The organism is Gemmatimonadota bacterium, assembly GCA_016719105.1.
Lineage (GTDB): Bacteria > Gemmatimonadota > Gemmatimonadetes > Gemmatimonadales > Gemmatimonadaceae > SCN-70-22.
On record JADKAQ010000002.1, the window covers coordinates 288,358 to 403,700 of the forward strand.

98 protein-coding genes, 1 tRNA gene, 2 rRNA genes and 1 pseudogene (2 of these 102 only partly in view) are annotated in these 115,343 nt (G+C 69.2%); 34 read left to right on the forward strand and 68 right to left on the reverse strand.

All coding sequences use genetic code 11. The features are described 5' to 3' along the window. Both IPN47_04855 and ruvB read right to left on the reverse strand, forming a co-directional pair. A protein-coding gene (locus IPN47_04855; GenBank protein ID MBK9407377.1) for a Re/Si-specific NAD(P)(+) transhydrogenase subunit alpha crosses the window boundary here: on the reverse strand, positions 1-374 show its beginning. Its footprint begins 1,171 nt before the window's first position; 374 of the gene's 1,545 nt are visible here — the first part of the coding sequence; it begins with the start codon at positions 372-374; the stop codon falls past the left edge of the window. A 315-nt stretch (positions 375-689) separates the two neighbouring features. After that, positions 690-1,715 carry a Holliday junction branch migration DNA helicase RuvB gene (gene ruvB, locus IPN47_04860; GenBank protein ID MBK9407378.1) on the reverse strand — a complete coding sequence of 342 codons (1,026 nt, stop codon included), beginning with the start codon at positions 1,713-1,715 and terminating at the stop codon, positions 690-692. Between the two features lie 229 nt (positions 1,716-1,944). Between ruvB and IPN47_04865 the strand changes: the two genes are divergently transcribed. Both IPN47_04865 and IPN47_04870 read left to right on the forward strand, forming a co-directional pair. Beyond that, the gene (locus IPN47_04865) at positions 1,945-3,801 is read left to right on the forward strand and encodes an EAL domain-containing protein (GenBank protein ID MBK9407379.1); all 1,857 of its coding nucleotides are present in this window, start codon (positions 1,945-1,947) and stop codon (positions 3,799-3,801) included. A 90-nt stretch (positions 3,802-3,891) separates the two neighbouring features. Next, positions 3,892-6,672 (forward strand): EAL domain-containing protein, encoded by a 2,781-nt coding sequence (locus tag IPN47_04870; GenBank protein ID MBK9407380.1) that lies wholly within the window; start codon positions 3,892-3,894, stop codon positions 6,670-6,672. A gap of 100 nt (positions 6,673-6,772) precedes the next feature. Here IPN47_04870 and IPN47_04875 read toward each other — a convergent pair whose 3' ends face one another. From IPN47_04875 to IPN47_04890, 4 genes are all read right to left on the reverse strand, one after another. Further along, entirely contained in the window at positions 6,773-7,927 is a 1,155-nt protein-coding gene (locus tag IPN47_04875) for an aminotransferase class I/II-fold pyridoxal phosphate-dependent enzyme (GenBank protein ID MBK9407381.1), read from the reverse strand. Positions 7,928-7,983: 56 nt separating this feature from the next. Then, on the reverse strand, positions 7,984-8,592 hold the full coding sequence (gene ruvA / locus IPN47_04880; GenBank protein ID MBK9407382.1) for a Holliday junction branch migration protein RuvA: 609 nt from the start codon (positions 8,590-8,592) through the stop codon (positions 7,984-7,986). A 257-nt stretch (positions 8,593-8,849) separates the two neighbouring features. Further along, positions 8,850-9,347 (reverse strand): crossover junction endodeoxyribonuclease RuvC, encoded by a 498-nt coding sequence (gene ruvC, locus IPN47_04885; protein MBK9407383.1) that lies wholly within the window; start codon positions 9,345-9,347, stop codon positions 8,850-8,852. Positions 9,348-9,380: 33 nt separating this feature from the next. Then, the gene (locus IPN47_04890; GenBank protein MBK9407384.1) at positions 9,381-10,124 is read right to left on the reverse strand and encodes a YebC/PmpR family DNA-binding transcriptional regulator; all 744 of its coding nucleotides are present in this window, start codon (positions 10,122-10,124) and stop codon (positions 9,381-9,383) included. A gap of 182 nt (positions 10,125-10,306) precedes the next feature. Between IPN47_04890 and IPN47_04895 the strand changes: the two genes are divergently transcribed. Together IPN47_04895 and IPN47_04900 are read left to right on the forward strand one after the other, a co-directional pair. Beyond that, entirely contained in the window at positions 10,307-11,542 is a 1,236-nt protein-coding gene (locus IPN47_04895) for an FIST C-terminal domain-containing protein (protein MBK9407385.1), read from the forward strand. 12 nt (positions 11,543-11,554) lie between these two features. Beyond that, positions 11,555-13,762 carry a PAS domain-containing protein gene (locus tag IPN47_04900; protein ID MBK9407386.1) on the forward strand — a complete coding sequence of 736 codons (2,208 nt, stop codon included), beginning with the start codon at positions 11,555-11,557 and terminating at the stop codon, positions 13,760-13,762. Between the two features lie 29 nt (positions 13,763-13,791). Here IPN47_04900 and IPN47_04905 read toward each other — a convergent pair whose 3' ends face one another. Both IPN47_04905 and IPN47_04910 read right to left on the reverse strand, forming a co-directional pair. Then, complete coding sequence (locus tag IPN47_04905; protein ID MBK9407387.1) at positions 13,792-14,730, reverse strand: AAA family ATPase; 939 nt, start codon at positions 14,728-14,730, stop codon at positions 13,792-13,794. Between the two features lie 162 nt (positions 14,731-14,892). Continuing rightward, the gene (locus IPN47_04910; GenBank protein MBK9407388.1) at positions 14,893-15,288 is read right to left on the reverse strand and encodes a hypothetical protein; all 396 of its coding nucleotides are present in this window, start codon (positions 15,286-15,288) and stop codon (positions 14,893-14,895) included. 64 nt (positions 15,289-15,352) lie between these two features. On the opposite strand from IPN47_04910, the gene IPN47_04915 reads away from it, so the two are divergent. The 7 genes from IPN47_04915 (at position 15,353) to IPN47_04945 (ending at position 24,230) form a co-directional block, all read left to right on the forward strand. Continuing rightward, positions 15,353-16,933 (forward strand): response regulator, encoded by a 1,581-nt coding sequence (locus IPN47_04915; GenBank protein MBK9407389.1) that lies wholly within the window; start codon positions 15,353-15,355, stop codon positions 16,931-16,933. A 40-nt stretch (positions 16,934-16,973) separates the two neighbouring features. Further along, on the forward strand, positions 16,974-18,776 hold the full coding sequence (locus tag IPN47_04920) for an ATP-binding cassette domain-containing protein (GenBank protein ID MBK9407390.1): 1,803 nt from the start codon (positions 16,974-16,976) through the stop codon (positions 18,774-18,776). A gap of 1 nt (position 18,777) precedes the next feature. Continuing rightward, a complete protein-coding gene (locus IPN47_04925; protein MBK9407391.1) occupies positions 18,778-19,893 on the forward strand; it encodes a glycosyltransferase in 1,116 nt (371 codons plus the stop codon). Positions 19,894-19,903: 10 nt separating this feature from the next. After that, positions 19,904-20,764 carry a glycosyltransferase family 2 protein gene (locus tag IPN47_04930; GenBank protein ID MBK9407392.1) on the forward strand — a complete coding sequence of 287 codons (861 nt, stop codon included), beginning with the start codon at positions 19,904-19,906 and terminating at the stop codon, positions 20,762-20,764. A gap of 5 nt (positions 20,765-20,769) precedes the next feature. Beyond that, the gene (locus tag IPN47_04935) at positions 20,770-21,951 is read left to right on the forward strand and encodes a glycosyltransferase family 4 protein (protein MBK9407393.1); all 1,182 of its coding nucleotides are present in this window, start codon (positions 20,770-20,772) and stop codon (positions 21,949-21,951) included. After that, complete coding sequence (locus IPN47_04940) at positions 21,948-22,931, forward strand: lysophospholipid acyltransferase family protein (GenBank protein ID MBK9407394.1); 984 nt, start codon at positions 21,948-21,950, stop codon at positions 22,929-22,931. The genes IPN47_04935 and IPN47_04940 overlap by 4 nt, the downstream gene beginning before the upstream one ends. A 90-nt stretch (positions 22,932-23,021) precedes the next feature. Then, the gene (locus IPN47_04945) at positions 23,022-24,230 is read left to right on the forward strand and encodes an aminotransferase class V-fold PLP-dependent enzyme (protein MBK9407395.1); all 1,209 of its coding nucleotides are present in this window, start codon (positions 23,022-23,024) and stop codon (positions 24,228-24,230) included. 83 nt (positions 24,231-24,313) lie between these two features. On the opposite strand, the gene IPN47_04950 is transcribed toward IPN47_04945, so the two are convergent. Continuing rightward, entirely contained in the window at positions 24,314-25,591 is a 1,278-nt protein-coding gene (locus IPN47_04950) for a tyrosine--tRNA ligase (GenBank protein MBK9407396.1), read from the reverse strand. A gap of 259 nt (positions 25,592-25,850) precedes the next feature. Between IPN47_04950 and IPN47_04955 the strand changes: the two genes are divergently transcribed. The 5 genes from IPN47_04955 (at position 25,851) to IPN47_04975 (ending at position 32,034) form a co-directional block, all read left to right on the forward strand. Further along, positions 25,851-27,995 carry a PBP1A family penicillin-binding protein gene (locus tag IPN47_04955; GenBank protein ID MBK9407397.1) on the forward strand — a complete coding sequence of 715 codons (2,145 nt, stop codon included), beginning with the start codon at positions 25,851-25,853 and terminating at the stop codon, positions 27,993-27,995. Then, positions 27,992-28,741: a hypothetical protein gene (locus IPN47_04960; GenBank protein MBK9407398.1), complete on the forward strand. Its 750-nt coding sequence runs from the start codon at positions 27,992-27,994 to the stop codon at positions 28,739-28,741. The genes IPN47_04955 and IPN47_04960 overlap by 4 nt, the downstream gene beginning before the upstream one ends. A gap of 33 nt (positions 28,742-28,774) precedes the next feature. Then, positions 28,775-30,118 (forward strand): amidohydrolase family protein, encoded by a 1,344-nt coding sequence (locus IPN47_04965; GenBank protein ID MBK9407399.1) that lies wholly within the window; start codon positions 28,775-28,777, stop codon positions 30,116-30,118. Between the two features lie 77 nt (positions 30,119-30,195). Then, positions 30,196-31,146 (forward strand): branched-chain amino acid transaminase, encoded by a 951-nt coding sequence (locus IPN47_04970; protein ID MBK9407400.1) that lies wholly within the window; start codon positions 30,196-30,198, stop codon positions 31,144-31,146. 246 nt (positions 31,147-31,392) lie between these two features. After that, the gene (locus IPN47_04975; GenBank protein ID MBK9407401.1) at positions 31,393-32,034 is read left to right on the forward strand and encodes an HNH endonuclease; all 642 of its coding nucleotides are present in this window, start codon (positions 31,393-31,395) and stop codon (positions 32,032-32,034) included. A gap of 98 nt (positions 32,035-32,132) precedes the next feature. On the opposite strand, the gene IPN47_04980 is transcribed toward IPN47_04975, so the two are convergent. The 7 genes from IPN47_04980 to IPN47_05010 all read right to left on the reverse strand — a co-directional run bounded on the left by IPN47_04980 (position 32,133) and on the right by IPN47_05010 (position 38,759). After that, on the reverse strand, positions 32,133-32,777 hold the full coding sequence (locus IPN47_04980) for a hypothetical protein (protein ID MBK9407402.1): 645 nt from the start codon (positions 32,775-32,777) through the stop codon (positions 32,133-32,135). A 14-nt stretch (positions 32,778-32,791) separates the two neighbouring features. After that, the gene (locus IPN47_04985; GenBank protein ID MBK9407403.1) at positions 32,792-34,534 is read right to left on the reverse strand and encodes a BamA/TamA family outer membrane protein; all 1,743 of its coding nucleotides are present in this window, start codon (positions 34,532-34,534) and stop codon (positions 32,792-32,794) included. A 151-nt stretch (positions 34,535-34,685) separates the two neighbouring features. Continuing rightward, the gene (locus IPN47_04990; GenBank protein MBK9407404.1) at positions 34,686-36,086 is read right to left on the reverse strand and encodes a sigma-54-dependent Fis family transcriptional regulator; all 1,401 of its coding nucleotides are present in this window, start codon (positions 36,084-36,086) and stop codon (positions 34,686-34,688) included. Between the two features lie 82 nt (positions 36,087-36,168). After that, positions 36,169-36,897, reverse strand: coding sequence for a hypothetical protein (locus tag IPN47_04995; protein ID MBK9407405.1), 729 nt, complete (start codon positions 36,895-36,897; stop codon positions 36,169-36,171). Between the two features lie 39 nt (positions 36,898-36,936). After that, entirely contained in the window at positions 36,937-37,230 is a 294-nt protein-coding gene (locus tag IPN47_05000) for a hypothetical protein (GenBank protein MBK9407406.1), read from the reverse strand. 15 nt (positions 37,231-37,245) lie between these two features. Continuing rightward, positions 37,246-37,533, reverse strand: coding sequence for a hypothetical protein (locus tag IPN47_05005; protein ID MBK9407407.1), 288 nt, complete (start codon positions 37,531-37,533; stop codon positions 37,246-37,248). Then, on the reverse strand, positions 37,533-38,759 hold the full coding sequence (locus IPN47_05010) for a hypothetical protein (GenBank protein ID MBK9407408.1): 1,227 nt from the start codon (positions 38,757-38,759) through the stop codon (positions 37,533-37,535). Before IPN47_05010 ends, IPN47_05005 begins: the two co-directional genes overlap by 1 nt. A gap of 226 nt (positions 38,760-38,985) precedes the next feature. Between IPN47_05010 and IPN47_05015 the strand changes: the two genes are divergently transcribed. From IPN47_05015 to IPN47_05025, 3 genes are all read left to right on the forward strand, one after another. Then, positions 38,986-39,408, forward strand: a complete 423-nt coding sequence (locus IPN47_05015; GenBank protein MBK9407409.1) for a YjbQ family protein — start codon at positions 38,986-38,988, stop codon at positions 39,406-39,408. Positions 39,409-39,757: 349 nt separating this feature from the next. Further along, a complete protein-coding gene (locus IPN47_05020; protein ID MBK9407410.1) occupies positions 39,758-41,707 on the forward strand; it encodes an NYN domain-containing protein in 1,950 nt (649 codons plus the stop codon). Beyond that, positions 41,707-42,396 (forward strand): DNA-3-methyladenine glycosylase, encoded by a 690-nt coding sequence (locus IPN47_05025; protein MBK9407411.1) that lies wholly within the window; start codon positions 41,707-41,709, stop codon positions 42,394-42,396. Before IPN47_05020 ends, IPN47_05025 begins: the two co-directional genes overlap by 1 nt. On the opposite strand, the gene IPN47_05030 is transcribed toward IPN47_05025, so the two are convergent. The 8 genes from IPN47_05030 to fdhF all read right to left on the reverse strand — a co-directional run bounded on the left by IPN47_05030 (position 42,393) and on the right by fdhF (position 56,391). After that, positions 42,393-45,185 carry a PAS domain S-box protein gene (locus IPN47_05030; protein MBK9407412.1) on the reverse strand — a complete coding sequence of 931 codons (2,793 nt, stop codon included), beginning with the start codon at positions 45,183-45,185 and terminating at the stop codon, positions 42,393-42,395. The genes IPN47_05025 and IPN47_05030 overlap by 4 nt on opposite strands. Positions 45,186-45,340: 155 nt before the next feature. Further along, positions 45,341-46,015: a hypothetical protein gene (locus tag IPN47_05035; GenBank protein ID MBK9407413.1), complete on the reverse strand. Its 675-nt coding sequence runs from the start codon at positions 46,013-46,015 to the stop codon at positions 45,341-45,343. 33 nt (positions 46,016-46,048) lie between these two features. Then, positions 46,049-48,784: a hypothetical protein gene (locus IPN47_05040; protein MBK9407414.1), complete on the reverse strand. Its 2,736-nt coding sequence runs from the start codon at positions 48,782-48,784 to the stop codon at positions 46,049-46,051. A 453-nt stretch (positions 48,785-49,237) separates the two neighbouring features. Next, positions 49,238-50,440, reverse strand: a complete 1,203-nt coding sequence (locus tag IPN47_05045; protein MBK9407415.1) for a glycine C-acetyltransferase — start codon at positions 50,438-50,440, stop codon at positions 49,238-49,240. A 161-nt stretch (positions 50,441-50,601) separates the two neighbouring features. Next, the gene (gene tdh, locus IPN47_05050; protein ID MBK9407416.1) at positions 50,602-51,630 is read right to left on the reverse strand and encodes an L-threonine 3-dehydrogenase; all 1,029 of its coding nucleotides are present in this window, start codon (positions 51,628-51,630) and stop codon (positions 50,602-50,604) included. 184 nt (positions 51,631-51,814) lie between these two features. Continuing rightward, on the reverse strand, positions 51,815-52,606 hold the full coding sequence (locus IPN47_05055) for an SDR family oxidoreductase (protein MBK9407417.1): 792 nt from the start codon (positions 52,604-52,606) through the stop codon (positions 51,815-51,817). 125 nt (positions 52,607-52,731) lie between these two features. Further along, entirely contained in the window at positions 52,732-53,235 is a 504-nt protein-coding gene (locus tag IPN47_05060; protein ID MBK9407418.1) for a hypothetical protein, read from the reverse strand. Positions 53,236-53,379: 144 nt separating this feature from the next. After that, positions 53,380-56,391 (reverse strand): formate dehydrogenase subunit alpha, encoded by a 3,012-nt coding sequence (gene fdhF / locus IPN47_05065; GenBank protein ID MBK9407419.1) that lies wholly within the window; start codon positions 56,389-56,391, stop codon positions 53,380-53,382. An 893-nt stretch (positions 56,392-57,284) separates the two neighbouring features. On the opposite strand from fdhF, the pseudogene IPN47_05070 reads away from it, so the two are divergent. Then, positions 57,285-57,353: pseudogene (locus IPN47_05070) on the forward strand (histone). Between the two features lie 88 nt (positions 57,354-57,441). On the opposite strand, the gene IPN47_05075 reads toward IPN47_05070, so the two are convergent. Both IPN47_05075 and IPN47_05080 read right to left on the reverse strand, forming a co-directional pair. After that, complete coding sequence (locus IPN47_05075) at positions 57,442-57,597, reverse strand: hypothetical protein (GenBank protein MBK9407420.1); 156 nt, start codon at positions 57,595-57,597, stop codon at positions 57,442-57,444. A gap of 336 nt (positions 57,598-57,933) precedes the next feature. After that, positions 57,934-58,710, reverse strand: coding sequence for a hypothetical protein (locus tag IPN47_05080; GenBank protein MBK9407421.1), 777 nt, complete (start codon positions 58,708-58,710; stop codon positions 57,934-57,936). Positions 58,711-58,961: 251 nt separating this feature from the next. Between IPN47_05080 and IPN47_05085 the strand changes: the two genes are divergently transcribed. Together IPN47_05085 and mutM are read left to right on the forward strand one after the other, a co-directional pair. Beyond that, positions 58,962-59,891 carry an MBL fold metallo-hydrolase gene (locus tag IPN47_05085; protein ID MBK9407422.1) on the forward strand — a complete coding sequence of 310 codons (930 nt, stop codon included), beginning with the start codon at positions 58,962-58,964 and terminating at the stop codon, positions 59,889-59,891. A 9-nt stretch (positions 59,892-59,900) separates the two neighbouring features. Beyond that, positions 59,901-60,692, forward strand: a complete 792-nt coding sequence (gene mutM, locus IPN47_05090; protein MBK9407423.1) for a bifunctional DNA-formamidopyrimidine glycosylase/DNA-(apurinic or apyrimidinic site) lyase — start codon at positions 59,901-59,903, stop codon at positions 60,690-60,692. Between the two features lie 85 nt (positions 60,693-60,777). On the opposite strand, the gene IPN47_05095 is transcribed toward mutM, so the two are convergent. Then, positions 60,778-61,950, reverse strand: a complete 1,173-nt coding sequence (locus IPN47_05095) for a class I SAM-dependent rRNA methyltransferase (protein MBK9407424.1) — start codon at positions 61,948-61,950, stop codon at positions 60,778-60,780. Between the two features lie 455 nt (positions 61,951-62,405). Here IPN47_05095 and IPN47_05100 point away from each other — a divergent pair. Both IPN47_05100 and rrf read left to right on the forward strand, forming a co-directional pair. Further along, a 23S ribosomal RNA gene (locus IPN47_05100) occupies positions 62,406-65,351 on the forward strand. A 175-nt stretch (positions 65,352-65,526) separates the two neighbouring features. Next, positions 65,527-65,643 (forward strand): 5S ribosomal RNA (rrf, locus tag IPN47_05105). Positions 65,644-65,838: 195 nt separating this feature from the next. Here the strand turns inward: rrf and mltG are convergent. The 4 genes from mltG to IPN47_05125 all read right to left on the reverse strand — a co-directional run bounded on the left by mltG (position 65,839) and on the right by IPN47_05125 (position 69,338). Beyond that, positions 65,839-66,759 (reverse strand): endolytic transglycosylase MltG, encoded by a 921-nt coding sequence (mltG, locus tag IPN47_05110; GenBank protein ID MBK9407425.1) that lies wholly within the window; start codon positions 66,757-66,759, stop codon positions 65,839-65,841. Positions 66,760-67,223: 464 nt separating this feature from the next. Continuing rightward, entirely contained in the window at positions 67,224-67,697 is a 474-nt protein-coding gene (gene ruvX, locus IPN47_05115) for a Holliday junction resolvase RuvX (protein ID MBK9407426.1), read from the reverse strand. Between the two features lie 30 nt (positions 67,698-67,727). Next, positions 67,728-68,975: a transcription termination factor Rho gene (gene rho / locus IPN47_05120; GenBank protein MBK9407427.1), complete on the reverse strand. Its 1,248-nt coding sequence runs from the start codon at positions 68,973-68,975 to the stop codon at positions 67,728-67,730. A gap of 289 nt (positions 68,976-69,264) precedes the next feature. After that, positions 69,265-69,338: transfer RNA gene (locus IPN47_05125), tRNA-Arg, on the reverse strand. 168 nt (positions 69,339-69,506) lie between these two features. Between IPN47_05125 and IPN47_05130 the strand changes: the two genes are divergently transcribed. Next, the gene (locus IPN47_05130; GenBank protein MBK9407428.1) at positions 69,507-70,775 is read left to right on the forward strand and encodes an HDOD domain-containing protein; all 1,269 of its coding nucleotides are present in this window, start codon (positions 69,507-69,509) and stop codon (positions 70,773-70,775) included. A 96-nt stretch (positions 70,776-70,871) separates the two neighbouring features. On the opposite strand, the gene IPN47_05135 is transcribed toward IPN47_05130, so the two are convergent. The 37 genes from IPN47_05135 to IPN47_05315 form a co-directional block, all read right to left on the reverse strand. Next, positions 70,872-71,708 carry an OmpA family protein gene (locus IPN47_05135; GenBank protein MBK9407429.1) on the reverse strand — a complete coding sequence of 279 codons (837 nt, stop codon included), beginning with the start codon at positions 71,706-71,708 and terminating at the stop codon, positions 70,872-70,874. Between the two features lies 1 nt (position 71,709). Further along, complete coding sequence (motA, locus tag IPN47_05140) at positions 71,710-72,567, reverse strand: flagellar motor stator protein MotA (protein MBK9407430.1); 858 nt, start codon at positions 72,565-72,567, stop codon at positions 71,710-71,712. A gap of 19 nt (positions 72,568-72,586) precedes the next feature. After that, positions 72,587-72,886 carry a carbon storage regulator gene (locus tag IPN47_05145; GenBank protein ID MBK9407431.1) on the reverse strand — a complete coding sequence of 100 codons (300 nt, stop codon included), beginning with the start codon at positions 72,884-72,886 and terminating at the stop codon, positions 72,587-72,589. A gap of 4 nt (positions 72,887-72,890) precedes the next feature. After that, complete coding sequence (gene flgK, locus IPN47_05150) at positions 72,891-74,354, reverse strand: flagellar hook-associated protein FlgK (protein ID MBK9407432.1); 1,464 nt, start codon at positions 74,352-74,354, stop codon at positions 72,891-72,893. 2 nt (positions 74,355-74,356) lie between these two features. Then, a complete protein-coding gene (gene flgN / locus IPN47_05155) occupies positions 74,357-74,869 on the reverse strand; it encodes a flagellar export chaperone FlgN (protein ID MBK9407433.1) in 513 nt (170 codons plus the stop codon). A 29-nt stretch (positions 74,870-74,898) separates the two neighbouring features. Then, complete coding sequence (locus IPN47_05160) at positions 74,899-75,204, reverse strand: rod-binding protein (protein MBK9407434.1); 306 nt, start codon at positions 75,202-75,204, stop codon at positions 74,899-74,901. A 71-nt stretch (positions 75,205-75,275) separates the two neighbouring features. Beyond that, entirely contained in the window at positions 75,276-76,325 is a 1,050-nt protein-coding gene (locus tag IPN47_05165) for a flagellar basal body P-ring protein FlgI (GenBank protein ID MBK9407435.1), read from the reverse strand. 5 nt (positions 76,326-76,330) lie between these two features. After that, positions 76,331-77,062, reverse strand: coding sequence for a flagellar basal body L-ring protein FlgH (locus tag IPN47_05170; protein ID MBK9407436.1), 732 nt, complete (start codon positions 77,060-77,062; stop codon positions 76,331-76,333). Beyond that, positions 77,059-77,667, reverse strand: coding sequence for a flagellar basal body P-ring formation protein FlgA (gene flgA / locus IPN47_05175; protein MBK9407437.1), 609 nt, complete (start codon positions 77,665-77,667; stop codon positions 77,059-77,061). The genes IPN47_05170 and flgA overlap by 4 nt, the downstream gene beginning before the upstream one ends. Further along, positions 77,667-78,458: a flagellar basal-body rod protein FlgG gene (flgG, locus tag IPN47_05180; protein MBK9407438.1), complete on the reverse strand. Its 792-nt coding sequence runs from the start codon at positions 78,456-78,458 to the stop codon at positions 77,667-77,669. The genes flgA and flgG overlap by 1 nt, the downstream gene beginning before the upstream one ends. Positions 78,459-78,493: 35 nt before the next feature. Then, positions 78,494-79,189 carry a flagellar hook basal-body protein gene (locus tag IPN47_05185; protein MBK9407439.1) on the reverse strand — a complete coding sequence of 232 codons (696 nt, stop codon included), beginning with the start codon at positions 79,187-79,189 and terminating at the stop codon, positions 78,494-78,496. An 86-nt stretch (positions 79,190-79,275) separates the two neighbouring features. Beyond that, entirely contained in the window at positions 79,276-79,647 is a 372-nt protein-coding gene (locus IPN47_05190) for a hypothetical protein (GenBank protein MBK9407440.1), read from the reverse strand. A 2-nt stretch (positions 79,648-79,649) separates the two neighbouring features. Then, a complete protein-coding gene (locus IPN47_05195) occupies positions 79,650-80,405 on the reverse strand; it encodes a FliA/WhiG family RNA polymerase sigma factor (GenBank protein MBK9407441.1) in 756 nt (251 codons plus the stop codon). Between the two features lie 4 nt (positions 80,406-80,409). Then, positions 80,410-81,240 (reverse strand): P-loop NTPase, encoded by an 831-nt coding sequence (locus IPN47_05200; GenBank protein ID MBK9407442.1) that lies wholly within the window; start codon positions 81,238-81,240, stop codon positions 80,410-80,412. Further along, positions 81,237-82,073, reverse strand: coding sequence for a hypothetical protein (locus tag IPN47_05205; GenBank protein ID MBK9407443.1), 837 nt, complete (start codon positions 82,071-82,073; stop codon positions 81,237-81,239). Before IPN47_05205 ends, IPN47_05200 begins: the two co-directional genes overlap by 4 nt. Further along, entirely contained in the window at positions 82,063-84,135 is a 2,073-nt protein-coding gene (flhA, locus tag IPN47_05210; GenBank protein ID MBK9407444.1) for a flagellar biosynthesis protein FlhA, read from the reverse strand. Before flhA ends, IPN47_05205 begins: the two co-directional genes overlap by 11 nt. Before the next feature lie 17 nt (positions 84,136-84,152). Then, a complete protein-coding gene (flhB, locus tag IPN47_05215) occupies positions 84,153-85,241 on the reverse strand; it encodes a flagellar biosynthesis protein FlhB (protein ID MBK9407445.1) in 1,089 nt (362 codons plus the stop codon). Between the two features lies 1 nt (position 85,242). After that, complete coding sequence (locus IPN47_05220; protein MBK9407446.1) at positions 85,243-86,037, reverse strand: flagellar biosynthetic protein FliR; 795 nt, start codon at positions 86,035-86,037, stop codon at positions 85,243-85,245. A gap of 14 nt (positions 86,038-86,051) precedes the next feature. Further along, positions 86,052-86,324: a flagellar biosynthesis protein FliQ gene (gene fliQ, locus IPN47_05225; protein MBK9407447.1), complete on the reverse strand. Its 273-nt coding sequence runs from the start codon at positions 86,322-86,324 to the stop codon at positions 86,052-86,054. 61 nt (positions 86,325-86,385) lie between these two features. Then, complete coding sequence (fliP, locus tag IPN47_05230; protein ID MBK9407448.1) at positions 86,386-87,708, reverse strand: flagellar type III secretion system pore protein FliP; 1,323 nt, start codon at positions 87,706-87,708, stop codon at positions 86,386-86,388. Next, positions 87,705-88,046 (reverse strand): flagellar motor switch protein FliN, encoded by a 342-nt coding sequence (gene fliN / locus IPN47_05235; GenBank protein ID MBK9407449.1) that lies wholly within the window; start codon positions 88,044-88,046, stop codon positions 87,705-87,707. The genes fliP and fliN overlap by 4 nt, the downstream gene beginning before the upstream one ends. Further along, positions 88,043-89,071 (reverse strand): FliM/FliN family flagellar motor switch protein, encoded by a 1,029-nt coding sequence (locus tag IPN47_05240; protein MBK9407450.1) that lies wholly within the window; start codon positions 89,069-89,071, stop codon positions 88,043-88,045. Before IPN47_05240 ends, fliN begins: the two co-directional genes overlap by 4 nt. 3 nt (positions 89,072-89,074) lie before the next feature. Then, positions 89,075-89,662, reverse strand: a complete 588-nt coding sequence (locus tag IPN47_05245) for a flagellar basal body-associated FliL family protein (GenBank protein ID MBK9407451.1) — start codon at positions 89,660-89,662, stop codon at positions 89,075-89,077. Between the two features lie 573 nt (positions 89,663-90,235). Continuing rightward, positions 90,236-91,531 (reverse strand): flagellar hook protein FlgE, encoded by a 1,296-nt coding sequence (locus IPN47_05250; protein ID MBK9407452.1) that lies wholly within the window; start codon positions 91,529-91,531, stop codon positions 90,236-90,238. 31 nt (positions 91,532-91,562) lie between these two features. Continuing rightward, entirely contained in the window at positions 91,563-92,282 is a 720-nt protein-coding gene (locus IPN47_05255) for a hypothetical protein (GenBank protein MBK9407453.1), read from the reverse strand. Further along, complete coding sequence (locus tag IPN47_05260) at positions 92,279-94,720, reverse strand: flagellar hook-length control protein FliK (protein MBK9407454.1); 2,442 nt, start codon at positions 94,718-94,720, stop codon at positions 92,279-92,281. The genes IPN47_05255 and IPN47_05260 overlap by 4 nt, the downstream gene beginning before the upstream one ends. Then, on the reverse strand, positions 94,717-95,385 hold the full coding sequence (locus IPN47_05265) for a hypothetical protein (GenBank protein ID MBK9407455.1): 669 nt from the start codon (positions 95,383-95,385) through the stop codon (positions 94,717-94,719). Before IPN47_05265 ends, IPN47_05260 begins: the two co-directional genes overlap by 4 nt. A gap of 2 nt (positions 95,386-95,387) precedes the next feature. After that, on the reverse strand, positions 95,388-95,855 hold the full coding sequence (gene fliJ / locus IPN47_05270; GenBank protein MBK9407456.1) for a flagellar export protein FliJ: 468 nt from the start codon (positions 95,853-95,855) through the stop codon (positions 95,388-95,390). Beyond that, on the reverse strand, positions 95,852-97,183 hold the full coding sequence (locus tag IPN47_05275; protein ID MBK9407457.1) for a FliI/YscN family ATPase: 1,332 nt from the start codon (positions 97,181-97,183) through the stop codon (positions 95,852-95,854). The genes fliJ and IPN47_05275 overlap by 4 nt, the downstream gene beginning before the upstream one ends. Then, on the reverse strand, positions 97,176-97,868 hold the full coding sequence (locus tag IPN47_05280) for a hypothetical protein (protein ID MBK9407458.1): 693 nt from the start codon (positions 97,866-97,868) through the stop codon (positions 97,176-97,178). The genes IPN47_05275 and IPN47_05280 overlap by 8 nt, the downstream gene beginning before the upstream one ends. After that, on the reverse strand, positions 97,852-98,904 hold the full coding sequence (gene fliG, locus IPN47_05285) for a flagellar motor switch protein FliG (protein MBK9407459.1): 1,053 nt from the start codon (positions 98,902-98,904) through the stop codon (positions 97,852-97,854). Before fliG ends, IPN47_05280 begins: the two co-directional genes overlap by 17 nt. Positions 98,905-98,907: 3 nt before the next feature. Beyond that, positions 98,908-100,458 carry a flagellar M-ring protein FliF gene (fliF, locus tag IPN47_05290; GenBank protein MBK9407460.1) on the reverse strand — a complete coding sequence of 517 codons (1,551 nt, stop codon included), beginning with the start codon at positions 100,456-100,458 and terminating at the stop codon, positions 98,908-98,910. 15 nt (positions 100,459-100,473) lie between these two features. Beyond that, positions 100,474-100,836 (reverse strand): flagellar hook-basal body complex protein FliE, encoded by a 363-nt coding sequence (fliE, locus tag IPN47_05295; GenBank protein ID MBK9407461.1) that lies wholly within the window; start codon positions 100,834-100,836, stop codon positions 100,474-100,476. Between the two features lie 2 nt (positions 100,837-100,838). Continuing rightward, positions 100,839-101,198 carry a hypothetical protein gene (locus IPN47_05300; protein ID MBK9407462.1) on the reverse strand — a complete coding sequence of 120 codons (360 nt, stop codon included), beginning with the start codon at positions 101,196-101,198 and terminating at the stop codon, positions 100,839-100,841. 49 nt (positions 101,199-101,247) lie between these two features. Further along, positions 101,248-101,733: a flagellar basal body rod protein FlgC gene (flgC, locus tag IPN47_05305; GenBank protein MBK9407463.1), complete on the reverse strand. Its 486-nt coding sequence runs from the start codon at positions 101,731-101,733 to the stop codon at positions 101,248-101,250. A 53-nt stretch (positions 101,734-101,786) separates the two neighbouring features. Further along, positions 101,787-102,026 carry a hypothetical protein gene (locus IPN47_05310; GenBank protein MBK9407464.1) on the reverse strand — a complete coding sequence of 80 codons (240 nt, stop codon included), beginning with the start codon at positions 102,024-102,026 and terminating at the stop codon, positions 101,787-101,789. 326 nt (positions 102,027-102,352) lie between these two features. After that, on the reverse strand, positions 102,353-103,786 hold the full coding sequence (locus IPN47_05315) for a sigma-54-dependent Fis family transcriptional regulator (protein ID MBK9407465.1): 1,434 nt from the start codon (positions 103,784-103,786) through the stop codon (positions 102,353-102,355). A gap of 146 nt (positions 103,787-103,932) precedes the next feature. On the opposite strand from IPN47_05315, the gene flgL reads away from it, so the two are divergent. The 9 genes from flgL to IPN47_05360 all read left to right on the forward strand — a co-directional run. Then, positions 103,933-104,814, forward strand: a complete 882-nt coding sequence (gene flgL, locus IPN47_05320) for a flagellar hook-associated protein FlgL (GenBank protein MBK9407466.1) — start codon at positions 103,933-103,935, stop codon at positions 104,812-104,814. After that, on the forward strand, positions 104,811-105,308 hold the full coding sequence (gene fliW / locus IPN47_05325) for a flagellar assembly protein FliW (protein ID MBK9407467.1): 498 nt from the start codon (positions 104,811-104,813) through the stop codon (positions 105,306-105,308). Before flgL ends, fliW begins: the two co-directional genes overlap by 4 nt. A gap of 203 nt (positions 105,309-105,511) precedes the next feature. Further along, the gene (locus IPN47_05330; GenBank protein MBK9407468.1) at positions 105,512-109,354 is read left to right on the forward strand and encodes a tetratricopeptide repeat protein; all 3,843 of its coding nucleotides are present in this window, start codon (positions 105,512-105,514) and stop codon (positions 109,352-109,354) included. Between the two features lie 55 nt (positions 109,355-109,409). Then, a complete protein-coding gene (locus IPN47_05335; GenBank protein ID MBK9407469.1) occupies positions 109,410-110,237 on the forward strand; it encodes an FkbM family methyltransferase in 828 nt (275 codons plus the stop codon). 151 nt (positions 110,238-110,388) lie between these two features. Then, on the forward strand, positions 110,389-111,483 hold the full coding sequence (locus tag IPN47_05340) for a flagellin (protein ID MBK9407470.1): 1,095 nt from the start codon (positions 110,389-110,391) through the stop codon (positions 111,481-111,483). 81 nt (positions 111,484-111,564) lie between these two features. Further along, entirely contained in the window at positions 111,565-114,237 is a 2,673-nt protein-coding gene (fliD, locus tag IPN47_05345; protein MBK9407471.1) for a flagellar filament capping protein FliD, read from the forward strand. A gap of 36 nt (positions 114,238-114,273) precedes the next feature. After that, complete coding sequence (gene fliS, locus IPN47_05350) at positions 114,274-114,687, forward strand: flagellar export chaperone FliS (GenBank protein MBK9407472.1); 414 nt, start codon at positions 114,274-114,276, stop codon at positions 114,685-114,687. Positions 114,688-114,695: 8 nt separating this feature from the next. After that, complete coding sequence (locus IPN47_05355; protein ID MBK9407473.1) at positions 114,696-115,106, forward strand: hypothetical protein; 411 nt, start codon at positions 114,696-114,698, stop codon at positions 115,104-115,106. 17 nt (positions 115,107-115,123) lie between these two features. Further along, positions 115,124-115,343, forward strand: partial view of a hypothetical protein gene (locus tag IPN47_05360; protein ID MBK9407474.1) — the 5' portion only. The gene runs 161 nt beyond the window's last position; only the first 220 of its 381 coding nucleotides appear in the window; its start codon is at positions 115,124-115,126; its stop codon lies beyond the right edge, outside the window.

Here is a 115,343-nt window from a genome sequence, read left to right on the forward strand (position 1 = left end):
TGCGCGCGCGTCGTACGCGGGACCTGATCCATCGCGATGGCATTCACGCCACGCGCCGCCAGCTTCTGCACGGTCTCGCCGTTGAAGGCGGGGTACAGGTAGCTGATGATGGTCTGGGAGCCGTTGAGCCGCCCGACTTCGTCGTCAGCGGGGGGGCGGATCTTGGCGATGACGTCGCTCGCCCAGACGCTCTCGGAGGGGGTGATCGTGGCGCCGGCCGCGACGTAGGACTCATCGTCGAAGCCTGCGGCGAGTCCGGCGTCGTGCTCGACTTCGACCGCGAAGCCGAGCTTGGCCAGCTTCTTCACCGAATCGGGAGTAGCGGCGACCCGGCGCTCGCCGGGGAATCGCTCCCGTGGGATGCCAACTTTCATGAAGGAGTTATCGCGCAAGGTGGGGCAATGCCCATGCGAGGGTGAGCGCACCGATCGGTGGGCGCACGCGATTCGCTGGGCGAGGGCGTAGAACGAGACCGCCTGCTCCGCACCGTCGCTGGGAAACTGGTATCCCGGTTCCAGCGAGCGGCGCAGAAAGCTCGCCTGACGGTCCCACACTCGACAAGAGAGGGGACGAATTGGCGCTCGATTTCCAGTCTCGGCCGCGCGTCGCGGGCGCAATATCGCGTCGATGTGTGAACAGGTCGGATCAGTGCCGCGCGTGCAACGCCGACCCGAGCTGGCACGGCGACGCTAGAACAGCTCCGACTGCGCTTCGGACGACGTCGGCGGGGAGAAGCCGAAGTGTCGATAGGCGAGCGCGGTGGCCACGCGTCCGCGGGGCGTACGCTGCAGAAAGCCGTTCTGCACGAGGAAGGGCTCGTACACTTCCTCGATGGTCCCGGTGTCCTCGGCGACGGCGGCTGCGATCGAGCCCACGCCGACCGGCCCCCCTTCGAACTTCTCGATGATCGCGCGCAAGATGCGCGCATCCATGTCGTCGAGGCCGAACTGGTCGACGTCGAGCAGCTGCAACGCCGCGTCGGCGACCGCGCAGGAGATGACCCCGTCGGCGCGCACCTGCGCGTAGTCGCGCACGCGACGCAGCAGGCGGTTGGCGATGCGCGGCGTCCCGCGGGCGCGGCGGGCGATCTCGTGTGCTCCCTCGGCGTCGATCTCGACCTGCAGGACCTCGGCGGTGCGTCGCACGATGTGCTCGAGGTCCTCCGCCGGGTAGTAGTTGAGGCGCTGCACGATGCCGAAGCGGGCGCGCATGGGCGGCGTGAGCATCCCCTGGCGCGTGGTGGCGCCGATGAGGGTGAAGCGCTCGATCGGCATGGTGATCGTCTGCGCCTTGGGGCCCTCGGAGAGCCGGATGTCGATGCGGTAGTCCTCCATCGCGGGATAGAGGAATTCCTCGATGACCGGCTTGAGGCGATGGATCTCGTCGATGAAGAGGATGTCCCCTTCGCGCAGGTTGGTGAGCGTGCCGACGAGGTCACCTGGCTTCTCGAGCGCCGGGCCGGACGTCGTGCGGATGTTGACGCCCAGTTCGCGCGCGATGAGTTCGGCCAGGGTGGTCTTGCCGAGTCCCGGCGGACCGAAGAAGAGGGTGTGGTCGAGCGGCTCCCGGCGATTCAGGGCGGCATCGATGTAGATGCGGAGGCTCTCCTTCACCTTCGTCTGCCCGATGAACTCCCCGAGTCGCTGCGGCCGGAGCGATAGCTCGACCGGCCCTTCCTCGGGGAGTTCGTCGGGCGTGGTGATTTCTCGAGACACGGAATCGGACGGGGGACGGGGGGACGAAGGACAGGCGACGGGACGCCAGGCGGGGTCGCGGCGCGTCCTGCTGCGACTCCCGTCCAAGAGCTCACAAACACGTGCACTTCACCAGTGGTGCTACGCGAATCGCGGCGGGCGCAGCGCCCGCAGGAATATAGCCCGAAAATACGCCGAATTCGAAGATTGGAGTTCTGTGACCTCGCCATGCGGCGGGCGTCGTTCTTCTGTGAATTTCGTCCCGGTCCTGGCGATTGCGTTGGTGCTCGCGTTGGCGTCCGTGGCCGTCCTCGTGGTGCGCGCACAGCAGTCTCGCGACGAGGCGGCGTCGACGCGAGCGAGCGAGGCGCGATTTCGCTCCTTGGTGCAGCTCTCCTCCGATGTCACCCTCATCGTCGATGCCGGCGGGGTGATTCGATTTGCGTCGCCGGCGGCCGCCCATACGTTCGGGCGTCCGGCGACGTCGCTGGAGGGGGTCGCCCTGCCGGCGCTGGTACATCCGGACGACTTGCCGCAGGCCACGCGGTTCCTCGCCTCGCTGGGGACGTCGCGCGGGCGGAGTGCGGCGGAGTGGCGCATCCGGGGATCGTCGGGGATGTGGCAGTGGACGGAGAACATCGCCACCGACCTGCACCACGAGCCGTCGGTGAACGGGGTGGTGGTCAATGTGCGCGACATCTCGGAGCGGCGGTCGCTCGAGTCGCGGCTGACGCACCAGGCGTTTCACGACGCGCTGACCCGGCTCGCCAACCGCTCGCTCTTCCTGAACCGGGTGGGGCACGCCGTGGCGCGTGCGCCGCGGCACCATCGACCGTCGGCGGTGCTCTTCCTCGACCTCGACGACTTCAAGAAGGTCAACGACTCGTTAGGGCACGGCGTGGGCGACGAACTCCTGATTGCGGGGGCGGCGCGCCTGTCCACGTGCGTGCGCCCGGGGGACACCATCGCGCGACTGGGCGGTGACGAGTTCGCCGTGCTTCTCGAGGACCTGGACGACATGGCGCACGCGGAGGCTATCGCGGAGCGCATCTCGACGGCGCTGCGGACGCCGTTCCGGATGCAGGGGCGCGACGTCTTCATCGGGGTGAGCATCGGGATTGCGGCGGTCGAGGCCAGCCACACCGCGGAGGAGGTACTGCGCAACGCCGATCTCGCGATGTACTTCGCGAAGGGACGAGACAAGGGGCGGTGGGCGATCTACGCCCCGGCGATGCACGAACAGGTGCTCGACCGGCTGGAGCTCGAGGCCGACCTGCGCGCGGCGGTCGCGTCGGGGGACATCCGGGTGGAGTACCAGCCGATCGTCCATCTGGCGACGGGGGCGATGTTCGGGGCCGAGGCGCTGGTCCGCTGGCGCCACCCGTCGCGAGGGCACGTGAGCCCGTCGCGGTTCGTGGCGATCGCCGAGGAGACCGGGCTGATCGTCCCGATCGGGCGCGGGGTGTTGCAGGAGGCGTGTCATCGTGCGCGGGAGTGGGGGGAGCGCCGGCGCGGCGCGCGCGCGCTGCGGATGTCGGTCAACCTCTCGGGGCGACACTTCCAGGAGCAGTCGCTGGTGGGTGACGTGGAGGAGGCGCTGCGCGACTCGGGGCTCGACCCGGCGGCGTTGACGCTGGAGATCACCGAGTCGGTGCTGATGCAGCGCTCGGAGGCGACGCTCGAGACGCTGCGCCAGCTCAAGACGCTCGGATTGCAGCTGGCGATTGACGACTTCGGCACCGGCTATTCGTCGCTGGGGTACCTGCAGCAGTTCCCGATCGACATGCTGAAGATCGACCGCACCTTCGTCGATGCCGTCGGGACGAGCGGGGGCGACCCGGTGCTGGCGCGGGCGATCATCGCGCTTGGCCAGGCGTTGCAGCTGGATGCGGTGGCCGAGGGGATCGAGCGCGCCGAGCAGCGGGACGGACTGCGCGCGATGGGATGCACGCTCGGGCAGGGGTACCTCTTCGCCCGCCCCATGGCGGCGGACGATCTCGCCGCCTTCGTCCGCGAACCGGTGCGCGGGCCGTCGGTCGTGGAGATGTATGCGCCCGATCGGGGGCGTCGGCGTCACGCGTCGGGGGTGCCGGACGAGCGGTCGTAGGGCGCGCTCGCCCGCGCGCTCGGCGTGCCGGGGGAGCGGAGGGGAACACTCCAGTTCGCGGTTCGCGCGGTCGAGAATCACAGGTGCGTCATGCCTGATTCTCCCTACTCTCCGCGCCCCCCGCGACTTCGGCGTCTCTTCGCCTCGTCCACCATGGACAGTGCGGTGGGGAGCGCCGGCATTGCCATGCACGTGCTGGTCGTGCTGGCGCTGCAGCTCACGCCCGGGGTGACGTGGCAGGGGCGTCACACGGTGCAGGTGGTAGCCGAGATCGCCTCGTTCGGACTCCTGTCGTTCGTGGCGTGGCGCGCCGCGACTGACGCGCGCGTCGACGCAGGAGGGCGCCTCGCCTGGCGATCACTGGCCATCGCGGTGTCGGCGCAGTGGGCGGCGTACGCCGCGTACGGCGTGGCGGAGGTTCGGGGCGACGCCCCGTTGATGCGTGCGGTGTCGGACGCCGTGTACCTGCTCTCCTATCCGTTCCTGCTGGTGGGGTTGTTGCGCTTCCCGCGCCCGGTACCGGAGCGTCCGCGGCGTGCGATACACTCGCTCGATGCCGCGATAGTCGTGGTGGCCGGGGGGGTGGTCCTCCTGCACCTCGCGTTGCTTCCCGGGGCAGTCGAGTCGGCCGCGACGTCCCGGGAGGTCCTGGCCTACGCTGCCGTGTACCCGTTAGGCGACGCGATCATGCTGGTGGGGGCGACGGTGCTGTGGCTGCGCGAACCCTCCGATGCGCGGCGGGGCGTGGTGACGCTGCTGGGGATTTCGCTCCTCGTGCTGCTGGTGGCTGATGGCGTGTACGCGTACCGCATCGGATACCGGACGTACCAGACCGGGAGCTTCCTCGACGTGCTGTGGGCCACCTCGGCACTGCTGATGGCGGTGGCGGCGCATTGGCAGCGGGTCTCGGCACGGTCGCCGGCGGGGCACGAGGTGTCGGCCCCGCCGGGGCTGCACCAGCCCGCGCTTCCCTACCTTGCGAGCGCCATCGTCTTCGCGCTCCTGCTCATGGTGGCGACGCGGGACTCGGGGACGGCCACGCGCGTGCTGGCGGGGGGGGCGACGCTCGTGACCGCGCTCGTCCTCGCGCGGCAGTGGGTGGCGGTGCGCGAGAACGTGCGGCTGGCGGGTGACGCCCTCGCGCGCGAGGGGGAGGCACGCTTTCGCGCGTTGGTGCAGCACGCGTCGGACATGCTGCTGATCATCGACGGGGACTTCGCGGTACGGTACGCGAGTCCGGCGGCCCTGGACGCGCTGGGGACGCCGGCCGGGGCGCTCGTTGGCTCCCGCCTGCTCGAGTTGGTGCACCCCGCGGACGTCGGGGACGCCTTGCGGCTGCTGGGGCGCGCGGTGGCCAGCGGGCGGGAGTCGGTGCGCGGCGAGTGGCGCTTCCGGGCGACCGACGGGCGCACGATCCACGCGGAACACGTGGCGACCAGCCTGTTGGACGAGCCGACGGTGCGGGGGATCGTCCTCAATTCGCGCGATGTCTCGGAGCGGGCGGAGTTGGAGCGGCAGCTGACCCACCAGGCCTTCCACGACCCGCTCACCCGCCTGGCCAATCGCACGCTGTTCCTCGACCGGCTCGAGCACGCCTTCCGGCGCGGGGCGCGCGCGCCGGGGACGGTGTCGCTCCTCTTCCTCGACCTCGACGACTTCAAGCGCGTCAACGACTCGTTAGGGCACGCGGCCGGCGACGTGCTGCTGGTGGAAACGAGTGCACGCATCGCCGCCGAACTGCGGGAGGGGGACACGCTCGCGCGGCTCGGGGGCGACGAGTTTGCGATCCTGCTCGAGAACGTCGACGACGCGGGGATGTCGGAGGCGGTGGCGGCGCGCGTGCTCGAGGCGCTGCGCGCGCCGGTCACGGTGGAGGGCAAGGCGATCCACGTGGGGGTCAGCATCGGCATCGCCAACTCCCGCGATGCGGCGAACCCGTCGGAGCTGATGCGCAACGCGGACCTGGCGATGTACATCGCCAAGACGCGCGGGAAAGGGGCGTGTGCCGTGTTCGAGCCGCACATGCACTCGGACGTGGCGACGCGCCTGGACATCGAGGCCGACCTGCGCAAGGCGATCGAGGCGGACGAGCTGCGCCTCGTCTTCCAGCCGGTGGTCGGGCTACACCATCGCCAGCTGCTCGGGGTGGAAGCGCTGGTGCGATGGACGCATCCGACGCGAGGCGAGATTCCTCCCGCCACCTTCATCCCGATCGCCGAGGAGGCGGGGCTGGTCGTGGCGCTGGGGCGCTGGGTGCTGTGCGAGGCGTGCCGCCAGGCACGACGGTGGCGCGATGAGACGGGGGAGCAGCTGCACGTCGGAGTGAACATCTCGGCGCGGCAGATCCACGATGCGAGCCTGATCGCCGATGTCCGGATGGCGCTCGAGGAGTCCGACATCCCGCCGGAGCAGCTCCTCCTGGAGATCACCGAGAGCGTGTTGATGCGCGACTCGGACGATGCGGCTGGCGTGCTGCAGGCGCTCAAGACGCTGGGCGTGTCGCTGGCGCTGGACGATTTCGGGACGGGATACTCGTCGTTGAGCTACCTGCAGCGGTTTCCCATCGACCTGCTCAAGATCGACCGGTCATTCGTGGCGCCGATGGCGGCGCGGAGCTTCGACCCGCGCCTCGTGCGGGCGATCCTGGCGCTCGGCGAGAGCCTGGGGATGCGGATCGTGGCCGAAGGGATCGAGACGGAGGGGCAGTTGCAGGCGCTGCGCGAGCTTGGGTGCGAGATGGGGCAGGGCTACCTGTTTGCGCGGCCGTTGACCTCCGACCAGCTCCTGGCGCGCATTCGCGAGGAGCTGGCGATGCGCCCGACGGCGTCGGGCGGAGGGCGCCTGGTGCCGGCGTTCGCCGCGGCGCGTTAGGCGCGCTGCGGTGGCGCGCTGCGGTGGCGCGTAGGCACCCTGCGCCCGACGCGCCGGCTGTGTCGTGCTGCGCGCCGCGTGGCGTGCCGCGCGTCCGTCGTTAGGCCCGGGCCGGAATAGCGGCCAGGCGCTCGGCGGCCGCTCGCAGCGTCTCGGCGCGCTTGCAGAAGGCGAATCGCACGTAGTTGCGTGGGGCGCCTCCCGCGACGTGGAAGGACGAGCCCGGGACGGTGGCGACTCCCACTTCGCGGGCGAGCCAGCGGGCGAAGTCCACGTCGCCCATGTCGCTGATCCCCTGGTAGCCGGCCAGGATGTAGTAGGCGCCCTCTGGGGGGGTGAAGGTGAAGCCGGCGGAGCGGAGTGCGTCGCACAGGATCTCGCGGCGGGCGCGATAGTCGAGGGCGAGGTGGTTGTAGTAATCGGCGTCGAACGCCATCCCGACGGCGGCCGCCTGCTGCAACGGCGCGGGCGCGCCGACGGTGAGGAAGTCGTGCACCTTGCGGATGGCGACCGCCTCGCGCGCGGGGGCGATGGCGTAGCCCAGGCGCCATCCGGTGCAACTGAACGTCTTGGAGAGTCCGGAGATCGTGATCGTGCGCTCGGCCATGCCCGGCCAGGTGGCGAGCACATGGTGCGAGCCCGCATAGCGGATGTGCTCGTAGATCTCGTCGGTGATGGCCCAGACGTCGTTCCCGATGCAGAGCTCGGCGATGAGGTCGAGTTCCTCGCGGGTGAAGACGCGCCCGGTCGGGTTGTGCGGGGTGTTGACGATGATGGCCTTGGTGCGCTCGGTGAAGGCGTCGCGCAGGCGCTGCGGGTCGAAGTTCCAGCCCGGGGGTTCGAGCGGGACGAAGACCGGCTTGGCACCGGCGAGGATCGCGTCGGGGCCGTAGTTCTCGTAGAACGGGTCGAAGACGATCACTTCATCGCCGGGGTCGATCATGGCGAGAAAGACGGCGGCCATGGCCTCCGTGGCGCCGCACGTCACAGTGACCTGCTGATCGGGGTCGACGGTGTAGTCGTACATGCGGTGGTACTTTTCGGCGATCGCCAGCCGCAACGCCGGCGCCCCCCACGTGATTGCGTACTGGTTCACGTCGCCGTGGATGGCGGCGCACGCGGCGTCCTTCATCACCTCGGGCATGGGGAAGTCGGGGAAGCCCTGCGCGAGGTTGATCGCGCCGTACTGCTGGGCGACGCGTGTCATTTCGCGGATGACCGACTCGGTGAAGCTCGCGGTGCGTGCTGCCGGCATATGGAGGGAGACTTGGGGCGGGAGACGAAATGCGGAGGGTGCCTAACGGTTGCGGCTCAGCGCTTCCCGACCAACGGGAGGGCCGCCCGCACAAGTTCTGCCGTGGACGACGTTGCGCCAGAGGGGCCCATCGACTCTCGCGCACCGCGCACCGCCTTCTCGGCGTCGGGGGCGGCGTAGCCGAGGGAGACGAGGGCGCGCACGGCGTCGGCGTCGGAGGCTCCAACTGGGCGGGTGCCGTCGGCGGGGGCCGACGCGACCTCGTCGAGCTTGTCGGCGAGGTCGAGGATGAGCTGTTCGGCCTTCTTGCGTCCGACGCGCGGGACCTGCTGGAGGGTGACGAGGTCCTTCTCGCGGATGGCGCGCACGAGCCGCTCGGGCGAGAGCGTGGAGAGCATCCCCAGAGCGAGCGCCGGGCCGACCCCTTTGGCGAGGAGGAGCTTCCGAAAGACGGCGCGTTCGAACGGGGTGGCGAAGCCGTAGAGGAGCCACTCGTCCTCGCGCACCACGAGCGAGGTATGGAGGCGCACCTGTTCCCCTGCCCTGGGGAGCGCTTCATAGGTGCCGAGCGGGATGAAGAGCTCGTAGCCCACGCCACCCGGAGTCAGCACCTCGGCACGATCCAGGTCCTTCGAGAGGAGGGTGCCGGTGAGGAGTGAGAGCATGCGAGGGGGGTGGTGGATGCAGAACGGGTGGAGCGAGCGCTATCTGCGAGGAAATGCGCCAAGGGGCAAGGGAATGATGATGCGGGGCGGGGGCGGCGAGGAGAAGTTGTTGATGGGGGGCCCCCCGCGCCGGTCATGGCGTCAGCGATCAATCCCTTCGAACGCCCTCGCGCCGGCTCTCGGCGCCGGCTCTCGCCCCTGTAGTCGCCGAGTTGCGCACCCAATCGCTCGCCCCATCTCGACGCGTGGCCACGCGCTCACCGGCGTCCGGCGAGCGCGTCGATGCGCGCCGTCATCAGGCAGGTGAGGGCCGCCGCCACCCCGTCGGCGGCATCGGAGGGCGCCGGGGGAGACTTGAGCCGGAGGAGGCGCGCGACCATGTATTGCACCTGCTCCTTGGTCGCCGCGCCGGTCCCGCAGACGGCCTTCTTGATCTCCGCCGGTGGGTACTCGTGGACGGCGAGGTGTGACTGCTCGCCGGCGAGCAGAATCACGCCGCGCGCATGGCCGAGTGTGACGGTGGTACGCACGTTGCGCGCGTAGAAGATGCTCTCGACCGCCATCGCCTGCGGGCGGTGGCGGTCGATGATCTCGCGCAGGCCGTCGTAGATCTCCACGAGGCGCGCCGCGAGCGGGTCGCGCGCCTTCGTGCGTATGACGCCGCACTCCACGAGTGCGAACGCCCCTCGATCGCCGGGGCGCACCACGCCGTATCCGGTGACGGCGGTTCCCGGGTCGACGCCGAGGACGATCAAGTCACGCGAGACCGTTCGGTCGGCGAGACGCGGTCAGGCGCGCTCCAGCTCCGCATCGTCCATCTCGAAGTTCGCGTCCACCTTCTGCACGTCGTCCAGGTCCTCGAGCGTCTCGATGAGCTTGAGGAGCGACTGCGCATGCTCTCCCTCCACCCGCACCGAGTTCTTCGGGATCCACGAGAGCTCGGCCTCGGTCGTCGCGAGACCCGCCGACTCGAGCGCCTGACGGACGGCGTGCAGGTCGGCGGGGGCGGTCGACACGACGTAGGTCTCGTCTTCGCGCGCGAAGTCCTCCGCACCTGCCTCGAGCGCCTTTTCCATCGCCGCGTCCTCCTCCATCGCGGAGGCGGCGACGTAGAGCTGTCCCTTGCGGTCGAACATGAAGGCGACCGAGTTGGTGGCGCCGAGGTTGCCGCCGCCGCGGGAGAGCTTGGCGCGCACTTCGGCGACGGTGCGGGTCGGGTTATCGGTGAGCGCCTGGATCATCAGGGCCACGCCGCCGGGGCCGTACGCTTCGTACAGCACCTCGACGTAGTCGACGCCCTCCAGCTCGCCCGTCCCCTTCTTGATGGCGCGCTCGATGTTCTCCTTGGGCATCGAGGCCGCCTTGGCGGTATCGATGGCGGTACGCAGGCGCGGATTTCCCCCAGGGTCACCACCGCCGAACTTGGCCGCGACGGTGATTTCACGAATCAGCTTCGTGAACTTGGCGCCGCGCTTGGCGTCGGTCGCGGCCTTGTAGTGCTTGATCTGCTTCCACTTACTGTGACCAGCCATCTCTCGCGTCCCGTCGGGTCCGAAGGTTGGGGGCGGAAATATACGGCGGCGGAGGGCGATCCGAGATGGGGCACCGCCGCGGACTGGTCGACGCCCCCGCCGCGAGCGGCGATCGGCGCTCGACAAGCGGAGAACACCGACCTATCGATGCGGGGAATCCGGCGTGACGCATGCCGCGTCGCGTGACAATGTTGACGCGGTACGTGCGCACGCGCAGTGGATTCCTGCGCCTGTCGCTTCCGAGCGCCTTCTGGTGCCATGCCCCGACGCCTGTGGCGATGATCACCCAACAGCAAGTCTGGACCTCGCGAGATGGATGGACGGTCGTTCACGGTGACCGTGGACCGATCGAGGCGCAACTCGTCCTGGTCTTCGGGGGCGGGGAGACGCTGGAGGATCCCGGACTGTTGGCCCACCTCGCGGCCGAGTATCCGCGGGCGGAGATCGTCGGATGCAGCACCGCGGGCGAGATCGGCGGTGACGAGGTGCGCGACGACTCGCTCGTGGCGACCGCGATCCAGTTCGACCGTACCGGCGTTCGCGTGGTGGCCGAGTCCCTTCCCGATGCGAGCGAGAGCGAGGCGGTCGGTCAAGCGATCGCCGCGTCGTTGCAGTCGCCGACGCTCGGGCATGTCCTGCTGTTCAGTGAGGGGATCCACGTCGACCACATGGCGCTCCTGCAAGGAATGGCCGGGGTGCTGGGCGATGCGGTTGGGATCACGGGTGGTCTGGCGGGGGACAGCGTGCACTTCCGTCGGACCCTCGTCCTCGCTGGAGGGACGGCGGAGACGCGACGGGTCGCCGCCGTCGGCTTGTACGGCGCGTCGCTCACGGTCGGCTACGGGACGCTGGGCGGGTGGGATCCCTATGGGCCGGCGCGTCTGGTCACGTCGTCGAGCGGATGCGTGGTGCACACCATGGACGGAGAGCCAGCGCTCGACCTGTTCAGCCGGTACATCGGCGAGCATGCCAGCGCGCTGCCGGGGAGCGCGGTTCGTTTCCCGTTCGCCATGCGGGCCCCGGGGTCGGTGGGGGAGGTCGTGCGCACCGTCTGCGCGGTCGATCGGGAGGCGCGCTCGCTGACCTTCGCCGGCGGCGTCCCGGCAGGTGCAACGTTGCGGCTGATGCGGGCCAATGTCGAACGCCTGATCGACGCCGCGACGGCGGCGGCCACCGCCAGCACGGCCCGCATGGGGGGCGGAGGGACGGCACTCGCCCTCCTGGTGAGTTGCGTCGGGCGCAAGCTCCTCATGGGCGCGCACGTGGACGAGGAGGTGGCGTGCGTGCGCGACATCATCGGGCGCGACGGGGCGTGCACCGGCTTCTACTCCTACGGCGAGGTGGCGCCGCTTCGTCCGCAGACGCGGTCCGAGCTGCACAACCAGACGATGACGATCACGACCTTCGCCGAACGGTAGAGGCCCGCCGCCATGCATCCTCTCCTCTCCCGCCAGCTGCGCCGGCACGTGCCGTTGGGGAGCGCCATCCCGGCGGGGTACGAGGCGCTGCTCGAGGCGGTGAGCGCCGCGTACACGCAGGCCGATGCCGACATGGCCATGGTGGAGCAGTCGCTCGACGCCGTCTCGCAGGAGATGCTCGAGCGCTACGTGCGGCTCGAGGCGCAGAAGGTGCACCAGGCGACGCTGGAAGCGGAGAAGGCGCGGGCCGAGGAGGTGGCCCTGCTCGCCAGTGTGCAGCTGGCGGCGATGCGCGCCTCGACCCCGGAGCGGCTCCTCCCCGAGGTGCTCGGGGTGGTGGCGGCCGGGGTGGGGGCGCGGGCGGCGGTCGCCTGGGTGCGGGGTCCCGACGGGTGGGCACTGGCGCACCGGTGGATCGGGGGAGATGCCCCGGAGCTGGCGCAGCACTGGAACGGGGTCGTCCCCGGTCCTGTCCATCCGGGCGTCTCGTACGAGGCCACGGCGCCCACGCCACCCGACGGGCTGCAGTGCCGCACGCTGTCGGTGGTTGACGCCCCGGGGGACGAGGCGCGCCTCGACTTCCTGGTGACCGAGGCGGGGGCCGAGCGGCTGCGCGACGCGTTCGCGGTGGTGCTGTCGCGTCAGCTGTCGGCGGCCATGCGTGAGCAGCGCGCCGAGCAGGCCATGCACGCGCAGGCCGAGTTGTTGCGGGCGATTGGGGAGGGGACGCCCGACGGCCTCACGGCGAAAGATGCGAGCGGTCGCTACCTGCTGTGCAACGCGGCGGGGGCGCACCTGTTCGCTCGCCACCCGGACGAGGTCGTGGGGCGCACGGACGATGAGCTCTGCGATGCCGAGACGGCGGCGTGCGTGGCGGCGGAAGATCGTGAGGTGATGAGTACGGGGGTGCCGGCCGTCATCGAGCGGAAGTGGCGGCTGGGGGAGGCGCTCCGTCACCTGCTCGTGCGCAAGGCCCCGCTGCGCGGCCGCTCGGGGGAGATCGTCGGGGTCATGTCGGTGGCCAGCGACGTGACCGAACGCGTGCTCATGGAGCAGCGGCTGCACGGCGCGCAGAAGATGGAGGCGCTGGGGCTGATGGCGGGGGGCGTGGCGCACGACTTCAACAACCTGCTCACCGTCATCTCCGGGAACAGCGCGTTGCTCCTGACGGCGTCGTTCACGGAGGACGAGCGACGCCAGGCGGCACGCGAGATCGGTGCGGCCGCCGATCGGGCGGCGGCGGTGGTGCGACAGCTGCTCACCTTCGCTCGGCGGCGCGTGGTGCGCCCGATGGTGCTCGACCTGCACGCCTTCCTGCGCGAGCGCGAACCGATGCTGCAGCGCCTGCTGGGCGAACGCGTGGAACTCGTGGTGCGCCTGCACCCGCTCGCGTTGCATGCGCGGTTCGACCCGTCGCAGTTCGACCAGGTGCTCCTCAACCTGATGCTCAATGCGCGAGGGGCACTCCCCGATGGCGGCATCGTCCGCCTGGAGACGGATCGCGTGTCGCTCGACGACGCGCAGGGGGCGGCGGTGGGGACCGCGCCCGGGACGTACGTCGCATTGCACGTGACGGACAACGGCGTGGGGATGGACGAGGCGACGCGGGGGCGCGTCTTCGAGCCGTTCTTCACCACCCGGCCGGTGGGGGAAGGGAGCGGACTGGGGCTCTCGTTCGTCTATGGCGCGGTGGCTCAGGTGGGCGGGGCCACCTGCGTGGAAAGTGCCCCGGGTCGGGGGAGCACCTTCACCGTGTTACTCCCCCAACTCGACGCAGCGCCCGCGGCGCCGTCGGAGCCGGGGCGAGGTGCCGCCGAGACGTCGCGCGTGGGGACGCGCACGATCCTGCTGGTAGAGGACGATGGCGCCGTGCGGGCCTTCGCGCGCCATGTCCTCAGGCTGGAGGGGTACCTCGTTTTGGAGGCGCGGAACGGCGAGGAGGCGCTGCGCCGCGCCGCGGAGGTGAGCGGGACGCCGATCGCCCTCCTGTTGTCCGACGTGATGATGCCGGTGATGGGCGGGGGGGCGCTCGCTGCCGCCATGCGCGCGCACGATCCTGACCTCCCCGTCCTCCTGATGTCGGGGTACTCCGACGACGACGTGGCGCGCGGGGACCTCGAGCGGCTCGGGTACGTCTTCCTCGCCAAGCCGTTCTCGCCGCAGGCGCTGGTTCATGCGGTGCGAGAGGCGATGGCGAGTCGGGTGCGGCGCGTCACGTGAACCGTGGGGCGCTGCGGGCGTCCGTACCGCTAGCGATTGGGCTCGACCATGTCCTCGAAGCGCAACCACTGCTTGTAGAAGTACAGGTCGGCGTAGCCCGTGCCGCCCCCGCGGTGCTTGAGGACGTGCAGCTCGGTCGCACCATCGAGGTCGCGCGACGACTCGTACAGTTCCTGCCGGTAGATGGCGAGGACGACGTCGGCGAGCTGCGGGAGCGCGCCTAACGCGCCGAAGTCCGCGAGGCGCGGGCGCGGGTCGCTGCGCTCGCGCACCGAGCCTTCGAGATGTGACACCAGCAGCACGGCGCAGTCACGGCGCACCGCCAGCCCCTTGAGGTCGCGCACGGCCTGCGCCAGCTCTTCCTCCATGCCGTGCGTCCCGCGCGCGAGCGATTGCACCGGGTCGATGACGAGGAGGTCGAGCCCGAGATGCTCGATGAGGAGGTCCGAGAGTCCCGGGAGCCCGTTGGGGGGGAGGTGCGCGAGGAGCGGCGCGTTGGGTCGCATGGCGAGTGCGGCGGCTGCAACTGCGGCGTAGGCCTCCTCGTCCAGTCGTCCATGGCGGAGGTCATCGATGCGCGCGCGCCCTTGCACGGCCAGGGCGCGCTCGAGCAGGCGCTCGCCGCCCAGTTCACCCGAGAAGAAGGCGACGCTGCGTCCATCCTCGGCGGCGCGCAACGCCATGGCGAGGGCGAGCGCGGACTTGCCGCTCGCCACGTCCCCGCCGAGGACCACGAGGTCGCCGCGGCGCACGCCGCCGCCTAACAAGGCATCGACCGACGGGAAGCCGCATGACAGCGTGTCGCCGGCGCCGCCGGCGGCCAGCATCCCTTCCAGGTACCCGGCGGCGTCGAGGACGCGGGGCGCCGATGCGTCGCGCGCCGGCGCGGCGGTCGCCCGGAACGGCGCGTCGTCAGGCGCGCCACCCAGCGCGTCGTCAGGCGCGCCACCAGTCGTCGCGCACGCCACCAGGTGCTTCGCCGGTCGGCGGCTCGTTGGGATCGCGCACGGGGGCGTTCACCGGGTCGTACAGCGGGTCGAACTGGGAATCCGGGTCGAGGCTCATCGGAATCGATCGGGGCGCGACGAAGGGTCGACGATCCGCGTTGGCGTGCGGCCGCGGCCGCACGGTCAGGCGGCGCGGAGCAGGGCGAGCAGCTGCTTCAACTCCGCACGCGACGGGGCGTCGAGGACTTGGGCGGCGAGGGTCACCAGGCGATCGAGCGCGGTCGCCACCCCCTCCCTCGACTCTCCACCGCTGGCATCGGCAACCAGTTGTGCGGCGGTACGGGCGGTCGTGGGGAGGGTCAGCGTCCCCAGCCAGTGCCGAGCCCCCTGCCCGCGCACCTTGCGCAGCTCGGGGGAGAGCGACTCGCGCGTCGTGCAGCCGTCGGCCAGTCGCGCGCCCATCAGGACGGCCATCGCCAACTCGCGCTCGCCGCCGAGCGGCAGACGTCCGGCCAGCGTCGTGAGGGCGCGGAACCGGAACACGACCGGCGTGAGGGCGTATGGGGGATTCGAGAGCACGCGGGGAATCTACGAGCGCCGCGTCCCTCGGCAAACGCCGCGTGTATCCCCTACATTCCCCTCCATGCCGCCGCTCCCGAAGATCGGCCAGCCCCCCAAGCAGGTGCTGTGGGTCGATGACGAGGCAGAACTCCTCGAGCCACACCGCCTCTTTCTTGCCGACAAGGGGTACGACGTCACCGTCGCCACCAACGCCGACGACGCCGTCGAACTCCTGCGGCGCCGCCCCTTCGACGTCGTGCTCCTGGACGAGCAGATGCCCGGGAAGCGGGGGCTGGAGGCGTACCGCGAGTTTCGCGAGGTGTCGCCGACGCTGCCGGTGGTCATGGTCACCAAGAGCGAGGAGGATGCCACGCTGCGCGAGGCGTTAGGCGCCAACGTGCGCGACTACCTCGTCAAGCCGGTCTCGCCGCGACAGGTGCTGGCGGCGGTCACCAAGATCCTCGAAGGGTCCAAGATCCGGAAGCAGGCGGTGGCACGCGCCTTCGTCGACCGCTTTCGGGCCATCGAGCACGAGCGGCATGGCTCCCTCGACTGGCGCGGGTGGATCGAACGCTTCGACGAACTGATGCGCTGGGACGTCGACCTGGCCGAGGCGGGGGAGACGGGACTGTACGAGTCGCTGCGCGGGCTCTATCCCGACCTGCAGCGCGAGTTTGCCGGCTTCATGCAGCGGGCCTATCCGCGGTGGCTGCGCGAACTGGAGGGGGACCGTCCACCGCTGTCGATCGACATCGTCCCCGAGTTCGTCCTGCCGGTGTTGCAGCGCGAACGGCGCGTGATCCTCGTCGTCGTCGACTGCATGCGCGTGGACCAGTGGCGCATCGTCGAGCCGACGCTGGCCTCGCTCTTCGATGTGGAGACGACGCACTACTTCGCCGTGCTGCCCACGGCGACGCCGTACTCGCGCAACGCGCTGTTCAGCGGGCTCTTTCCCGGGGAGATCGCGGCGCGCTTCCCCGACTGGTGGGGTGAGCGCGACGACGAGACGCTCAACGCCCACGAGCGCGACCTGCTCGAGGCGCAGATGCGCGAGCTCAAGATTTCGGTCCCCGTCCGGTATCACAAGATCTCGACGCCGTACGACTCGGACGAGCTCGAGCGCCACATGTCGACGGCGATCAACCCGGAAGGGATCAGCGCCTTCGTCTTCAACTTCGTCGACCTGCTCACGCACGGGCGTTCGGAGTCGGCGATCCTCTTCGAGGTGGCGAAGGACGAGATCGCGCTGCGCCAGCTCACGCTGCAGTGGTTCCAGCGCTCGGCGCTGCTGTCGCTCCTGAAGGAAGCGGCGCGCAAGAAGATCACGGTGGTGCTCACCAGCGATCACGGGTCGATTCACTGCACCACGCCGGCCACGGTCTTCGCCAAGCGCGACGCGACGCAGAACCTGCGCTACAAGTTCGGCGAGGACCTGCGCGCCGAGCGTCCGGAGCAGGCGCTGCTCTTCCCCAACGAGGACGCGTTGCGGCTGCCGAGGCGCGGGCTGGGAGCCAACACGCTGATGGCGGTGGGCAACACCTTCTTCGTGTATCCCACCAAGCTGCGCGAGTACCAGAGCCGGTATCGCGGGTCGTTCCTGCATGGCGGGGTGACGCCGGAGGAAGTGATCGTGCCGCTGGCGCTGCTGACCCCCAAGGCGTGACGAACACACCGCACGGAGAACGGGCGACGGGAGCCGGGAGATGTATCGGCGACTCCTAGTCTTCCTCCGCCCGCACACCTGGCGGATGTCGGCGACGATCGCCTGCAACATCGGCGCGGCGCTGCTCGACGTCTTCTCCTTCACCCTCCTGATCCCGTTCCTCGACGCGCTGTTCGGGACGCAGACGATCGGGCGGGTGACGAAGATCCAGGAGCAGATCGTGGGAGCCTTCCTGCGGTCGGGCGACGCGATGGGTTCGCTGCGCAACATCATCGTCGTCATCCTGGTCGCGGTCACGCTCAAGAACTTCCTGGTCTGGCTCAGCGGGCAGTTTGGCGCGGCGCTGCAGGAGTACGTCACGCGCGACCTGCGCAACACGCTCTACGCGCACCTGCAGCGCCTCCCGCTCGCCTACTTCACGCGCACCAAGGCCGGGCAGATCCTCGCCCGCGTCCTGCAGGACACGCAGCAGACCAAGCAGGTGATCACCGAGGCGGTCACGCGCTCGATCCAGAGCGCGGCCATGGTGATCACCTCGATCATCGCGATGTTCGTGATGTCGTGGCGCCTTTCGCTCCTGGCGCTGGTCGTCGCCCCGCTCCTGATCGGGCTCCTGCAGCCGATCCTCCGCAAGCTGCGCAAGGGCCACAAGCGACTCGGCAACCAGTACGGCGAGATGACGAGCGTGGTGCAGGAGGCGATCAACGGGATGCGCCTCGTGAAGTCGTATCGCGGCGAGGGATACGAGGAAGGACGGTTCCGCGAGGCCAGCGATCGCTACTCACGCGGGATGGTGAAGGTCAATCGCCTCGCCTTCCTCGCCCAGCCGATCACCGAGACGGTGGCGACCGGGATCGCCATGCTGATCCTCCTCATTGGCGCCCGTCAGGTGCAGGTCGACCAGACGCTCACCGGGTCGGAGCTGATCGCCTTCCTCGCGATCGTGATGCGCATGTTGCAGCCGCTCAAGCAGCTGTCGCAGGTGCCGACGGTGGCGCAGCAGTCGCTGGCGGCCGCCGAGCGACTGTTCGAGGTGCTCGACCAGCCGACCGAGGTCGCCCGCGACCGCGGCACGCGCGAGGTGGGCGCCGGTGCGGGGACGGTGACCTTCGACCGCGTCGGCTTTGCCTACGACGACGAGCCGGTCCTGCGCGACATCTCGTTCACGGCGCGACGCGGCGAGGTGATCGCCCTCGTGGGGCCGAGTGGGGCGGGGAAGAGCACGCTCGTCGACCTCATCCCGCGCTTCTACGAACCCACGGCGGGGCGGATCCTCCTCGACGGCGTCGACACGCAGGAGATCAGGCTCGCCTCGCTGCGGGCGCTCACGGGGATCGTGTCGCAGGACACCGTGCTCTTCAACGACACGGTGCGCGCCAACATCGCCTATGGCGCGCCGGGGCGCTTCACCGAGGCGCAGGTCGAGGCCGCGGCGCGCGCGGCCAACGCGCACGAGTTCATCCAGGCGCTCCCGGAAGGCTACGAGACCGTGCTCGGCGAGCGCGGGACGCGCCTCTCCGGCGGACAACGCCAACGCCTGGCCATTGCCCGCGCCCTGCTGGCCGACCCGCCGATCCTCATCCTCGATGAAGCCACCTCGGCGCTCGACACCGAGTCGGAGCGGCTGGTGCAGGAGGCGATCGATCGCCTGCTCTCGGGGCGCACCGTCTTCGTGATCGCCCATCGCCTGTCGACGATCCAGCACGCGTCGCAGATCCTCGTCCTCGAGCGTGGGCGCGTGGTGGAGCAGGGGACGCACGACGCGCTGTTGGCGTTAGGCGGCATGTACCGCCGGCTGCACGCCCTGCAGTTTGCCGAGCGAGCTGCCGTGGCCTCGGCCTGAGATGCGGGCACTCTTCCTGAGCGGCGCAACGGCGTGGGAGGGCGGGGCGCGCGTCTTTGCCACCGTGGCGCGGGCCCTGGCCGAACGCGGGCACGACACCTGGTTCGCCGCACCGGCGGGGTGCGAAGCGGCCGCGCAGGCGGCCGCGCGCGGGACGCAGGTCGTCGCGCTTCCGGCCCGGCGCAGCGCCCGCGGCGATGCCAAGCGACTGCGCGAGCAGCTGCCGCGCGACTTCGTCGACGTCGTGTTCGTCCACGACGATCGCGAGCAGCTGGCGGCGACCTTCGCGGTGCGTGGCGCCAAGCGCGGCGGCGTGGTGCGGCGCGTGCCCGCCGGGGCCAAGCTCGAGCTGACGTGGCGTGGGCGACGCGCCGAACGCCTGCTCCCCGCGCGCCACCTGTACACGAGCGAGACGCCGCCGACGGGACACGCCGCCCCCAGCGGGACGCTCGCGCCGATGCGCGCGGAACTCGGCGTCGACGCCGAACCATCGTCGCTGGAGGCCGGCAGCCGCAACGGCGCGGCGGGGGGCGGTGGCGCCGACGCCCCCATCGTGCTCGCGTGCCTCGCGACGCGCGGATCGCTCCGGCGGGCCACCAACGTGGTGCGCGCCGTGGCCCTGCTGGCGCAGCGCCATGCGACGTTGCGGTTGCGGGTCATCGGGTCGGTCGCCGCCGACGAGGAACTCAAGCTCCTCGCCGCTGCCCTCGGCATCGCCCGGCGTGTGGAGTGGCTCGGGCATCCGCCCGACATGACGGCGGCGTTGCGCGACGTGGCGGCCGGCTGGGTCGTGGCCGACGGCGACGACGCCGCGTTAGGTGCGCTCGACCTCATGGCGCGCGGCGTGGCGGTGCTCGCCGAGCGGACGTCGGTGGCGGCGCGCTACGTGAACCACGGGATCCAGGGGACGCTCATGGCGACGCTCGATCCGCCGCTGATGGCCGCGGAGACCGCTGTCCTGCTGTCGGATCGCGCTCGCCGAGCGGCGATGGGGGCGGCGGGACGTGCGCGAGCGGAGCGCGAGTTCCCCTTCCGCGACATGCTGGCCGCCTTCGAGCAGGCGGCGCGCTCCACGCGCGAGCGCGTGACGTCACGCAGCGCGCCGGGCGCGCCGTGAGCGTCGTCCGGTGAGCGCGCGACCGTTGCAGGGCACCGTCGCCGGGCGCGACGGGACGACGCTCCCCGTCGGCTCTGTCCCGGTGACCGTCATCATCGCGGCGCGGAACGAAGCGGGGGACATTGGCGACTGCGTGCGCAGCGTGTCATGGGCGCGCGAGGTGCTGGTGGTGGAGAACGACTCGACCGACGACACGATCGACGAGGCGCGCGCGGCGGGCGCGACGGTCTTCCGGCACCCGTTCACGACGATCGGGGCGCAGCGGAATGCCGCGATCGAGCGCGCGACGCAGCCATGGATCCTCGTGGTCGATGCCGACGAGCGCGGCACGCCGGCCCTCGGCGCCGAGGTCGCGCGCCTGGTGACGTCTCCGCCAGCTGCATCCAGCGGGGCGCCCCGTGCCTACCGCGCGCCCCGGCGCAACTTCTTCTTCGGGCGCGAGATAAGGCACGGCGGGTGGGAGCGTGACCGACCCGTGCGGCTCTTCGAGGCGGCGCTGCGTTACGACGAACGTCCGGTGCACGAGCACGTCATCGTCGAGGGGACACCGGCCACGTTAGGCGAGCCGCTGCTGCACACGCCGTACGCCACGCTCGACGAGTACTTCGAGAAGCTGGGGCGCTACTCGCGGTCGTGGGCGGAGCAGCACTTCGCGCGCGGTCGGCGTGCCGGCCTGGCCGACCTGCTGGTGCGCCCGGTCGGGCGCGTGGTGAGCATGCTCCTGCTGCGTGGCGGGTGGCGCGACGGGATGCACGGCGTGGTCCTCGCGGCGCTGGCGGGGATGAGCGTGGCGGCCAAGTACGCGCAGCTGTGGGCATTGGCGCGGCGCGGTGCCGATCGCGTGGGGGGCCCCCCCCAAAAGACACGTTAGCCCCCGTGCGTCACCTCTTCGTCACGCAGGACTACGCCCCGGACCTCGGTGGCATGGCGCGCCGCCACGTCGAACTGTGCCGCCGCTTCGCCCCCGAGTCGGTCATCGTCTCCACCGTGGCCTCGGCCGGCGCGCCTCCCTTCGATCGAGGGGAACCCTACCGCATCGTCCGCGAGCCGTTTGCCTTCGCCGCCGCCAAGCGCTTCTCCTCGCAACTCACCTGGTCGGGACACCTCGCCCGGCTCTGTCGCGATGGGGTCGACGTCGTCCACCTCGGCAACATCCGTCCCTGTGGATACGCCGTCGAGATCGCCATGCGCCGCGTTCCCACCCCCTACCTCGTCTATGTCAACGGCGGTGACCTGCTGCGCGAGCGACAGAAGACGGCCGAGAGCGTGGCCAAGCGCTGGTCGGCGCGCGACATCTTCGGGCGCGCGGCCGGGATCGTCGCCAACTCGGCCTGGACGGCGGCGCTCGCACGCGAGGTGATGACGGCCGTCGGCGTGGCGACCGCGCCACCCGTGGCGGCGATCGACCTGGGGACCGATCCGGCGCAGTTCGCACCGGCGCGCGACAGCGGTGCCCTGCGGCGGCGCCTGGGCATCGGGGGCGCGCGCCTCGTGCTGACGGTGGCGCGCCTGGTGCCGCACAAGGGGCAGGACGTCGCCATGCGCGCCATCGCGGCGTTGGGGGCGTCGGCTGGCGACACGCACTATGTGATCGTGGGCGAGGGCGACGATGCTCCGCGGCTGCGTGCCCTGTCCGAATCGCTCGGCCTCGGGGCCCGTGTGCACCTGACGGGAGCGCTCTCCGACGCCGACATCGCCGAGGCGTACGCCACGGCGGACGTCTACATCGGGCTGTCGCGCGTCGACAGCGCGATCAACGCCGAGGGGTTCGGCATTTCCTTCGTCGAGGCGTCGGCCAGCGGGACGCCGTGCATCGCCGGCGACTCCGGCGGCGTGCGGTCGGCGGTACGCGACGGGGAGACGGGATTCGTCGTCTCGCCAACCGATGAGGCGGCGGTCGCGGCCGCCCTCCGGCGGCTGCTCGGCGACGACGCCCTTCGCGCGTCGATGGGTGATGCGGGGCGCCGGGCGGTGGAATCGCATTACAATTGGGATCGGGTCGCGCGCCAGACGCTCGACTTCACCCGCGCCTGCCTGTCGTCCTCTCGCCGCGAATGACCGTTCCCGCCGCTCCTCCTGCCCGCGCCTCGGCGCCGGCCAAGCTCCCGCCGAGCCAGCGTCCCCCGACGCTGGGGCATCGGGTGCAGTTCGCGCTGATCAAGGGGCTGTTCGCCTGGCTCGGGACCATGCCGCTGGAGTCGGCGCGCCGGATGGGCGAGCGCATCGGGCGGCTGGGGTACTTCCCGTTAGGCATCCGGAAGAAGGTGGTCGTGCGGCAGATCGCGGCCGCCTTTCCCGGGCTTGGCGACGCGCAGGTGCGCGAGATCGCCAAGCGGGCGTATGCGCACATCGGGCGCGTCTCGGTCGAGATGTCGCTGGTGGCGCGCATGGGGCCCCAGGGGGTCTTCGCGCTGTTCGAGGAGGAGAGCGACATCGACCTCGTGCAGCGCCACCTGGCCGAGGGGCGTGGGGTCATCGCCTTCGCCGGGCACGTAGGGAGCTGGGAGCTGGTCGGGGCGTATCTTGCAGCTCGCGGCGTCCCCACCGACGCCGTCGCCCGCCGGATGAACAACCGCCTGTTCGACGCCTTCGTCAACAAGACGCGCACCGACACCGGGATCACGGTCGTGTACGACGACGAGGCGGTACGGCGCATCCCGCGGTCGATGAAGGAGGGACGGCTGGTCGGGCTCATCGCCGACCAGGGGGTCATGGGGCTCGCGTCGACGTTCGTGACGTTCTTCGGGCGACCGGCCAAGACGCCCAAGGGCCCCGCCGTCTTCGCCCTGCGCTACAAGGTCCCGATCATCTTCGTCTCGGCGCTGTTGCAGCCGAGCGGGAAGTATCGCTTCTGCGCCCAGGAGATCGAGCCGGTGGACACCGGTGACCGCGACGCCGACGTCGACGCCACCGTGGCCCGCTTCACCCAGGCGCTGGAGCGCGTGGTGCGCCGCTATCCCGAGCAGTACTTCTGGCACCACCGTCGGTGGAAGCGGCAGCCCCCCGGAACGCCGCCGGAACTGCGAGAGCCGGTCTAGCGCATCCGTCGCACGCACTCGTGCTCTCCGTCGCACGCACTCGTGCTCCTCGTCGCACGCACTCGTGCGCCTCACTTCCGCGTTCCTCACATGACCGATGTCGCCGCTCGCGCTGGACACCCCGCCCCGGACGCCGCCGCAATCGCCCGCCTCGAGGCGGTCGCCGCGCGCGAGTTTCCGCGGGTGCTGCGTCCCGGCGTCACGTTCCTGAACAACGCCTCCACCGGCCCGCTCCCCGAGTCGGCGCTTCGCGCGCTCGCCGACTTCAACGCGATGCGTGCCGAGCCCTGGACGATTTCGCAGGACTTCCAGTTCGGCACCGTGGCGCGCTCGCGCGAGCTGCTCGCCCGCCTCGTGGGGGCTTGGGCGGGGGAGATCGCGCTGATGACCAACACCAGCTACGGGCTCAACCTCGCCGCGCGCGCGCTGCCGTTGCGCCCCGGCGATGTCGTGCTGTCGAGCGACCGCGAGTTTCCGTCGAACATCTATCCGTGGATGGCGCTCGAGCGATCGCGCGGCGTGCGCTTCGAGCGCATCCCGTGTGTAGGGCGACTGGCCGACGAAGCCGCGATCCTCGCCGCCCTCGATCGCCCCGGCGTCCGCGTCCTCGTCCTCTCGTGGGTGTCGTTCGAGACCGGCTACGCGATCGACATCGCGCGCGTCGGCCGCGCGTGCGCCGAGCGCGGGATCTTCTTCGTCGTCGATGCCATCCAGGGGCTGGGCGCGCTCACGCTCGACCTGTCGCAGCTGCCGGTCGACATCCTCGCCTGCGGCTGCCAGAAGTGGCTGCTGTCGCCGTGGGGGACGGGGTTCGTCTACGTGCGGCGCGCCCTCATCGAGGCGCTGGAACCGAGCGATGTGGGGTGGATGTCGGTGCGCGACTCCGATGACTTCACGCGCATGCTGGAGTACGACTTCACCTACCGCGACGATGCACGCCGCTTCGAGGTGGTCACGCTCCCCTTCCAGGACTTCGCGGGGATGAACGCCTCGCTCGATCTCTTCTTCGAGGTGGGGCCGGCGGTGGCGGCCGCGCGCATCGCCGAGCACGTGGCGCACATCTTCGACTGGGCGCAACACCACCCCGAGATGCGGATCGTCTCGTCGGCCGAGCCGGCACGCCGATCGGGGATCGTCGCCGTGGTCCCTCCCGAGCCGGCGCGCGCCTCGCAGGCGCTGTGGGCAGCTGGCGTCGCACACTCGTTGCGCGAGGGGGCGATTCGCCTCTCGCCGCACTGGTACACGCCGGCCTCGCACGTGGCGCGCGCGCTGGCGTTGCTGGAACAGGCCGAACGTTAGGCACGACGAAGGGGCGCGACGTCCCCGCGTCGCGCCCCTTCGGATCCTCGCGGCGGGTTACCGCGAACGGCGGCCGGCGCGCGCTACGCCGGGCCGAGCCGCGCCAGCGCCACGTCGCGTCCCCCCTTCCGCACCAGGAAGTAGCCGCCCTCCAGCGCGTCGCTCTGCGCGACGGTGGCCTCGTCGGCCGAGAGCTTGTTGCCGTTCACCGCGACCGCCCCTTGCTGCAGCTGACGGCGAGCGTCGCCCTTGCTCTTCACCAGCCCGCTCTCCACGAGCACGTCGACGACCGAGATCGCGGCGCCGTCGCTCCCTTGGACGACGACGTGCGGGAGTTCGTCCCACAACATCTCCAGCACGGGGCGCCGCAGCGACCGCGGGTCCAGCTTGCGGTCGAAGATCACGCGCGAGGCCTCGCGCGCCGCCTCGGTGGCCGCCGCGCCATGCACGCGTGTCGTCACGTCGGCGGCCAGCGCCGACTGCGCCTCGCGCTTCTCGGGGGCGCTCAGCACCAGCGCATCCAGCGCCTCCACGTGCTCGCGCTCGAGCAGGGTGAACATGCGCAGGTACCGCCCCACGTCCCGGTCGTCGCAGTTGATCCAGTACTGGTAGAACTTGTACGGCGAGGTGCGCGCCGGATCGAGCCACACGCTCGTCCCCGCCGCCGTCTTCCCGAACTTGCTCCCGTCGGCGTTGGTCACCAGCGGGAGCGTGACGCCGTGCGCCTCGCCGCTGCCCGCCTTGCGGATCAGCTCCGTGCCGGCGGTGATGTTCCCCCACTGGTCGCTCCCCCCCAGCTGCAACGTGACGCCGGCGCGCCGGTTCAGCTCGAGGAAGTCGTACGCCTGCAGCAGCATGTAGCTGAACTCGGTGTACGAGATCCCCGTCTCCAGGCGCGACTTGACCGAGTCCTTGGCCATCATCGCGTTGATGCCGAAGTGCTTGCCCGTGTCGCGAAGGAAGTCGACCAGCTTGAGCTCCATGAGCCAGTCGGCGTTGTTGACCAACCGGGCGGCGAATGCCCCGTCGAAGTCGAGGAAACGCTCGAGCTGCTGCCGGATCGACGCCGCGTTCTCGGCCACCTGGTCGAGCGTGAGCAGGTTCCGCTCGGCGCTCTTGCCGCTCGGATCGCCGATCATCCCGGTCCCGCCGCCCACCAGCGCCACGGGGAAGTGCCCGGTGCGCTGCAGGTGGACCAACCCCATCACGGGGACGAGGTTGCCGATGTGGAGGCTCGACCCGGTGGGGTCGAAGCCGCAGTAGCCCACGATGCCGGTGCCGGCGAGCGCCCGCTGGGCGCCCTCGGTGCTCTGGAAGAGGAGCCCGCGCCAGGCAAGCTCGTCGAGGAATGTGCGCGTCATGGGGGAGAAGATAATCCGGCGTCCTAACGACGCGTCGGGCCATCCCGGTTCGGCCGGGAGCACTCGCCGAGCGCCCGGCCGCTGAATTGCTCACCCCCCCGATGCGGGGTTAGCTTGCCGTGCCCACGCCGCCGGCCGATGCGAGCGCCCGGGTGTATCAGGGCTGGTGGAAGCCGCCCCGTCCCCCCGAACCTCCCGCATGGCGAAGTCGTCGTCTCGCCCTTCCCGCACGTCGTGGTTCTCCCGGTACCCCCGGGTCGTGCGCGTCCTCGCGCTCGGGACCACGTTCGGCCTGGCCGCCGGCCTCGGCGGCGCGTACGGGATGTGGTCGCTGATCTGCCGTGGGAACCGCTGTCCGTCCATCGCGGTCCTCGAGAGCTACCAGCCCAAGCAGACCTCCAAGCTCTACGCCATCGACGGACGCTTCGTCGCCGAGTTGGGGCTGGAACGCCGGACCCTGGTGCGGATCACCGAGATCCCCAAGGTGGTCCGCGATGCCTTCATCATCACCGAGGACAAGCGCTTCTACTCGCACTCCGGGATCGATTGGCTCCGCATTCCTGGGTCGGTGCTGAGCAACGTGCGCGCCGGCTACTTCAAGGAAGGCTTCTCCACGATCACGATGCAGCTCGCGCGGAACATCTTCCCCGAGCACCTGTCGCGCGAGAAGTCGGTCATCCGCAAGATCAAGGAAGCCCGCGTCGCCCGTGACATCGAGCGAGCATACTCGAAGGACAAGATCCTCGAGCTGTACCTGAACCAGATCAACCTGGGGAGCGGCGCGTACGGCGTGGAGACCGCGTCGCAGCGCTACTTCGGCAAGCGGGTCAAGGACCTCAACCTCGCCGAGGCGGCGACGCTGGCGGCGATGCCCAAGGCTCCGGGCCGCTACAACCCGCGCCGCTTTCCCGAGCGCGCCGTGCAGCGCCGCAACACGATCATCGAGCTGATGCGGCGCAGCGACGCGGTGAGCGACGGCGACGCCTCGCTCGCCAAGGCCTATCCGTTGCAGCTGGCGCGACGCGTGGAGTCGGGCGACGTCGCCCCGTACTTCGTGGAGTGGGTGCGCCAGCAGCTGGAGAAGAAGTTCGGCGCCCGCCTGTACGACGAGGGGCTCAAGGTCTACACCTCGCTCGACCTCGACATCCAGACGGCCGCCGATCGCGCCCTCGAGAACCAGCTGCGCGCCATCGAGAGCGGGAAGTACGGCAAGTGGACGCACCAGACGTACGAGCAGTACCAGGCCAAGGGCGGCACCAGCGGCGAGGGCGCCAGCGGCGAGTCGCCCTACATACAGGGTGCAGCGCTCGTCATCGACCCGCGCACCGGGTCGGTTCGCGCCATGACCGGGGGGCGCGATTTCGACGACTCCAAGTTCAACCGCATCACGCAGGCGCTGCGCCAGCCCGGCTCCACCTTCAAGCCGATCGTGTATGCCGCGGCGGTGCAGTCGGGGCGCACGCCGGCCACGCGCGTCGAGGACGTGCCGATCTCCGTGCCGCAGGTCGACGGGTCGTTGTGGACCCCGCAGAACTACGACATGAAGTTCGAGGGGTCGATGTCGATGCGCCGCGGGCTCGCCCAGTCGCGCAACCTCGTCGCCATCCGTGTGGGCATGGAGATCGGCGAGCAGACGGTGATCAACGAAGCCAAGCGCTTCGGGATCAGCACCCCGATCCCGCCGTATCCGTCGATCTTCATCGGGTCGGCCGACGTGTACCCGCTCGAGCTCATCGCCAGCTACGGGACCTTCGCCAACCTCGGCGCGCGCACCGCACCTAACGCGATCCTGCGCGTGGAGAACCAGCAGGGCGACGTCATCTGGCAGCCGAAGCCCGCCCGGACGCAGGTACTCTCGCCGGGCGAGGCGTGGTTGATGGTGAGCATGATGAAGGACGTGGTGCTCCGCGGGACTGCTGCCGGGAGTGTGTGGGGCGCGGGATTCCGCGTCCCGTCGGCCGGCAAGACGGGGACGACCAACGACGGCGCCGACGTCTGGTACGTGGGCTACACCGCCGACCTGGTGGCCGGCGTCTGGATGGGCTTCGATACGCCGAAGAAGATCATGGCCAATGCGCAGGGCGGGCGCCTGGCGGCCCCCGCCTACACGCAGCTCATGATGGAGGTCTATCGCCGCAAGCCTGCCCCCCCTGACTGGCCGCGACCGGAGTCGGTGGTCACGAAGGACGCGTGCGGACCCAACGGCAGCTACACCGAGTTCTTCCTGGCGGGGACCGAGGGCGACGACGGCTGCGGCGGGATCGAGGCCGACCCCTTCCAGATTCCCGGCGACACCGCAGGACGCCAGGCCAACCCCGCCAAGAAGGTCACCCCGGGGGCCGCCCCCATCACCAAGGCCAAGGCGGACACGGCGAATCCGTTCAAGATTCCCGACGCACCATGACTTGGGCACCGCTCGACTGCCACGCCCACACGACGTGGTCGGACGGGCAGCTGGACCTCGACACGATGCTGGACGCCGTGCGCGCGCGCGGCGTGCGACCGTCGGTCGCCGACCATGTCTCGCGCGACGTGGTCGGCGCGATCGACTCGCCGGAACGGCTCGAGGCGTATCTCGATGCGCTCGAGACGCGCGAGACGGGGCGGGCCGCGGAGTACTGCTGGCACGATGGGCTCTGGCGCGAGGTTCCGCCGGCACTCGACGATCGCTTCACGCACACGATCGGATCGCTGCACGCCGTCTGGCTCCCCAACGGTTCGTTGCAGCGGGTCTTCACTCGGCAATGGCCCGAGGGGCTCACCGCGCACGACTACGTCGAGGCGCTGGTCGACAACCTCGAACGCCTCGCCCGCGAGATGCCGGTCGACCTCGTGGCCCATCCGACGCTCCTCCCCATCCCGCTGCGCGCCCTCCCGGCGGAAGAGGTCTGGCGCGAACAGGATGAGGAGCGCATGGTGCGGGCCTTCGCCGGTTCGGGGCTCGCCTTCGAGGTGTCGTCGCGTTACCGCCCGCACGAGCGCCTGGTGCGACGCGCCGTCGATGCCGGCGTGCGCCTGTCGTTAGGCTCGGACGGCCATCACGCCGAGCAGGTGGGTGAGATCGCCTTCTCCCTCGCCATGACCCGTGCGCTCGGTGTCCCCGACACGTCGCTGTACGACCCGGCGGTGCACGGCCGCCGGGCGCGCTGACCGCGGCGTCACCGCCACGACCTCGACCCGCTCATGCGCACCTACCTCGCGCGCTGGATCGTCCCGATCGCGGCCCCACCCATCGCCAACGGCGCGGTGACGGTCCACGAGGGACGCATACTCTACGTCGGCGCACGCGACGGTGCCCCGGCCGCTGACGTCGTCGATGTGGGTGATGCCGTCCTGATCCCGGGACTGGTGAACGTGCACACGCACCTCGAACTCACCGCGATGCGCGGCTTCCTCGAGGAGCTTCCCTTTCGCCGCTGGGTCCTGCGCCTGACCAAGGCGCGCGCAGCCGTCCTCTCGCCCGAGCTCCTGCTCGCGTCGGCCAAGGCGGGGATTGCCGAAGGGTTGATGGCCGGGGTCACCACCTTCGCCGACACCTGCGAGTCGGGGGTCGTCCTGCAGGCGCTGGTCGAGATGGGGGTGCGCGGGATCATGTACCAGGAGGTCTTCGGTCCCGATCCCGCCCAGTGCGACGGCGCGATGGCCGGGCTGCGCGAGAAGCTGGCACGCCTGCGTGAGCAGGCGACGCAGCGCGTGCGCCTGGGAATCTCGCCGCATGCGCCATACTCGGTCAGCGACGCGCTCTTCTCCGCCTGCGCCCGGTTGGCGGGCGACGAGGGATGGCCGGTCGCCGTGCACCTGGCGGAGAGCGAGGCCGAGTCGCGCCTCGTGCGCGACGGCAGCGGAATGTTCGGTGACGCGCTGCGCGCGCGCGGGATCGCCGTCGCGCCGCGCGCCGACTCGCCGGTCTTCCTCCTCGATCGACTTGGCCTCCTGGCCCAGCGCCCGCTCCTGATCCATTGCGTGCGCGCCAGCACCCCCGACATCTCGCGCCTGGCGCGCCACGACTGCGCCGTGGCCCACTGCCCGGCCTCCAACGCCAAGCTCGGACACGGCATCGCCCCGTTGCTCGAACTGCGTGCAGCCGGTGTGCGCACCGGGCTCGGGACCGACTCGGTGGCCGCGAACAACCGCCTCGACCTGCTCGACGAGGCGCGCACGGCAATCCTCATGCAGCGCGCCGCGGCGCAGCGATTCGATGCGCTCACCGCCGCCGAGGTCCTGGCGATGGCGACGATCGAGGGGGCGCGTGCGTTGGGGATCGACGCCGAAGTGGGGACGCTGGAGGTGGGGAAGCGCGCCGACCTCGCCGCCTTCTCGTTAGGATCGCCGCGCGCCACGCCGGCCTATTCGCCCGAGGATGCCCTCGTCTGGGCGGTCGCAGGGCGCGAAGCGTCGTTGGTGGTCGTCGACGGTGAGGAGCGCGTGCGCGACGGGCGACTGGTCGCGCCCCCGACGGCGGCGCTCGACGCGCTGCATCAGGCGGGGGAGGCTCTCGCCCGGTGGCAGGGGACGCAAGCCGAGTAGCCGGCCCCGGGGGGGCGACACTCCCCCCACCTCCCCCCGCCGGTTATTGTTTGTCAGACCCCTCGGAGGAGATCGGCATGGCGGACGCCTCGACTGGGCGCACCGACAAGATCTGGCGCGACGGCGAACTCGTGAAGTGGGAAGACGCCACGCTTCACGTCATGTCGCACGTCGTGCACTACGGATCGTCGGTCTTCGAGGGGATCCGCTGCTACGACACGCCGAACGGTGGCGCCGTCTTCCGCCTGCGGGAGCACATTCGCCGCCTCCTCGATTCGGCGCGCATCTACCGCATGCCGCTCCGCTACACGCTCGACGAACTCGTGCAGGCCACGCTCGACACGGTGGCGGCCAACGACTTGCGAGAGTGCTACCTGCGCCCGCTCGTCCTGCGCACGGGGCAGCAGATGGGGTTCTATCCCGTGGGCGTCCCGGTCGAGTGTTTCATCATCGCCTACAAGTGGCCGACCTACCTCGGCGCAGAGGCGCTGGAGAAGGGGGTCGACGTCTGCGTGTCGTCGTGGCGGCGCGCCGCTCCCGACACCTTCCCGACGATGGCCAAGGCCGGCGGGAACTACCTCAATTCGCAACTCTCCAAGCTCGAAGCCAAGCAGAACCACTACGCCGAAGGGATCATGCTCGACTCCTTCGGTTTCGTCGCCGAAGGGAGCGGGGAGAACCTCTTCCTGGTGCGCGACGGCGTCTTCTACACCGCGGGCATCAGCAGCGGGATCCTGAACGGAATCACCCGCGACACGGTCATGACGATCGCCCGCGACCTCGGCTACGAGGTACGCGAGCAGCAGATCCCGCGCGAGATGCTCTACATCGCGGACGAACTGTTCTTCACCGGCACCGCCGCCGAGCTGACCCCCATCCGGTCGGTCGACCAGGTGGAAATCGGTAGCGGCAAGCCGGGCGAGATCACCCGGAAGATCCAGTCCGAGTTCCTCGGCATCGCCAAGGGGCGCCTCGCCGATCGCTTCGACTGGCTGACGCCCGTCCCGTCCGCGGCGTTGAGTCGGTAACGATGTCGTCACCAGCGCGTTCGATGCTTTGTTCCGAACTGTTAGGTTTTCCGAGTAGCAGCAGGCCCTGTCGTGTCGCGCGGCAGGAGCTGCGGCGGGTCGTCCCGCACGTCGTCGTCATGTAGTGTCTTCGCGACTCCCGCCCCGGCTTTGGGCGGGAGTTTGTACTTCCAACGGTCCATGGCACCGCGCGCCGCCCGCGACGACGGCGCGCGAGGCGGGGACCGCCACCGTGAGGAGGGCCGCGTGATTGTCGGTTGTCTCGCACTCAACGCCTCGTTCGAGCCGCTCACCATGGTACCGCTGAAGCGAGCGCTCCGTCTCGTGATCGACGGCAAGGCCGAGATCGTGGAGGCAGACGACGGGCGGCTCGTGCGGTCCGAGCGGCTGTCGGTCCCGCGTCCGGCGGTCATCCGCCTGACGAAGTTCATCCACGTCCCGCGCAAGTTCCGCCGGCAGGTGACCAACACCTTCCTGTTCGCCCGCGACCAGTACAAGTGCCAGTACTGCGGGCGCACCGGCGCGGACCTCAAGCCGCGCGAGGCGCTCACGCGCGACCACCTGATCCCGCTGTCGCGCGGGGGGTCCAACGAGTGGACGAACGTCGTGACGGCGTGCTCGTCGTGCAACACGCGCAAGTCCAACCGCCTTCCCAGCGAGATCGGGATGTATCCGCTGCATGCCCCGGTGGAGCCGCACTTCGTCCACCTCAGCTGGGCCGTGCGTCGCCTCACGCCCATCCAGGCGCGCTATATCCGCTTCTTCTACGGTGAGGCCACGCTGCACCAACTCGAGGAGTTGGAGGCGCGCACGGCGCACAGGGCGCACGCGGCGGGGCATCAGCCGGCACACGGGCACGGGCCGGTGCACGGAACGGCACACGGCTAGCGCCGGTCCTTCGACACGGCGTTGCGGATTGGTCCGGAGGCGCGCCGTCATGGCGCGCCTTTGTTCTTCAGCGCTTCAACGTGGAGCGCCGTCGCTCGTTAGGGCTTGAACGTCTTGCTGCGCGCCTCGAGGCGACGCATCTCGCCGCCCAGCATGCGGGCCAGGAGTGTGCGCATCCCGCGCCCCACGGCCGTTCCCGGGTTGCGCTGGCCACGAACCGCCGGCTTCAGCTCCCCGCGCAGCCAGCGCTCGACCTCGTCCAGGTCGGAGACCGAGAGCATCTCGAGTTCCAGCGTCACGTTGTAGTACTGCGACTTGCGATCGCGCAGCGGGACGATCGGGGCGCGCGCGGGCCGCTCGACCTCGGTGACCATGTCGGCAAACTTTCCGAAACGCCCGAGCGACACCGCGGAGTCACCGTGCACGCGCACCACCTCGTACTGCTCGCGCATCGCATCGTAGCGCACCAGGACGTCCCACTCGGCGGCGCGCTGCATCGCGTTGAAGAAGCCGCCGGTCGTCCACAGCTCCGCGCGATAGTGCAGGCGGGCAGGGAAGCCGTTCCCCAGGAGGTCGCGGACGTAGCGCTCGCCCAGCACGTCGCGGACGCGCACCGTCGGTCCTTCCTCTCCCAACGCGGTCGTCGGGAGCGTCACGTCGAGTTGCGGGCGCCGCTGCGCCGCGACGGGAGCTCCCGCCGCGGCCAGCGCCAGAAGCGCCACCACCACACCACGCCGTGTCACCTGCCGCTCACCGGCTAGAAGCGCGGCGTGAGCCGCACGAAGACGTTGAACGGAGCACCGCGATCCGAGAGCGACTTGGCCACGTAGATCCCCACGTCATCGAGCACCACCCCCAACCCCACGTCGGTCTTGAAGGTCGACAGCCGAGGGAACTCGCCCCTGCGGTAGTTCAACCCGTCGCCGGGCTCTCCCACCAGCCAGCCGCGTCCTGCGTCGGCAAAGAGCACCCACTGCGTCCCGCGCCCCCAACCGGCCCGGCGCCGGTCCCGCTCCTCGTCCAGCACGCCGAACGGGTCCAGGTGCATGTCCCCACGAAACTCCACCTGCGCCATGGCGAATCGCTCGCAGAGCGCGGGGGAGCCTAACGGGAGCGATGCGTCCTGCAGCGCCGGTCCCGCGCACTGGAACACGTCGGTACGGCCCGTCGAGGTCCGGAACTCGTAGCCCGGCAGTGTCCCGGGCCCACCCACCGAGAAGCGGCGCTGCAGCGGGAGGTCGTCCCCCGAGAGCCACCCGCCAGCCACCAGGCGCATGTTCAGCGACGCGTCGGGGCTGATGCGGTTGTAGCGTCGCACGTCCACGAAGAGCCGGTCGTACGACGTGAGGCCGTCGACGGTCTCGGTGCGCGTCCCTGGATAGGCGATGCCGTAGCGCGAGAGGCGCCCGGTTCCGTACTCGTAGTCGGCGAGGATGTACCACCCCGACCACGGGTTCCCCACGTCGTTGCGGGTGTCGTAACGCAAGCGCCCGTTCACGAGGTGCATGTCCCCCTCGTCGAGGTACGGATTCTCGCGCCACGTCTCGCCGTTGCGGAACAGCGTCCACGGATCGCGCGTGCGGCGGTCGGCCCAGCGCTGGTCCGAATAGCTCACCGTGGCATCGAAGGCGTTGGACCGAAACAGGGAGGCGTAGACGCTCCCGCCATGCCGGTTGTAGTAGTCGCGGAAATCGCGATGCAGGAAGAACGAGGCGAGTCCCACTTCCTCGTCCGACAGGTGCCACGGTTCCACCGGCTCCACGAGATCGAACAGTCGCCCGCCGAGCCGTACGCCTTGCGTCTGCCCCACCTGCACCTCGGTTTTGGCGGCATGCCCGATGTTCTCCGGCTTCCACTCGAAGTTGTCGGCGCTTCGCCACACGCCCAGCGCGTCGAAGGCGAGCCGCCCCCAGTCGTAGTCACGCCCGAAGGCGGGACCGAGGAAGACGGGGAGTCCCTCGACCCGATTGTAGGTCCGCGCCGAGATGAGGCGCAGGTCGCCCCATCCGCCGTTGCGCCACCGCTCGCGGCGTCGCCACCAGCGTGAGGTCGCGTCCTCGTCCTCAGGGGGGCGCGACAGGCGATCGCCGTCGCGCGCGTAGTCGAGCCTCGCGCGGTACACGCGGATCTGCCCGCCGACGTTCGCCACGTCGCTCCCGGTCACGCGCCCCCCGACAACGAGAATCTCGCCGTCGACGCGCGCACCGCTCGTCAGGCGCACGTCGGCGTTGACGGCGACGATGCGCCCGCGCACGTGCCCGAGGACGATCAACTCGCCCCCCAGCACGCTGAGGTCGCTCGTGACCTCACGCGCCGCCTCGACGGTGTACGGGCCGTCCACCCGGAGCGTCCCAGGCGCGTTCCAGACGCGCAGCACCTCCTCGGCCACCTCGCGCGGCAGCACTCGCTCGTCGAGTACCTGCTGCGCAGGCGTTGGCGTCGCGGCCCACGTCGTCACGGCCAGCAGGGCGATGCCCTTCAGCCACCATCGATTTCGCATATCGGCTCCAGTCGTTGCGAACGGCAGATGCGCTAGGCACAACGCATACCGTCCTGAACGATCTCCTCGCGAATGCTGTGAGACAACGACTTCCACGTCTGTCGTCGGTTTGCCCATGTCGGGCACGTCGGCGCGTTGTCCGCGAATGGGGTCAGGCCGGGTGTGTCAGATTGCCTTCCACCCCCACCTCCAGGCGCTTCATGCGGCGGTACAGGTTCGGGCGATCCGTCTGCAGCCGGCGGGCCGCTTCGGCGATGTTCCCCCCCGAGGCGGCAAGCGCACGCGTGATCAGGAGGCGCTCGTAGTCGTCGAGCAGTGCGCTCAACGGCGCCTCCAGCCCGGCCGGGTCGGGGAGCGACTCCAGGTGTGCCGACGCGACCGGGACGTCCTCCACCGCGATGACGCGTCGCACGTCGTCGGCGTGCACCTCGCGGCCGGCGTGCAGGATGATCAGCCGCTCCACGATATTCCCCAGTTCGCGCACGTTCCCCGGCCAGCGATAACGCGTCAGGAGCTGCAACGCCTCGTCGCTCCATGCCGGCGGGCGGTGCCCGGTGCGCAGGCGCGTGAGCGACGCGAAGTGCCGCACCAACTGCGGGATGTCGTCGGGTCGTTCGCGCAGCGGAGGGAGCGAGACCGGGATGACGTTGAGCCGGAAGAACAGATCCTCGCGGAAGGCCCCGTCGCGCACCGCCCGCTGCAAGTCCTTGTTGGTCGCGGCCACCATGCGCACGTCGATCGGGATCGGCTTGCCACCGCCCACGCGCTCGATCTCGCGGGCTTCGATGGCGCGCAGCAGCTTGGCCTGCGCTTCGCTGCCGAGATCCCCCACCTCGTCAAGAAAGAGCGTGCCGCGATGCGCGAGTTCGAAGCGCCCGATGCGACGTTCGGTGGCGCCGGTGAAGGCGCCGCGCTCATGGCCGAACATCTCGCTCTCGACCAGGTCGCGCGGGATGGCGGCGCAATTGACCCGCACGAACGGCCGGTCACGGCGTGCGCTCCCGGTGTGAATCGCCGCGGCGGCCAGCTCCTTCCCCGTTCCGGACTCGCCCGAGATCAGGACCCGGGCGTCGGTGGGGGCAATGCGTGCCAGCAGCGCCCGCAGCCCCTGCATCACGGCACTCTCGCCGATCATCTCGCCCGCCAGCCCCATCTCGGCGCGCAGCACCTGCGCTTCGCGCTTCGCCAGCCGCAACTCGAGCGCGGAGCTGAGCGAGAGCAGCACCCCTTCGGGGGTCAGCGGCTTCTCGAGGAAGTTGAAGGCGCCAAGCTTGGTCGCACGCACCGCGTCGGCGAGCCCGGCCTTGCCACTCATCATGACGACCGGCAGGTCGGGGTGCTTTTCGCGCAGAGCGGCGAGCACCCCCAGCCCGTCCATCGCGCCCGGCATCATCAGGTCGACGAGGGCGACGTCGGGCTCCCCCTCCGTCGCGAGCGCCACGCCTTCCAGGCCGCTGGCGGCTTCGCGCACGTCGTACCCCTCCGAGGCGAGCAGCGCCCCGACCATCCGGCGGATGTTCGGTTCGTCGTCGATGATGAGGATCGTGGGCATCGGCTAGACCGGAGACGGGAGACGGGAGTCAGACGGCGCGCCCGGTGTCGGTGGCTTCCCGTCTCCGTTGTGCAGCGGCAACCTACCGTTCGGCGCGGCGGTCGACCGGGACGGCTTCCTTCGGCGCGCCCTGCGGCCACTGCTCCAGCGGGTTAGGGGCGGGCAGGGCACGTGCCTCGCTCATCAGCTTGTTCGTGAAGCGCTGCCCTTCGCTCACGCGCTCGACCTCGATGGCGATCGCCTCGATCGCCTGCTCCATGCGATCCAGGCGCGGCGCCAGGTCCGAGGGAACGGACGACGTGGCGGCCATGCCGCGTCGATCCATGCGGCGGGCAAAGGCGCGCGCCAGCGGGACGCCGATCGCGACGACGGCCACCGTGAGGAAGAAGGCATAGGTGACCTCCAGCACGCCCGGCGGGATGTCGGTCGGCATGGCCGGTGGCGGCATCATCACTTCGGTCAGGCCGGGCGAGACGCCTAACGCCTGGTCCATCTGGCTCTGCAGCGACGACAGGCGTTCCTGCGTCGCTTCGATCTGGTCGGTGATCGCGGTCTCGGCGGCGTCGCTGAGCCCCGGATTGAGCTGCCCCGTGAGCTTGTCGATCGTGGCGCGTTCCGCCGCCATCATCGCCTTGAGCGCGTCGATGGTGGCCGGCGACGCGGGCGCTCCGGCCACCGCCGGCGCCTGTGCCGCCTCGACGCCGTCGCGCGCACCACGTACGGCGTCGCGCACGGCATCGCGCACGGCGTTCTGCACGTCGGTGCGCGCGGCCTCATTCCCCTGGGCATCGATGGCGGAGAGGGCAGTCATGTCGGTGTCGTGATTGGCAGGCATGGGCGCGTGTCCCGGTCAGCTCGTGTGAGAGGGTGGCAACGACTTTCCCGCAGGGGGGAGTCGCTCAGCCAGCACCTTGGCGGTGAAGCGTTGTGATTCGGACATGCGTTCGACTTCGACGGCGATCGCATCGATCGCCTGCTCGAGGCGCTGGAGGCGGAGGTCGGTCTCGGGCGACGCGGCCAGCCGCGCCTGATCACGCGCGGTCACACGACCGGCGATGACCTTCACGACCGTGATGATCGTCCCGCTGATCGACCCGAGGATCACGGCGGCCAGGGCGACGTCTGCGCCCGTCGTCAGGATCATGAGAAGTGCAGGGCCTCAGGATCGGCGTTCGCCCGCGGCCGGGATGGCGGCGGCGGGACTGGAGTTGCGCTCGGCGAGGAGCTTGGTCACGAAGCGCTGCCCTTCGGAGATGCGCTCCACCTCGACCGCCATCGCCTCGATCGCCTGCTCGATGCGTTCCAGCCGCAACGCCGTGTCGCCGCCGCTGGGAATCAGCGTCTCACGATCCATGGCGCGCATGCGTTCGCGCGACTTGATCACGGTGGTGACGATCGTGGTGATCATCGCAAAGGCGCCAAGCGGCACCAGGAGTCCGGGATCCATCAGCCAACCTCGGGAGAAGGAGGGGTTACGGGAAGGATGAACGCGATCGTCGTCCCTCCCCCGGGCGTGCTCTCGGCGCGCACCGCCCCATGATGTGCCAGAATCGTCTGGCGCGCGATAGCGAGCCCCAGTCCGGTCCCGCCGGCCTTGTGCGTGACGTACGGATCCCAGATGGAGGGAAGCAGCGACGGGTCGATCCCCTTTCCGCTATCCACGACCGCCACGCGCAGCGCCTCACGCCCATTGATCGGCGCATCGGCGCGCTCCACGGAGACGCGAATCGTCCCGTGGCCGTCGCAGGCGTCGACGGCGTTGAGGAGCACGTTGCTCAGCGCCCGTTGCAGGGCATCGTGATGCCCCATCACCATCGGGAGCCCTGGGTCGGTGTCGATGGTGAGGGTCATCTCCGGCGGCACCGACGCCCGTGCGGTGTAGCGGGCGAGTTCGCCCAGGTCGACCTCGGCGGCGGGGCCGGTGGGGAGGCGCCCAAACTGTGAAAAGCTCCGCGCGAGGATATCGAGTCTCTTGGTCTCGGACTCGAGGACCTCGAGCGCGTCGCGCTGCGCGTCGTTCGCGTCGCGCCGCAGCCGGGCGATGGCGAACTGGATGGGGGTCAGCGGATTCTTGATCTCGTGCGCCACCCGCTGCGCGGTTTCGCGATACGCGCGAAGCCGTTCGGCCTCGATCGCGCGATCGCGCCCCACGACCAGCTCGCGCGCCATCGCCCGCATGCGCTCGCGCAGCACGGCAAACTCCGGCGCCCCGCGCGCCGCCGCCCCCTCGGGGAGCCGCTCCCCACGTTCGATGAGACCGGTCCAGCCGACGAGTTCGTCGAGTGGGCGACTCATCTGGCGCGAGAGATGCCCCGCCACACGCGACGCGGCGACCCAGAGCAGCGCCAGCGTGACCAGCGCGCTGACGATGACGACGGGGACGAGTCGCGTGGCGAGAAAGCGAAAGCGGCGGGCCTGGGTCACCGACTCCTCGAGTTCGAGTTCGTGTACGCGCAGCGCGTCGCGCTGCTTCGCGGTGAGGGGGGCCGCGCGCACCGCCCCCACCGCCGCACGCCCCGACTCCGCCAGCCGCTCCCACGCCGCGCTCCCAGAAACCAACGGAAGCGTGCGCGTCGCCACCACGCCCCACACCAGCGTCAGCGCCAGCGCAGGGACCAGGGCAAAGAGCGAGAGGATGGCAAAGAGCCGGGTGCGGAAGCCGGGTGAGTTCACGTACGGGCGGGAGGTGTCGTGGTTTCGCGAAAGCTAGGCGATGCGCGTACGCCAAAGCATGTCGGGGCGACGGGGGGGGCGCGAGGGCAGTGGCCAACGTCCGCGGTGCACGCCGCCCCTTTGGGGGCTAGAGGTCACGGTGTGAAAGGTCATGGAGCTCGCGCGCCGGCGGCGCGAGATTGTCTCGGCCCAGTCCACCAGCCGACTCCCGTTCCCCCAACGCCTCATGAAGAGCCACACGACCTACCTCACCTTCACCACCAAGAAGCGGCAGGAGATCATCGACGTCACCGAGCACGTCGAGGCCTGCCGTGCGGCGGCCGGGATTCGCGAGGGCTTTGTCCTCGTCTCGGCGATGCACATCTCGGCCTCCGTCTTCGTCAATGATCACGAGCCGGGGCTGTGGAAGGACATCCTCGATTGGCTCGAGACGCGCATCGCGCCGTGGAGCCCGGACGACTACCGCCACAACTCGGGGACCGGCGAGGACAATGCCGCCGCGCACCTGCGCTCCCTCACGATCGGGCACGAGGTGATCGTCCCGGTGACGGACGGGCGTCTCGATTTCGGCCCGTGGCAGCGTGTGTTCTACGGTGAGTGGGACGGGCAGCGCGCCAAGCGGGTGATCCTCAAGGCGATGGGGATCTAGCCCGTCCGGGACGGGGGGGAGAAGGGGGGGTGGCTAACCGTTTGGCACCACTTGCATTACATTCCTGCGTCCGACGGTCGTGCCACCTTCGGGGGTTTGGGGATCCACAGGGATCCGTTCCCCGCGGGAGGTACCGGCGAGGTCGTGCGACATCGGTGTCTCCGCGTCGTCGTGGGGAGTCGGTGCGCGCGCGGCCCGTCACCCGGGGGACCTGGCGTCCAGTGCGGAACGCGACCAATGCGGTCGCACCGCCGGCGCCCGAGTCATTCGCCCGGAGCGCGACAAGGCGCGCCACGGAGCGGCATCCAAACCATGGGCGCTTGATGTGCCCGCACACCGTTCTCACCACATGAACGCACGCTCTCCCCGGCACGCCGTCCCGCGCGCGCCCATCGCCCCGTTGCACCGGGGGCCCCAGGCGCTCCCGCCGTCTTCGGCGACCGCCACCTACGGCTCCCCGATCCAGCACGCGCCTAACGCGGCGCTGCTGATCGACTTCGACAACGTCACGATGGGGATCCGTTCCGACCTCGCCGGCGAGCTGCGCTCGCTGCTGTCGTCGGACATCATCAAGGGGAAGGTCGCCGTCCAGCGCGCCTATGCCGACTGGCGCCGCTATCCGCAGTACATCGTCCCACTGGCCGAGTCCTCGATCGACATGATCATGGCGCCGGCCTACGGGTCGTCGAAGAAGAACGCCACCGACATTCGCCTCGCGGTCGACGCCATCGAGCTGGTCTTCACCCGCCCCGAGATCGGGACCTACATCCTCCTCTCCGGCGACTCCGACTTCGCGTCGCTGGTGACCAAGCTCAAGGAATACGGCAAGTACGTCATCGGCGTCGGCATCCGCGAGTCGTCGAGTGACCTGCTCGTCATGAACTGCGACGAGTACTACAGCTACAACGCCCTCGCCGGCCTCGTGAAGTCGAGCGAGGAAGACGTGCAGAAGTGGGACCCGTGGGAGCTCGTGGTCGAGGCCATCGGTCGCATGAAGAAGAACGGCGACGTCATGCGCTCCGACCGCCTCAAGCAGGTGATGCAGGACATCGACGCCACGTTCGACGAGAAGAACTACGGCTACTCGAAGTTCTCGAAGTTCGTCTCCGATGCCGCCGAGAAGGGGCTGGTGACGATCACCAAGCTCGAGAACGGGCAGCTCGAGGTGGGGCCGTCCGGCGCCGCGCCGGCAGGTGCAGCACCTCGCGCGGCGGCGGCCGACGAGGACGGCGCCCCCGCGCGCGAGGAACGCAGCGGACGTCGTGGACGTCGCGGTGGCCGCGGCCGTGGTCGCGACCGCGAGGAGCGCGGCGAGCGCCCGTCGGGTGCACCGGCCGGAGCGACCGCCGAACTTCCGGTCGCCGCTGCTGGTGAATCGCTCGAACTCGACCTCTCGCCTCGCGAGGAGCCCGCGCCCACGCCGCGCGCCGAGACGCCGCGACATGAGCGCGCCGAGCGCCACGCGCGTCCGGATCGTCCCGAGCGCCCAGAACGTCACGACCGTCGCCACGAACCGCGCGTGGACGCGCCGCGTGCGGAGGCTCCACGTGCCGAAGCCCCGCGTACTGAGGCTCCGCGTGCTGATGCCGCGCGTGGTGAAGGGGGCGATGAGATCGGTCGCAGTGGCGAGCGCCTCACGCGACAGGAGGCCTTCGACCTCGTGAAGCGGTCGGCGACCGCGCTGGTCACCGGCGATGCCGCCGTCCCGGCCCGCGCGATGCGCACCAAGGCCTTCGAGCTGCTGGGACGCGATAGCGAGAGCCTGAGTGAGCGCATGTTCGAACGCATCCTCAAGGATGCCCACGACCAGGAGCTCATCGACCTGCGTCGTCGCGGCAACGACTTCGAAGTTTCGCTGCCGGCGGCAGTGGCGCCGGTGTCCGAGCAGCTGAACCGGGCAGCGGCTGCACACGCCGCCGCCGTCGCCGCGGCGGCTCCGCCAGCTGCACCGCCGGCCCCGCGTGGGATGGTCCCGCGTGGCGCCCCGCCCCGCGGCGGTCGTGGGCGTGCCCCGGTGGGCCCGCCGCCGGAACTCCTCCTCGTGGGTGTCGTCGAGGATGTGCCGACCGTGGCTGCGACCGCGCCGGCCCCGATCACCGCACCTAACGAGGCGGCTCCGCACGCCCCCAAGGGTCGGGGCGCACCGAAGGCCAAGGGGGCCAAGCCCGCCGCCAAGGAAGCGGCCAAGCCCAAGCCGCCAGCCAAGGCGGCCAAACCCGCCAAGGCCGAGAGCGCTCCGGCCAAGGGGGCGGCCCGCGGTGGTCGAGGCGGCAAGGCGAAGAAACCAGCCGCCAAGTGATGACTCCAGCGAACGCCGCGTCCCCGACGCGGCGTTCGCGTTTGGGGGCCCCGCTTCCCTCGGCCTTCTACGACCGCGACACGGCCGACGTCGCGCGCGACCTCCTCGGCGCCGTCCTCGAATGCCACGCGGACGGTACGGTGGCGCGCGGACGCATCGTCGAGGTCGAGGCCTACCTGGGCCCGCACGATCCCGCATGCCACGCCGTCGTGGGGCTCACGCAGCGGAACCGTCACCTGCACGGTCCCCCGGGAACGGTCTACGTGTACCGGATCTACGGGATGCACTGGTGCGTGAACGCCGTCACGCGCGCGGCCGGACACGGGAGCGCCGTCCTCGTGCGTGCCCTCGTCCCGCTGGACGGCATCGAGGTCATGCGGGAACGACGCGGCGGCGTCGCCGATCGCGACCTTGCCAACGGTCCGGGCAAGCTCTGCCGGGCGTTAGGCATCAGCGGGGCGCACGACGGCGGGCGGCTGGACCGCGGCGTGGTGCGCATCCGTCGGCACGTCCCCCTCCCCGACGAGGCCGTCGTCGTCACCCCGCGCATCGGCATCACGCAGGCCGCCGACTGGCCGCTGCGCTACCTGCTGGCTGGCGATCCGCACGTGTCGCGCACACCGCGCCACTTCGCGCGCCTCACCGTCAGCGAGGCGGAGGCGTGGCGCCAGGAACGCGGTCTTCGTTAGGCCGGGACGGGGACGGCGAGCATCGATTGCACCGCCTCCACCAACGCTTCGGGCGAGAAGGGCTTGTGCAGCAGGCGCGTCCGCCGGTCGAGCGCGAGGCGCGAGGCGTCGATGTCCAGGTAGCCGGAGATGAACAGCAGGCGCAGGTTCGCCCGCCGGCGGCGCAGCTCCTGCCCCAGGTCGCGCCCCCCCATCCCCGGCATGACCACGTCCGAGACGACGAGGTCGATCCCCGAGCAGGTGGCATCCGTGAGCGACAGCGCCTCGTAGGCATCCTGCGCGGCGCGCACCGAGTACCCCGCACGCTCGAGGACGCGCGTCGCGAGGTGTCGCACGGCGGGGTCGTCCTCCACCAGGAGTATCGTAGCTGAATTCCCCGATGACGCTGCGGGAGGGACGATCGGGACACCGCTGGTCGGCGACGAGGTCGTGTCGCGCACGACCGACACGCGCGGGAAGAAGAGGCGGAAGATGCTCCCGCGCTGCGGTTCGCTCTCCACCGTGATCGAGCCGCCGCTCTGCTGCACGATGCCGTACACCGTCGCGAGCCCGAGTCCCGTCCCTTTCCCCTGCGGCTTGGTCGTGAAGAACGGCTCGAAGATGCGGGCGCGCACCTCGGCCGTCATGCCGTGCCCCGTGTCGCGCACCACCAGGCAGACGTAGTCCCCGGGGGCGAGCCCGGCCGCGGCAGCGGTGGCGCCGGCCAGGCGGACGTTGCGCGTGTCGATCGTGAGGAGCCCGCCGTCGGGCATCGCGTCGCGCGCGTTCACCACCAGGTTGAGCAGCGCTTGTTGCAGCTGGCCGGGGTCGGCGCGCACCATGCCCAGCGCGTCACCGGGGACGGTCAGCAGGGCGATGTCCTCGCCGATCACGCGGCGCAACATCTTCTCCACGTCGCGCACCAGCGCATTCAGGTCCAGCTCCCGCGGCTGGAGGAATTGCTTGCGGCTGAAGGCCAGGAGCTGCTTGGTGAGCGCACTCGCGCGCTCGGCGGCGTCGCGGATCTCATGCACCTCCTCCAGGCGCTCGTCCCCTGGGGCCAGCGTCTCGAGGAGGAGGTCGACGTTGCCGCGGATGGCGGTGAGGATGTTGTTGAAGTCGTGGGCGATCCCCCCGGCCAGGCGCCCCACGCTCTCCATCTTTTGGGCCTGCAGCAGGTTCGACTCGAGCTCCTTGAGGTCCGTCACGTCGAGGAAGACGCCGTTCCACCGCACGACCCCGTCAGGGCGTTCCGCCTCGGGATACCCGGTCCCGCGGATCCACCGATGCCGTCCGTCGCTGGTCTTGATGCGGATGTCCAGCCGCCACGGCTGGTTGGTCGACGCCGATTGCAGCGTCGTCTGCATGACCAGGTCGCGGTGCTCGGGAGCGATCATCTCCCACACCACGCCAAAGTCACGCTCCACATCCTCGGGCGACGCACCGGTCAGTTCGCGCACCCCCTCACTGGCATACGTGAAGCGCATCTCGCCCGCCGGCGTGAGGCAGAACTGGTACACCGCCCCCGGGAACGCCTGCGCGATGTGCCGCAGCTTTTCCTCACTGGCCAGCAGCGCCTGTTCGGTGCGCACCCGGTCGGTCTCGTCCTCCACCGTCTGCACGACCGTGGTCAGCCGCCCGGTGGCGTCGCGCAGCGGGGCGGCGCTCGCGCGTACCCGCATCGTGCGACCGTTCGGGAGCGCGTAGATCAGCGGAATGTCGAAGACCGGTTCGCCCGTGCGCAGCACGCGAGACATCGGGAGGTCTTCACGCGGGACGGGGGTCCCGTCGGGGTACTGCGTCTCCCACGGCCACTCGCCGACCGCCATCGTGCGGATCTGCTCGCGCGTCAGCCCCGTGGCGTCGAGGACGCGCTGGTTGACGAAGACCGGGCGCTTGGTGTTGGCGTCGAAGGCGAGGATCGCCGCACTGCTGGTGGCGATGATGCCATCGAGCAGGTCACGCTCCGCCTGCATCGCATCGGCGGCACGTCGGCGCGAGGTCACGTCGCGCACGATCATCTGGACGCCACCATCCGGGAGGGCGCGCGCCGACAGCTCGCCGACGAAGCGCGATCCGTCGGGGCGCACGAGCTCCCGCTCGCCGAGGACCGGGAGTCCGGTGCGCCGTGCCTCGAGCACGACGCACCCTTCCGGGTCGTCCTCGGGAAGGGCGGCCAGGAGGGTGGCGCAGGGGAGGCCGACGAGCCCTTCGACCGAACGCCCGAGGAGCTGCGCCGCGCGGACGTTCGCCAGCAGCGTCCGATCGTCGGGGCCGAAGACCAGGATCGCATCCGACGCCTCGCTCATGAGGATGCGGTAGCGCGATTCACTCTCCGAGAGTTCGCGGGCCCGCTGCCGATAGCGCTGTCGCTCGCGCCGCAGCCGCCACTCGATGCTGCTCCCCACGGCGCTCAGCACGACGCCGATCGTCAGGCGGAACTGGTCCGCCGTGTCGGCGATCGCGAATGATCCGATCGGCTCGAGCAGGTAGTACGCGGTCGCTGCGTAGGCGAGCACGATGGTGATCAGGGCGGGGCCGAAGCCACCCGCCGTGACGATGCTGACCAGGACCGCGACGTTCGCCACGAAGTACACCGAGCGTGGCGATCGGGGCCCGACGTACTGGACGCCGACCACGGAGAGGATCCCGATGCCCAGACCGATGGCGTAGCGGAGGGCGAGCCACCGGCGCTCGGCGGCGTCGATCGCCGGTGAGGCGGGCGGGGGCGAAGCCACCGGGGCGGGAGGCGATCCTGCATTCGCCCGATCGGTCGAATGCTGCGTATCGCCGGAGACGTGAGTGGTCACGGTACAGACCAGCTTACGGCGACGGGCGCCTCTGCGCAACGTCGTCTGGTCATCGTTAGGGAGATTGGAAAAGGCTCAGGTGTCTCCCCCGAAAGGCAGAGCGGGAGCCGGTCCCCGGAGGGCCGACTCCCGCTCGTGGGCGATCCGGTCGGGCCCTATTGCAACTTCTCGATGGCACCGAGGAGGTTGAAGCGGAGCCCAGCCTCGAGCACGAACGTGTTGGCCGCGCCGTTGATGAGGAAGTTGCGCCGCGTGGGGAGCGTGGCCGCCTGGGCGAAGACCGACACACGTTGCAGCTGGTACTGCGCGCCGAGCGTGAACTTGGCGGAGACGCGGCTGCTCTGCTCGTCGACCGAGGTGAAGACCGTCTCCTGCGCGCTCTCGCTCGTGTAGGTCCCCTGCGGGTCGGCGTTCTGGATCACGTTGATCGAGAGTCCGAGCCCGGCGTAGGGACGCAGGTTGCCGTAGCGCAGCGGATAGAAGTACATCCCGGCGTTGTAGCTGCGCAGGTCGCTGATGTTCACCGCGCGCGCCGATCCGGCGGACGTGATGTCGAAGACGGCGGCCGTGTTGTCGAAGAACGCCTGCTCGACCGACAGGTACGCGGCGACGCGCGACCGGGTGATGACCCACTCCGCGCCGACGGTGGGGGCGCTGACCTTGGCGTCGCCAGCGGCGCCGGTCGTGAACATGGTCGAACCGCCCTTGATGCCCCAGAACCAGGAGTCATCGAAGCCGCGGGGCGACTTCGACGCGGCTTGCGCACCAACCAGCGTGGGGATCACGACGGCGGCGGCCAGGGCCAGACGGAACGTGCGGACGATGCGCATACGCAGAGCCTCGGGAAACGCGCGGAGTGGAAGTCAGCGCTGCCCGGACGACCCTCCGGCGAGCAACGCATTGAACAACACCTTGAACGTGCCAACCGACTGCCCGCGATACTGCGGGCGAAAACCGAACATGATCACCCGGCCCCGCCCCATCGGGACGTCGACCGCGGCGGCCTTCCCGGCTATCTCCTGCGCACCTTGCAGGAAGCCACTCATCAGGATTTCCGACCCGCGCACCGGATACCGGAGCAGGGGTCGCGCCGGCGACCCCGGAGGGACGTCGAACGTGACGCTGTTGGTGAAGTAGACCGCCGCACTGTCGCCTAACCCGGCCGCCAGCCGCTGCGTCGTGTCCACCAGGACGCGGAGGATGGACCCGGGGGCGTAGAGCGACTCGCGCCCTGCCGATCCCGTGCTCCCCCCTCGTCCCTCCCCGTCGCCATCGGCGCGACCGCGAACCGTCGTTAGGCTCACAGGCACCCCGAGTGCCGACGTCCCGATCTCGGCGGCGTGATCCAGCAGGAGGAGCGTCCCCCCATCGGACACGAACCGCGCCAGCTCGGACAATCCCGCGTCACCCAAACCGCCGGCATACGCGGCGGGAACCGCGGCGGTGGACATGCCACTGCGCGCCTCCCGTAGACTCATGTCAGGGACGAGGACCACGTCGAACTGGTCACGCAGCCGTCCCGCTTTCACCGTCGAATCGACAATGGTGATGTAGGGCACGTCGTGCTGGTCGAAGAGCCAGCGCGTCCACCCTTCGTCCATCGACGCCGTCCAGGGGCGATAGAGCGCGATTCGCGGGAGCTTGGCCAACGGTTCGGTGCGCGGGATCACATCGAGCGACGGGCGGCACTCGAGCGCGATGTCCACCCCGCCGCGTTGTGCCCCCGGCGTACGCGGCCGCGGTGCGAGGCCGCCGAGCGAGGAGCGCTGCGGCGGAGCCAGCGCCCCCGCCGAGGCGGCGACGTCGGGCGAGGGGAAGCTCTGTGGCGCGCCCAGTCGCGTGCGGCCGCGGGGGCCCCCCCCGCGTCGAACGTAGAACGTCCCCGCCGGGAACCCCGTACCGAATCCCGGCACGTGGTACCGTTCCGTTCCCACCCGCACCGTCCAGCCGGCGCGCACCGCCTGCATAACGAGGCGGTAGCTCTCCGTGTCGCGCGCGTCGAGCACGAACCACGCGCCGATCTTCGCCCCCGTCCGCTCCGGAGGCACGCACGCCGTCGTCTCCACCGACGGCAGGAGCGGGAGTGATCCGGACGGGATCGTGTCGCTCTCCATTACCCGCACCCCCAACTGGAAGGGGAGCGTCCACCCCGCCACGTCGTACGGGCGCTCCACCGGGCCCCCGGGAAAGCGCTCGACCGCCGGGAACCGTTGCACCTCCAGCAGGTCCTTGGCGTGCGCCCGGTATGGCTGGTCCATGCGCACCACCCAGGCGTCCTTCGCGTCACGCAGTTCGACGCCCCCCACCTGCAGCACCTGCAGCAGCTGGCGGGCGGCCCCCGGGTCGCGCTGCGCCTTCGGAATGAGGAACGCACGCGGCGACGCGCTCGCCCCCAGCGCCACTTGCCGCCGCCCCATCTGCACGAAGCCGCGCACCAACTCCTCGCGCTGTCGCGACGCGAACTTCACCAGCGCCTCGGCCGCAATCAGCTCATAGTCCACGATGTCGCGCAGCCGCCAGGTGCCACCGGGCCACGGATTCGGGAACGACGTGCGCATCTCATAGCGGGGGAGCCCGCGCGCGTGCCCCGTGAGTTCCTCGGGCTTCTGCACGATCGGCGACGCGATGCGAACCGACGCCGCCTCCGTCAGCAGGGCCACCATGTTGTGCCGCGTCGGCGTTCCGCGAAAGCCGCCGTGCCACCACAAGTCGTATAGCACGCCGTCCCCTACACCCTGCTTGCCGGCCTGCTCCAGGGCCCACGACATCTGCGCGCCGATCAGGTTGATCCCGCGCACGATCAGCGGATCGAGGTTCGGGTTCACCGGGTCCACCATCGGCGGCACGAAGATCCGCATCCCCGAGTTCCCCATCTGGTGCACGTCGTACACCACCTGCGGAAACCAGCGCGTGTAGAGGAAGTCGGTCGCCAGGCGCGTTTCGCGCTGCGTCACCATGTACCAGTCGCGGTTGTTGTCGTGGCCCACGTACGGGTGATACAGCCAGGGGATCGGCCCTCCTTCCCAGCGCGTCCCGACCCCCTGCCGGTACCATTCGGTGATCATCTGCTGTCCGTCCGGGTTCATCGACGGAAACATGAGCAGCACGACGTTGCGCAGGGCGGCCTGCAGGGTGTCGTTGGTCGCCAAGCGCCACGCCAGCTCCATCGACATCTGGCTCGAGGCGATCTCGGTGGCGTGGATGTTCATGCTGATCAGCACCACCGCCGGTTGCTCGCGCACCAACCGCGCTTCCTCCGCCGCAGAGAGCCCGCGCGGGTCGGCCAGGCGTGCCTCGTTGCGACGGATCTCCTCCAGCCGGCGCATGTTGTCCGGGTGCGAGATCGCAACGGCGAGGAAGGGCAGTCCCGCCGTGGTGAGTCCGAGTGTGTCGACACGCACCGCGGGGGAGGCGGCGAGCCTGGTGAAGTACGCGCCGATCTGCCCCCAGTCGGCGAGCTGGCGGTCGGCCCCTACTTCGTGCCCGAGTGCCTCGCGCGGGTGTGGAGGGACCGCCTGCGCACGGCCGATGCGGGCGACCGCGGGGAACAGGAGCAACGCCGCCGCAGCGATGTGCAGCGCGTGATTCGCGCGCCGCACAACCGGCGCGGGCGGGGCAGCGGTGTCCTGCCGGGTCCGGGAAATGGTGACGGATTTCCCGCCAACGTATCACCCGATTGCCCCGTGTGCAGCACCGGCGCCTCGCGCCTGCCGTGCGAGCCGCGTGCGAGCCGCGTGCGAGTAGCGTCCAAGTGCCCCCGCGACCTCACCGCGCCATCGCCTCGTGCACTCCACCTGCCTCTACTGCAACTCGGCGCTTGGCCGCAATGCGGTCGTCGAGCACTTCCCGGAGGGGCCGCGCCTGGCATGCGACGCCGCGCGCGGGAGATCGTGGGCCGTCTGTCCGCGCTGTGCGCGCCGAAACCTCACGCCCATCGAGGATCGCGGGGAGGCGATCGGGTGCCGCGAACGGCGCTTTCGCGATACGTGACTTCGCGCCTTCGCGGCTTCGCGTGAGCCTCTCTCCGCACGCCCCTCCCGCGCCCCCCGCCGCTACACGAGCCCCAGCTTCGCCCCCACCTTCTTGAACGCCGTCACCGCAAAATCGATGTCGCCCGTCGAGTGCGCCGCCGAGATCTGGCACCGCACCCGCGCCGTCCCGTGCGGCACCACCGGGAAGCCGAACCCGGTCACGAAGACCCCCTCGGCCAGCATCATCTCGCTCACCTGGATCGCCGCCGACGTCTCGCCGATGATGATCGGGACGATGGGCGTCTCGCCAGCGAGCGGCTTGAACCCCGCCTCGATGATCTGCTCGCGGAAGTAGCGCGAGTTGTCGCGCAGCTTCTGCACGCGTTCCGGCTGCGCCTCGATCACCTTCACCGCCTGCAGCGCACTCGCCGCCACCGTCGGGGGCAAGGCGTTGGAGAAGAGCTGCGGGCGCGAGCGCTGCGTGAGCATGTCACAGAGCGCCGCCGAGCCGGCCACGAAGCCGCCAGCGGCCCCGCCCACCGCCTTGCCTAACGTCGACGTGATCACGTCCACCTCGCCCAGCACGCCGAAGTGCTCGGCCGTCCCGCGCCCGTTGGTCCCCAGCACCCCGGTCGCGTGGGAGTCGTCCATGATCACGATCGCGTCGTGGTCGCGCGCGATCTGCAGGATCTCCGGCAGCTTGGCAATGCTCCCCTCCATCGAGAAGACGCCGTCGGTCCAGATCAGCCGGCGCTTCGCCGCCTTGTTAGCCGCGAGCTTGGCCACCAGGTCGTCGAGGTTGGAGTGCTTGTAGACCGCGGTGGTGCACTTGGTGATCGCCTTCGCCAGGCGAATCGAGTCGATGATCGAGGCGTGATTGAGCTCGTCGGAGATGACGAAGTCCCCCTCTTCCACCACCGTCGCCGTGAGCCCCTCGTTGGCGTTCCACGCGGAGACGTAGCTCATCGAGGCCTCGGTCCCGACAAAGCGCGCCAGCGCCTGCTCCAGTTCGCGATGCACCGTGAACGTGCCGCAGATGAAGCGCACACTTCCCGTCCCGGCGCCGTACTTCTTCAGCCCATCGATCCCCGCCTGCACCACGCTCGGCTCATCACACAGTCCGAGATAGTTGTTGGACGAGAGGATCAGGATCTGGCCGCGCCCCTCCATCTCCACCCATGCCGACTGCGGCGAGTCGAGGTAGTTGAGACGCTTGTAGACGCCATCGCTTTTCAGTTTGTCGATGCGACCCTGAAGGTCGGCGGTGAAGGCGGTGTTGGGCATTGCTTTCGAGAAGACGGGAAGACGGGAAGACGAGAAGACGAGAAGACGCGAAAGGGCTCGGCGGCGCAGTGTTCGCGCGCGGCCGAGCCCTCAATCAACCGTCAAGACTGGGGCGATTCAACCCGCAGCATCTCGTCTTCCCGTCTTCCCGTCTTCCGCCCCTATCCGATCTCGAAGACGACCTTTCCCGCATCGCCGCTCTTGATCGCGTGGATCGCCTCGTCAAAGCCCTCCAGCGGGAAGCGATGCGTGATGATCGGTGTCGGGTCGAACTTCCCCGAGCGCAGGAACTGCGACATCTGGATCCAGGTGTCGTACATCCGCCGCCCGATCACGCCGTAGACGGTGATTCCCTTGAAGATGATCTCCGTCGCGAAGTTCACTTCCATGGGCTTGGCGGGGATGCCGAGCATCTGCACGCGCCCGCCGAGCCGCACTTCCTTGAACGCCTGGTGAATCGCCGCCGGCACACCGCTCATCTCCAGCACGACGTCGACGCCGAGTCCCTCGGTCGCGCGCTTGACCGTCGCTTCAACCTCCGACGGATGCACTGCGTCGTGCGCACCGGCGGCGCGCGCCAGCTCGAGTCGCCGCGGATTCACATCGCTGGCGATCACGCGTGAGGCGCCAGCCGCCGCGCAGATTCCCACGGCAAAGATCCCGATCGGTCCGCACCCCGTGACGAGCACCGTCGAACCTGGGATCTCCGTACCGTGCAGCGCCGTGTGAAAGGCGTTCCCCATCGGATCGTGGATCCCGCCAATCTCGTACGGGATGCTCGCATCGAGATGCCACACGTTGGTCGCCGGCATCGCGATGTACTCGGCGAAGCAGCCGTCACGATCGACCCCGATGATCTTCGTGTTGGGGCAAACGTGCGCGTTGCCGGTGCGGCACAGGTGGCATCGCCCGCAGACGATGTGTCCCTCCGCCGTCACGCGGTCGCCCACCGCCACGTCGCGCACCAGCGATCCTACCTGCACCACGTCGCCGGCGAACTCGTGGCCCACGGTGAAGGGGGGCTTGCAGCGGTTGCTCGCCCAGTCGTCCCACTCGTAGATGTGCACATCGGTCCCGCACACGCCGGCGCGACGAACCTTGATGAGCACTTCGTCGTCGCGGATCGTGGGGACCGGGACGTCGCGAAGCGTGAAGCCGGGACCGGCAGTCGTCTTGACGAGAGCTTTCACGAGAGGAGCGGAGGGCGGGAGGACGAGAAGACGGGAAGACGAGTTCGGAGGTGCTCACGGCAGCACCTGTCGCGCTCTCGCCGCGGAGGAATCAACCCCCCACTCCCACTGCAATCAAGCGCCCACGGCCCTCATCTCGTCTTCCCGTCTTCCCGTCTTCCCGTCTTCCCGTCTTCCCGTCTTCTCAGACGAGCGACGAGATCTGCCCCCCGTCCACCTGGATCGCCGTCCCCGTCACGAACGAGGCGCGCTCGCTGGCCAGGAAGGCGACCACCGCGGCGAACTCCTTGGGGTCGCCCGAGCGTCCCATCGGGATCCCTCCCTGACGTGCCGCGAGGACCTCCTCGAGTGGCCGCTGCTCGCGCGTGGCGCGCATTTGTGCCAGCTCGATCGCGCGTGCCGTGTCGAAGTGCCCGGGCATGACGGTGTTCACCAGGACCCCGTCCTTCGCGACCTCGTTGGCCAGCGTCTTGGCAAAGCCTAACAAGCCGGCGCGGGCGGTGTTGGAGAGGATCAACCCCTGTATCGGCATCTTCGCCGCCATCGATGTCAGGAAGAGGACGCGCCCCCACTTTCGCGCGCGCATCCCCGGCACGACCGCGTGCGCCAGGCGAATCGATCCGAGCAGGTTGAGGTTGATCGCCGCCTGATACTGCGCGTCGGTCGTCGAGTCGAACAATGTCGACGGAGGACCGCCGGCGTTTGCGACGAGAATGTCGATGGGGCCGAGCTTCTCCTCCACCTCGGTCACGATGCGTGACGCGGCGTCCGCATCGCCCACGTCCGCGGCGATCGTGAGCAGCTTTCCGTAGGTGCGACCCCCGATCGCCGCCGCATGCTTGTCCAACTCGTCCTTGCGACGAGCGACCATCACCACGCTCGCCCCTTCCTGGCTGAGCTCATTCGCGATCGCGAGCCCGAGCCCGCTCGACGCCCCGGTGATCAGGGCCACCTTGTTCTTCAGTCCGAGATCCATGGCCGTACAATGCAACGCCGCCGCTGGCACGGCCAGATCCCGCACAGTACCACTCACGTGCCAGCGCGCCGGCGCACGGCGTCGAGAGGGACCCGCTCGCAGTGCGCCGCGACCGGTGTGCGCCGCTACGGCGCGGGGGTCACCGTGATGCTCTGCCAGTTGCCAGCGACGAGGGCTTTGCCGTCCACCCAGTAGCGGGCACGCATCCGCACCTCACGTGCCCCAGCTGGTGGGTTCTGGCGCGACGGCGCGTAGCGCGCGGCCGGCCACTCCAGCGACCACGTGTACGACTGCCCCGGCTGAAGCCGGAGCGTCCGCGTGTAGGCCGCGCAGAGGATCAGCTCGATCCTCGGGTCGATGCGCACGCCGTCGGCATCCTCCACCTCGAACACGCTGAACGGACAGCTGTTCTCTTCGAACGACATCACTTGGCTCCCGGTGTTCGTCAGGGTGACCGTGAGCGGGAGCAGCGTCCGCTCCGTGACCGTCGTCCTCGACACCACCAGGCGCATCGTTTCGTCGCTGATCACGCTCCGCTCGCTATCCGCGGTGCTGTCGAGCGACGACCCACACGCGCTCCCCGCCAGCGCGAGCAGCAACACCGAACACATCGAGCGTAGGCGCATCATCGGGTACCGGCGAAAGGTGTCATGCGGTTTTCGACGCCCGACGGCGCGCGGAGGGGTGTCGATCGCTTCACCCCGTGCGCGGCGCGCGTGGCGTCGGCCTGTCATACGTGCGACGCTCGGCGCAGGCGCGAGCTAGCACCCCGATCAATCAGCGGGCGCCCCTCCCGCCACAGCGTCCGGCGAAGCTCCCGCCATGCCTGGTGCGTGCATCGGCGTGATCCGAACGGCGCACACCTTGAACTCGGGGATGTGGGCGATCGGGTCGAGCGCCGGATTCGTCAGCAGGTTGGCCGCCGCCTCGCGGTAGTGCATCGGGATGAAGACCTGCCCGGGTGCGACCCGCTCCGACAGCCGCACCGAGATGCTGATCTCGGCGCGACGCGAGGCGATCCTCACGGCGTCACCGTCGTGCACGCCCAGGCGCGTGGCGTCGACCGGGTTCAACTCGACGATCGGCCCCGACTCTCGCGCGTCGAGTGCAAACGAGCGACGCGACATCGTCCCCGTATGCCAGTGGTACATCTGGCGCCCCGTGTTGAGCAAGAAGGGGAACGCGTCGTCCGGGAGCTCTGCTGGCGGGAGGAACTCCACGGGATGGAACGTCGCCTTGCCGTCGGCCGTCGGAAACGCGTCGGCAAAGAGGAAGTCGGTCCCGCCATGTTCGGCGTCGAGCACCGGGTACTGCAGCCCGGCGTGATTGTCGAGTCGCTCGTGCGATACACCGCGCCACGACGGCGTGACGCGGGCGATCTCGTCCATCACCTCGGCCGCGTCGCGGAACGGCGTCGGGAGCCCGATGCGGTTTGACAGGTCGATGAGGATCTCGAGGTCACGGCGTGCGTTCCCCGGCGGCGTGATCGCCGCGCGCGAGAGTTGGATGCGACGCTCCGTGTTCACGAACGTCCCGTCCTTCTCGGCAAACGACGAGCCCGGGAGGATCACGTCGGCATACCGTGCCGTCTCGGTGAGGAAGAGGTCCTGCACCGCGAGGAACTCCAGCTCGCGGAACCAGTGCTCCGCGTGCGCGACCTCCGGATCGGAAAGGATCGGGTTCTCGCCCATGATGTACATCCCCCGCACCGGCGACGACTCGTCGACGATCTGCGTGACCTTGAGCCCCACGTCGAGTGAGAGTCGCTCGTCGGGGACCCCCCAGGCCTCGGCGAACTTGTGTCGCACCGCAGGGTTTGTCACCGGCTGGTAGTCGGTGTAGACCATGGGGATCCCGCCGACGTCGCTCGCCCCTTGCACGTTGTTCTGGCCGCGGATCGGGATCATCGCCGCTCCCCATCGCCCGATCATCCCCGTCGCGAGCACGAGGTTGAGCAGCGAGCTCACGATGTCCGTCCCGGTGGAGTGCTGCGTGAGCCCCATCGCCCACAGGGTGGCCGAGCGTGGGCCGCGCGCATAGAGCTCGGCGGCCCGGCGTATCGACGCCGCCGGAACGCCGGAGATCTGCGAGGCGCGCTCGGGGGTGTAGGGCTGCACCGCCTCACGCACGCGGTCGAAGTCGTGCGTGCGGCTGGCGATGAACGCCGAGTCCTCGAGCCCCAGCGACAGGATGTGGTGCAGCATCCCGTTCATCACCGCCACGTCGGTCCCGGGGAGCGCCTGCAGGTGGACGTGCGCGCGGGTGGCCAGCTCGATGCGGCGCGGGTCGCAGACGATGAGCGTGGCGCCGCGCTTCACCGCGCGCTTGATCGCGGCGCCGAAGACGGGGTGCGACTCCGTCGTGTTGGCGCCGAGGATGAAGATCACGTCCGACTCGTGCTCCACCTCGCGCATCGATCCGGAGGCCGCGCTGGTGTTCATCGCCCGCTGCATCGCGCTCACCGACGACGAATGGCAGAGGCGCGTACAGTGGTCGACGTTGTTGGTCCCGAGCCCGGCCCGGAACATCCGCTGCAGGAGATAGTTCTCCTCGTTGCTGCACTTGGCCGACTGGAAGACCGCGAGCGATGTCGGGCCGTGGGCGTCCCGCAGGCGCAGGAGTTCCTGCGCCGCGATCTCCATCGCCTCCTCCCACGTCGCTTCGCGGAACGGGGCGTACCAGTCGTGCGGAGTTGCGACCCGATCGCGCGGGTCGCCCAGTGGCCCTGCGCCAGTCTGCTGTCGTTGCAGCGGATTGGTACGAGGGCCGCGCTTGGCTTTCGGTCCTTCCTGGGCGATGAGGTCCCACGGTCCGCCGCGCCGTGGCCATTCCGCGGCGTTCTCGTGCGTGCCATCGAAGACCCATCGTCCATCGCGCTTGACCCAACCGCGGCGCACCAGGGGCGTCGTGAGGCGGTCGCGGTGCTGGACGAAGTCGGTGCCGAACCGCCCCTTCACGCACGTCGATCCCCGGTTCGGCGTGTTCTGCTCGATCCACGGCGAGCGGACGTGGATGACCGTGTTGTCTCGCACCTGCAGGTCGATCTGGCATCCGACCCCGCAGTACGGACAGACGCTGCGCACCGTGCGATCGATCGGCGGCATCGCGTTCGACGCGGGGCGGTCCATCATCTGGCCATTCGCGGCGCGCACCGCCATCGGGATGATGTCGTGGATGGCGCCGGTCGGGCAGACGCGTACGCACTCGCCGCACCACGTGCACCCGGCGTGCTCCGGATTGCCGTCGGCCCCTACGATGATCTGCGCGTGATCGCCGCGATGCGCCACGTCCAGTACGCCGACGACCTGGATCTCCTCGCACGCCCGCACACAGCGCGTGCAGAGGATACAGGTCGACATGTCGTGCCGGATGATCGGGTCACCGGCGCGCGTGTCGCCGATGCGAAGCGGGAGGTCCGCGCGCCGGATGAGCGGGACGTCGTAGCGTCGCACGAGCGACTCGAACTCGTTGCGATACCCCGGTGTGGGGATCTCGTCCACCGGGTAGCGCTCGAGCAGCATCGCGAGGACGCCCTGACGATTCTGCACCGCGGCTGGCGACTCGGTGGTGATGTTCATCCCCTCGGTCGCTTCGGTCGCGCACGCCGGGACGAGCTTCGGGCTCCCCTGCACGGAGACGAGGCAGATGCGGCAGCTCCCAACGTTGGGGAGCGTGGGATACCAGCACAGCGTGGGGACGTCGATGCCGAGCGCGCGCGCGGCATCGAGGATCGTGTCGCCTGCGTCGCACGTCGTGCGCTGGCCGTCGATGGTGAGCGTCGGCATGGTGGCACTGTTGAGGGCGGGCGGGGTGTCCGCTGCGCTGGAGTATGCCCCGCGGTACGGATGCCGTCCAGCGCGCCGCCCCGCGGACGGAGGGGGAAGATCATCGTTAGGCACGGGTGGCAAGGCCCTCGCCGGCGTCGGCGATATTGCGCACCAGAAAGCGTGACCATATATTCGCGTCGAGCACCTATCGCGTGCGCGCGAGGATACGGCGTGGCTTCATCACGAAAAGAGTTCCTCCACATCGCAGTGCTGCCGGCGGCCTCGCCGAGTCTGGTCCCCTTCGCGGAACCAGGTCTCTCCCGGGGGAACTTGGTCTCCCCCCTCACCGCCGTGTTCCACACTCCACTGCGAGCCCTGCCCGCGACCATGGTGTTGTCGCCAGCCGCAGGATCTCGAAGGGCGATCCAGTCGGACGATGCCGGCGACCGCGCGCCACTCCATGCATCTGCCGTCTCGATTCGCCGCGCATTCCGAGTTCAGTTAGGCGGTCGCGTGGGTTCGATCGAGCGCACTTGGCTCGATTCCATCGAGCGCACTTGGCTCGATTCCATCGGCAGATTCGAATCGCACGCGATGCGTTGCACGCACCATTCAACATCGCGCTCCGTGCCCATCATGTTGAAAAGTTCGCACTTGAACTTTACGAGCGACCATCCCTCGTTATAGATTGTCCGCGAGTTGAAACGCGCGCGTTTGTCAAGTCGTCAGGTCTTTGGTTGCACGTCGCGCGATAACACGAGTTCACGGCTGTTGCTGTTTTCGACATAGCGCCGCGGTTAGGCGCGAAGGACCAGCCGGATGCGAATGCGCCCGGTTGCTGCCGACCGATCCACCGGGGGATCGGACCGGTGATCCACACCAGACCAGGAGATACTCTCATGGCTGCGAAGAAGAAGACTGCCAAGAAGGCCGCGAAGAAGACGGTGAAGAAGGCGGCCAAGAAGACCAAGAAGCGCTAGTTCTTCTTGGACTCGTAATAACAAGGAAGCCGGCGCGAACTCTGCGCCGGCTTTCTTGTTTTTGTCCATTGCCGCGGCGGGATCCTGCTTACGCGGCCTTGATGTCGGTCGGAGGGACGTCGGGTTCGGGGACCTGGCCCCAGACGTAGGCCCACACCCGCGGCGGCGTCTCGGCGCGGCTGCCGCGCGAGATGACGATCCCCACCGGTTCCTCCTCCAGGACGCCCTGACGTGAGTCGGTCATGCGTCGCCTCCTCTCATATAGTAGATGCGGATGCCGGCTCTACGTCGTCGACGCTGCGCCGGATTCGTTCTGCGGTGCGGAGCGCTCGGCCCCGCCTGCGACACCGGCCGCAGTCGGCGAGAACGGTTCGCCGACTACGGCCGGTTGACGAGGCACCGCGGTTCGGCCTCGCACTCCTGTTAAGGCACCGCCTGTGCCAGCACACAATCGCAATTCAAGCTGCTGGCCTGTAAGCACTTAAAGAAAAGGCGCCCACCGGAGTGGGCGCCTCGTGTTGCAGAATGACACGTGAGACATTGACACGCTGTATCGGCACGAGTCGCCGAGCTCGGCTTTTTAGGCGACGTTCTTTCGCGCGAGGAAGGTGCGGGCCTTCGTCTCGTCTCGCACGATGGAGACCTCCCACCCGCGATAGCGCGCCCGCAGCTCGTCCAGCTCCACGGCGGAGTGTCCCGCGACCAGCGTCTGGACCAGGTGGACCCCGCCGTCGAGCGTCGCGCTCTTGAGAATCTCGATGACGCGCTCCCGCTCTCCCGCCGTCAGTCGTTCGAAGGCGGCCGGGGAACAGACCACCGCATGCAGCGGTGCCTCGGGATACCATTCGCCGAGTGCGGTCACGCAGCCATTGACCCGCGAGGTGAGTCCGACGACCCCGGCAGCGGCAATGACCTTCTCGACCACCTCGGGGTCTTCCTCGACCGCGGTGACCTGACAGCCATTGGCGGCGAGGTAGAGCGCGGTACCTTCCTGCTGGGCGCCGACGACCAGCACGTGGGCTTCGGCGTCCGACGGAATCTCCCGGACGATCGGGGCGTCGGCACTGAGTCCCCAGCGCTCGGGGCGGCGGTACTCGGCGATGAGCTTCAGCCGGCGCCGGCGCCAGGAGGCGTAGGAGGGAATGCGCAGGCGGTTACGAATGATGCGGTCGACCTCTGCCCAGAGCAGCAGCTCACCGAAGGCGACCTGCTCTCCCGCCCGGAGGTTGGCCACGGCTTCGTCGCCGATGCGCAGGATCGCCGACCGGGGGATCGAGTCCTTGTAGTTCTCGATCTCCTGCTCGACGAAGCACTCGTACTCGTGCTTGAGCGATCGCTGCGGTTGATGACTCGCCATGCACCCACGCCAGTTAGGCTGAGACCAAACCTAGGCGCTCTCGTAAGGCGCGCAAGTGGTTTCGTCATTCACTCGTTAGATTTTCTGCGCCGCCTCACGAGCGACCACGAGTCGGCACCTGCGCGGGGCCTCCTGCATCGCCTGACGAGGAGCCACGTGCACGATTGTTTGGAGCGCACTCACGACCCGCTGCACCGCCCGCCGGACCACCTGCCTTACGAGGGCGACTCACTCGTCATGCACGATACCCCATGACACCACTACGACACGTAGCTGACGGCATCGCCTGCGGCGACCTCCTGCACCTCGGGCGCGAGGAAGCGATCGCGACCTACCTCATGGAGTCGAGCGATGGGCTCGTCGTCGTGGACCCGGGCCCGTCCTCGTGCCGGGATGCGTTGCAGCAGGCCATCCGCGACTTCGGTGCGGCGCCCGACGACCTGCGCCACGTGCTCCTCACGCACATCCACCTCGACCATGCCGGGATCACCGGCACGCTCGCACGCGAACTCCCGCACCTGCGCGTGCACGTGCATGCGCGTGGCGCCACGCACCTGAGCGACCCCACACGGCTCCTCGACAGCGCCCGCCGCATCTATCGCGGCGACATGGATCGCCTCTGGGGCGCCTTCGAGGCGGTCCGGCCGGAGCAGCTCGTCGTCCTCGGCGGCGGGGAGCGCCTCACCATCGGCGGCCGACACCTGCGCGTGGAGTACACGCCCGGTCACGCCTGGCACCACCTCTGTTATCTCGATGAATCGACCGGCGTCGCCTTCGTCGGCGATGTCGCGGGCGAAGCCTCGCAGCACGGAACCCCCGCGCTCCCCGCCGCGCCGCCCCCTGACATCGATCTCGAAGCCTGGAAACCCAGCCTCGACCTGATCGGGGCGTGGGGACCTGAGGCACTCCTGCTCACGCACTTCGGCCCCGTTCGGCACGTCGTGGCGCATCTCGATGCCCTCTGGGATCGCATCATCTCGTGGAGCCTCGCGGTGCGCGCGTCGCTCGCGTCGGGGACCGACGACGACGCGCGGGCCGACGCCTTCGCCGACGCCGAAGTGGCTCGCCTGCGGAGCGGACTCACCCCGGAGCAGGCGGTGCACATCGATCGCGACTCCATCCGCTCGTCGTGGTTCGGCTTCGCCCGCTACTGGCGCAAGAAGGCCGAAGCCGGCGCCTGACGAGCGCCCGTGCCCGAGCTTCCCGAAGTCGAGTACGCGGCGCGCATCGCGCGCGCCGCGTGTGCCGGCAAGACCATCGCGACGGTCCGCGCATTGCACCCGTCCCAGCAGCGCGCCCTCCCCGACGACCACGCGCAATCGCTGGCCGGCGATGTCGTCGTCGCGATCGCGCGACGTGGCAAGCACCAGCTGTTTCACCTCGGCAGCGGGCGCACCTTGCACGTGCACTTTCGAATGACCGGCGATTGGCGCGTGGGCAGCTGCGACACGCCCCCGCATCGCGTCACGCGCGTCCTGTTCGAGTTCGCCGACGGGACGCAGCTCGCGCTCGACGACTCGCGCGCCCTGGCGACGGTGACGCTCCACGAAGCCGGCATCGACCCGTGCCCAGCACTCGGCCCCGACGCCACCGATGACCGCTTCGACGCCGCTTGGCTGCAGGCGCAGCTGACGGGACGCCGGACGCCGATCAAGTCGGCGTTGCTCGACCAGCGCGTCGTGGCCGGGATCGGCAACATTTACGCCTCCGAGGCCCTCTGGTATGCGCGGGTCGATCCGCGTCGCCTCGGGTACCGCCTCACGCCGCGACAGTGCGTCGCCATCGTGGCCGGTGTGAAGCGCGCCATGCACCGGGCGCTCGCCCACCCCGAGCGCTACTACGGGGCCGAGGGCATCAGCGCTGCCGTGCGGTTCAACGCGTACGACCGCGAGGGGAAGGGCTGCCGTCGCTGCCGGACGCCCGTCAGCCGCATCGTCCAGGCGGGACGCAGCAGCTACTTCTGTCGCGAGTGCCAACGCTAGGGAGCAGGCGACAGGATGGCGGGTGCGGGTGCGGGTGCGGCCCGCGCGGGGGGTGGCGCGCCGACTCCCGCGGCGTTCGCCGGCCTTAGTCGTTGACCTCGAGGATCGCTCCCTTGAGGTATCCGGTTTCGGGGACGGCGAGCAGTTCGGGGTGATCGGTCGGTTGGACGCACAGTTCGCGCAGCGTCACCCGTCGCCCGCTGTCGGCGGCGGCGCCCTGCAGCATCTCGAGGAAGTGCGCCTTGCTGAGGTGGTAGCTGCAGCTGGCGGTGAACATGAGGCCACCCGGGGCGAGGAGTCGCAGGGCGCGCAGGTTGATCTCGTGGTAGCCGCGCAAGGCCGACGGGAGCGATGGGCGGTTCTTCGCGAAGGCCGGCGGATCGACGACGATGGTGTCGAACTGCTCGCCGGTACGCTCGCGCTCGCGCAGGTTCTCGAAGGCGTCGGCTTCGACGAAGGCGATGTTCGTGCGGTGATTGCGGCTGGCGTTGTCCCGGGCGCGATCGAGGGCGGCGGCCGAGGCGTCGATGGCGATGACTTCGGTGGCGTTCACCGCCAGATGCAACGCGAAGGAGCCGTGGTAGGCGAAGCAGTCGAGCGCGCGGCCGCGGGCGAGCGCACCGATGCGGTGGCGGTTCTCGCGCTGATCGAGGAAGGCGCCGGTCTTCTGTCCCGTCCACGGCGCGGCGAGATACTTCACGCCGTGTTCGTGCACCTCGATTTCATGCGGGACCGTGCCGTGCAGGAGGACCGTTTCGCGCGCGAGTCCTTCGCGTTCGCGAAGGGCGGCGTCGTTGCGGGCGAGGATGCCGTCGCAGCCGGTAAGGCGGACAAGGGCGTCGGTGATCGGCTCTCGATGGGCTTCCAGCCCGGCGCTCATGAGTTGGACGACGAGCCAGCGGTCGTAGCGATCGCAGGTGAGCGAGGGAAGGGCATCGCCCTCGCCGTGCACGAGCCGGTACGCCGAGCTGTGGCGAAGGAGGTCGGTTCGGCGCTCGATAGCGGACTTCAAGCGGTCAGACCACCAGGCGCCGTCGAGGGCGTCGAGCGGTTCGCGGTCGACCATGCGAATCGAGATCTCGGAGGCTGGGGACCAGAGGGCGGTCCCGAGGGGGCGTCCGCGGTTGTCCTCGACGCGTACCGCACCGGCGGGGGCGTCGGGGAAACGGACGACGTCGCTCTTGAAGATCCAAGGGTGTCCGCGGAGCCATCGAGTGGCGCCGCGATTGGAGACGACTGCGAGATCCAGGGTGGCCATGCGAGACAAGGTAGCGTGGTCACGGCGGGCTCGCGGTCCGGCGGGGGCGTCGCGGCGTGTCTGTTGTGTCGTGCACTGAACGGCGAGTCGTGCCGATGCTCTGGAGGAGCGCGCGTCCATTCATAGATGTAGCGAATGGAAGGGGGGAGAAATCTTATTGTGGAAGGGGAAAGAGGGGTTGATCTACGCGTGCGGTCTGTGTACCATACGCCCCCTTCCGTTACCTGCGTCTGGACGTCGCGAAAGCGGTCTTGAGGCGGGGGGCGGGAGAAGGAAAAGGTTGATCGAATGCCGGTTGGCGAAGTGCCGCCGGATGCTGATTGAAAAGTGAAGGTAGGGAAGATCGTGGGAAGTGAATCCTTACTGTCGGCGGAGCGCGCAAGCGCGACGTCGGCGGAGAGATTGCTTGATCACAAGAAGTAGTAGATCGCGCGTGCTCTGCTTGACGAAGAATGGGTCAAGCGAGCGAAAGCATGTGGGGGATGCCTGGGCACACAGAGGCGATGAAGGCCGTGGTAAGCTGCGATAAGCTCGGGGGAGTGGCACACACGCGGTGATCCCGAGATGGCCGAATGGGGCAACCCGGCGGACCGTGAGGTCCGTCATCACCGGCAACGGTGAAGCGAACGCTGGGAACTGAAACATCTAAGTACCGGCAGGAAGAGAAATCAAACGAGATGCCCGGAGTAGCGGCGAGCGAAAGGGGCAGAGCCTAAACCGATCTCCTTGTGGGATCGGGGTTGTAGGACCCACGGACGGAGCCAGTTAACGAGTCGAAGTCCCCTGGAACGGGGCGCCGCAGACGGTGACAGCCCGGTAGACGAAGAGCGCTGGCCCAGTGGAGTTCCTGAGTAACGCCCGACTCGTGGAATCGGGCGTGAAGCTGGGGGGACCACCCTCCAAGGCTAAAGACTCCTGTGTGACCGATAGTGGACGAGTACCGTGAGGGACAGGTGAAAAGCACCCCTGGGCGGGGAGTGAAAGAGATCCTGAAACCACATGCTTACAAGCGGTAGGAGGCGGGGCTGGGGGCAACCCTGGTCACTGCTGACTGCGTGCCTTTTGCATTATGATCCGGCGAGTTACTCCTCAGGAGCGAGGCTAAGCGGCTCAGCCGCGGAGTCGGAGCGAAAGCGAGTCCTGCAACGAGGGCGCTTGAGTTCCTGGGGGTAGACCCGAAGCCAGGGCGATCTACCCATGAGCAGGGTGAAGCTGAGGTAACACTTAGTGGAGGCCCGCACCGGTATGGGTTGAAAACCGTTCGGATGACTTGTGGGTAGGGGTGAAAGGCCAATCAAGCCTGGAGATAGCTGGTTCTCCCCGAAATCTATTGAGGTAGAGCCTCGAGGCGTGTAAGCAGGGGGTAGAGCGACTGGATGGGCGCGGGCTGGCGAAGCTGGTACCAACCCCAACCAAACTCCGAATACCTGTTTTATGGACCTCGGGAGGCAGTCGCTGAGCGATAATGTCCAGCGGCGAGAGGGAAAGAACCCAGAGCCACAGCTAAGGTCCCAGAGTGGCCGCTGAGTATAGCGAAGGATGTGTCCCTGCCGTGACAACTGGGAGGTTGGCTTAGAAGCAGCCATTCCTTGAAAGAGTGCGTAATAGCTCACCAGTCCAGCGGGGATGCGCCGAGAATGGTCGGGATTAAGCGGCCCACCGAAGCTTGGCCTTCATGCATTGCATGAGGGGTAGGGGAGCGTTCCGCGTGCAGTGAAGGGGCGGTGGAAACCAAGCCCTGGAGCGAGCGGAAGTGAGGATGCCGGAATGAGTACGCGCAAACGAGAGTGAAAACCTCTCGCACCGTAAGCCCAAGGGTTCCTGCGCCATGGCAATCAGCGCAGGGTGAGGCGGGTCCTAAGTCGAGGCCCCAGAGGCGTAGACGATGGGAAGCCGGTCAAGATTCCGGCCCCGCTCGGGAAGCGATGAACGATTCAGGGACCGTGGAACGAAGCAGCAGCGGCTATGTGGAGGGCCGTTCAACCGCGTAGGTCGCAAGGCCGAGACGGGAGTACGAGGTCACGGGGCAACCCAAGGCCAAGTGTTGTGGAGTCGACACGCGAGAAAAGCTGGATCGGGAGCGACTCGGGCGTCCGTACCGTAAACCGACACAGGTGGGCGAGGCGAGCAGCCTCAGGTGCACGAGTGAGACGTGGTCAAGGAACTCGGCATAATGATCCCGTAACTTCGGAAGAAGGGATGCCCTTTCTGGTGACCTGTACAGGGAAGCTGGGGGGGGCCGCAGAGAATCGGCCCAAGCGACTGTTTAGCAAAAACACAGGTGCGTGCCAAGCCGCGTAAGGCGCCGTATACGCACTGACGCCTGCCCGGTGCCGGAAGGTTAAGGGGAGAGGTTAGCCGCAAGGCGACGCCTTGAGCCGAAGCCCCGGTAAACGGCGGCCGTAACTATAACGGTCCTAAGGTAGCGAAATTCCTTGTCGGGTAAGTTCCGACCTGCACGAATGGCGTAACGACTTGGGCACTGTCTCGACCACGCGCTCGGCGAAATTGCAGTCTCGGTGAGGATTCCGAGTCCCCGCGACAGGACAAAAAGACCCCATGCACCTTTACTGTAGCTTGCCATTGGACGTTGTCTCTAACTGTGTAGCATAGGTGGGACCCATTGAGGCCGGGGCGCTAGCTTCGGCGGAGGGGCCAGTGAAATACCACCCTGGTAGATACGACGTCCTCACCAGCCTGCACAAACTGCAGGTGGGACCGTGGCAGGTGGGCAGTTTGACTGGGGCGGTCGCCTCCGAAACAGTAACGGAGGCGCGCGAAGGTTGGCTCAGCGCGGACGGTACTCGCGCTTCTAGAGTGTAACGGCAAAAGCCAGCCTGACGGGGAGACCGACGGGTCGACCCGCCACGAAAGTGGGCCGTAGTGATCCGGTAGCCCGGGGTGGAACGGCTATCGCGCAACGGATAAAAGGTACGCTGGGGATAACAGGCTTATCGCGCCCGAGAGTTCACATCGACGGCGCGGTTTGGCACCTCGATGTCGGCTTGTCACATCCTGGGGCTGGAGAAGGTCCCAAGGGTCCGGCTGTTCGCCGGTTAAAGTGGCACATGAGCTGGGTTCAGAACGTCGTGAGACAGTTCGGTCTGTATCCGTCGTGGGCGTTGGAGTGTTGAGGAATGCGGACTCTAGTACGAGAGGACCGAGTCGGACGATCCGCTCGTGTCCCGGTTGTCCCGCCAGGGGCAACGCCGGGTAGCGATGATCGGTGGCGATAACCGCTGAACGCATCTAAGTGGGAAACGCCGTCCAAGATGAACACTCCCTGGGGCCTTGAGCCCCCTGAAGGGCCGGAGGAGACGACTCCGTCAATAGGCCGCCCGTGGACGCCCAGCAATGGGCTCCGAGCGCAGCGGTCCTAATCGCCCGTGCGGCTTGACCCTCCCAATATTTGCTTGGCAGGGCACGCGCGCAGGAATCAAGCAGGCTGCCTAACGCAGCTTCATTTCAACCGATCTTCCCTTACCTTCACTCTTCGCTTTCGAGGACGCGTTCCCGACGGCGACCTGAAGACCTCACCCGTCTCCTCGTCCCCCGTCCACTCGTCTTCTGCAGTTCGCTGGCGACTAGAGCGTAGGGGCCACACCCGTTCCCATACCGAACACGGTCGTTAAGCCCTACAGCGCCGATGGTACTCCGATCGAGAGATCGCGGGAGAGTAGGCCGTCGCCGGCACCCCCTTCGCGGGCCGTATGAATCCTCATACGGCCCGCGTTTGTTTTCCCCCCCCTCGAACGTCGAGCCCGGCCACCCAACTCGCACGACGGGACACTCGGCAGGATCACCCCTCGCACCACAGGCCTACCCTCACTCCCCCCGCGGTAGCGACGGCGCGTCCCCCGCGCCCCAGCAACCCCGGGCTGCCGGGGCTCAGCGCGACTTCGCCCGTGACGCGGCCCCCGCACGTCCCGCTCGTACCTGGCGGATCGCCTCGGTATGCTCGCGAAAGGTCGTGCGAAACTCGTGGTGACCATCCGGGTGTGCGACGAAGTACAAGTACGGAACGTTGGCCGGGAAGACGGCGGCCTCGATGCTCGGCGCACCGGGCGAGGCGATCGGTCCGGGCGGAAGCCCTGCGTACTTGTAGGTGTTGTAGCGCGAGTCGATCTCGAGATCCTTGTACAGCACGCGCTCCACGTGCCTGCCTAACGCGAACTGCACGGTCGGGTCGGCCTGCAGCCGCATCCCGATCTTCAGGCGATTGTGGTACACCGCCGAGATCACCGGGCGCTCCTCGGGGATTCGCGCCTCCTTCTCGATGATGGCGGCGAGCGCCATCACGTCGTTTCGCGACATGGCCATCGCGCGCGCCGCCGAGTCCCACGCCGGCTTCCACACCTCCTCGAAGCGCTCGACCATGCGCTCCACGGCGTCACGCGCGGTTGCGCCTGGCGGAAAGGTGTAGGTGTCTGGATACAGGTACCCCTCGAGCGTCGGCGTCGGAATGTCGAGGCGATGCCGGAGCGCGGTGTCGCGCGCCGCCACCGTCACCGACTCCGGCGGAACCTCGAGCGACTTCGCGATGATGGGAACGATCGAGGAAAGGGCGAATCCCTCCGGGATCGTGAAGGTGTGCACGAGTCCGCGGCCCGCCGCGAGTGCGTCGAGGATCTCGCCCCACCCCTGACTGCTGCGGAACTCGTAGGTTCCGGCCCGGATGGAACGATCGCGCTTGGTCCAGGCGGCGTATGCGCGAAAGGCGCGTGGGAAGTGCACCACGCCGCGCCGCTCGAGCGAGTCGGCGGCGACCCGGAAGCTCGAGCCGGACGGGATCACGACCCGACGCGGCACGTCGTCGCCGCACGCAGCCGTGAAAGCGAGCGAGAGCGCGAGCAGGGGACGCCAGACGCTCTCGGCGAACGAGCGCCTCGTGCGGGGCCGTCCGGCAGAGCGATCTGCGGAGTGCACGGCGAAGTGAGCCGCGCAGTGAACCGCAGCGCGAACTGCAGCGCGAACTGCAGCGCGAACTGCACCGCGAACTGCACCGCGAACTGCACCGCGAACTGCACCGCGAACTGCAGGGTGAACTGCAGACTGAACGGCGGAGCGTCCCGCGGAATGTCCTGCGCAGCGCGCGGAGGCGTCGCTCGCCGCACGTGTTGCTGGAGTCGTCGTCGGAGTTGGCGCTGACCGAGACACAGAACGGGGGAGACGACGCGATCGCTGGTGCGATGCACGATGGGTCGGCCGGGGAACGCCGAGCGAGGGCCCGTCGATGGCAACCCGTGGATCGGGGGGCCCCCCCCGCGTTCAACCTACGGCTCACCCACATCATCTCCATCATCCTCATCGTGCGCTCCGTACCGATTCGTTCCCATCCCCAGCACCTGCTGCAGCAGGATCGTCGCGGCGAGCGCATCGACGTCCCCCTTTCGACCGCGCGTCGAGCCCCCCATCTCACGAATCGCGCGCAGCGCCGCCGCCGAGGAGAATCGCTCGTCGATCAGCTGCACGGGAAGCCCCGTGCGCTTCTCGAGTTCGGCGGCGATGCGTCGGACTTCGCGCGAGCGATCCGTCTCATCGCCCTCGCCATCGAGCGGTAGTCCCAGCACGAAGCCTCCCGCTTCGACAGCGGTGGCGCGGCGGATGATCTCGGCAATCGGTGGACGCTTGCCCAGTCGGCGCAGGATGAAGCCGGCGGGCGATGCGATGGTCCGTGTGGGATCGCTCACCGCCAGGCCGATGCGGCGCTCGCCGTAGTCGACCGCCATCAGGCGGGTCTGCACCACCGGACCCGAAGGGGAGGGCGACGTCGGGCCCTACCCCTGCGCCATCTGCGAGAAGAACTCGCGATTGGTCTTCGATCGCACGAGTTGCTTCAGCAGGAACGAGATGCTGTCGTCCGGGGGCATGTCACCCAGGAAGGTGCGCAGCAGGTACACGCGATTCATCTCCTCGCGGTCGAGCAGCAGCTCTTCCTTTCGCGTCCCCGACTTGTTGATGTCGATCGCAGGGAAGACGCGTCGGTTGGCGATCTCGCGGCTGAGGACGAGCTCCATGTTGCCGGTCCCCTTGAACTCCTCGAAGATCACCTCGTCCATGCGCGAGCCGGTCTCGATGAGAGCGGTCGCGATGATCGTGAGCGAGCCGCCATCATCGATCTTGCGCGCCGATCCGAAGAAGCGCTTGGGCTTCTGCATCGCGGACGCATCGAGTCCGCCCGAGAGGATCTTCCCCGACTGCGGGATGACCGAATTGTGGGCGCGCGCGAGGCGCGTGATGGAGTCGAGCAGGATGACGACGTCCTTGCCGTGCTCGACCAGTCGCTTGGCCTTCTCGATCACCATCTCGGCGACTTGCACGTGACGGTCGGGGGGCTCGTCGAACGTCGAGCTGATGACCTCCGCCTTCGGCACCGACTCGTGGAAGTCGGTCACCTCTTCGGGGCGCTCGTCGATGAGGAGGACGATGAGCGAGACCTCGGGGTGATTGTCGGCGATGGCGTTGGCCATCTTCTGCAGCAGGATCGTCTTGCCCGCGCGCGGCGGGGCGACGATGAGCCCACGCTGCCCCTTGCCGATCGGGGCGATGAGGTCGACGACGCGCATCGACAGGTCGCCGTTCTCCAGCCGCAAGCGCTGGTCGGGATAGCGCGGGCGGAGGTTGTCGAAGATGAGGCGCGGGCGAGACGGGTCGGGATCATCGCCGTTGACGAGATCGACCTTGAGGAGCGCGAGATAGCGCTCCCACTGCTTGGGCGGACGGACTTCCCCGCGAATGGTGTCGCCGGTGCGGAGATCGAAGCGCTTGATCTGCGACGGCGAGACATAGATGTCATCGGGGCCGTGCAGGTAGCTCCAGTCCTGGCTGCGCAGGAACCCGTAGCCTTCGGCGAGGATCTCGAGGACCCCCTCGCCACGGAGCACGACCTGTTGATCGAGCAGGCGCTGCTCGATGCGAAAAATCAGGTCCTGCTTCCGGAGACCAGACGTCTCTTGCAGGCTCAGATCTGTCGCGAGCTCGAGGAGTTCGGCGACAGACTTCCGTTTGAGTTCGACGATGTCCACGCGAGGTGGGGGAAGTCTCGTTGGTTCTGGGCCGCCGGTGCGCTCGCGCGGCGAAAGTAGTACGCGCCAATTGGCGCGGCAAGGCGACCGCAAGCGTTTCACGCGACGGGGTGTCGCGGACCAGATGGCGAAGCCATCGGTCACTACAGCGTGTTCTGCGTCGGGGACTGCAAACACCGCGACGAAGCCAGCAAGAACAGCGCCGTGTCCTTCCCAGCTCTTCGGCGGCCCCGTCAGGGCCGCTCACGACCACCGGCCGCGCCTGACCGCCGGGGGCGAGTGGGACAAGTGCGCGAGGCGGGATTCGAACCCACGACCTTCGGCTCCGGAGGCCGACGCTCTATCCAGCTGAGCTACTCGCGCGCAGCCCCCGACGACCCAAAGCGGCGTCACGGGGGAACGAGAAGGCTAACGCTCGCCAAAGGGCAAGACAAGTCGAGGCCGGAAGCGGTCGATACTGTCTGGTGAGCCCCGGCTCATCGTCGGGGGTCATCCCCTCTGCACCTCCACGCCTCTCATCCGTGACGGTCCGTGAGTACAGCCACCACACCTGACGCGAAGTCCCAGGAGTCCCTGGTCGATGTCTTCGTCGCCCGCCAGCCGATCTTCGACCGTCGCGGCGAGCTCTACGCTTACGAGCTGCTCTATCGTCGGACGGGGGCGCACACCGCCGCGGACGGCGTGACCGCCGACGTCATGGCCAGTGAGGTGCTGGTCCACGCGTTCCTCAATATCGGGCTCGACCGCCTCACCGGGGGGCATCTCGCCTTCCTCAACTTCACGCGCGACATGCTCCTGCGCGGGATGCACCAGCTCTTCGATCCCGCCGCCGTCGTGATCGAGCTGCTGGAGAGCGTGACGCCGGACCCCGAGGTGGTGGATGCGTGCCACGCGTTGGTGGGGGCGGGCTACACGCTCGCCCTCGATGACTTCGAGTACACGCCGGAGTTCGAGCCGCTCTTGCGGCTGGCGAAGATCATCAAGCTCGATGTCCTCAACAAGGGCGAGGATGAGCTGCGCGCCGCCTACGACCGGGTCGCCCCCTATGGCGGGACGATCCTGGCCGAGCGGGTGGAGACGCAGGCGATCCACGGTTCCTGTGCCGCGTTAGGCTACGGCCTCTTTCAGGGCTACTACTTCAGCAAGCCCGAGACGCTGGCCCGCCGCGACCTCTCGGCGGCCCAGATCACCATCCTGCGCCTGATGAACCTCCTGCGCGACCCGAACACGACGGACGCCGCCCTCGAGGAGGCGTTCCGCGGCGACGTGTCGCTCACCTACAAGCTCCTGCGCACCGTCAACTCGGCCTCCATGGGCGGGCGCGGGATCGAGTCGATTCGACATGCCGTGCGCATGGTCGGGCGGGCGGAACTCCACAAGTGGCTCTCGCTCCTCCTGGTGACCTCCGTGGCGGGACGCGGGGGCACGGACGCCGAGTTGGTGCGCCTGGCCATCCAGCGCGCGCGCTTCTGCGAAATGGTGGCGATGCAGGGACGCGACCGACGCAGTGCAGAAGCGCTGTTCATGGTCGGGCTGTTCTCGCTGCTCGACGCGATCCTCAAGGTGCCGTTGCACGAGGTCCTGCACCGGATCGACCTGGCCGACGAGGTGCGACGCGCCCTGCTGGCGCGGAGCGGCCCCTACGCCCCGACGCTCGCGCTGGTGGAGGCCTACGAGCGCGCCTCGTGGCCGGTGGTGGCTGCGGAGGCCGAGACGATCGGGCTCGACACGTCGTTGCTGGGGGATCTCTACTTCGAGTCCGTGCGCTGGACGCGGGACCGGATCGAGATGGCGGCGTAGGCGGCTCGGCGGGACGTCACGCGCCCCGGGGGGAATCACCCTCCGGGGCGCGGTCACGTGGCGCCGCGGCCTAACGCTGCGGGCGCGTCCGTCGTGTCAGGACGGCTTCGTGGCGTTGCTCTCGATGCGCTCCTTCAACTGGTCGACCGACGGCGTATCCGGCGGATCGAGGAAGGGGAGGAGGATCGAGATGCGGCGATTGGACGGATTGAGCGGGTCGTTGGGATACTTGAGCTGCTTGTCGGAGTGTCCCGTGACCTCGATGATGCGCGCCGGGTCGAGCCCGTACTGCTCGAGGATCCGGCGCGCGGCGTTGGCCCGATCGCCCGACAGTTCCCAGTTGGTGTAGGCGGTGTTGGCGTAGCGGGCGGCGTCGGTATGCCCCTCGATGACGACGGGGTTCTCGAGACCGGTCAACTCGCTGGCAATGGCCTGGAGGGCGACGTGCCCCTGTTCGGTCATGACCGCCGAGGCCATGCCGAAGAACGTGTCGCCCTGCTCGTCCTCGATGAGTTCGATGCGCAGCCCGTTGCGCGTGACGGTGATCTCGACCTTGGCCTTGAGCTTTCCGATGGCGGCGATGGAGTCCATGCTGCCGCGCAGGTGCGCCTGGACGGCCTCGAATCGCTTGGCCTGCAGCTGGCGGAGGGCGATCTGCACGGCCTCGCGCTTGATCGCGGCGGGGGAGCTGCCGGACGACAGGGGGCTCGAGCCCGAGGAATAGCCCTTCTTGAACCCGACCGGGCTCGAGAAGTATCCCTCGATCGCCTTCTTGGTCTGGTCATCCATGCCCAGGATCCACATGACCATGAAGAAGGCCATCATCGCGGTCACGAAGTCGGCGTAGGCGACCTTCCACGATCCACCGTGGTGGCCGTGGCCCCCCTTCTTGATCTTCTTGACGATGACGACCTTGCCGCCGCCCTTGGCCACGTTAGGCTGCCTTCTTGCGCGTCAAGGCCTCGAGTTCGGCAAAGCTGGGACGGTCGACCGGTTCGATGTTGCGGCGTGCGAACTCCACGCAGGTCATCGGCGCATCACCGCGCGCGAACGACAGCAGCGCCGTCCGGATGCAGGACATGTACTGTCCCTCGCCGCGCTGCCGGACCTCGATGGCCTTGGCAAACGGCCCGATCATCCCGTACGAGAGCAGGATGCCGAGGAAGGTCCCGACGAGCGCCGCCGCCACCTTCTCACCGATCTCCGAGGCGGCGCCACCGATGGATCCCATCGTGATCACGACGCCGAGCACGGCGGCCACGATGCCGAAGCCCGGCATGGCGTCGCTGACCGTCGTCACCGCACTCGGTACCTGGTGCTCTTCCTCGTGCATGCGCTCGAGGTCGAGGTCGAGGATGTCGGCCAGATGGTGATCCTCCACCGCGCCCGTGAGCAGCACCTTGAGCGTATCGCAGAGGAAGACGACGGCGTGATGGTGGTGGCTGAAGCCCGGGTACTTGGTGAAGATCGAGCTCTTCTCCGGCTCTTCGATATGCGCTTCGAGGGCGATGAGGCCGTCCTTGCGCGCGGTCTGGAAGACCTCGTAGAGCACCTGCAGCAGCTCGCCGTACGACTTCTTGTTGAAGGGGTTCGGCTTGAGGAGGGCGAGCGACGCCGCCATCGTCGCCTTCAGGACGCTGGGCGGATTGGCCATGATGAACGAGCCGAGCCCCGCGCCACCGATGATGATGAACTCCGTGGGTTGCCACAAAACGCCGAGCTTCCCATGGTGCATGGTGTAGCCGGCGATGACGCTGCCCAGGACGACGACGAGACCGATGATCTGGAACACGGGGTTTGCGGCTGGCGGGTTACTCGGTCTTGGCGGCGACGCCGCCCTGGGCGGCGGCTGGGCCGCCGACGAGCACGGCGGCCGGGCCACCGACGAGCGAGGCGGCTGGGCCGCCAACCAATGCGGCGGCCTCGGCCCCGACGTTGGCACGCCGGTTTTCGTCCGCGATCTGCGAGAGGATCTCCTCGCGCACGATGCTCACGTGCGGCGGAGCCTCGATGCCGAGGCGCACACCCCGTCGGTCGGAGGCGAGGACCACGATGCGGATCCCCCCTTCGATGACAATGGCGTCGCCGGCGCGTCTCGACAGGATGAGCATGACGTCAGATCATGTTGAGGATCGTCTGCGCCATCTCGTCCGCCGCCTTGACCAGGCGCGACGCTGCGGTGTACGCCTGCTGGTGCCGGAGCATCAGCGTCAGCTCCTCATCGATCGACACGCCCGACACCGACGACCGCCGGTTCTCCGACTGCATGGCGAGGGTGTCGTAGACTTCGTACTGGTTCCGCGCGTCGGCGGCTTGCACGCCCAGGTTGGTGACGCTGTACGAGTAGTGATCGCCGTAGCTCTCGCCGCTCGCGAAGCCGATCTGGGTGGCGAAGTTCGCCCCCATGCGCGCCTGCAGCGCCGCCATGCCCGTGTCATCGCGCAGGGCCCCAAGCGCGAGCGCCAGCGTGTTGTTGCCCGGCGCGTTCTGCACGTCGCCCGACGCGATGACGGCGGCGTTCGCCGTCACCTCGGCCGACAGCCGGATGGTGCCGCCGGTGGTGAACGCGGCGTCGAAGAAGTTGACGCGCGAACCGGTGGGGCCGTTGGCCGGGACCCAGTTGGCGTTGCCTAACGCATCACCGGCGGCCGTCCATCCCGAGGCATGGTAGTCGTTGACGCCGTTCACCAGTCCGCGCGCCAGGCTGTCGAGGCGCCCGCGGATGGTGGGGACGTCGCTGTTCACGAAGGCCATCATCTGCCCGGCCTTCCCGCCGACGCCGAGCGCCGGGTCGGGATCGCCGGTGAAGCCGATCGAGGTCGTCGCGCCGGACACGCGCACATCGAGCTGCCGCGCGTTCGTGGAGTCGACGAGCATCATCGAGCCGAGGTAGATCCCCATCGACCCGTTCGACTGCATCTCCACGCGCACGCCCGCCATCTTCGCCAGCTGGTCGGCCACCCGATCGCGCGCGTCGCGCAGGTCGGGCGACTGCTGGCCCGTCACTTCTGACGAGGTGATCTGGCGGTTGAGCGACGCCACCTGGCCGGAGAGCGTGTTGATCTCGTCGACCATCCCCGACAGCTGCGTGCGGGTGCGGTTCGCGAGGTCATCGATGCGCGTGGCGTAGGTGTTGAACGTGTAGGCGACCTGCTGCCCGCGCTGGCGCACGACGTTCTGCGCCGTGGCATTGCTCGGGTTGTTGGCCAGGTCGTTCCACGAGTTCCAGAACTGGTCGAGGGTGTTGGCGAGCCCGGTATCGGTGGGCTCGCCGATGATGGCCTCGACTTCGCCGAGCAGGTCGGTGCGCACGTTGAAGCCGTCGCGATTCCCGACTTCACGCCGGAAGGACGCATCCAGCAGCTCGTCGCGCATGCGGATGACCCCCTTGACCTCGACCCCGGTCCCGACCGTGTAGAACGGGAAGCGCTGCGGGTACGAGGTGTAGAGCTCCGCGCGCTGGCGCGAGTACCCCTCGGTCTCCGCGTTCGCGATGTTCTGCGACACGGTCTGGATCGCCACCTGGTGGCTGGCGATCGCCGAGCGGGCGATGCTGAGGATGCTCCCGATGCTGGGCACGACTAGGCCCGCCGGTTGACGATGTAGGAGCCGCGTCCCCCGTCACCACCGCCTGACGAGTCGCCGCCGTAACCGGCGCGCGCCGGGCCAACGCCCGCGAGGGTGCGCACGAGCTCCTCGCCCGAGGTCAACGCCTCGCGCAGGACCTGTCGGTTGGTGGAGACCTCACGCGCCAGCGAACGGGCTGATCCCTGCAACGCCTCACGCGAGGCCCGCAGGTCGTCGGTGGCGTACGGCCCCATGGCGTCGAGCAGGTCCTTGAGCGGAATGTCCTCGGGCTGCCCGAGTCGCGCGTTGAGGGCGCGGCGGCGCTTGCGTGCCTCGCCCAGCGTCAGGAGGACGCGCTGCACGGCGAAGACGGAGTCGTCGACCCCTTGCAGGTTGTCGGCGGCCACGGCCTCGCGCTGCTGTCGCATGATCTGGATGAGTTCATCGATCAGGCGGCGCTCGGACGACAACGCATCGGCCAGCCCGTTCACGAGCGGGGGCCACTGGGACGGAGCGATCTGCACCATGGCTCGAAGGGGCTGCACGGAACTGGAAATCATCGCGGCACCTGCAACGCGGCGGCGGTGGGGCCGGCCTCGTCGGTGGTGCCTGCAAGGGCGAGTTGGGGGCGAAGCTGACGCAGGAGCGACTCGCCGAGGCCGCGATCCCACTGGGACGGCACGGCGTTGGCGAGGTGCTGGTCGAGCATGCCGGCGAACATCTGCTCGCCGGCGCCGCCGCTGGTGACGCCGTCGGTCGGCACGGTCTCCCGCATGGCCTTGAAGAGCTGTTCCACGAAGACACCCTGGAGCTGGCCCACGACCTCGCGCAGGCGAGCATCGCGCTCCTCGACCCCCGGCACGACGCCCACGGACCGGGCTGGCCCAGCCTCGCTCCGCGTCGTACCACCCGGATTCAGTGCGTTGATGTTCGTCACCGCGCGACTACCTCTGCGGAAATGGCGCCAACCTGCTTGAGTGCCTCGAAGATCTGCGCCACCTGGTAGGGCGGCGTTCGAACGGCGGAGAGCGCGGCGGCCAACTGCTGGACCGTGGCCCCGGTTGGCACCCGGACCTGGCTGCGTGATCCCTGCTGAGCAGTATCGGCAGGTGCGGGCCCGATCGAGAGCGTGAGCCCCTGGATGCTGACCACGCCGGGGCCGAGGGTGAGGTCCCCTCCGGCGACGACCGTTCCCTGGCGCTGGTCGATGACGATGCGGGCCACGCGCGCCACCTCGACCTTGAGGTCGCGAATCTTGGCGAGGACGGCGGCCGGCCCCCCTCCGCCCGAGTCCTTGGCGGCGATGGAGATGGCCCCCGGGTCCTCGACCTTGGCGGTCCCCTGTCCGACGACCGAGTCGACGACGGCGGCGATGCGTGCGGCGAGCCCGATGTCGGGTTCGCGCAGAATGAGCCGGCTCGCGGCCGCGAACTGCGGTCGCGGCAGGTCGACCTCGAGGAGGCCACCGGCGGAGATGCGTCCGCTGGCCGAACTGTAGCCGACGCGGCGACGCACGGCGTCCTGTTCATCGACGTAGAGCTGCCCCTGCGCGGTCGCCAGTGGCTTGCCGCCGACCTCCGCGATGAGGGGGGTCATCCACAGGACCCCGCCACGCAGCGAGCGCGCGTCGCCTACCGAGGCCACCTGCACCTCGAACCGTCCGCCGGGACGCAGGTACGGCGAGACTTCCGCGGTGACGAGGACGGCGGCGACGTTGCGCGTGCGGAGGAGTTCGGGAGGAACGATGACGTCAAAGCGCCGCAGCAGGTTGGCGACCGACTGCACCGTCTGCTGGGCGCTGCGCCCGCTATTGGTGTTGTCGCCCGTGCCGCTCAAGCCGGTGACCAGGCCGTAGCCGACGAGGCGCAGGGGGACGCCCTGGTCGTCGATGACCAGGTCGCGAATGGGGACACCCTGCGCGAACGCCGCCCGGGCGCTGAAGCCCGTGGCGGCGAGAAGGGTCAGGCAAAGAAGGCGTCGCATGATGGTCACGGCCACAGGAGTCCGACGATCCTGGTGATGATCCCGCTCTTGGGCTTTCCGAGTGATCCTTTCGATGCGTAGGCCAGCTGCATGTCGGCGATGGCATCGGAGCCGACGGCGTCGCGCGAGTTGACGTCGAGCGGGCGGACGAAGCCGCTCAGGGTCAGCGTCTGCTTGTTCTTGTCGACGTCGATGAGCTTCGTCCCCTTGACCTGCAGCAGGCCGTCGGGGGTGACGGCGACGACGCGCACCGGGATCTCGGCGTCGTAGCGTGTCCCGCGCGTGGCGTTGCCGCGCTGCTGGGAGGTGCTGCCGTCGCCTGCCTCCATCGACCCGTCGATCGCGCCGAGTCCGCCGGTGCCGGTCCCCATCTGCGGCGGGTTGATCCCGACGTCGAGCTGGCGACGGCGCGAGGCGGAGTTGGTGTTGTCCTTGTTGGCCTGGGCCAGGGCGTACTCGTCGACGACGACGCGGATGATGTCGCCGACGGCGAAGCTGCGCTTGTTGGAGGTCCAGGCGATGTTGCGCACCGGGGCCGCCTTGGCGCTGTCGGCGGTGGGCCGCGCCGGTCGCGCCGGTTGCGCCCCTAACGAGGCAGCGACGAGCGTGAGCAGGAGCCCGATGCCGGAGAGCAGGCCGAGGAAGGCGCGCCGCATGCGCGACGGTTCGGCCGCGGGGACGGCGGGGATCACGGTGACCCGGCGCGGAGTGGCGACGACGTCGCAGTGGTGAATCATGGGGTCCTCGAGAGGTCGGTGGCGATGACGCGCGCCGGGCCGGCGACGACGCCGGTGACGCGGCGCCGGGCGCCGAGTCGGACGGGAATCGTGTCGCCTAACGACCCGGCCACGGGGGCCACGCCGTCGAGCGTCAGTTCCAGTCCGTCCTGCTGGTAGGTGAACTGCACCGCCTGGCCGGCGGCCACGAGTGGGGCCGGGGCAACGGCCGGCGCACGCAGCACCTCACCGCGCTGGATCACGCGGCGGGCGATCCATCCGGGGATGACCGGGGTGGTGTCGACGTGCACGACCCCGCGCGCGTCGACACGGGCGGGCACGCGGGCGATATTCATGTCGGCGGCCCGCAGCACGGTGCCGCGCGGAATGCGACGGGCGGCCACGTGGGCGTCGGTCATGGGGACGACGCGGGCGTCGGTCGTGGGGACGACGCGGGCGTCGGTCGTGGGGACGACGCGGGCGGCCGGCGTCGTGGGGGCCACCGTCGTCGCACCCTGTCCCCCCTCCTGCGCCTGCAGCGCGCGTCCGGAGACGACGCCCGCCGGCAGCAGGGCGACGAGGATGGGCCAGGCGAGGCCGGCGGCGCACGACGCGAGGCGCGGCATCAGCGGATCATGTTGTTGGCGGTCGACATCATCTCCTCGGCGTTCTTGATTGCCTTGGAGTTGATCTCGTACGCGCGCATGGCAGTGATCATGTCGACCATCTCCTGCACGATCTCGACGTTGCTCCCCTCGAGGTGGCCCTGGAGGATGCGCCCCATCCCTTCCTCGCTGGGGAAGCCGACGGTGGGCTGCCCGGACGCCGGCGTCTCGGCGAAGAGGTTCTCGCCTAACGCCTGCAATCCCGACGGGTTCATGAAGCGCGCCAGCTCGAGCTGCCCGAGTTCGGTCTTGTCGACCTGCGTGACGCTCTGCGACACCGAGACCTTGCCGGTCGACGAGATCGTGATCTCGGTGGCGTCCGTCGGGATCTTGATGCCGGGAACGACCGCATAGCCGTTGCTGGTGATCATCGTCCCGGTGTCGGAGATGCCGAACGAGCCGTCGCGCGTGTAGGCCAGTGCGCCGCTCGGGAGTTGCACCTGGAAGAAGCCCTCGCCCTCGATGGCCAGATCGAGCGGGCGCGACGTCTGCTCGACCGGCCCCTGCGAGTGCAGGCGCTGCACGGCGGCGAGGCGCGTCCCGCGACCGACCTGCACGGCCGGGATCGTGTTGGTGTCGGGATTGCCGACGACGGCGGCGCCCTGCACGGTCTGGTACAGGAGATCCTCGAACGAGGCACGCGAGCGCTTGAAGCCCGTGGTGTTCACGTTCGCCAGGTTGTTGGCGATCACCTCGGTGCGGAGCTGCTGCGCCATCATGCCGGTGGCGGAGGTGCGAAGGGCTGGGTTCATGGGACTCGAGACGGGAGACGGGAGACGGGAGGGCGTCAGCCGGGGACGCGGGACAGGTCGTTCGCGATGGTGCCGCGAATGCCGTCGAGCGTGCTGAGCACCTTCTGCGCGTCGGTGAAGTTGCGCTGGATCGAAATCAGGTCCACGAGCGAGGAGAGGGTGTTGACGTTGCTCCCCTCGAGGTGGCCCTGCCGGATGTCGCGCGCGTCGACGGCGACGACGGTGCGGCCCGCGTCGGGGACGAAGCGCGTCCCCCCCTCGTGCTGGAGCACGGCGCCGGCGGCCGGCGTCTCGACGCGCAGGCGGTCGACGCGGACGCGGTCGACCACCACCCATCCGGTGCGGTCGATCTCGACGGTCTTGCCGGCGACCGCGATGGGGCCCTTCTCGCCTAACAGTTGATTGCCGTCGGCGTCGGCCAGGAACCCCTTGGGGTCGACACTCCACGAGCCCCCGTGCGTCCAGCGTTCACCGCCGGGCGTGGAGACGACGAAGTAGTTGTTGCCGCGCTGGGCGATGTCGAGCGGATTGCCGGTCGGGGAGAAGACCCCCTCCGTGAAGTCCGTCGAGGCCTCGGCCACCGGGAGTCCCTCGGCGACCAGGCGGGCGAAGACGCGCTCGCCCTTGAAGCCCGTCGTGTTGACGTTGGCCAGGTTGTTCGACGCGACGTCCTGACGGCGCTCCCAATAGCGGAGGGCGTAGGCGGCGCTGGCGATTCCGTCGGTCTTCATGCGGGGAACTCGGGGCGAGGGACACCCGCATGGAAAGGCAACCGATGTGCCCGCACCGGCGCGCCTGGCGCCGGCGCTGTAACGCCTTAACCCACAGGCACTTGGCTCCGCACGGCCCCGGCGCCACCCACCCGGCGAAGACGCTGCAATAGGGAAAGACGTGCCGAGCCGGGCGCTTTCTGCCGGGCGGAAGTCGACGCCATGCCCACCATGAGCGCCAGCGCGTCGCGCGACAGCCCGGTGCGCCGCGCGATTTCCACCGCAGGCGTTCCAGACTGGACGAGTGCACGTGCGGCTTCCGAGCGAGGGGTGCGGGCGCCCGCGGTCACGCGCTCAGGGCGCGTGGGCCAGGCGATGAGGACGAGCAGGGCGAGCACGGCGAAGACGAGGACGCCGGTCGCGACGAGCGTGAGCGTGTCGCTCGTGATGAGGTCGACGAGGCGGAGGAGGGGGCGCATCGTTAGGCCGGCGTCCGGAAGTGGGCGAGCTCGGTGCGCAGGCGCGACAGCGCCTTGGCGCGAATCTGCGAGACGCGCGATTCGGTCAGGTCGAGCACCTCGGCGATCTCATGGAGCTTGAGTTCTTCGAAGTAGTACAGCGTGAGCACGATGCGCTCCTGGTCCTTGAGGCCGCGCAGCGCCGTCTTGAGGATCTCCTTCTCCTGGTCGCGATTGATGTCGTCTTCGATCGTGTTGTCGGCTTCGCTGGCGAGGGCCTCCGGCGGGAGGAGCGGTTGTCCCTCGTGTTCGGTTGCCGACTGATCGAGCGAGATCTGCACGGCGCTCTCGGTGTCGGCTTGCCAGCGCCACAGCGTGCCCAGGTCGAGGCCGAGGTGCTCGGCGAGCTCCCGGTCGGTAGCCGGGCGACCGAAGATGCGCGTCAGCGTCTCGCGGGCGTGCGCAATCTCGCGCGTCTTGCGACGGATCGATCGCGGGACGTGGTCCTGGCGCCGCAATTCGTCGAGGATGGCGCCGCGGATGCGAGGGACGGCGAAGGTGGAGAAGGCGAGGCCGCGCGCCGGCTCGAAGGCGTCGAGGGCGTTCATCAGCCCGATCGTGCCGCACGAGACCAGCTCGTCGAAGTCGGCCGGGGCCGCCAGCGCCTTGGAGAGCTGGCGCGCGACGTGGTGCACGAGGTTGAGGTTCTCCGTGAGGAGTCGCTCGCGTGCGACCTGGTCACCCTTGGCGAGTGCGCCCCAGAGGTTCTCGGATGCCATCTGATCAACCTTTGCGCAAGAGACGGGGAATCGAAGGCGGTGCGGCGGCCTCGGCGAGAATACGCTCGCCGATGGTGCGGACGGCGAGGGCCGCGGTGGAGCCTAACGACGCTTCGGCGGTCCCGAGTCCGGCGGCGAGGGCGCTGCCGAAGTCGGGGTCGTCGGGGACGGCGCCGGCGAAGGGGACGGTACGCGAGAGGAAGCGCACGGAGGCCCCGTTGAGGTGTTCGTGCAGTCGGTCGGCGTTGTCGTCGCCGACGCGGTTGGCCACGATGTCGACGCGCACGCCGGCCGCCCGTTCATGCAGCAGCTTGACGAGGGCGTACGTGGCGACCAGCGAGATGCGGTCGCCCGCGGTGACCGCGAGGAGGCGCGTGGCCCCATCGGCGCAGGCGGCCACGAGCGACTCGGCGCTCGAGCCCGCGTCGACGACGACCAGTTCGAAGGAGGGGAAGAGCGACATCACGCGTCGCATGAGGAGCCGGCGCTCGGTGGGGCGCAGCTCGGTCTCGTCGGCGCTGGCCGGAAAGAGCGAGAGGCGCTCGGCCACCGGGACGAGGAGGTCGCGCGGTTCGCGTTCGCCGCGGAGCTGACCTAACGAGCCGGTTGGTTCCACACCCAGGAGATGGTGCAGCCCACCCAGGCGCTGACCGGCATCGACGAGGAGCACGCGATGTCCCTGCTCGGCCATCGTGGCGGCCAGGAGCGCGGCGATCGTCGACGTCCCGACGCCACCCTTGCCGCTCCCGACCGCGACGACGGTCGGCGTTGCGGGCTGTGCCGCGCGCGCCGTGCCGCCGTTGGACGAGGGGAGGAGGGTCATGGGGCGACTCATGCCGCGCGCGTGGAGGACGACGCCTGCGGCAGGCCGAGCGCGCTGAGGATGCGGCTCCGCGAGGGATGCAGGTCATCGGGGACGGCCTGGCCGTCCGCGATCCAGCGAATGGGGAGGTCGACGCGTGCCGCGACGTCTGCGACTGCGCGTTCGTCGTGGAGTTCGTCGACCTTGGAGACGATGGCGTGCGTGAGGCGGCACGGCGCCAGCGCCGCCACGAGGGCGGGGACGGCGTCGGGACGCATCGTGGCCGGCAGGACGAGGTGGACTTCGTCAGGAGTGATGGCGCGCAGCAGCGCCTGCCACTGCCCGTTGGCGTCCTTGGCGCGCGGCGAGCGCCCCGGAGTGTCGATGATCACGACTTCGCGATCGTCGAGGCGCTTGAGCGCGGCGGGAACTTCGCGGGCGTCGTACAGCACCTCGAGCGGCAGGTTCATCACCTCGGCGTACTGCTGCATCTGTTCGAGGGCCCCGACGCGATACGTGTCGAGCGTGATGAGTCCGACCTTGCGGCTGCCGAAGACCGCCCGGTGCATGGCGAGCTTGGCGGCCACCGTCGTCTTGCCGGCGCCGGTGGGGCCGACGAGGGCGAGGAGGAACGGCCCGCTACGCGTGCGCCCGCCCTGGCCGCGCGTGAGCGCGGGCATGGTGGGCTCCAGGCGCTGGCGGAGGGCGTGCAGGTCCTGCTGCCTTGCGGCGATCACCTCGACGCGGGTGACCCCGCCTTCCTTGCTGACTGCGCTCCGGATGATGAGGACATCCTCGCCTAACGCGCGCCGGGCATCGTCGAACACGCGGCGCAGGTCGGTGCCGTGGAAGGTCTCAAGCAGCATGGGTCAGCTCCCAGGTGGCGACGGAGTTCAGTTTCACGGTGGTCGGCAGTTCGGCGAGCGAGATGACAGGGAGCGTGGCGAGCACGGGCTCCACCAGGCGGCGCACACCCACGCGCAGCGACGGCGGGGTGATGAGCGGCGGGAGGCGCCCCTCGCTGGCATGCGTGGTCGCGAGGAAGTTCAGTTCGCGCAACAGGTCGGCGAGCAGGTCCGGCGTGAGCGGGGCCAGCCCTGCCGGCGCGTTGCGCGGCGAGAAGAGCCCCATGAGCGACGCCTCGAGGCGTGGCCCGATGGTGATCCCACTGACCGCGCCCGACGGATCGGCGAACGACCGCGCGATGATGTTCGACAGCGAGCGGCGCACGTGCTCGGTGAGGACCTCGGCATCCTTCGTCTGCTCGACGCCGTCGCCCAAGGCCTCGAGGATCGTGACGAGGTCGCGGATGGGAATGCGCTCGCGCAGCAGGCGCTGCAGGACGCGATGCAGCAGCCCGAGCGACACCTTGGCCGGGATGAGGTCTTCGACCAACGCCGGGTGCGACTTCTTGAGCGTTTCGACCATCTCCTGCACGTCCTGGCGCCCGAGGAGCTCGGCGGCGTTGACCTTGAGCGCCTCCATGAGGTGCGTGGCGATCACGACCACCGGCTCCACGACCACATAGCCTAACGACTCGGCCTCCACGCGCCGCGAGGAGGCGATCCAGCGCGCGGTGAGCCCGAACGCGGGGTCGATCGTCTCGATCCCCTCGATGCCGTGGATCACGGAGCCGGTGTCGAGCGCCAGGTGGAAGCGCGGCATGACCTCGGCACGGGCGATCTCGGCGCCGCGCAGCTTGATCACGTACTCGTTGGCCGGGAGTTGCAAGTTGTCGCGCACGCGGATGGGCGGGATCAGGATCCCCACCTCGAGCGCTGCCTGCTTGCGGAGGAGCTGGATGCGCTCCAGGAGGTTGCCCCCCTGGCGCTCCTCGACGAGCGGGATGAGCGCGTAGCCGACCTCGAGCTCGATCGAGTCGATCTGCAGCAAGTCGCGCATCGGGTCGGCGGGCTTCTCGATCGGGCGCTCCGACTCTTCCGTCGCCGCCTGCCGCGCCGCGTTCCGCCGGGTCTCGGCGGCGGTCGCCGCACGCGCCAGGAGGAACATGGCGCCGCCTAACGCCAGGAACGGGAGCTTCGGGAGCCCGGGGATGAGGCCGAAGGTCGTCAGCACGCCGGCCGCCACCGTCATCGCCCGCGGATAGGCGGCGAGCTGCTCGGCCATCTGCGATCCCATGCGCGCCTGGCCGGAGGCGCGGGTGACCATGATGCCGGCCGCGGTGGAGACGATGAGCGCCGGCACCTGGGCCACCAGCCCCTCGCCCACGGTGAGGATCGTGTACTGCGACGCGGCCTGCGCCAGCGGGAGTCCGCGCTGGATGACGGCGATGAAGATCCCGCCGAGGATGTTGATGCCCGTGATGAGGAGCGCGGCGATGGCGTCACCCTTCACGAACTTCGAGGCACCGTCCATCGCGCCGTAGAAGTCGGCCTGTCGCGCGATCTCCTCACGACGCCGACGCGCTTCCGTTTCGTCGATGAGCCCCGCCGACAGGTCGGCGTCGATGGCCATCTGCTTGCCCGGCATGGCATCGAGGGTGAAGCGCGCGGCCACTTCGGCCACGCGCCCGGCGCCCTTCGTGATCACGATGAAGTTGATGCCGATCAGGATCAGGAAGAGGACGACGCCGACGGCGTAGTTGCCGCCGATGACAAACTGTCCGAAGGCCTGGATCACCTGCCCGGCGTGCCCCTCGCTGAGGATGAGGCGCGTGGAGGCGAAGTTGAGGCCCAGCCGGAAGATCGTGAGCAGGAGCAGCATCGCCGGGAACGACGAGAACTCCAGCGGCTCCACCGTCTGCATCGTCGTCAGCAGCACGACGAGCGAGAGCCCGATGCTGGTGGCGAGCAGCAGGTCGAGGATGACGGCGGGGAGCGGCACGATCATTAGGCCGAGCACGAAGACCACCGCGATGGCGAGCCCCATCTCGGCGTTGCGCTTGGCCAGCCCTTCGGCGACCGGCATCGGACGCACACTCGCGCTCATGCGGTCACCCCCTGCAGGGGCTTGCCGCGCACCATGCGGCGGCGGATCACGAAGGCCAGGATCTCGGCCACGGCGACATAGAGTTCACTCGGGATCATCTGGCCGACCTTGGCTGCGGCCAGGAGTGCGCGGGCCAGCGGCTTGTTTTCGATGCACGGGATGCCGTGCTCGCGCGCGATCGCCTTGATGCGCTCGGCGACCTTGCGCTGGCCTAACGCGAGGACGATCGGGGCGGGGGCCTTGAACGGGTCGTAGAGCAGGGCGACGGCGATGTGCGTCGGGTTGGTGATGATCACGTCGGCCTTGGGGACGTCGCGCATCATCTGGCGGCGCGCCAACGCGCGCCCGAAGGAGCGCATGCGCTGCTTGACCAGCGGGTCACCCTCGGACTGCTTGGACTCTTCCTTGATCTCGTCGCGGCTCATCTTGAGCGACGACTCGAACTGCCAGATCTGGAAGGCGTAGTCGAGCGCCGCCAACCCCAGGTAGCACAGCCCGGCGGTGGTCAGGAGCTTGACCGAGTACCGGATCGTGACCAGGAGGAAGCTGAAGGCCGGCTCCTGCGACAGGGCGAGGATGTCGTGCCACGCCGCGCGCAGGGCGCTGGTGACCGCGAAGCCCACCAGGGCGAGCTTGAGCAGCGACTTGAACAGGTCGGCGAACGACTGGATGCCAAGCACCCGCTTGGCATTGCGTGCCGGCGAGAGCTTGGAGAAGTCGGGGGTGAGCGGCTTGAGCGTGAGGACGCCACGCGCCTGCGGGGCGGCGATGGCGAGGCCCAGCAGCATGAGCGCCCCCCCCCAGCCGCCGATCACGACGAGGACGCGCGTGCCGAGGGTCCGCACGAGCGAGACGGCGGAGTCGGCGCCTAACGGGACCGACCCCACCTGGGCCATGCCGTCGGCGAAGATCGCCATGATCTGCGATCCCATCGACCCGCCCATGAGGTTGAGGAGCATCGCCGCCCCGAGGAGCACGAACGACGTCGTGAGCTCCTGCGAGCGCGGGATGCGCCCCTCTTCCCGGGCATCGTCGCGCCGTTTTTGTGTTGGGGCCTCGGTCTTTTCCTGGTCGGCCAGTGCCATGTCAGCGAGCTCCCGCGCCCGAGAGCGCGGTCATGGCCCGGGTCAGGAGGGCGTCGTACGACGCCTCCCAGCCAAGGAACCAGGTGGCGAGGAAGGGGAGGGAGGCGACGAGCGTGCCGATGCCCACCAGGATCTGGATCGGGAAGGCGAGCTGCAGGATCTGCAGCTGGGGAGCGGCGCGGCTCAGCACCGCCAGCGCGACGTTGGCGACCATCACGACGGCCACGACGGGCGCGGCGAACTGCAGGCCGAGCGCGAAGAGCGTCGACCCTAACGACACGAAGGACCGGAGCCCCGCCGCGATCTCCAGGGGCGCCCCGAGCGGCATGCGCTCGGCGCTGGTGGCCAGCGCGTCGAGCATGACCAGGTGGCCGTTGAGCGACAGGACCAGCGCGATCGCGAAGAGATGGACGAACTGGCCTAACGCCGTTGATTGCTGGGAAGAGAGCGGGTCGACGATCGCCGAACCGGCCAGCCCGATCTGGACCGACAGCAGCTCTCCCGCCGTCTCGGCCGCCCCCACGATGAGCGCCGCGCCGAGCCCCAGGGCGAAGCCCACCAACGTCTCGCCGACGATCGCGGCCGGTGTCAGGAGCGGCGGGCGCACGAGGTGAGACTGGGCCACCGGGACCATCAGGATCGAGAGCAGGACGACCAGCCCCGTCTTCACCGCCATCGGCACGGGACGCGCCGAGAAGACCGGCGCGACCAGCACCAGTCCACTCACCCGCGCGCTGAAGAGCACGAGGGTGGCGGGGGCACCGGGGGCGTAGAGGTCGAAGGCGGGGAGGGGCATCCGAGGGTGCTCGATCAACCGTTGACCATCGCGGGAAGCGATCGGAAGAGGCGCTGCGTGTACTCGACCAGCAGCTGCAACATCCACGGAAGCCCGACGAGGAAGACGGCCGCCACGCCCAGCAGCTTGGGGACGAACGAGAGCGTCTGCTCCTGGATCTGCGTCACCGTCTGGAGGATGCTGACCAACAGCCCGATGATCAGCGCCACGGCGAGGAGGGGCGCCGCGAGGAGCATGGCGACCATCATCGCGTTGCGGGCGAGATCGGAGACGAGGGCGTAGCTCATTGCCGGGAGACGGGAAGACGGGAAGACGGGAGCGAATGGCGCATGCGGGGGGGGCCGCACGCTACTTGAAGCCTTGTACCAGCGACTGGATCAGGAGCGACCAGCCATCGACCAGGACGAAGAGCAGGAGCTTGAACGGCAACGCGATCATCGCGGGCGGCAGCATGAACATGCCCATGCTCATGAGCACCGAGCTGACGACGATGTCGATCACGATGAATGGGAGGAACAGGACGAAGCCGAGCTGGAAGGCGGTGCGCAGCTCGCTCGTGACGAAGGCGCTCGTGAGGACGATGGTGGAGACGTCCTCGGGGCGTGCCGGCGCGGGACCGCCAGCCATGTCGACGAAAGCGGCGATGTCGCGCTCGCGCGTCTGGCGAAGCATGAAGTCGCGCATGGGGCCGAGGGCGTTCTTCATCATCGCCCCCTGCTCGATCTGCCCGTCGAGCCACGGCGTGATGGCGACACGATTGACCTGGGTCATGGTCGGGGCCATCACGAAACCCGTCAGCAGCAGCGCGAGCGCACTCACCACCTGTGCGGGCGGCGCGGTCTGCGTGCCGAGCGCCTGCTTGAGGAACTGGAGGACGATCAGGATGCGCGTGAAGCTGGTCATCATGAGGACCAGCGTGGGGAGCAGCGTGAGGAGCCCCATCATGATGACGATCCCGACCGAGCCGCTGAGGCGCAGCCCGCCGGGCGTGCTGCCGTCGACCGAGAGGTCGAGCTTCGGGATCGCCTTGCCTAACGCGTCGTCGAGCGACGTCGACGCGGCCTGGCTCGCGGGCGCTGCCGGCGCCGCGCCCAGCGCACGTTGCGGCTGGGCGACGGTGGCCGGCGATGCGGTGGCGCCTCGTGGCGGCTGGGTGCGCGGGGGGGTGGCTCGCGGGGCGGCGGTCCCCGTCGATGGGGTGGCGGCCGGCGTGGCCGGGCGCTGGGTGGCCTGCGCCGACACACGCTGGGACGCCAGCGCCGTGGCGGTCATCGCCGCGATCACCAACGGCAGCCCTGCCGAGCGCAGCCCATGCATCAGCGCCGTGCGGAAGTCGCGCGTGCCGCCCATCGCCGGCGACTGCACGACGCCGGACAACGGTTCGTGCACCACGGCCGGGGCCGTCGCCTCGGCCGGCTCGAGCTCGGCCAGCGTGCGCACCCCTCCTTCGCCGACACTGACCGCGACCAACTGCTCGCCGATGCGCACGACCGCGATCCCCTGACGGGGGCCTAACGCGATGCGTTGCACGACCTCGAGCGGCACGCCCCCCTTGCTGCGCCCGAGCGTCCCCCCCTGCGACACCTTGCGCAACAGGCGCATGGTGACGGCGAGAAGGCCGAGGACGAGGGCGAGGGTCAGCGCGATGCCGACGAGGGAACTGAAGGTCACGCCGCGGCCTCGGCAATCGCCTTCTTCGAAAGGATGCGCGTGATGCGCACGCCGAAGTGCTCGCCGAGCACCACCACCTCGCCCTCGGCGAAGCGACGGTCCCCGACATAGATGTCGATCGGCTCGCCGGCGAGGCGGTCGAGCTGGATCACGCTGCCGCGCCCGAGGCGCAGCACTTCCTGCACCGTCATCGCCGTCCGCCCTAACTCGATGGAGACGGGGAGCGTGAGGTCGAGGAGGAGTGAGATGGGCACCTCACCGCCGGCGGAGAGGACCGCCGTGATCTCCTCGAAGTTGGCCTCCATCGGGTCCTGGGCGCTGGTGTCGGGAGCGGTCATGGCAACGTGGTCCGCGTGATCGGAAGGGTGTCGGTCTCGGGCGCCGGATGGAGCCCGTCGGTAAGGCGAATGGCGAGTGCGGGACCGATGCGGCCCGGCGACGCGCGAAAGCGAGGTTGCGCCCCGACGATGACGTCGAGTTCGGCGTTGCGGGCGAGCCCGGTCGAGATGACGCTCCCCGCCGAGAGCGCGAGCAGCTCGCGCATGTTCATGTTGAACGAGGGGAGGCGCGCGGCGATCGGGATGCGCGTACCGCGCACCGAGTACTCGGCCAGGTCGCGGTTCGACACCTGCTCCTCCGGCGTCCCGAGCATCGTCGCCCGGCGCTCCTGTCCGCCGGCGAAGAAGCGCTCCAGCACTGCGAACGGCAGGCAGACAAGGAGCAGGCTGCGCGTTTCCGCAGCGGCGACCTCGATGTTGGCCACGAGGACGGGGTCCTCGCGATTGGCGATGCGGAGGATCTCGGGGATGGACTCGAAGCCGGTGAGCGAGAGGTCCATCTCGATGTAGTCCTGCCAGACTTCCTGCAGGACGTTGAGCACGCGGTCGGCGACCATGCGCACCGCCATGCGCTCGATGGGGGTGAGCGCGCGGTTGGGGAGCGCCGGCACGCCACTGCCGCCGAAGAGGCGATCGACGAGGAAGTACGCGAACTCGTGCCCGAAGTCGATGACCCCCTGCTGTCCGCCGGTGTTCTGGAGCTCGAACGTGTAGGAGGCGCAGGGCGTCGGGAGCGAGAGCGTGAACTCGCCGAACGAGAACTGCTCGACGCTCTGGAGTTGCAGCTGCACGCCGCCGCGCACGCGCCCGAGCAGCCAACCCTCGAGCGACTTGGCGAAGCGCTCGTACATGGCCTCCAGCGTCCGCAGCTTCTCCTTCGAGATGCGGTGCGGACGGCGGAAGTCATAGACCTGCGCCTCCGTCAGTGCATCGACTGACGACGGCAGCGCGGCCGCTGCGCTGGATCGACCCCCTCCGCCGAGGAGGGCGTCAATCTCATTTTGGGAGAGTGTCTCGGAGGCCACGATCTACTGGATGACGAACTGCGGGAAGTAGATGCGGCGGATCGCCTTCTTCTTCTTGAAGAGCGTTCCTAACGAGTCGGCCAGCTCCTTCTTGATCGCCTCGCGGTTGGACATCTCCGAGAGTTCCTCGACGGTGCGGGCTCCCATGACGCGCAGCACGATGTCGCGCACCTCGGCGTCGCGGGCCTTGGTCTCCTCGACCATGGCGGCATCCGAGAACTCGAGCGCGGCGGCGAGCATCAGGAAGCGCGCCCCCCCCGAACCGGCCGGGTTGAGCACGAGGTTGTCGACCAGGTGCAGGTTGGCGGCCGCCCCCCCCTCGCCTCCCGCCGCGGCCTCGCCGTGGCCCCCCGCATCTCCCTCGGCGGCGGCCGCGTCACCGTGCCCTCCATCAGCGGCGGCCGAGTCGGCGCCCGCTGCGGAGACCACGTAGCCGGATTTCTTGGCGAGCATGGGGCCGACCGCGAAGAGGCCGGCCGCGCCGCCGATGAGGAGCGTGCCCACGAGGGCCCCGATGAGGACCACGCCCTTGGGACCAGCCTTGGCTGGCGCCTCTCCACCTTCTGCGGGTGCTGCGGGTTGTTCGGACATGTCGGGGACCGGGAGCGGGTGCGAAGGCGCGGCGCGCGAAGAACGCACGTCGTGCGCAGGTATGCGAAGGCACGCCCCGGGCCAACGGGAATCGACGCCACGCTGGCGAGAGAAGCGTGACGTAAGACACGAACCAACAACGGGTTACGTGGAAGTCGCCTGGCGGGATCGATCGGGACGACACCCCGGCACGAATGCGCGTGGCGGAAGGCTTTGCCGGGCACGTCGGGCGGCATTTTCCGCCGCGAGCAATCGCGGGCGTTCGCGCGCCCCCTCCCGTCGCGCGCCGCAAACGAGGGGCGGGCGGTCGCCGTGGGGGTGACGGACGGCCGAATGCTCCCGCCCAGACGCGGGCGGGGAGGGGGTGCTGGCCAGCGCGCCGCACCGCGCGCGCGGTGTACGCGTGCGCGGGCACGTGCGCGAGGTGAACGCGCGCGGCGGTACGCGCGTGACGTAGACGCGCCGGGGGATGCGCGCGCTTGAACGCGAGCACCGGAACGCGGGCGTGACCGACGGGCGCACCCGTGCGACGACGGCGCGGGGTGCCGCGCCGCCGCCGAGGCTGGGGGGTGCTTACCGCTTGAGGTTCACCAGCTCCTGCAGCATCTCGTCGCTGCTGGTGATCACGCGGGAGTTGGCCTGGAAGCCGCGCTGGGTCACGATCATGTTCGTGAACTCCTGGGCGAGGTCGACGTTGGACATTTCCAGCGCGCCCGACGTCATGGTCGACTGGATCCCTTCGAGCGAGTAGCCGAGCACCGCGCCGCCGGAGTTGCCCGACACGGCGTACATGTTGTCGCCCACGCGCAGGAGGCCGCCCGGGTTGTTGAAGTCGGCCAGGACGATCTGCGCCAGGATCACGTTGGTGCCGTTGGTGAAGGCGCCGGTGATGAGCCCCGTACGGTCGATCGAGAAGTTCTGCAGCTGGCCCGCTTCGTAGCCGTTCTGGTCCTTGAGCACCGCGGTATTGGTGCCGGCAAACGACGTGATGCCGTTGACGGTGTTGCCGCCGAGGTCGAGCGTGACGTCGACCTGGTTGGCACCCGCCGGGGTGAAGCTGACCACGGGCGGGCTGGTGGGCGCGGCGGCCGTCAGGATACCGGTGGTGTCGAAGGTCAGCGTCTGCGGCGTGCTGTTGGGCGGGGTGAAGCCGGCCGGGAGGTTGGTCCCGTCGACCTGCCAGCTCCACGTGTCGGCCGCGGTCTTCCAGAACTGCAGCTTGAGGTCGTGCTGGTTGCCTAACGAATCGAAGACCGTGATCGACGTCTCCGACCAGGAGTCCACGTTGAGCGGGTCAGCACGGCCGGCGGCGTTGAAGGTGCCGGTGAAGATCGGGGCGGCGGCGTCGAGGTTGCCGGCGAGCTTGACCATGTCGGTCGCCTTGGCCGCCGTCTTCTGCCCGACGGGGAGCACGATGGGGCGCACGCCGTCGAGGAAGACGCCGTTGTCGGCCATCTTGCCCTGCACCACGAAGCCGTTGGTCGGCGAGACGAGCTGGCCGTCGGCGTCGAGCTGGAAGTTACCGGAGCGCGTGTAGTAGTTCTGCGTCCCCTTCTTCACCACGAAGAACGAGTCGCCCTGGATCGCCAGGTCGGTGGTGAGGCCGGTCGACTCCAGGTTGCCCTGGCTGAACATCATGTCGACGGAGCCGATCTGCATGCCGAAGCCGACCTGGATCGGGTTGATGCCGCCGAGGTCACCGGGCGGGCGCGACGCGCCCTGCAGGAGCTGGGCGAAGCCTTCCTTGAAGGTCACGCGGCCGGCCTTGAAGGCGACCGTGTTGACGTTGGAGATGTTGTTGCCGATGACGTCCATGCGCACCTGGTGATTGCGCAGGCCGGAGACACCGGAAAAGAGGGAACGCATCATGTGGGACTGGTCCTGAGGAGGGTGGAAGTCGTTAGGCCAGGATCTTGACGATCGCGCTCAGCGCGATGGACAGCGGACCCATGGTGAGCATGGCGCTGCCGTCCTGTCCGAATGTCATCCCGTCGATCTTGCCGACGGTGTACGTGCGCTGCGCGACATCCTTGCCGTCGGTGCCAGCCACATCGATGCGAACCTGGTATGCGCCCTCGACGCCCAGCCCCTTGGCGGCTGACCCGACGTCGAACGTTTGCATGGCCCCGGTCCCGAGGTAGCCTAACGACCGTGATCCGACTTCCTTGCCGGACTTGTCCAACAGCGTGAGCGTGGCCACGCCGCTCGTCGTGATGTCTGCCGACACGGTGCCGCCAAGCGAGCCATCGCTCCCCTTGGTCAGGATCACCTTGTCGCTGTCCACCACGGCGCTCTTGCCGATCGCGCTCATGGCCGAGCTGTTGCTCATCGCCAGTGCGAGCGCGGTGTACTGCCCCTGCTGCGCCTCGAGCTTCTCATTGATGTTGAGGAGCTGCTCCAACCCCGAGAACTGCGCGAGGTCGGCCGCCATCTGCTTGCCGTCCATGGGATCCAACGGATCCTGGTACCGCATCTGCGTGGTGAGGAGCTTGAGGAACGCGTCCTTGTCCATCTTTCCGCCTGGTGGCGTGGCCGTGGCCAAGCTCGCGGACGAGCTCGCGGCCCCGCTCGACGTCGCGGCGAATGCCGAGCGTGTGGCGGACTGGATGATGTTGCTCACCGAGAATCTCCCTTGCCGTCACGGCGCTGCCGCGACCGCTGTTGGTCGGTGCCCTCGCGCTCGAACTCGCGTTCGAATGGCGCGCGGGACGGGTTGCGCGAATCCTTCGCGGTGGAACCTCCACCATCCGATGCGGAGGCTGATGCCGTGCGCAACACGTCGCGTTCGGCGGCAATCGCCGTCGCCGTGAGCGTCGAGGCATCCGTGGGACGTTGGGCCGTGCGGACGACCATGGCTTCGCCCTCCAGCCCCTGTCGCTGCAGGGCCTCCTGCAGTTCCGTCACGTGCAAGCGCAACTGCTCCGCGGCACGCGGGTCGGCCACGTCCAGCGTGGCCCCGACCGAGTGCCCACGGAGGTCGATGCGGATGCGGTCCTCGCCACCATCCGGGTGATCGAGCCGCAGCAGGACCGACGACAGCGGGCGGTCGCCCGCCGACTCCTGCAGGCGCAGCACGCGGGCGATGCGCTCCGTGGCGTCGGAGCGCGACAACCCGGCCACACTGGTCGACGCCCCGGACTCCGCTCCTTCCACCGCGACGCTCTCGCGCGCGAAGGGCAGGCGCGTGGGCTCGCGGTCCTCGCGTGAGACGACGGCGTTGGCCAGCGCCTCGGCGCGTTCGCGCTCGCCGCGCTCGCCCGACGAGCGGTGCCCTTCGCGCCCTCCCTCTCGCGTGCTCGCCTCGCGCGCCAGCGTCGGGGCGGGCACGATGGTGGCCGGCGCCGAGGGGGCCGTGCCCGCCGGCCCGGCCGCCTCGCCCACCGTCGCCACGTCGGCGACACGAGCGACCTGTGCGACCTGCGCCACGGTGGCGACCTGCGCGACCGACGCCACGTGGGCGACGCCACCGCCACTGCGTCCCGCCGCCGCCGGCGTGAGGGGGACGGAGACCCCCGAAGGGGGCGCTCCCATCACCAGCCCCGGGACGGCCCCGCTCGCGGGCGGCGCCGGTACGGTGCCGCGCAGCGGGAGCGCGCGCATGTCGCCGTCTCCATCCAACCGTGGAATGCCGACGGCCGGGAAGGGGAGGATGTGCGCGTCGCCGGCGGGGGCCGGGACGTGCGTCCCCTCGCTCCCGAGCGTCGGCCGCATCGACGCGCGCGGCGTCGCCGCCGGGTCGATGCCGGCGCGCACGGCGCGCGGGATCGCGGCACCAGGGGCGGGGGTGGTCGCGGCCGGCAGGATCACGGCCTCGCCGTCCAACGTGCGGGCAACGCGGCTGGCCACCGCCGCTGCGTTAGGCGCGAGCTCGACGTGGCCAGGATCGCGTGGCCAGAGTGTCTTGAGCCCTTCCTCCCGCGCGACACGCGCCAGCCGCTCGAAGCCGGCGGCGCTATCATAGCCGCCATCGATCACGACGTCCGCGGCGGCGCCGCCGAGGTGCCTGGAGTTGCGCGTCCAGGTAACGATGGGCCCCTCCGTGGTGCGCCCCTGCGCAAAGAGTGCGTCCTGGCGCTCCTGCGTGCGCACCGTCTCGACGACTTCGACGGTGTAGCCGTACTCCTGCTCCATCCGGTCGATCACGCGATCCAGGCGCTGCCGCAGCTCGGGGACGAGGGCCTCGACCTCGCGCCGCACCGCGAGCGGATTGCGCGCCACCGCGGCCGCGATCCCCGCCAGCCGCGCCTCGTGCTCCGGACGCTCGTCGCGTCCCGACAGCGACAGCGGGGCATGCGGGGAGGTCGACGCCGGCGACGACGCAGGACGCGTCCCGGGATCGGTCGGCACGATTGCGGCTGGCGGAGTCGCGGATGCCGCCAGCGTCAACGGCGCCAGCGGGGCAATCGCGGCCTCGAGCGAGCTGGCGACGAAACGATCTGCGAGCGCGCTGGCGTCGGGCGCTGGCTCGGTCGCGACGTCATCGCTCGCAGCGTCGGCCATCGCGGTGGCCTCGTCGCCCGCCGACGCAGCAAATGGCCCGGCGCCTTTCGCGCCGGAGGCGTCGATCGGGAGCCGCTCACCGCGTGTGGCCATCGACGCAGCGCTCGTTCCTGCCAGCGACGGGCGTGCGTCGTGCGACGACTCGCGCCCCGCCGTCATCGCTCCGGTCTCGGGATCGCGCAACAACATCGTCGCCAGCTCGCGCGGGGCCTCGACCGATGTCTCGCCGCCGGCCGACGCCGCGATCGTCGCCTCGCCGTCGCCGACGCGAGTCGTCGCCTCGCCGGCGGCGCCAACGCGGGTCGTCGTGTCGCCATCGGCGATAGCGCGCGGCTCGCCTGGCGCGTGCGACGTCGCCGACGGTCCGCCCTCGGTGGCGCGTGGTGCGCGCGAGCGCCGCGTGCGGCCACTCTCGCCGCTCTTCGACGCATCGTGCACGGCGTTCGCGAGCGCGGTGCGGAACTCGCGCCCCTGTGCCTCGGTCGGTGCCGGTTCGTTGCCGGGGCGCGCGCTGGGCGGCTCGGCCGACGGGCGCACCATCGGGATGGGGAGGCTCATGGTTTCACCGGGAGCTGGCTGCGGAGCACGGCCTTGCTGATCGCTGCCGCGCGCGCCGGCGGGAAGTTCTGCAGGATGGCCGCCGCCTGCTTCTCGCTGACGGACGAGATCACGCTCTGCACCTCGGCGTCATCGAGCTGCTCGAGGACCTTGGCGGCATCCTTGGGCGGCATCGCGGCGAAGATCTTGGCGACCTTGGTCGCGCCGGGTTGCACCGGCGGCGCGGGGAGCGGCTTGGGCGGGAGCGACGGACGTCCGGTGGCACGCGTCCCTTCCGGGCGCGCGCCGTTGGCCTCCACCGTCTGCACGGCCCTGCTGTAGATCTTTGGTGGCTTGGGCGTGGGCGCTGCCTTGGGCTCAGGCCCGTGGGCGGCCGGCGGGGCATCGTGGCTGGCCACGTCGGTCGGGTGCTTGGCCCCTTCGCCCTCGGCCGCCGCGGAGTCGGTCGCGGTCGAATCGTGTGCGGTGGAGTCGGCCGCGCCTTCCTTGGCCGCCACGTGCTTTCCCCCTTCTTCCTCCGCCTTGGCCAGGCTGTCGGCGACGACCTGCGCCTTGCGGGCGACATCGGCGGCGTACGCCTTCTTGGCCTTCATCACGGACACCGCCGAGCCCCCGCCGAGTCCGACGAGGAGGCCGATCACCGCGAAGAGAATGATCTTGATCATGGTCAGCTGTCCTGCCCGCGGCTTGCGGTGCCGCTGGGCGTCTTGTGGCGGGTAAGGGCAATGGCGTCCATCGCGGCGAGGTCGCGCGCGTTCTCCTCGGCGCGGTGCGTGTCGAGCCGCTTCTCGCGAAGCCGGTCGAGCACCTGCCGTTCCTGCAACGCTTCGTTGAGCCGCTGGTGCCGCTCGTCCACCACATGCTCGGCGGCGATCGTGCGCTCATCGGCCTGGGTCACGCGCTCCTGCAGCGGCGTCAGCGTCTGGGCGAGGCTCACCAACTCGCCCACGGTGACGCCTTCACCGGCGGCCGAGGCAAGGCTGGAGTGCGCTGCCGCGTGAACGCGCGCGAGGTCGTCGCGCGCGTCGCGTTCGCGCTGGGCGTCGCTCTGGGCGTTGGCGAGCTGCCGCGCCATCTCCTGCTCGTGCTTGGCCTTGAGGTCGAGGAGACGCTGCAACCGGAAGTTGAACATCATGCGTGCACCTGGCCGGTGGCGCCGGCCCGCTGGGTGAGGCTGATGAGCGATTGCCGCGTCTGGTCGAAGGACGTCACTTCATCCGGGCGCTGCTGCAGGAAGGCGAGCATCTGCTCGCGCGATCGCAGCGCCGCATCGACCATCGGGTCGCTCCCCTTCTGGTACGCACCGACCATGATCAGGTCTTCTTTCTCGCGGTAGGCGGCTTCGAGGCGCATGAACGTGTTGGCGGCGTTGCGCTGCGGATCATCGATGATGGCGTCGCGCACGCGACTCTTGCTCTCGAGGACGTCGATGGCTGGGAAGTGCCCGGCGCTCGCCAGGCGACGCGTGAGCACGACGTGCCCGTCGAGGATCGAGCGGGCGGCGTCGGCCACGGGCTCGTTGAAGTCATCGCCGTCCACGAGGACGGTGTAGATCCCGGTGATGCCGCCGTGCGCGCTGTTTCCCGCGCGCTCGAGCAGGCGCGGCAGGTTGGCGAAGACCGACGGCGGATAGCCCTTGGTCGTCGGGGGCTCGCCGGTGGCGAGCCCGATCTCGCGCCACGCCATCGCCACGCGCGTCACCGAGTCGACCATCAGCAGGACGTGCTTGCCCTGGTCGCGGAAGTACTCGGCGATCGACGTGGCGACGAGGGCGCCGCGGGCGCGCACGAGGGCTGCCTGGTCGCCGGTGGCGACGATGAGCACCGAGCGTGCCAGCCCCTCGGGGCCTAACGAATGTTCGATGAAGTCGCGCACCTCGCGCCCGCGCTCGCCCAGCAGGGCGATGACGTTGACGTCCGCGGTCGCCTGGCGGGCGATCATCCCAAGCAGTGTGGACTTGCCGACGCCTGAGCCGGCGAAGATCCCCACGCGCTGCCCCTTGCCGACGGTGAGCATGCCGTCGAGGGCGCGCACGTTGGTGACCAGGGGGTCGGCAATCAGCTGGCGCTCGAGCGGGTGCGGAGGCTCGCCGGTGAGCGGGACACGCTCCTTGGCGTCGAGCTTCCCCTTGCCGTCGATCGGGTGTCCGAGGCCGTTGAGGACGCGTCCGAGCATCCCGGGCCCCACGTCGACGCCGAAGGAGCGTCCAAGCGGCTGGACACTGCTCCCCGGGTGCAGCCCGGCGAGCTCGCCTAACGGCATGAGCAGGACGCCGCGCTCGTGGAAGCCCACGACTTCGGCGAGCACCGAATGGTCGTCGGTGAGCGAGGAGATGCGGCACAGCTCTCCCACCCCCACGTCGAGGCCCACCGCCTCCACCACCAGCCCCACGAGGCGGGTGACGCGGCCGTAGCGCGCGAAGCGCGTGACGTCGCCGATGCGGCGGACGAGGGTCTCAGGCACCGGTGTAGGTCAGTCGGCGGTAGAGGCGCTCGAGCGCCGTGTCGACGCGACCATCCACGATGCGGTCGCGTCCCTCGATGAGGCACCCCCCGGGCGCCACGCGCCCGTCGGGCAACCACTGCACGTCCTTGCGCGCCGACAACGGCGACGCCTCGCCTAACGCGAAGAACGACGACTGGATCGTCTGCAGGTCCGACGGATTCACGCGCAGGGTGAGGGCCTGGTCCATGGGGAATTCGGCCAGCGCCTGCTGGACCATGTCGGCCAGCGACGACTTGTCGACCGCGATCTCGCGTCCGATCACCTGGCGCGCGACGGCGACGGCCAGCGCGCAGATGTTCTCCTCGGCGTTGCCGACCCAGCGATCGGCGTTGACCTGCGTCGACGCGAGCGCCTCAGCCACGGCACGCGTGGCGCCACGCAGGCGCGTAGCCTCGGCCAGTTCCCCGGCGCGACGCCCCTCCTCGACCCCGCGCGCATACGCCTCCTGCAGCGCCTGCTCCATCGCCTCCGGGTCGACCATCGGTTCCTCGAGTGCGTCGGGAACTGGCTCGATCGGCGTGCGCGAGAAGACTTCATGCAGCCCGCGGGTATCGAGCGCCAATTCGTCCCACGCCACCGGGGCCGCGTCGCGAGACGCGGGTTCCCGGCGCGTGCCGCGCGGGGCGTTACTGGACCATGTCATCGTCACCGCCGCTCAGCACGATCTCGCCCGCTTCCTCGAGCTTGCGGACCATGGCCACGATGTTGGCCTGCGCCCCCTCCACGTCGCGCATGCGCACGGCGCCAAGCATTTCCATTTCGTCGTTGAGCGCTTGCACCGCGCGCTGCGACATCGCCCCGGTGATCTTGGTGCGGAGGTCGGCGCTGGCCGCCTTGAGGGCGAGGGCGAGCTCCTTCGAGTCCACGTCGCGCAGCAGGCGCTGCAAGGCGCGGGCGTCGAGCGTCCCGATGTCCTCGAAGACGAACATCAGGTTCTTGATCTGGTCGCATAGCCCCTGGTCCATCGAGGCCACGCCATCGAGCAACACCTTCTCCAGCGATGCCGCGACGTAGTTGAGCACCGAGGCCACGGCCCCTGGGCCACCCGACGACGACATCCCTTGCGTCGCGGTGAGGTCCGCGTCGGCCGACAGCGAGCGCTCGATGAGCATGAGCAGCTCCGGCTGCACCTTCTCCATCTTGGCCATGCGAAACACGACCTCGGCACCGATGGCGGTGTCGAGTTCCTTGAGGATCGCGGCGGTGTGCTGGGGGTCGAGGTGCGCGAGGATCAGCGCGATCGTCTGCGGGTGCTCGCCCGCCAGCATCTGCCCGAGTTGCTGTGGGTCGGCGTTGCGCAGGCGGTGCAGCCCGATCGTGTTTTGCAGCTGCCCCTGGATGCGCTCGAGGACCTGTTGCGCCTTGCGGGCCCCGAAGGCCTTCTCGAGGATCTCACGCGCGGCGTCGACACCACCCTGGGCGAGCGAGTCGGCGACCATGATGCGCGTCATCCACTCGTCCAGCACCGAGTCGACGACTTCGGGGGAGACGCTCTCCATGCGCGCGATCTCGAACGAGATCGCGTCGACCTCTTCCTGGGCGAGCGTCTGCGTGATGCTCGCCGCCACGTCGGAGCCGAGCGCCAGGCACAGGATGGCGGCCTTCTGGCGCCCGGACAGCGTGCCGGGATCGATGAGGTCGAGCCCGCTCGATGGGCGGGTCGCGAGAGCGGTGGTCACCGGTTAGGCCTCCTTCAACCAGGCTTTCATCATCTTGGTCGCGATCTCGGGCTGCTTGTCGACCGTCATCGCCACGCGCTGTTTGGTCTCCTGGTTCGCCTGCAACGCCGCCAGCTCAGGGAGCATGCGAACGGCGCGCGAGGGGTCTTCGACCGACGGATCGGCCGAGGGGAGCGACGCGGTGTCGAAGCGCTCGACCGTCGGGAGTTGCAGCTGCGCCGACGCGCTCAGCGGCGTCGGCGCCGCCGACTTGGTCGACGCGCGCAGGGAGCGGAGCGACATGAAGCCGATCACGAAGGCGAAGAGGAGGGCGGCGGCGTTCAGGATGAGCGTCTGGTTCTGCTGCACCTTCTGCAGCGTCGTCGGCGGCGTCTCGACCGGCGGCACCGGGATGGCCGGAATCGCGAACGGCACGGAGACGACGGAGACCTGGTCGCCGCGCGCGGCATCGAAGCCGACCGCGTTGCGCACCAGCGTGTCGAGCCGCGCGATCTCCTCGGGGGTCCGCTTCTCGAAGCGCACGCTGTCGCCCGTGCCCGATTGTTTGTCGTTGACGAGCACGGCGACCGTCAGGCGCTTGACCGTCCCTGCCGCCGGGGCGAAGACCTCGGTGCTCTTCGAGTTCTCGTAGGTGATTGCCTGGTTCGACGAGCCGGCGCCACCCTGCGCCCCGGGGACGATCTCGGCCTTCTGTTCCGTGGCCGTGACCTGCTTGTCGGGATCCATCGTCTGCGTGGTGCGCTCGACGCGATCGAAGTTCATCGACGCGGCAACCTGCACGCGCGCGTTGCCACGCCCCACGACCTGCGCGACGATCTCCTCGGCCTTGAGGCGGAAGTGATCCTCCATCTCGGTCTGCACCTCGAGCTGCCGCGAGGTGAGCCCGGCGGCCGAGTTGCGGTCGGCCGGGGTCGAGAGGAGGCGACCGGCGTCATCGACGACCGTCACGTTCTCGCTCTCGAGGCGGTCGACGCTCGACGCGACCAACTGTGAAATGCCGCGCACCACGTCGGCCGGCGGGTCCTCGCCGCTCCGGAGCTTGAGGACGACGCTGGCCGTGGCAGGGGTCGCCGAGCTGCGGAAGGTCGACGTCTCGTGGATCGCCAGGTGCACCTGCGCGTTCTCGATCCCGCGCATCTTCCCGATCGTGCGCTCGAGCTCACCCTCCAGCGCGCGGCGATAGTTGATGCGCTGCGTGAAGTCGGTCATCGCATACGCGGGCTGGTCGAACAGCTCCAGCCCCGGGCGTCCCGCGTTGGGGAGCCCGCCATCCTTGGCTACCGCAACGCGCGCACGCGCCAGGTCGGTCGCCGTCACCAGGATGTCCGCCCCGCCACGCTCGAGCCGGTAGGGGATGCTCGCCTGGGTCAGTCCATCCGTGATCTTCGCGCTCTCTTCCAACGACACCGCGTTGAAGAGGGGGACGTACGCGGGGGCCGTGGCCCACCGCGAGACGCCGACAATGAGCGCGATCGCGCCGAGGCCTACGCCGATCGTCGCAATGCGACGCCAGCCGCCCAGTCGATCGAGGAAGTCGCGCAGTCCGTCTGGCATGCGGTCGCCCTACTCCTAGCTCTGCATGTTGATGAGCGCGCGATACGCGTCAGTGAACTTGTTCCGCAGTTCGATCAGCATCTCGAGGGCGATCCCGGCCTCCTCGCCGGCGGCCATCACCTGGTGCAGTTCCACGGGCTCGCCGCGGATGAACTTCTGCACCATGTCGGCCGATCGATCCTGCGCGTCGGAGACCTGGTTGATCGCCTTGGTGAGCGTGTCGCCGAACGAGGGGCCGCCGATCGATCCGGCGGTCCCCGTGGCTCCGTCGCCCTTGCCGATGTCGAAGGTGTAGCGCTTCGCGGCATCGGCCCCGCCGATGCCGCCGCCCTGGAGTGACGAGAGGCGCGAGGTGATGGCGCCGATGGGATCGCTCATGATCAGGCCTTCACGTCGAGTCGCCCGCCGCGCGCCACCGGAGGCTGCGTGGGCATCTGGCCGGAGAGGACGCGTCCGTAGGTCAGCGGCCCCATCGCCCCCAACTTGGCGAAGTAGGCGCGCTCGTCCTGCGTGAGCACGCTCCACAGTTCGGGGTCGGTCCCCTGCGGCGGCTGGACCGGGACGGCGTTGGCCGCGGCCGGTGCGGCGCCCTTCGCTGCCGCAGGAGCCGGCGCCTGCGTCGGTGTCGTTGCGCGCGGCGTGCCGCCCGTCGTCGGCTGCGTCCCGTTGGGGCGCACCGTCGCTGGCGTCTGCGGCCGCACCGCGCCGCTGTAAGGTCCTCGAATCCCGTAGATGCTCATCGTGTCCGTGGGGAAGGGGCGACGGCGTGTTCCCGTCTCCCGTCTGTTGTTAGATGTCGAGGGCGCGGCGCAGGAGCTGCTTGGCCGCCGTGAAGACCGAGGCGTTGGCCTCGTACACACGCCGCGCTTCCATCAGGTCCACGAGCTCGGTGGTCACTTCCACATTCGGATAGCGCACGTAGCCGTTCACGTCGGCGTCCGGATGGCCTGGATCGTAGACGAGCGGTCCTTCGGTCGGGTCCTCCTCGATCGCCGCCGCGCGCACACCGCCTAACGTGTCGGTGGGATCTTCCGGCGAGACGCCGGGGAGCGCGCCGGACAGCGGCAGCGGCGGGTACGACGGGGCGGCCCCTTCGCGAATGGCCTCCTCGGCCCGCACGACGCGGCGGCGATAGGGCCCCCCCGCCTCGGTGCGCGTCGTCTCGGCGTTGGCGATGTTGGTCGCCGCCGTCTCCATGCGCAGCCGCTGCAGCGACATCCCGCTCGTCGCGATGTCCATCGGACGGAAGAGCGGGGGACGCGGACCCGCTTCCATGTTGTTCGTCAGGACGGGGAGCATCTTGATCGAAGGAATCGACATGATCCGCCTTATCGGCTCTGGAGGCTGAGACGCAGCTTCGCGTAGGTCTTCTCGAGCAGCTTCGCGGTCGCTTCGTAGCGCAGCTGCTCGTCGGCCAGCGACGTCATCTCGGCTTCGAGGTTCACGGCGGCCGGAGCCGTCGTGCCGTCGGGAAGGGCGAAGCCGCTCTGGTTCTGTAGCGTCGCTCCCGACACACGCTGGGCAATCGCCTTGACGCGCTGGCTGCTCGCGTCCAGGGCGTCGCGCATGGTGGGCGCCGAAGAAACCCGGCCAAAGAATCCAAAGAGCATCGTTCTCTCCCTGATGACGGTCCCGCACGGTCACACGACCGCACCAAGAGCCAAGGCAATGCACGGACCAGACGGAATGCCGGGAAAGAACGAGGGGCGCCCCGTTAGGCAGGGCGCCCCTAAGTGCTTGCAGTGGTTGGGTCTTACGCGATCGGGACCGTCAGCTGGAGGGGCGTTTCGCGCGAGGCACCTCACCCTCGTCCTCGCACGCAGCTTTTGCCTCGACGGAAGAGATTGCCGTATGCGTCCGGCCACTCTTGCCAGCGCGGCTCCATCGGTCCGCCTCAGTCTTCAGCCACCCCGGCGCGCTGCGGGCCATTGAGCTTGTTGCGCAGCGTGCGCACGCTGATCCCCAGCAGGTCGGCGGTCTTCGTCCGGTTGCCGCGCGTCAGTTCCAGCGCACGCTGGATGAGCGCCTTCTCAGCTTCCTCGACGTTGAGCGTGGTGAGGATGATCCCGTTCGGTGGGGTCGCCTGCACGATGGCGGCGTTCGCGTCCGGCGTAGCGATGCGGTTGAGCGCCTGCTGTACTAAAGGATGCACGCCCACGGTCGCCATGCGCTGGTGCTCGAACAGGTGCGCGGGGAGCGAGGCGTCGTGCGAGAGGATGACCGCCCGCTCCACGGCGTGCTGCAACTCGCGCACGTTCCCCGGCCAGGGATACTCCTGCAGCATGGCGAGCGCGTCGGGGGCGATCCCGGTGATCTCCTTCCCGACTTCGCTCCCGGTACGCATCGCGAAGCGATACGCCAGCATCGGGATGTCGTCGGGGCGCTCGCGCAGCGACGGGATGTCGATCGGGACCACGCTCAATCGATAGAAGAGGTCCTGGCGGAAATGTCCCGACGCCGCAAACTCGGCCAGATTGCGATTCGTCGTCGCGATCACCCGCACGTCGACGCGAATCGGCGTCGTCCCGCCCACACGCTCGAACTCCTGTTCCTGAAGCACGCGGAGCAGCTTGGCCTGAAGGTCGAGCCGCATCTCCGAGATTTCGTCCAGGAGGAGCGTCCCGCCGTGCGCGCGCTCGAACGCCCCTTCGACGCGCTTCACCGCGCCGGTGAAGGCCCCGCGCTCGTGGCCGAAGAGGGCGCTCTCGATGAGCCCCTCGGGGAGTGCCGCGCAGTTGAGCTTGATGAACGGCTTGTCGCGCCGGTCGCTCTGGTCGTGGATCGCGCGCGCGAACAGCTCCTTGCCGGTTCCGCTCTCACCTTGCAGCAGGACCGTCGCTCGCGTCGGCGCGACCATCGCGACCGTCTGCAGGATGCGGCGAATGTGCAGGCTCTCGCCGATGATCTGTCGTTCATTGCGGAACTCCATCACCTCGCGGCGCAGCGACTCGTTCTCGCGGCGCAGTCGCACGAACTCCAGCGCCTGCTCCACGGCAAGCTCGAGTTGCTGCGTGCGCACCGGCTTGGTGATGTAGTCGATGGCCCCCGCCTTGATCGCCGCCACCGCGTGCTCGATGCTCGCGTAGCCGGTGAGCATGATGAGCGGGATGTCGTAGCCCTCGCGTTGCAGCAGCGAGAGGAATTCGAGCCCCGTCAGCCCCGGCATGCGATAGTCGGAGATGATCAGGTCGATACTCTCTCGTGCGAGCACTTGCAGCGCTTCGACGACGTTGCGGGCTCCGAGCGGGCGATGCCCCGCGCGCGACAGCGTGTCTTCGAGAATCAGGCCGACGGACGGTTCGTCGTCGACGTACAGAATGTTGGCCATGCGCGGGGGAAGAACTCGCTCGGACGTGGTTGCCGTTAAGCAATCGACGCAGATGGTCGATACTGCCCGTATGACGCGCACCTCGCGCGGTCGGCAACTTCTTCCGCCCGGAAATTTCCAGCCGCCCTCGCCCACTCCCGGATCGCATGCGGATCACCAACAACATGGTCAGCCGGAACTCGCTGGCGAGCCTGCAGCGATCGCTGAAGGCCGTCAATGAGGCACAGAACCGGGCGACCAACGGACTGCGCGTCGAGAAGGCATCCGACGACCCCTCGGCGTCGAGTTCCATCATGGCGTCCGGGTCGTCGATCCGGGCCATCGACCAGTACAAGCGCAACATCAACTCGGCCCGCGCCCGCCTCGATCGCGAGGAGTCGATCCTCGGGTCGGTCTCGCAGATGCTCGAGCGCGCCAAGGAACTCGGCGTGCAGCAGGCGAGTGGCACCGCCGATGCGCAGACGCGCCTGACCGCCAAGGCCGAGGTCGATCAGCTCATCCAGGCGGTCGTGCAGCTCGGCAACACGCAGCACGAAGGGGAGTACCTCTTTGGCGGCGACCAGTCCAACGTGGCCCCGTTCAACGCCACCATCCCTCCGTTCTCCGCCGCCCCGCCAACCGGGACACGCCGCACGGAGATCTCGTCGGCCTTGAGCGTGCGCACCAATCACAACGGCACCGAGGTCTTCCTCACCACCGGTGTCCTGGCGGCCCTCGACGAGCTCTCGACCGCCCTCGGCGCCAACAGCCAGACGGGCGTGGCGACGTCGCTCTTTTCGCTCGACGCCGCGCACAACAGCACCCAGGTCCTCGTCGGCGAGACGGGGGCGGCGTCGCAGCAGCTCGACGTGGCGACCTCCAACCTCGACGCCCTCGACACCTCGCTGCGCACCTTCAAGTCGCAGCTGCAAGACGCCGACATCGAGAAGGCGGTATCGGAACTCGTGGGACGACAGACGGCCTACCAGGCCGCCATGCTGGCGACCTCCCGCGTGATGAGCCTCAACCTGGCAGACTACCTCAGATGAGTGCTTCCGCCGCAGCCGTGACCGACGATCGCCTGACGATCGCGTCAGACCTGCTGGGCCCCCTCACGATTCCCGCCAACGAGATCGTCCGCTTTCCGGGCGGCCTCTACGGATTTCCGGAATGCCGGACCTTCGTCCTCGCCCCCGCGGCCAGGGAAGGGCTCTTCTGGCTGCAATCGGCCGACTACAGCGCCCTCTCGTTCCTGCTCGTCGATCCGTTCGCCTGGTTCCCCGACTATCACATCGATGTCGATGACGTCGACATCGCCCGCCTCGGCTCCAACGATCCGCAGCACATCCTCGTGCTCGCGATCGTGACCATGCCGTCGCGCGTTGGCGATCCCTGCACGGCCAACCTGCACGCGCCGATCCTGTTCAACGTCAGGGATCGCCACGCCCACCAGTCGATCCGACCGGACGACGGCTACGGGATCCGCGAACCGTTCTTCCTCGACCAGCCCCCCGCCGAGTCGCTCGCGGGCGCCGGAGCCTAACGAAGGCTCGGCACAACCTGCCGCTCCCGGCGCCCCTTGCCGGGTCATTCGGGAGCGGCGGACCAACGCCCAAACAGTCAAGAGAAGGCCCTGCAACGACTTGCGACATGGCATGGTCGGTGCAAATGCCGTTGGCGGATTCGTGTGCCCATGCATGGGTACGCGCCTGATGCATTTCCGCCACCCGAGGATTCACGGGACCCATGGCTGCCACCTCCGTTGCCCCCGATCGCGCCGCGCCGGCGATCTTCGCCGACGCCGTCGCGCGCCACATCGCGGGCGACGCCCGCGACGCGATCGCGCTCTACCACAAGGCACTGGCCGCCGACCCCACGCTCGCCGAGGCGCACAACAACCTCGCCACGCTCCTCGCCGCTCGCGGCCAGGAACCGGAGGCCGAGCGGCATCTCGAGCGCGCCGTCGCCCTGCAGCCGGACTACGGCGAGGCGCACAACAACCTCGGCATCCTCTGGTCATCGCGTGGCGAGCACGCCCGCGCCCTCCCCGCCTTCGAGCGCGCCGTGGCCCTCGAGGGGGGCAAGGCGGCGTGGCTCAACAACCTTGGCAATTCATATGTAGAGTGCTTCCGGTTCGAGGAGGCGCTCCGCACCTACGACCGGGCCATCGCGATCAACCCGCTCGACGCCGAGTGCTGGTCCAATCGCGGGCTCGCTCTTCGGGGGCTCCGCCGCCCCGACGAGGCAATGGACTCGTTCCGTCGCGCCATCGACATCGTCCCCGCGCACGTCAGCGCGCTCAGCAACCTCGCCATCGTCCTCAAGGAGCAGAAGCAGCTCGACGAGGCGGTGCGCACGATGACGCGCGCCACCGAACTGGATCCGGCCAATGCGACGTTGTGGGCCAACTTCGCGGCCATCCATGAGGCGCGCGGCGAGTACGACCGGATGCGCGACCTCGCCGCGCACGCCCGGGACCTCGATCCCACCAGCGCCGAGCCGCTGAACCTCCTCGCCAACTACGCGATGGAGGGGGGGCGCTACGACGAGGCGCTCGCGCTCTACGACCAGGCGCTCGCCCTCGATCCCGCCAACTGCAACGCCAACTGGAACCTCGCCCTCATCTGGCTCCTGCACGGCGACTTCGAACGGGGATGGAAACAGTTCGAGTGGCGCAAGCGGCTGCAATCGGTCGTCTTCGACCACGGCTCGTACGCCGGCGCGGAATGGAAGGGCGAGTCGCTCGAGGGCCGCGACATCCTGCTGCACAGCGAGCAGGGGATCGGCGACGCGATCCAGTTCATCCGCTACGCACCGCTGCTCAAGGCGCGCGGCGCGCGGCGCGTCTATCTCGAGTGCCCCTATCCCATCGCCCCACTCCTGGGCGGGGTCCCGGCCCTCGACGGAGTCATCGCCCGTGGCGTCGCGCTCCCCGCCTACGACGTGCACGCCAACCTCATGAGCCTCCCGGGACTCCTAGCGACGACGGTCGAGACGATCCCCGCGACGGTGCCATACATCCCGGTCGAACCGCGCCCCGCGCGCTCGGCAGTGCAGGTCGCCCCCGATGAACTGTCGGTCGGCTTCGTCTGGACGGGGAACCCGGGACACGCGCGCGACTTCCTGCGGTCCGCGCCGCTCGACGCCTTCCGGCCACTCGCGGCCATCCCCGGCGTTCGCCTCTTCTCCCTGCAGAAGGGAGCCGCCGCCGAGCAGCAGCTGGAGTCCCACCCGATCGCCGGCGTCGTGAACCTGGCCCCGGTCCTCGACGACTTCCGCGACACGGCCGCCGTTCTCGATGCGCTCGACCTCGTGATCACGGTCGATACCTCGGTCGCCCACCTCGCCGGCGCGTTAGGCAAGGAGACGTGGCTCCTCCTCCCGCACGTCCCGGACTTCCGCTGGATGCTGGAGCGCACCGATTCGCCGTGGTACCCCACCATGCGGCTCTTCCGGCAGCCCACGCCACGCGACTGGGCCACCGTCTTCTCCGAGGTAGAGGGCGCGCTGCGCCAACGCGTGGCACGGCAAGACGCTCGCCCGTCGGGGCTCACCGTCCCCGCGAATCTCACCCGCAGCGACGACACGGTCGTCACGCTCCCCTCGACGACGAGACTCCCCGACGGCCGCCCGCGCTTCGACCTGTGGCTCCCGCTCGCGCTGCTCGCCGTCCCCGCACGTTTCGCCGAGTACGAGGCCGAGCTGCTCGGGCACGGGAGCGACATGCCGCTTCGGGCCTTCCTCGATGAGTTCCTTGCAGTCGAGGACGTCCTCCTCGATGTGCAGCCGGGGCTCGGACTGACCGCACTCTCCGCCGCGACGACCGCGACGCCGCCGGCTGCACTGGTGCTCGTCGACCAGGACACGCAGAACGTGGCACGCCTCACCCAGTTGCTCAACCGCCGCGCCCCGATCGTTCGAACCGGCGCGGCGGCCGACGTGTACGGCGCCTTCGCGCTCACGCGTCCCGCGGGTGAAGGGCGACTCGTGGTGCGCGTCGGTGATCGTTCGCTCGCCGAGGCGCTCGCCGACGCTATCGGGCGCGCCTCACCAGCGGAGCGGCCGCAGGTGCTGCTCTGGTCGACCGTCGTTCCGTCGGAGGAGGAGCGCACCCTCGCCTTCCTCGAATCGTTGGGCTACATCACCGTGGCCCTCTCGCTCATCGATGGCGAGCCCTCGATCGACGCGATCGAGGATGCCTCGCGGGCGCAGTCGCTCGTCACCTTCTCCCGTGACGCGCTCGACGCACTCGAGGCCCGGCACGCCGAGGCGCATCACGCACCGGCGGCGCCGCCCCCCGCGCCGTCGGCACCCCTGCAGGTCGCCATCACGCTCGGCGTCCCCACGAGTGGCCCGAGCGACGCGCCAGTCGTTGCATCTGCCGGACGGCCGTCGCCCGCGACCACTTCGGTCGTCTCGACGCGCCAGATCGGCATCGACTGGGAGTTGCGCGCCGATACCGGCTGGGGGGTGTACGGCACCAACCTCGCCCTCGAACTCGAGCGACTCGGCGCGCCGCGTCCCGCCATCTTCGCCGCCGACACGACCGGCCATGCGCCCGTCGTCCGATACCGCCTCGAGCGCGCCCTCCGCGAAGGAGCGGAGCGCGGGCGGACGCTGCAGCGCGATACCGCGCCGCTGGCTTTCGATGGGATGATGCTGCGCGCGATGGGCAACAACTTCGCGCACGGCGCGCTGTGGGAGCGCATCACCGCGTCGCGGAATGTCGGCGTCGTCTTCTTCGAGGACACGGCCTTCGACGCCGAGGCGCTCGCGCGTGCGCGCGCCCTCGACCTCGTCGTGTGCGGCTCGCACTGGAACGAAGCGGTCCTGCGCGAGCGCGGCCTGGCCAACGTCACGACCGTACTGCAGGGAATCGACCCCACGATCTTCCATCCGGCGCCGAAGAGCGGGCATCTCGCGGGGCGCTTTGTGGTCTTCTCCGGGGGGAAGCTCGAGTACCGCAAGGGACAGGATCTCGTGGCGGCCGCCTTTCGTGCCTTCCAGCAGCGACACCCCGAGGCATTGCTCCTGACGGCGTGGCACAACAACTGGCCGCAGCTCATCGCCGACCTCGATCTCGCGGGACACGTCCGCGGGGCGCCACGCGTGGAGGACGGCCGGCTCGCCGTCGGCGAGTGGCTCGCACAAAACGGCATTCCCGCTGATGCCGTGCTCGACGTCGGGCAGACGCCCAACGCCCTCATGGGGCAGGTGGTCCGCGAGGCCGACGTCGCGCTCTTCGCCAATCGCGGGGAAGGGGGGACCAACCTCGTCGCCATGGAGTGCATGGCGGCGGGTGTCCCGACCATCGTCTCCGACAACACCGGACACCGCGACCTCGTCGCTACACAGGGCTGCATCCCCCTCACGCGGCAGCGCGCCGTGCGCCCCCCCACGCGTTTCTATCGCGCCGTCGACGGGTGGGGCGAGAGCGACATCGAGGAGATGGTGGCCGCCCTCGAAGCTGTCTACACCGACCGCACTGCCGCCCTACGCATCGCGCAGCGCGGCGCCGACGCCCTCGCGCAGTTGAGCTGGGCGCACCAGGTGGAATCGCTCGTGCGCACACTCACCCCGCTCCTGTAGTCACACGCCGTCTCGTCTGCTCGCCCTCCACGTCATCCCGTCTTCCGAGAATCACATGCGCCAGGAACTGAGCATCTCCCTCAATACCGGCAACGGCCCCCGCCAGCTGCGCCTCCTGCTCGACGCCACGCACATGAGCCAGCGTTTCATGCTCAACGACCTCTCCGCGGGCCGCCTGTACGAGTCGGAGACGTCCAACTTCATCGGCTCCATCCTGCAGCCTGGCGATGCCTTCATCGACATCGGGGCGCATGTCGGGTACTTCTCGATGCTCGCCTCGCAGTTGGTGGGGCCCACCGGTGCTGTCTTCTCCTTCGAACCGGATCCCAGCAACTACGCCCACCTGCTCGAGCACATCGAGCTGAATGGCGCCGCCAACGTGCGCCCCCTGCACATGGCGGTTGGTGCATCGCCGTCGGTGGCCGACTTCTTCTTCAACGCCGACAACGATGGCGGCCACGCCCTCTGGGAAGTGGGGCGTCACCCGTTCAACGAACGCACGCGCAAGGCGCCGCAGAGCCGCAAGGTCTTCGTCACCTCGCTCGACCACATCCTCGACGGGCGCGACATGCGCTCGCTCAAGGCCATCAAGATGGACGCCGAGGGGGCGGAGTTCGCGATCCTGGTCGGCGCACGCGAGCTGCTCAAGCGTGCGCGCGTCCCCTTCATCGTCGCCGAGATCAACCGCTTCGCCCTCGAGTCGATGGGGGCGAGCGAGCGGCACGTGCGCAGCCTGATGAACGACCTGGGCTACGAGACCTACCTCTTCCAGCCCGGGCAGTCGTTCATCCAGCGCCTGCAGGGCGACGAGACGCCGGAGACGAACTACGTCTTCAACGTGCTCTTCCGCCACCCGGAAGCGCCGGCGCTGGCCGCGGCGTGAGCGCGGCCTTTCGCCCCACTTTCAAAGATTCTTCGCCGAAAACTAAAGTCCCGGACCCAAGGCTCCGATACACGCTCTTGGAGGGACGGCACACCGCCGGAACCCCAGAGGGGAACGGATTCCCCTACTTCAAGACCAAGGAGCTGGACAGATGCGTATCAACACGAACGTCAGCGCGCTGCGCGCCCAGGGCAACCTTACCCGCGTCAACGAGCAGGTCTCTGCCTCGATGGCCAAGTTGTCCAGCGGCTTCCGCATCACCCGCGCGGCTGACGACGCGGCCGGTCTCGGCATCGCGAACGTCCTGCGTGCGGACATTCGCTCGCTCGGCCAGGCGGCTCGTAACTCGGAGCAGGCCAACTCGGTGCTGAACATCGCCGAAGGCGCGGCCGGCACGGTGCAGAAGATGCTCGAGCGCATGAAGGAGCTCGCGTCGCAGGCGGCGTCGGACAACGTTGACTCGTCCGGTCGTTCGCGTATCACGACGGAGTACCAGGCGCTGCGCGCGGAAATCGATCGTACCGTCGCCACGGTCAAGTTCCAGGGCAACACGCTCCTCAACGGCGCGTTCGGTGCCACGATCAACTCGTCCTCGACGGCGCTCGGCGCCGGCACGGGCGCGTACGCCATCCGCCTCACGGGCGCTGGGACGGGCGCACTCACGCTGTCCTCGGGCTCCAACATCGTCACCCTGACCAACGGTTCGACCTCGCAGACGCTGGGTGTGACGTCGGCGACCAAGCAGACCCTGAACTTCACCGCCCTCGGCGTGTCGATCGACACCAACCAGGCGGTCGGCGCTGCCACGCTCGCGGGCAACATCACCGTCGGCGCCAGCACCGGTACCTTCCTCGTGTCGTCGTCGGGTCAGTACAGCACGAACGACCAGATCACGGTCTCCGGCAGCACGCTCGACCTGCGCGCCTCGGCGCTCACCGTCAGCACCGACCCGGACACGCTGGCCAACGCGCAGACGGCCATGGCGCAGATCGACGTCGCGATCGGCAACGTCAACTCCGCGCTCGGTGTCATCGGTTCGCTGCAGAGCCGTATCGAAGTCGCGACCGAGAACGTCCGCACCACGATCCAGAACTTCAGTGCGGCCGAGTCCACCATCCGTGACGTCGACATGGCGTCGGAGATGACGACCTTCACGAAGAACCAGGTGCTCTCGCAGGCTGGTACCGCGATGCTCGCCCAGGCGAATTCGGCGGGTCAGAACATCCTCACCCTGCTCCGCGGGTAATCACGGTAGCCAGGCAGCGGAGGATCCCGGGATCGGCGCCCATGCCGATCCCGGGACTTCGCACAAGAAGGCAGGGACCCCATGGCCGACCCCATCAGCAGCTTCAGCGGTCTCGCGAGTGGCGTGCAATGGCGCGACCTCGTCGACCAGCTCATCACAATCGACACGCAGCGCCGCCTCGACCCGATCACCACGAAGAAGACGGCGGCGCAGAGCCGCGTCGACGCGTGGTCCAAGTACCAGGTCCTGTCGGTCGCGTTCCGCGACGCGGCCAAGGGGCTGCGCGACAGCACGGCGTTCGGCGCCTTCCAGGTCACCGGCGGCACCAGCGTCTCCAGCGGTCGGACGCTCCTCACCGCGACGGCCTCGGCAGGTGCAACGCCGGGCAACTATGCGGTCGAGGTGCTCGACCTGGCGCGCGCCAACAAGCTGAGCGGCAACGTCGTCACCAGCGCCACCAGCGCGCTGGGGTTGAGCGGGGAGTTCGGGGTCAATGGCCAGAAGGTCACCATCGTCGCGACCGACACCCTCAGCAACGTCCGCGACAAGATCAACGCCCTCAACACCGGCGCCTCGGCCTCCGGTGTCACCGCCTCCGTGCTCAGCACGGGGTCGACGCAGCATCGCCTCGTCCTCTCGGCCGACCAGACCGGCGCCGCGGGGATCGAGCTCATCGACGACGCCACCGGCGTCCTCAGCTCGCTGGGCATCGTGGACGGGACCAAGACGCTGAACGTCGCCTCCGACGGCGGCGTGCAGTCGCAGAAGGTGTCGTCCGCGACCGCCGCCATCGCCACCATGCTCGGGGTGAGCATGCCTCCCCCGAGCACCATCGAGGTCGGCGGGCGCACCATCGCGGTCGACCTCTCGGTCGATTCGCTCGCCTCCATCGCCGCACGCATCATGGCGGCCGGCGGCAACGCCTCGGTCGTCTCCGAAACCGCCGGCGGCAAGACCGGCTATCGCCTCGTCACCAGCGACACGCTCTCCGCCACCACGGTCGACGGGCAGCGCGCCCTCGAGGTGCTCGGCTTCGTGAAGAACGGTCGCAGCGGCGTCACGCAGGCGGTGTCGAGCGAGAATGCCTTCACCGACGCGTTAGGCGCGGCGGCAGGGGCGGCCACGCTCCTCTCCGACCTCCGCGTCAACGGCAACGCCCTCGCGCTCGCGGCCGGCGACACCTTCAGCGTCCAGGGGACGCGCGGCGACGGCAGCACCGTCTCGCTGAGCTTTGCGGTGGGTGCGTCCGACACGATGCAGACGCTGGTCAACAAGATCAACGATGCCACCAGCGGGTTTGGCGCGGGGACGCGCACCGCCACGGCCTCGTTGAGCGGTGGTAAGATCGTCCTCACGGACGGGACGTCGGGCGATTCGCAGCTCTCGCTCTCGCTCTCGGCCACGCGCGTCTCCGATGGCAGCGTCGTGTCGCTCGGGCGTCAGCTCGTGACCACCGTCGGGCGCCAGCGCGAAGTCGTCGCCGGCTCCGACGCCAAGGTCCGGGTCGACGGCGTCGTCGTGAAGCGCTCCACCAACACCATCTCCGACGCGCTCAACGGCGTCACGCTGAACCTGCAGCAGGCCGAAGTCGGGAGCACCGTCTCGCTCACCGTCGGACGTGACCTCGACGCATTGACCGACAAGGTCAAGGCGGTGGCTACCGCCTACAATGCGCTCGTCTCCTTCCGTGCCGAGCAGCAGAAGGACGGCGCCGCGCTCAAGGGGAACACCACGCTCCGTTCCACCATCGCCACCCTCACCTCGTCGCTCCTCTCCAACGTCTCGGGGCTCTCCGGCAGCTACACACGCGCCGGCGCCGCCGGGCTCGCCCTGCAGGCCGACGGGTCGCTCAAGCTCGACGAGACGGTGTTCAAGGGCCTCCTGACGACGAACTTCAGCGACGTCGTCAACCTCTTCAACACGGCGGGGAGCAGCACCAACAGCCAGCTGGGATACTGGACCTCGACCGGCAAGACCGTCCCGGGCACGTACGCCGTCAACATCACGGCCGCGGCCACCACGCCGACCGTCACGGGCGCCGGATTCAGCGGCACCTACACCGACGATGCCACCGCCGACACGCTGACCATTTCCGATTCGATCAGCGGCGCCTCGGGGAGCATTGCGCTGGCCAACGGCGACACCATCGACACGATCGTCACCAAGCTCAACTCGCTCTTCTCCAACTCGAAGATGTCCGTCACGGCTTCCAAGAGCGGGAACGAGCTCGTGCTCACGGGATCGCGCTACGGATCAACCTCGACCTTCACGATCGCCTACACGGCCGGCGGCGCCGACGGCACCGCCCAGCTCGGGCTCGCCGCCGCTACGGTCGCCGGTACCGACGTGGCCGGGACGATCGGCGGCGTTGCGGCGCTCGGCAGCGGGCAGATCCTGACCGCCAAGCCGCCCATCGTCGGCGACCCGACGGACGGTCTCGCCGTGTCGTACACGGGGACGGCCACCGGAGCGGTGGGCGACATCGCCTTCACGCTCGGCGTCAGCGGGATGCTCTTCAACACCGCCGACGTCTTTGCCCGCGCCGACGGGACGATCTTCACGCAGCAGGAGCAGCTGGAACGTTCGATCAATGAGTTGACCACTCGTGCCGATACTGTCCAACAGTCGCTGGACCGTCGTCGTGCCGCGCTGCTCAAGCAGTTCACGGCCATGGAAACGGCGATCAGCCGCATCCAGGCGCAGGGGTCGACGCTCGTGAGCTTCATCAACTCGATGAACTCGTCGAACAACTGACCGGCGCCATCGCTCCCACTCCGGAAGTGAGGCCGCATGTCGTACGGGGCATTCGCCAAGCAGGCCGCGCGGTATCGTGAGGCAGAGGTTCTCTCTGCCTCGCCCGCGCAGCTCGTCGTCATCGTGTACGAACACCTCCTCACCAACCTGCGGCGTGCGCGCCTGCAGTTGGCACCGTCCGAGGTGGGTCCGCGCTCCGATTCGCTGGACCGCGCGCGCGCGGCGCTGACCGAGCTCCTGGTCACCCTCGACCACCAGCAGGGGGGCGACCTGGCCGGGCGCCTGTCGGCGATTTACACCTTCATGCTCGGCGAGCTGTCGGTGATGGGCGTGAAGCCGAGCGCCGAACGACTCGACGCGATCATCGGCCTGGCCAGCGAACTGCACGAGGCCTTCGCGCACGTCGCGCGCACCACGTCCGACGCGCCGGCGGCCGTCGCCGCCTCCTGATGGCCGGCGTGGTGCAGGGAGCCGCCGAGCTGCAACAGCTCTTTGAGCGCTTCACGGCGCTCTCGGCGACCGCGCTCCGCGCCGTCGATGCGAACGACGGGGCCGCGCTCGAGGCGGCCCTCGATGCACGCGGCCTCCTGGACGCGCGCATGGCGCTGCTCTCCCGCGTGCTCGGCGACGCGCGCCGCACCGCCAGCACCAAGGCCACGCGCGATGCCCTCGACGTCCTCATGCGCCCCGTGCGTGCCGCGGGCGCCGAGGCCGAGCGCCTCAACGGCGAGCTGGTACGTCGGGCCCAGGCCGCGCGGCTCGAGATCGGGGGACAGCTCGATCGCCTCCGCCACGACGATGCGGCCCGGACGGCGTACGCGCTGGCGGCCGGCGGTGCGGGCCGGCAGCATCTCGATCGCACACGTTAGGCAGTGGCACGGCATCCATGCCTCCGCGCTGGGAGTCCCCGTTCGATCCGCCGTCGCCACGCGATACCGCGCTCCTCGCCGAGGTGCTGGGCGCCCTGCGCACGCAGCTGACCGACCCCTCGGGCGAGCAGCGCGACGCCGGCCGCGCCGGCGCGACGGACTCACCCCCCGCGGGCTCCATCGCGGACGAACTGGGCGAGGCGCCGAGCGCCGAGGTGCAGGAGCTCATTCACGCCG

Coding starts and splice junctions, on each gene's coding strand:
- IPN47_04870 (MBK9407380.1), top strand. CDS start 3,892: ATGCCTGATTCTCCCTACTCTCCGCGCCCCCCGCGACTTCGGCGTCTC.
- IPN47_04875 (MBK9407381.1), bottom strand. CDS start 7,927: ATGCCGGCAGCACGCACCGCGAGCTTCACCGAGTCGGTCATCCGCGAA.
- ruvA (MBK9407382.1), bottom strand. CDS start 8,592: ATGCTCTCACTCCTCACCGGCACCCTCCTCTCGAAGGACCTGGATCGT.
- IPN47_04890 (MBK9407384.1), bottom strand. CDS start 10,124: ATGGCTGGTCACAGTAAGTGGAAGCAGATCAAGCACTACAAGGCCGCG.
- IPN47_04900 (MBK9407386.1), top strand. CDS start 11,555: ATGCATCCTCTCCTCTCCCGCCAGCTGCGCCGGCACGTGCCGTTGGGG.
- IPN47_04915 (MBK9407389.1), top strand. CDS start 15,353: ATGCCGCCGCTCCCGAAGATCGGCCAGCCCCCCAAGCAGGTGCTGTGG.
- IPN47_04920 (MBK9407390.1), top strand. CDS start 16,974: ATGTATCGGCGACTCCTAGTCTTCCTCCGCCCGCACACCTGGCGGATG.
- IPN47_04925 (MBK9407391.1), top strand. CDS start 18,778: ATGCGGGCACTCTTCCTGAGCGGCGCAACGGCGTGGGAGGGCGGGGCG.
- IPN47_04940 (MBK9407394.1), top strand. CDS start 21,948: ATGACCGTTCCCGCCGCTCCTCCTGCCCGCGCCTCGGCGCCGGCCAAG.
- IPN47_04945 (MBK9407395.1), top strand. CDS start 23,022: ATGACCGATGTCGCCGCTCGCGCTGGACACCCCGCCCCGGACGCCGCC.
- IPN47_04950 (MBK9407396.1), bottom strand. CDS start 25,591: ATGACGCGCACATTCCTCGACGAGCTTGCCTGGCGCGGGCTCCTCTTC.
- IPN47_04960 (MBK9407398.1), top strand. CDS start 27,992: ATGACTTGGGCACCGCTCGACTGCCACGCCCACACGACGTGGTCGGAC.
- IPN47_04965 (MBK9407399.1), top strand. CDS start 28,775: ATGCGCACCTACCTCGCGCGCTGGATCGTCCCGATCGCGGCCCCACCC.
- IPN47_04970 (MBK9407400.1), top strand. CDS start 30,196: ATGGCGGACGCCTCGACTGGGCGCACCGACAAGATCTGGCGCGACGGC.
- IPN47_04985 (MBK9407403.1), bottom strand. CDS start 34,534: ATGCGAAATCGATGGTGGCTGAAGGGCATCGCCCTGCTGGCCGTGACG.
- IPN47_04990 (MBK9407404.1), bottom strand. CDS start 36,086: ATGCCCACGATCCTCATCATCGACGACGAACCGAACATCCGCCGGATG.
- IPN47_04995 (MBK9407405.1), bottom strand. CDS start 36,897: ATGACTGCCCTCTCCGCCATCGATGCCCAGGGGAATGAGGCCGCGCGC.
- IPN47_05000 (MBK9407406.1), bottom strand. CDS start 37,230: ATGATCCTGACGACGGGCGCAGACGTCGCCCTGGCCGCCGTGATCCTC.
- IPN47_05005 (MBK9407407.1), bottom strand. CDS start 37,533: ATGGATCCCGGACTCCTGGTGCCGCTTGGCGCCTTTGCGATGATCACC.
- IPN47_05015 (MBK9407409.1), top strand. CDS start 38,986: ATGAAGAGCCACACGACCTACCTCACCTTCACCACCAAGAAGCGGCAG.
- IPN47_05020 (MBK9407410.1), top strand. CDS start 39,758: ATGAACGCACGCTCTCCCCGGCACGCCGTCCCGCGCGCGCCCATCGCC.
- IPN47_05025 (MBK9407411.1), top strand. CDS start 41,707: ATGACTCCAGCGAACGCCGCGTCCCCGACGCGGCGTTCGCGTTTGGGG.
- IPN47_05035 (MBK9407413.1), bottom strand. CDS start 46,015: ATGCGCATCGTCCGCACGTTCCGTCTGGCCCTGGCCGCCGCCGTCGTG.
- IPN47_05045 (MBK9407415.1), bottom strand. CDS start 50,440: ATGCCCAACACCGCCTTCACCGCCGACCTTCAGGGTCGCATCGACAAA.
- IPN47_05055 (MBK9407417.1), bottom strand. CDS start 52,606: ATGGATCTCGGACTGAAGAACAAGGTGGCCCTGATCACCGGGGCGTCG.
- IPN47_05060 (MBK9407418.1), bottom strand. CDS start 53,235: ATGATGCGCCTACGCTCGATGTGTTCGGTGTTGCTGCTCGCGCTGGCG.
- fdhF (MBK9407419.1), bottom strand. CDS start 56,391: ATGCCGACGCTCACCATCGACGGCCAGCGCACGACGTGCGACGCAGGC.
- IPN47_05075 (MBK9407420.1), bottom strand. CDS start 57,597: ATGACCGACTCACGTCAGGGCGTCCTGGAGGAGGAACCGGTGGGGATC.
- IPN47_05080 (MBK9407421.1), bottom strand. CDS start 58,710: ATGGCGAGTCATCAACCGCAGCGATCGCTCAAGCACGAGTACGAGTGC.
- IPN47_05085 (MBK9407422.1), top strand. CDS start 58,962: ATGACACCACTACGACACGTAGCTGACGGCATCGCCTGCGGCGACCTC.
- IPN47_05095 (MBK9407424.1), bottom strand. CDS start 61,950: ATGGCCACCCTGGATCTCGCAGTCGTCTCCAATCGCGGCGCCACTCGA.
- IPN47_05145 (MBK9407431.1), bottom strand. CDS start 72,886: ATGCTCATCCTGTCGAGACGCGCCGGCGACGCCATTGTCATCGAAGGG.
- flgN (MBK9407433.1), bottom strand. CDS start 74,869: ATGGTGCAGATCGCTCCGTCCCAGTGGCCCCCGCTCGTGAACGGGCTG.
- IPN47_05165 (MBK9407435.1), bottom strand. CDS start 76,325: ATGCGACGCCTTCTTTGCCTGACCCTTCTCGCCGCCACGGGCTTCAGC.
- IPN47_05170 (MBK9407436.1), bottom strand. CDS start 77,062: ATGATTCACCACTGCGACGTCGTCGCCACTCCGCGCCGGGTCACCGTG.
- flgA (MBK9407437.1), bottom strand. CDS start 77,667: ATGCCGCGCCTCGCGTCGTGCGCCGCCGGCCTCGCCTGGCCCATCCTC.
- flgG (MBK9407438.1), bottom strand. CDS start 78,458: ATGAACCCAGCCCTTCGCACCTCCGCCACCGGCATGATGGCGCAGCAG.
- IPN47_05185 (MBK9407439.1), bottom strand. CDS start 79,189: ATGAAGACCGACGGAATCGCCAGCGCCGCCTACGCCCTCCGCTATTGG.
- IPN47_05190 (MBK9407440.1), bottom strand. CDS start 79,647: ATGCGCCCCCTCCTCCGCCTCGTCGACCTCATCACGAGCGACACGCTC.
- IPN47_05195 (MBK9407441.1), bottom strand. CDS start 80,405: ATGGCATCCGAGAACCTCTGGGGCGCACTCGCCAAGGGTGACCAGGTC.
- IPN47_05200 (MBK9407442.1), bottom strand. CDS start 81,240: ATGAGTCGCCCCATGACCCTCCTCCCCTCGTCCAACGGCGGCACGGCG.
- IPN47_05205 (MBK9407443.1), bottom strand. CDS start 82,073: ATGCTGCTTGAGACCTTCCACGGCACCGACCTGCGCCGCGTGTTCGAC.
- flhA (MBK9407444.1), bottom strand. CDS start 84,135: ATGCCGGTCGCCGAAGGGCTGGCCAAGCGCAACGCCGAGATGGGGCTC.
- flhB (MBK9407445.1), bottom strand. CDS start 85,241: ATGGCACTGGCCGACCAGGAAAAGACCGAGGCCCCAACACAAAAACGG.
- IPN47_05220 (MBK9407446.1), bottom strand. CDS start 86,037: ATGCCCCTCCCCGCCTTCGACCTCTACGCCCCCGGTGCCCCCGCCACC.
- fliQ (MBK9407447.1), bottom strand. CDS start 86,324: ATGAGCTACGCCCTCGTCTCCGATCTCGCCCGCAACGCGATGATGGTC.
- fliN (MBK9407449.1), bottom strand. CDS start 88,046: ATGACCGCTCCCGACACCAGCGCCCAGGACCCGATGGAGGCCAACTTC.
- IPN47_05245 (MBK9407451.1), bottom strand. CDS start 89,662: ATGTCCGAACAACCCGCAGCACCCGCAGAAGGTGGAGAGGCGCCAGCC.
- IPN47_05250 (MBK9407452.1), bottom strand. CDS start 91,531: ATGATGCGTTCCCTCTTTTCCGGTGTCTCCGGCCTGCGCAATCACCAG.
- IPN47_05260 (MBK9407454.1), bottom strand. CDS start 94,720: ATGAGCCTCCCCATCCCGATGGTGCGCCCGTCGGCCGAGCCGCCCAGC.
- IPN47_05265 (MBK9407455.1), bottom strand. CDS start 95,385: ATGATCAAGATCATTCTCTTCGCGGTGATCGGCCTCCTCGTCGGACTC.
- fliJ (MBK9407456.1), bottom strand. CDS start 95,855: ATGATGTTCAACTTCCGGTTGCAGCGTCTCCTCGACCTCAAGGCCAAG.
- IPN47_05280 (MBK9407458.1), bottom strand. CDS start 97,868: ATGACATGGTCCAGTAACGCCCCGCGCGGCACGCGCCGGGAACCCGCG.
- fliF (MBK9407460.1), bottom strand. CDS start 100,458: ATGCCAGACGGACTGCGCGACTTCCTCGATCGACTGGGCGGCTGGCGT.
- fliE (MBK9407461.1), bottom strand. CDS start 100,836: ATGAGCGATCCCATCGGCGCCATCACCTCGCGCCTCTCGTCACTCCAG.
- IPN47_05300 (MBK9407462.1), bottom strand. CDS start 101,198: ATGAGCATCTACGGGATTCGAGGACCTTACAGCGGCGCGGTGCGGCCG.
- flgC (MBK9407463.1), bottom strand. CDS start 101,733: ATGGAAGCGGGTCCGCGTCCCCCGCTCTTCCGTCCGATGGACATCGCG.
- IPN47_05310 (MBK9407464.1), bottom strand. CDS start 102,026: ATGCGCGACGCCCTGGACGCGAGCAGCCAGCGCGTCAAGGCGATTGCC.
- IPN47_05315 (MBK9407465.1), bottom strand. CDS start 103,786: ATGGCCAACATTCTGTACGTCGACGACGAACCGTCCGTCGGCCTGATT.
- flgL (MBK9407466.1), top strand. CDS start 103,933: ATGCGGATCACCAACAACATGGTCAGCCGGAACTCGCTGGCGAGCCTG.
- fliW (MBK9407467.1), top strand. CDS start 104,811: ATGAGTGCTTCCGCCGCAGCCGTGACCGACGATCGCCTGACGATCGCG.
- IPN47_05330 (MBK9407468.1), top strand. CDS start 105,512: ATGGCTGCCACCTCCGTTGCCCCCGATCGCGCCGCGCCGGCGATCTTC.
- IPN47_05335 (MBK9407469.1), top strand. CDS start 109,410: ATGCGCCAGGAACTGAGCATCTCCCTCAATACCGGCAACGGCCCCCGC.
- IPN47_05340 (MBK9407470.1), top strand. CDS start 110,389: ATGCGTATCAACACGAACGTCAGCGCGCTGCGCGCCCAGGGCAACCTT.
- fliD (MBK9407471.1), top strand. CDS start 111,565: ATGGCCGACCCCATCAGCAGCTTCAGCGGTCTCGCGAGTGGCGTGCAA.
- fliS (MBK9407472.1), top strand. CDS start 114,274: ATGTCGTACGGGGCATTCGCCAAGCAGGCCGCGCGGTATCGTGAGGCA.